Origin of the sequence: Micromonospora humida, assembly GCF_016901255.1 — a bacterium.
Taxonomy (GTDB): Bacteria; Actinomycetota; Actinomycetes; order Mycobacteriales; family Micromonosporaceae; genus Micromonospora; species Micromonospora wenchangensis.
The window spans coordinates 227,156-340,007 of sequence record NZ_JAFEUC010000007.1; the positions used below are offsets into that span (position 1 = coordinate 227,156).

At 73.1% G+C, this 112,852-nt stretch carries 108 protein-coding genes, 1 pseudogene and 1 riboswitch (2 of these 110 cut by a window edge); of the genes and pseudogenes, 63 read left to right on the forward strand and 46 right to left on the reverse strand.

Translation table 11 applies throughout. The annotated features are described in order from the left end of the window. Together JQX11_RS16435 and JQX11_RS16440 are read left to right on the forward strand one after the other, a co-directional pair. Positions 1–19: the final stretch of a hypothetical protein gene (locus tag JQX11_RS16435; RefSeq protein WP_204925820.1), read on the forward strand. It extends 134 nt beyond the left edge of the window; 19 of the gene's 153 nt are visible here — the last part of the coding sequence; the start codon falls outside the window, past its left edge; its stop codon occupies positions 17–19. Between the two features lie 72 nt (positions 20–91). Next, the gene (locus JQX11_RS16440) at positions 92–679 is read left to right on the forward strand and encodes an HAD family hydrolase (protein ID WP_307826212.1); all 588 of its coding nucleotides are present in this window, start codon (positions 92–94) and stop codon (positions 677–679) included. Between the two features lie 22 nt (positions 680–701). Here JQX11_RS16440 and JQX11_RS16445 read toward each other — a convergent pair whose 3' ends face one another. Continuing rightward, entirely contained in the window at positions 702–1,322 is a 621-nt protein-coding gene (locus tag JQX11_RS16445) for a pyridoxamine 5'-phosphate oxidase family protein (RefSeq protein WP_204925821.1), read from the reverse strand. 148 nt (positions 1,323–1,470) lie between these two features. Between JQX11_RS16445 and JQX11_RS16450 the strand changes: the two genes are divergently transcribed. Genes JQX11_RS16450 through JQX11_RS16460 form a run of 3 tightly spaced genes read left to right on the forward strand, consistent with a single transcriptional unit; the run spans position 1,471 to position 3,648 of the window. Beyond that, on the forward strand, positions 1,471–1,977 hold the full coding sequence (locus JQX11_RS16450; RefSeq protein ID WP_204925822.1) for a DUF2231 domain-containing protein: 507 nt from the start codon (positions 1,471–1,473) through the stop codon (positions 1,975–1,977). Positions 1,978–2,027: 50 nt separating this feature from the next. Beyond that, a complete protein-coding gene (locus tag JQX11_RS16455) occupies positions 2,028–2,513 on the forward strand; it encodes an Hsp20/alpha crystallin family protein (protein WP_204925981.1) in 486 nt (161 codons plus the stop codon). Positions 2,514–2,520: 7 nt separating this feature from the next. Next, positions 2,521–3,648 (forward strand): glycosyltransferase family 9 protein, encoded by a 1,128-nt coding sequence (locus JQX11_RS16460; protein WP_204925823.1) that lies wholly within the window; start codon positions 2,521–2,523, stop codon positions 3,646–3,648. Between the two features lie 77 nt (positions 3,649–3,725). Here JQX11_RS16460 and JQX11_RS16465 read toward each other — a convergent pair whose 3' ends face one another. Both JQX11_RS16465 and rfaE2 read right to left on the reverse strand, forming a co-directional pair. Then, positions 3,726–4,598, reverse strand: coding sequence for a glycosyltransferase family 2 protein (locus JQX11_RS16465; RefSeq protein ID WP_204925824.1), 873 nt, complete (start codon positions 4,596–4,598; stop codon positions 3,726–3,728). After that, a complete protein-coding gene (gene rfaE2, locus JQX11_RS16470; protein ID WP_204925825.1) occupies positions 4,595–6,484 on the reverse strand; it encodes a D-glycero-beta-D-manno-heptose 1-phosphate adenylyltransferase in 1,890 nt (629 codons plus the stop codon). Before rfaE2 ends, JQX11_RS16465 begins: the two co-directional genes overlap by 4 nt. A 122-nt stretch (positions 6,485–6,606) precedes the next feature. On the opposite strand from rfaE2, the gene JQX11_RS16475 reads away from it, so the two are divergent. Together JQX11_RS16475 and JQX11_RS16480 are read left to right on the forward strand one after the other, a co-directional pair. After that, the gene (locus tag JQX11_RS16475) at positions 6,607–7,149 is read left to right on the forward strand and encodes a type 1 glutamine amidotransferase domain-containing protein (protein WP_204925826.1); all 543 of its coding nucleotides are present in this window, start codon (positions 6,607–6,609) and stop codon (positions 7,147–7,149) included. 113 nt (positions 7,150–7,262) lie between these two features. Continuing rightward, the gene (locus tag JQX11_RS16480; protein WP_204925827.1) at positions 7,263–8,936 is read left to right on the forward strand and encodes an MDR family MFS transporter; all 1,674 of its coding nucleotides are present in this window, start codon (positions 7,263–7,265) and stop codon (positions 8,934–8,936) included. 186 nt (positions 8,937–9,122) lie between these two features. On the opposite strand, the gene JQX11_RS16485 is transcribed toward JQX11_RS16480, so the two are convergent. Further along, positions 9,123–9,614, reverse strand: coding sequence for an NUDIX domain-containing protein (locus tag JQX11_RS16485; protein WP_204925828.1), 492 nt, complete (start codon positions 9,612–9,614; stop codon positions 9,123–9,125). Positions 9,615–9,698: 84 nt separating this feature from the next. Between JQX11_RS16485 and JQX11_RS16490 the strand changes: the two genes are divergently transcribed. Further along, positions 9,699–11,348 (forward strand): fatty acid--CoA ligase, encoded by a 1,650-nt coding sequence (locus JQX11_RS16490; protein WP_232377967.1) that lies wholly within the window; start codon positions 9,699–9,701, stop codon positions 11,346–11,348. Positions 11,349–11,527: 179 nt separating this feature from the next. Here JQX11_RS16490 and JQX11_RS16495 read toward each other — a convergent pair whose 3' ends face one another. The 4 genes from JQX11_RS16495 to JQX11_RS16510 are packed head-to-tail and all read right to left on the reverse strand — an operon-like array spanning position 11,528 to position 14,629. Beyond that, positions 11,528–12,541 (reverse strand): NADPH:quinone reductase, encoded by a 1,014-nt coding sequence (locus tag JQX11_RS16495; protein WP_204925829.1) that lies wholly within the window; start codon positions 12,539–12,541, stop codon positions 11,528–11,530. Positions 12,542–12,550: 9 nt separating this feature from the next. Further along, positions 12,551–13,687: a glutathione-independent formaldehyde dehydrogenase gene (locus JQX11_RS16500; RefSeq protein WP_204925830.1), complete on the reverse strand. Its 1,137-nt coding sequence runs from the start codon at positions 13,685–13,687 to the stop codon at positions 12,551–12,553. 41 nt (positions 13,688–13,728) lie between these two features. Continuing rightward, positions 13,729–14,385: an HAD family hydrolase gene (locus JQX11_RS16505; protein WP_307826213.1), complete on the reverse strand. Its 657-nt coding sequence runs from the start codon at positions 14,383–14,385 to the stop codon at positions 13,729–13,731. Positions 14,386–14,437: 52 nt separating this feature from the next. Continuing rightward, the gene (locus JQX11_RS16510; protein WP_204925832.1) at positions 14,438–14,629 is read right to left on the reverse strand and encodes a hypothetical protein; all 192 of its coding nucleotides are present in this window, start codon (positions 14,627–14,629) and stop codon (positions 14,438–14,440) included. 423 nt (positions 14,630–15,052) lie between these two features. Between JQX11_RS16510 and JQX11_RS16515 the strand changes: the two genes are divergently transcribed. Next, complete coding sequence (locus tag JQX11_RS16515) at positions 15,053–15,337, forward strand: hypothetical protein (protein ID WP_204925833.1); 285 nt, start codon at positions 15,053–15,055, stop codon at positions 15,335–15,337. Here JQX11_RS16515 and JQX11_RS16520 read toward each other — a convergent pair. The 7 genes from JQX11_RS16520 to JQX11_RS16550 all read right to left on the reverse strand — a co-directional run bounded on the left by JQX11_RS16520 (position 15,328) and on the right by JQX11_RS16550 (position 27,214). Further along, positions 15,328–17,115 carry an ABC transporter ATP-binding protein gene (locus tag JQX11_RS16520; RefSeq protein WP_204925834.1) on the reverse strand — a complete coding sequence of 596 codons (1,788 nt, stop codon included), beginning with the start codon at positions 17,113–17,115 and terminating at the stop codon, positions 15,328–15,330. The two genes, JQX11_RS16515 and JQX11_RS16520, sit on opposite strands and share 10 nt — an antisense overlap. A 4-nt stretch (positions 17,116–17,119) precedes the next feature. After that, positions 17,120–19,045 carry an ABC transporter ATP-binding protein gene (locus tag JQX11_RS16525; protein ID WP_204925835.1) on the reverse strand — a complete coding sequence of 642 codons (1,926 nt, stop codon included), beginning with the start codon at positions 19,043–19,045 and terminating at the stop codon, positions 17,120–17,122. Between the two features lie 5 nt (positions 19,046–19,050). Beyond that, a complete protein-coding gene (locus JQX11_RS16530; RefSeq protein ID WP_204925836.1) occupies positions 19,051–20,025 on the reverse strand; it encodes a hypothetical protein in 975 nt (324 codons plus the stop codon). After that, positions 20,022–23,504 (reverse strand): AMP-binding protein, encoded by a 3,483-nt coding sequence (locus tag JQX11_RS16535; protein WP_204925837.1) that lies wholly within the window; start codon positions 23,502–23,504, stop codon positions 20,022–20,024. Before JQX11_RS16535 ends, JQX11_RS16530 begins: the two co-directional genes overlap by 4 nt. After that, entirely contained in the window at positions 23,501–25,288 is a 1,788-nt protein-coding gene (locus JQX11_RS16540) for a hypothetical protein (protein WP_204925838.1), read from the reverse strand. Before JQX11_RS16540 ends, JQX11_RS16535 begins: the two co-directional genes overlap by 4 nt. A gap of 313 nt (positions 25,289–25,601) precedes the next feature. Then, complete coding sequence (locus tag JQX11_RS16545) at positions 25,602–26,426, reverse strand: SCO6745 family protein (protein WP_204925983.1); 825 nt, start codon at positions 26,424–26,426, stop codon at positions 25,602–25,604. A 140-nt stretch (positions 26,427–26,566) separates the two neighbouring features. Continuing rightward, positions 26,567–27,214, reverse strand: coding sequence for an FKBP-type peptidyl-prolyl cis-trans isomerase (locus tag JQX11_RS16550; protein ID WP_204925839.1), 648 nt, complete (start codon positions 27,212–27,214; stop codon positions 26,567–26,569). A 188-nt stretch (positions 27,215–27,402) separates the two neighbouring features. On the opposite strand from JQX11_RS16550, the gene JQX11_RS16555 reads away from it, so the two are divergent. Further along, positions 27,403–27,795 carry a PPOX class F420-dependent oxidoreductase gene (locus JQX11_RS16555; RefSeq protein ID WP_204925840.1) on the forward strand — a complete coding sequence of 131 codons (393 nt, stop codon included), beginning with the start codon at positions 27,403–27,405 and terminating at the stop codon, positions 27,793–27,795. Between the two features lie 66 nt (positions 27,796–27,861). On the opposite strand, the gene ku is transcribed toward JQX11_RS16555, so the two are convergent. Continuing rightward, entirely contained in the window at positions 27,862–28,902 is a 1,041-nt protein-coding gene (ku, locus tag JQX11_RS16560; RefSeq protein WP_204925841.1) for a non-homologous end joining protein Ku, read from the reverse strand. 85 nt (positions 28,903–28,987) lie between these two features. Here ku and ligD (JQX11_RS16565) point away from each other — a divergent pair, with 85 nt between their 5' ends. Then, positions 28,988–29,926 (forward strand): non-homologous end-joining DNA ligase, encoded by a 939-nt coding sequence (gene ligD, locus JQX11_RS16565; protein WP_204925842.1) that lies wholly within the window; start codon positions 28,988–28,990, stop codon positions 29,924–29,926. Beyond that, on the forward strand, positions 29,919–30,830 hold the full coding sequence (gene ligD, locus JQX11_RS16570) for a non-homologous end-joining DNA ligase (RefSeq protein ID WP_204925843.1): 912 nt from the start codon (positions 29,919–29,921) through the stop codon (positions 30,828–30,830). The genes ligD (JQX11_RS16565) and ligD (JQX11_RS16570) overlap by 8 nt, the downstream gene beginning before the upstream one ends. 103 nt (positions 30,831–30,933) lie before the next feature. On the opposite strand, the gene JQX11_RS16575 is transcribed toward ligD (JQX11_RS16570), so the two are convergent. Then, on the reverse strand, positions 30,934–31,665 hold the full coding sequence (locus JQX11_RS16575) for a hypothetical protein (protein ID WP_204925844.1): 732 nt from the start codon (positions 31,663–31,665) through the stop codon (positions 30,934–30,936). Positions 31,666–32,038: 373 nt separating this feature from the next. Between JQX11_RS16575 and JQX11_RS16580 the strand changes: the two genes are divergently transcribed. Genes JQX11_RS16580 through JQX11_RS16590 form a run of 3 tightly spaced genes read left to right on the forward strand, consistent with a single transcriptional unit; the run spans position 32,039 to position 36,862 of the window. Continuing rightward, positions 32,039–34,411, forward strand: coding sequence for a TIR domain-containing protein (locus tag JQX11_RS16580; protein ID WP_204925845.1), 2,373 nt, complete (start codon positions 32,039–32,041; stop codon positions 34,409–34,411). Then, positions 34,408–34,905, forward strand: coding sequence for a hypothetical protein (locus tag JQX11_RS16585; RefSeq protein ID WP_204925846.1), 498 nt, complete (start codon positions 34,408–34,410; stop codon positions 34,903–34,905). The genes JQX11_RS16580 and JQX11_RS16585 overlap by 4 nt, the downstream gene beginning before the upstream one ends. A gap of 13 nt (positions 34,906–34,918) precedes the next feature. After that, the gene (locus tag JQX11_RS16590; RefSeq protein ID WP_204925847.1) at positions 34,919–36,862 is read left to right on the forward strand and encodes a phenylacetate--CoA ligase family protein; all 1,944 of its coding nucleotides are present in this window, start codon (positions 34,919–34,921) and stop codon (positions 36,860–36,862) included. 264 nt (positions 36,863–37,126) lie between these two features. On the opposite strand, the gene JQX11_RS16595 is transcribed toward JQX11_RS16590, so the two are convergent. Both JQX11_RS16595 and JQX11_RS16600 read right to left on the reverse strand, forming a co-directional pair. Continuing rightward, on the reverse strand, positions 37,127–39,472 hold the full coding sequence (locus JQX11_RS16595; RefSeq protein ID WP_307826214.1) for an esterase-like activity of phytase family protein: 2,346 nt from the start codon (positions 39,470–39,472) through the stop codon (positions 37,127–37,129). 193 nt (positions 39,473–39,665) lie between these two features. Beyond that, a complete protein-coding gene (locus tag JQX11_RS16600) occupies positions 39,666–39,947 on the reverse strand; it encodes an SCO0607 family lipoprotein (RefSeq protein WP_204925848.1) in 282 nt (93 codons plus the stop codon). Between the two features lie 100 nt (positions 39,948–40,047). Between JQX11_RS16600 and JQX11_RS16605 the strand changes: the two genes are divergently transcribed. Beyond that, the gene (locus tag JQX11_RS16605; RefSeq protein WP_204925849.1) at positions 40,048–40,803 is read left to right on the forward strand and encodes a TIGR03089 family protein; all 756 of its coding nucleotides are present in this window, start codon (positions 40,048–40,050) and stop codon (positions 40,801–40,803) included. A 241-nt stretch (positions 40,804–41,044) separates the two neighbouring features. Here the strand turns inward: JQX11_RS16605 and JQX11_RS16610 are convergent, their stop codons facing one another. Beyond that, entirely contained in the window at positions 41,045–41,341 is a 297-nt protein-coding gene (locus JQX11_RS16610; RefSeq protein WP_204925850.1) for a hypothetical protein, read from the reverse strand. Positions 41,342–41,471: 130 nt separating this feature from the next. Then, the gene (locus tag JQX11_RS16615) at positions 41,472–43,151 is read right to left on the reverse strand and encodes a DNA repair helicase XPB (protein WP_204925851.1); all 1,680 of its coding nucleotides are present in this window, start codon (positions 43,149–43,151) and stop codon (positions 41,472–41,474) included. Positions 43,152–43,323: 172 nt separating this feature from the next. Between JQX11_RS16615 and JQX11_RS16620 the strand changes: the two genes are divergently transcribed. Both JQX11_RS16620 and JQX11_RS16625 read left to right on the forward strand, forming a co-directional pair. Continuing rightward, positions 43,324–44,211, forward strand: coding sequence for a L,D-transpeptidase family protein (locus JQX11_RS16620; RefSeq protein ID WP_204925852.1), 888 nt, complete (start codon positions 43,324–43,326; stop codon positions 44,209–44,211). Between the two features lie 161 nt (positions 44,212–44,372). Next, positions 44,373–44,606 (forward strand): hypothetical protein, encoded by a 234-nt coding sequence (locus JQX11_RS16625; protein WP_372444601.1) that lies wholly within the window; start codon positions 44,373–44,375, stop codon positions 44,604–44,606. A 30-nt stretch (positions 44,607–44,636) separates the two neighbouring features. Here the strand turns inward: JQX11_RS16625 and JQX11_RS16630 are convergent, their stop codons facing one another. Continuing rightward, on the reverse strand, positions 44,637–47,099 hold the full coding sequence (locus JQX11_RS16630) for a helicase-associated domain-containing protein (protein ID WP_204925854.1): 2,463 nt from the start codon (positions 47,097–47,099) through the stop codon (positions 44,637–44,639). Between the two features lie 83 nt (positions 47,100–47,182). Here JQX11_RS16630 and JQX11_RS16635 point away from each other — a divergent pair, with 83 nt between their 5' ends. Together JQX11_RS16635 and JQX11_RS16640 are read left to right on the forward strand one after the other, a co-directional pair. Beyond that, complete coding sequence (locus JQX11_RS16635; protein ID WP_204925855.1) at positions 47,183–47,806, forward strand: HAD family hydrolase; 624 nt, start codon at positions 47,183–47,185, stop codon at positions 47,804–47,806. A 29-nt stretch (positions 47,807–47,835) separates the two neighbouring features. Further along, complete coding sequence (locus JQX11_RS16640; protein WP_204925856.1) at positions 47,836–48,222, forward strand: cold-shock protein; 387 nt, start codon at positions 47,836–47,838, stop codon at positions 48,220–48,222. On the opposite strand, the gene JQX11_RS16645 is transcribed toward JQX11_RS16640, so the two are convergent. Next, positions 48,183–49,019: a 1,4-dihydroxy-6-naphtoate synthase gene (locus JQX11_RS16645; protein WP_204925857.1), complete on the reverse strand. Its 837-nt coding sequence runs from the start codon at positions 49,017–49,019 to the stop codon at positions 48,183–48,185. The genes JQX11_RS16640 and JQX11_RS16645 overlap by 40 nt on opposite strands. Positions 49,020–49,513: 494 nt before the next feature. On the opposite strand from JQX11_RS16645, the gene JQX11_RS16650 reads away from it, so the two are divergent. Next, a complete protein-coding gene (locus JQX11_RS16650; RefSeq protein WP_204925858.1) occupies positions 49,514–50,152 on the forward strand; it encodes a GNAT family N-acetyltransferase in 639 nt (212 codons plus the stop codon). 74 nt (positions 50,153–50,226) lie between these two features. Here JQX11_RS16650 and JQX11_RS16655 read toward each other — a convergent pair whose 3' ends face one another. Both JQX11_RS16655 and JQX11_RS16660 read right to left on the reverse strand, forming a co-directional pair. Beyond that, positions 50,227–50,877 carry a futalosine hydrolase gene (locus tag JQX11_RS16655; RefSeq protein ID WP_204925859.1) on the reverse strand — a complete coding sequence of 217 codons (651 nt, stop codon included), beginning with the start codon at positions 50,875–50,877 and terminating at the stop codon, positions 50,227–50,229. Beyond that, positions 50,874–52,637, reverse strand: a complete 1,764-nt coding sequence (locus JQX11_RS16660; RefSeq protein ID WP_232377968.1) for an MFS transporter — start codon at positions 52,635–52,637, stop codon at positions 50,874–50,876. The genes JQX11_RS16655 and JQX11_RS16660 overlap by 4 nt, the downstream gene beginning before the upstream one ends. Before the next feature lie 86 nt (positions 52,638–52,723). On the opposite strand from JQX11_RS16660, the gene JQX11_RS16665 reads away from it, so the two are divergent. After that, positions 52,724–53,560, forward strand: a complete 837-nt coding sequence (locus JQX11_RS16665) for a DUF3027 domain-containing protein (RefSeq protein ID WP_204925861.1) — start codon at positions 52,724–52,726, stop codon at positions 53,558–53,560. A gap of 11 nt (positions 53,561–53,571) precedes the next feature. On the opposite strand, the gene JQX11_RS16670 is transcribed toward JQX11_RS16665, so the two are convergent. Next, on the reverse strand, positions 53,572–53,829 hold the full coding sequence (locus JQX11_RS16670) for a DUF2530 domain-containing protein (protein ID WP_204925862.1): 258 nt from the start codon (positions 53,827–53,829) through the stop codon (positions 53,572–53,574). An 89-nt stretch (positions 53,830–53,918) separates the two neighbouring features. On the opposite strand from JQX11_RS16670, the gene JQX11_RS16675 reads away from it, so the two are divergent. From JQX11_RS16675 to thpR, 5 genes and pseudogenes are all read left to right on the forward strand, one after another. After that, on the forward strand, positions 53,919–55,397 hold the full coding sequence (locus tag JQX11_RS16675; RefSeq protein ID WP_204925863.1) for an NCS2 family permease: 1,479 nt from the start codon (positions 53,919–53,921) through the stop codon (positions 55,395–55,397). Between the two features lie 126 nt (positions 55,398–55,523). Beyond that, on the forward strand, positions 55,524–55,973 hold the full coding sequence (locus tag JQX11_RS16680; RefSeq protein WP_204925864.1) for a MarR family winged helix-turn-helix transcriptional regulator: 450 nt from the start codon (positions 55,524–55,526) through the stop codon (positions 55,971–55,973). 66 nt (positions 55,974–56,039) lie between these two features. Then, on the forward strand, positions 56,040–57,344 hold the full coding sequence (locus JQX11_RS16685) for an MFS transporter (RefSeq protein WP_204925865.1): 1,305 nt from the start codon (positions 56,040–56,042) through the stop codon (positions 57,342–57,344). Positions 57,345–57,435: 91 nt separating this feature from the next. Further along, positions 57,436–57,951 carry a hypothetical protein gene (locus JQX11_RS16690; protein ID WP_204925866.1) on the forward strand — a complete coding sequence of 172 codons (516 nt, stop codon included), beginning with the start codon at positions 57,436–57,438 and terminating at the stop codon, positions 57,949–57,951. Next, a pseudogene (gene thpR, locus JQX11_RS16695) lies at positions 57,948–58,517 on the forward strand (RNA 2',3'-cyclic phosphodiesterase); the annotation flags it as partial. The gene JQX11_RS16690 and the pseudogene thpR, both read left to right, overlap by 4 nt. A gap of 140 nt (positions 58,518–58,657) precedes the next feature. On the opposite strand, the gene JQX11_RS16700 reads toward thpR, so the two are convergent. The 4 genes from JQX11_RS16700 to JQX11_RS16715 all read right to left on the reverse strand — a co-directional run bounded on the left by JQX11_RS16700 (position 58,658) and on the right by JQX11_RS16715 (position 63,469). Beyond that, positions 58,658–59,644, reverse strand: a complete 987-nt coding sequence (locus tag JQX11_RS16700; RefSeq protein ID WP_204925868.1) for an aldo/keto reductase — start codon at positions 59,642–59,644, stop codon at positions 58,658–58,660. A 60-nt stretch (positions 59,645–59,704) separates the two neighbouring features. After that, positions 59,705–60,784 carry a septation protein SepH gene (gene sepH / locus JQX11_RS16705; protein ID WP_204925869.1) on the reverse strand — a complete coding sequence of 360 codons (1,080 nt, stop codon included), beginning with the start codon at positions 60,782–60,784 and terminating at the stop codon, positions 59,705–59,707. A 188-nt stretch (positions 60,785–60,972) separates the two neighbouring features. Next, entirely contained in the window at positions 60,973–62,100 is a 1,128-nt protein-coding gene (serC, locus tag JQX11_RS16710; protein ID WP_204925870.1) for a phosphoserine transaminase, read from the reverse strand. 262 nt (positions 62,101–62,362) lie between these two features. Then, positions 62,363–63,469, reverse strand: a complete 1,107-nt coding sequence (locus JQX11_RS16715) for a citrate synthase 2 (RefSeq protein WP_145917623.1) — start codon at positions 63,467–63,469, stop codon at positions 62,363–62,365. 270 nt (positions 63,470–63,739) lie between these two features. Between JQX11_RS16715 and pdxH the strand changes: the two genes are divergently transcribed. The 7 genes from pdxH to JQX11_RS16750 all read left to right on the forward strand — a co-directional run bounded on the left by pdxH (position 63,740) and on the right by JQX11_RS16750 (position 69,801). Further along, positions 63,740–64,369 (forward strand): pyridoxamine 5'-phosphate oxidase, encoded by a 630-nt coding sequence (pdxH, locus tag JQX11_RS16720; protein WP_204925985.1) that lies wholly within the window; start codon positions 63,740–63,742, stop codon positions 64,367–64,369. Next, complete coding sequence (locus JQX11_RS16725) at positions 64,366–65,658, forward strand: MFS transporter (RefSeq protein ID WP_204925871.1); 1,293 nt, start codon at positions 64,366–64,368, stop codon at positions 65,656–65,658. Before pdxH ends, JQX11_RS16725 begins: the two co-directional genes overlap by 4 nt. Before the next feature lie 58 nt (positions 65,659–65,716). Continuing rightward, positions 65,717–66,646 (forward strand): aldose 1-epimerase family protein, encoded by a 930-nt coding sequence (locus JQX11_RS16730; RefSeq protein WP_204925872.1) that lies wholly within the window; start codon positions 65,717–65,719, stop codon positions 66,644–66,646. A 2-nt stretch (positions 66,647–66,648) separates the two neighbouring features. Beyond that, positions 66,649–67,251 carry a nitroreductase family protein gene (locus tag JQX11_RS16735; RefSeq protein ID WP_204925873.1) on the forward strand — a complete coding sequence of 201 codons (603 nt, stop codon included), beginning with the start codon at positions 66,649–66,651 and terminating at the stop codon, positions 67,249–67,251. Positions 67,252–67,430: 179 nt separating this feature from the next. Beyond that, positions 67,431–67,736 (forward strand): type II toxin-antitoxin system VapB family antitoxin, encoded by a 306-nt coding sequence (locus JQX11_RS16740; protein WP_088643534.1) that lies wholly within the window; start codon positions 67,431–67,433, stop codon positions 67,734–67,736. Positions 67,737–67,768: 32 nt separating this feature from the next. Then, positions 67,769–68,932, forward strand: coding sequence for an acyl-CoA dehydrogenase family protein (locus tag JQX11_RS16745; RefSeq protein ID WP_204925874.1), 1,164 nt, complete (start codon positions 67,769–67,771; stop codon positions 68,930–68,932). Positions 68,933–69,033: 101 nt separating this feature from the next. Continuing rightward, positions 69,034–69,801: a DUF4230 domain-containing protein gene (locus JQX11_RS16750; RefSeq protein ID WP_204925875.1), complete on the forward strand. Its 768-nt coding sequence runs from the start codon at positions 69,034–69,036 to the stop codon at positions 69,799–69,801. A 170-nt stretch (positions 69,802–69,971) separates the two neighbouring features. On the opposite strand, the gene JQX11_RS16755 is transcribed toward JQX11_RS16750, so the two are convergent. Then, on the reverse strand, positions 69,972–70,178 hold the full coding sequence (locus tag JQX11_RS16755) for a PspC domain-containing protein (RefSeq protein WP_204925876.1): 207 nt from the start codon (positions 70,176–70,178) through the stop codon (positions 69,972–69,974). Between the two features lie 297 nt (positions 70,179–70,475). On the opposite strand from JQX11_RS16755, the gene JQX11_RS16760 reads away from it, so the two are divergent. The 9 genes from JQX11_RS16760 (at position 70,476) to JQX11_RS16800 (ending at position 82,842) form a co-directional block, all read left to right on the forward strand. Further along, positions 70,476–71,846 (forward strand): L-serine ammonia-lyase, encoded by a 1,371-nt coding sequence (locus JQX11_RS16760; protein ID WP_204925877.1) that lies wholly within the window; start codon positions 70,476–70,478, stop codon positions 71,844–71,846. Between the two features lie 59 nt (positions 71,847–71,905). After that, entirely contained in the window at positions 71,906–72,733 is an 828-nt protein-coding gene (locus tag JQX11_RS16765; RefSeq protein WP_204925878.1) for an ABC transporter permease, read from the forward strand. After that, positions 72,734–73,474 (forward strand): ABC transporter ATP-binding protein, encoded by a 741-nt coding sequence (locus JQX11_RS16770; protein WP_204925879.1) that lies wholly within the window; start codon positions 72,734–72,736, stop codon positions 73,472–73,474. Continuing rightward, positions 73,471–75,435: a DUF5941 domain-containing protein gene (locus JQX11_RS16775; protein WP_204925880.1), complete on the forward strand. Its 1,965-nt coding sequence runs from the start codon at positions 73,471–73,473 to the stop codon at positions 75,433–75,435. The genes JQX11_RS16770 and JQX11_RS16775 overlap by 4 nt, the downstream gene beginning before the upstream one ends. Before the next feature lie 17 nt (positions 75,436–75,452). Continuing rightward, the gene (locus JQX11_RS16780) at positions 75,453–77,627 is read left to right on the forward strand and encodes a bifunctional glycosyltransferase/CDP-glycerol:glycerophosphate glycerophosphotransferase (protein WP_204925881.1); all 2,175 of its coding nucleotides are present in this window, start codon (positions 75,453–75,455) and stop codon (positions 77,625–77,627) included. A 135-nt stretch (positions 77,628–77,762) separates the two neighbouring features. Further along, positions 77,763–79,067 (forward strand): ABC transporter ATP-binding protein, encoded by a 1,305-nt coding sequence (locus JQX11_RS16785; RefSeq protein ID WP_204925882.1) that lies wholly within the window; start codon positions 77,763–77,765, stop codon positions 79,065–79,067. Between the two features lie 139 nt (positions 79,068–79,206). After that, positions 79,207–79,674: a DUF4442 domain-containing protein gene (locus tag JQX11_RS16790; protein WP_204925883.1), complete on the forward strand. Its 468-nt coding sequence runs from the start codon at positions 79,207–79,209 to the stop codon at positions 79,672–79,674. Positions 79,675–79,723: 49 nt separating this feature from the next. Beyond that, entirely contained in the window at positions 79,724–80,473 is a 750-nt protein-coding gene (locus JQX11_RS16795) for a beta-phosphoglucomutase family hydrolase (protein WP_204925884.1), read from the forward strand. Continuing rightward, complete coding sequence (locus JQX11_RS16800; protein ID WP_204925885.1) at positions 80,470–82,842, forward strand: glycoside hydrolase family 65 protein; 2,373 nt, start codon at positions 80,470–80,472, stop codon at positions 82,840–82,842. Before JQX11_RS16795 ends, JQX11_RS16800 begins: the two co-directional genes overlap by 4 nt. Before the next feature lie 63 nt (positions 82,843–82,905). On the opposite strand, the gene JQX11_RS16805 is transcribed toward JQX11_RS16800, so the two are convergent. The 3 genes from JQX11_RS16805 to JQX11_RS16815 form a co-directional block, all read right to left on the reverse strand. After that, positions 82,906–83,085, reverse strand: coding sequence for a hypothetical protein (locus JQX11_RS16805; protein WP_145917639.1), 180 nt, complete (start codon positions 83,083–83,085; stop codon positions 82,906–82,908). Between the two features lie 96 nt (positions 83,086–83,181). Next, positions 83,182–83,529, reverse strand: coding sequence for a thioredoxin family protein (locus tag JQX11_RS16810; protein ID WP_269756885.1), 348 nt, complete (start codon positions 83,527–83,529; stop codon positions 83,182–83,184). After that, positions 83,499–83,891 carry a MerR family transcriptional regulator gene (locus JQX11_RS16815; protein WP_204925987.1) on the reverse strand — a complete coding sequence of 131 codons (393 nt, stop codon included), beginning with the start codon at positions 83,889–83,891 and terminating at the stop codon, positions 83,499–83,501. The genes JQX11_RS16810 and JQX11_RS16815 overlap by 31 nt, the downstream gene beginning before the upstream one ends. A 126-nt stretch (positions 83,892–84,017) precedes the next feature. On the opposite strand from JQX11_RS16815, the gene JQX11_RS16820 reads away from it, so the two are divergent. Continuing rightward, positions 84,018–84,674, forward strand: coding sequence for a dienelactone hydrolase family protein (locus JQX11_RS16820; RefSeq protein ID WP_204925886.1), 657 nt, complete (start codon positions 84,018–84,020; stop codon positions 84,672–84,674). A 124-nt stretch (positions 84,675–84,798) separates the two neighbouring features. Here JQX11_RS16820 and JQX11_RS16825 read toward each other — a convergent pair whose 3' ends face one another. Next, on the reverse strand, positions 84,799–85,965 hold the full coding sequence (locus tag JQX11_RS16825) for an AI-2E family transporter (protein ID WP_307826215.1): 1,167 nt from the start codon (positions 85,963–85,965) through the stop codon (positions 84,799–84,801). A 224-nt stretch (positions 85,966–86,189) separates the two neighbouring features. Here JQX11_RS16825 and JQX11_RS16830 point away from each other — a divergent pair, with 224 nt between their 5' ends. The 3 genes from JQX11_RS16830 (at position 86,190) to JQX11_RS16840 (ending at position 88,022) form a co-directional block, all read left to right on the forward strand. After that, positions 86,190–86,372 carry an antitoxin gene (locus tag JQX11_RS16830; protein ID WP_204925887.1) on the forward strand — a complete coding sequence of 61 codons (183 nt, stop codon included), beginning with the start codon at positions 86,190–86,192 and terminating at the stop codon, positions 86,370–86,372. Between the two features lie 187 nt (positions 86,373–86,559). Continuing rightward, positions 86,560–87,768, forward strand: a complete 1,209-nt coding sequence (locus JQX11_RS33445) for a cytochrome P450 (protein WP_307826216.1) — start codon at positions 86,560–86,562, stop codon at positions 87,766–87,768. A 20-nt stretch (positions 87,769–87,788) separates the two neighbouring features. Continuing rightward, a complete protein-coding gene (locus JQX11_RS16840) occupies positions 87,789–88,022 on the forward strand; it encodes a ferredoxin (protein ID WP_204925989.1) in 234 nt (77 codons plus the stop codon). 54 nt (positions 88,023–88,076) lie between these two features. Here the strand turns inward: JQX11_RS16840 and JQX11_RS16845 are convergent, their stop codons facing one another. The 5 genes from JQX11_RS16845 to JQX11_RS16865 all read right to left on the reverse strand — a co-directional run bounded on the left by JQX11_RS16845 (position 88,077) and on the right by JQX11_RS16865 (position 91,183). Then, positions 88,077–88,679 (reverse strand): hemerythrin domain-containing protein, encoded by a 603-nt coding sequence (locus tag JQX11_RS16845; RefSeq protein WP_204925889.1) that lies wholly within the window; start codon positions 88,677–88,679, stop codon positions 88,077–88,079. A gap of 174 nt (positions 88,680–88,853) precedes the next feature. After that, positions 88,854–89,279 (reverse strand): TIGR03618 family F420-dependent PPOX class oxidoreductase, encoded by a 426-nt coding sequence (locus JQX11_RS16850; RefSeq protein ID WP_204925890.1) that lies wholly within the window; start codon positions 89,277–89,279, stop codon positions 88,854–88,856. Positions 89,280–89,325: 46 nt separating this feature from the next. Beyond that, positions 89,326–89,676 carry a DUF1232 domain-containing protein gene (locus JQX11_RS16855; RefSeq protein ID WP_204925891.1) on the reverse strand — a complete coding sequence of 117 codons (351 nt, stop codon included), beginning with the start codon at positions 89,674–89,676 and terminating at the stop codon, positions 89,326–89,328. A gap of 132 nt (positions 89,677–89,808) precedes the next feature. Further along, complete coding sequence (locus JQX11_RS16860; RefSeq protein ID WP_204925892.1) at positions 89,809–90,606, reverse strand: hypothetical protein; 798 nt, start codon at positions 90,604–90,606, stop codon at positions 89,809–89,811. 205 nt (positions 90,607–90,811) lie between these two features. Continuing rightward, positions 90,812–91,183, reverse strand: coding sequence for a hypothetical protein (locus JQX11_RS16865; RefSeq protein WP_204925893.1), 372 nt, complete (start codon positions 91,181–91,183; stop codon positions 90,812–90,814). A 239-nt stretch (positions 91,184–91,422) separates the two neighbouring features. Here JQX11_RS16865 and JQX11_RS16870 point away from each other — a divergent pair, with 239 nt between their 5' ends. Then, positions 91,423–92,025: a lipocalin family protein gene (locus JQX11_RS16870; protein WP_204925894.1), complete on the forward strand. Its 603-nt coding sequence runs from the start codon at positions 91,423–91,425 to the stop codon at positions 92,023–92,025. Positions 92,026–92,088: 63 nt separating this feature from the next. On the opposite strand, the gene JQX11_RS16875 is transcribed toward JQX11_RS16870, so the two are convergent. Beyond that, entirely contained in the window at positions 92,089–92,415 is a 327-nt protein-coding gene (locus JQX11_RS16875) for a helix-turn-helix transcriptional regulator (protein ID WP_372444599.1), read from the reverse strand. A 237-nt stretch (positions 92,416–92,652) separates the two neighbouring features. On the opposite strand from JQX11_RS16875, the gene JQX11_RS16880 reads away from it, so the two are divergent. Continuing rightward, positions 92,653–93,393, forward strand: a complete 741-nt coding sequence (locus tag JQX11_RS16880) for a carbonic anhydrase (protein ID WP_204925896.1) — start codon at positions 92,653–92,655, stop codon at positions 93,391–93,393. 142 nt (positions 93,394–93,535) lie between these two features. Here the strand turns inward: JQX11_RS16880 and JQX11_RS16885 are convergent, their stop codons facing one another. Together JQX11_RS16885 and JQX11_RS16890 are read right to left on the reverse strand one after the other, a co-directional pair. Next, entirely contained in the window at positions 93,536–94,561 is a 1,026-nt protein-coding gene (locus tag JQX11_RS16885) for a coiled-coil domain-containing protein (RefSeq protein WP_204925897.1), read from the reverse strand. Positions 94,562–94,564: 3 nt separating this feature from the next. Further along, positions 94,565–94,696, reverse strand: a riboswitch (cyclic di-AMP (ydaO/yuaA leader). A gap of 166 nt (positions 94,697–94,862) precedes the next feature. Further along, positions 94,863–96,206, reverse strand: coding sequence for a YibE/F family protein (locus JQX11_RS16890; protein WP_204925898.1), 1,344 nt, complete (start codon positions 96,204–96,206; stop codon positions 94,863–94,865). A gap of 264 nt (positions 96,207–96,470) precedes the next feature. Here JQX11_RS16890 and JQX11_RS16895 point away from each other — a divergent pair, with 264 nt between their 5' ends. Both JQX11_RS16895 and JQX11_RS16900 read left to right on the forward strand, forming a co-directional pair. Continuing rightward, complete coding sequence (locus tag JQX11_RS16895) at positions 96,471–97,001, forward strand: hypothetical protein (RefSeq protein ID WP_204925899.1); 531 nt, start codon at positions 96,471–96,473, stop codon at positions 96,999–97,001. Between the two features lie 62 nt (positions 97,002–97,063). Next, positions 97,064–97,690, forward strand: coding sequence for a DUF305 domain-containing protein (locus JQX11_RS16900; protein ID WP_204925900.1), 627 nt, complete (start codon positions 97,064–97,066; stop codon positions 97,688–97,690). Between the two features lie 125 nt (positions 97,691–97,815). Here the strand turns inward: JQX11_RS16900 and JQX11_RS16905 are convergent, their stop codons facing one another. Next, the gene (locus JQX11_RS16905; RefSeq protein ID WP_091244878.1) at positions 97,816–98,115 is read right to left on the reverse strand and encodes a metal-sensitive transcriptional regulator; all 300 of its coding nucleotides are present in this window, start codon (positions 98,113–98,115) and stop codon (positions 97,816–97,818) included. A 94-nt stretch (positions 98,116–98,209) separates the two neighbouring features. Here JQX11_RS16905 and JQX11_RS16910 point away from each other — a divergent pair, with 94 nt between their 5' ends. From JQX11_RS16910 to JQX11_RS16930, 5 genes are all read left to right on the forward strand, one after another. After that, complete coding sequence (locus tag JQX11_RS16910; RefSeq protein ID WP_204925901.1) at positions 98,210–98,416, forward strand: heavy-metal-associated domain-containing protein; 207 nt, start codon at positions 98,210–98,212, stop codon at positions 98,414–98,416. A 16-nt stretch (positions 98,417–98,432) separates the two neighbouring features. Further along, a complete protein-coding gene (locus JQX11_RS16915) occupies positions 98,433–98,666 on the forward strand; it encodes a hypothetical protein (RefSeq protein WP_204925998.1) in 234 nt (77 codons plus the stop codon). A 13-nt stretch (positions 98,667–98,679) separates the two neighbouring features. Beyond that, positions 98,680–100,956 carry a heavy metal translocating P-type ATPase gene (locus JQX11_RS16920; RefSeq protein ID WP_204925902.1) on the forward strand — a complete coding sequence of 759 codons (2,277 nt, stop codon included), beginning with the start codon at positions 98,680–98,682 and terminating at the stop codon, positions 100,954–100,956. Between the two features lie 146 nt (positions 100,957–101,102). Beyond that, positions 101,103–101,276, forward strand: a complete 174-nt coding sequence (locus JQX11_RS16925) for a CsbD family protein (RefSeq protein WP_088643694.1) — start codon at positions 101,103–101,105, stop codon at positions 101,274–101,276. A gap of 143 nt (positions 101,277–101,419) precedes the next feature. Further along, complete coding sequence (locus JQX11_RS16930) at positions 101,420–101,929, forward strand: hypothetical protein (RefSeq protein ID WP_204925903.1); 510 nt, start codon at positions 101,420–101,422, stop codon at positions 101,927–101,929. Between the two features lie 73 nt (positions 101,930–102,002). On the opposite strand, the gene JQX11_RS16935 is transcribed toward JQX11_RS16930, so the two are convergent. Next, positions 102,003–103,262 carry a DUF2786 domain-containing protein gene (locus JQX11_RS16935; RefSeq protein ID WP_204925904.1) on the reverse strand — a complete coding sequence of 420 codons (1,260 nt, stop codon included), beginning with the start codon at positions 103,260–103,262 and terminating at the stop codon, positions 102,003–102,005. 168 nt (positions 103,263–103,430) lie between these two features. On the opposite strand from JQX11_RS16935, the gene JQX11_RS16940 reads away from it, so the two are divergent. Further along, a complete protein-coding gene (locus JQX11_RS16940) occupies positions 103,431–104,321 on the forward strand; it encodes a DUF3152 domain-containing protein (protein ID WP_307826217.1) in 891 nt (296 codons plus the stop codon). Positions 104,322–104,447: 126 nt separating this feature from the next. Here the strand turns inward: JQX11_RS16940 and JQX11_RS16945 are convergent, their stop codons facing one another. Beyond that, positions 104,448–104,876, reverse strand: a complete 429-nt coding sequence (locus JQX11_RS16945) for an ATP-binding protein (protein ID WP_204925905.1) — start codon at positions 104,874–104,876, stop codon at positions 104,448–104,450. A gap of 337 nt (positions 104,877–105,213) precedes the next feature. Between JQX11_RS16945 and JQX11_RS16950 the strand changes: the two genes are divergently transcribed. The 6 genes from JQX11_RS16950 to JQX11_RS16975 all read left to right on the forward strand — a co-directional run. Then, entirely contained in the window at positions 105,214–106,749 is a 1,536-nt protein-coding gene (locus tag JQX11_RS16950) for a glycosyltransferase family A protein (protein ID WP_204925906.1), read from the forward strand. A gap of 288 nt (positions 106,750–107,037) precedes the next feature. Further along, positions 107,038–107,127: a K(+)-transporting ATPase subunit F gene (gene kdpF, locus JQX11_RS16955; RefSeq protein ID WP_067312053.1), complete on the forward strand. Its 90-nt coding sequence runs from the start codon at positions 107,038–107,040 to the stop codon at positions 107,125–107,127. Beyond that, the gene (gene kdpA / locus JQX11_RS16960; protein WP_204925907.1) at positions 107,127–108,782 is read left to right on the forward strand and encodes a potassium-transporting ATPase subunit KdpA; all 1,656 of its coding nucleotides are present in this window, start codon (positions 107,127–107,129) and stop codon (positions 108,780–108,782) included. The genes kdpF and kdpA overlap by 1 nt, the downstream gene beginning before the upstream one ends. 20 nt (positions 108,783–108,802) lie before the next feature. Further along, positions 108,803–110,992 (forward strand): potassium-transporting ATPase subunit KdpB, encoded by a 2,190-nt coding sequence (gene kdpB / locus JQX11_RS16965; protein WP_204925908.1) that lies wholly within the window; start codon positions 108,803–108,805, stop codon positions 110,990–110,992. Continuing rightward, on the forward strand, positions 110,992–111,873 hold the full coding sequence (locus tag JQX11_RS16970; protein ID WP_204925909.1) for a potassium-transporting ATPase subunit C: 882 nt from the start codon (positions 110,992–110,994) through the stop codon (positions 111,871–111,873). The genes kdpB and JQX11_RS16970 overlap by 1 nt, the downstream gene beginning before the upstream one ends. Before the next feature lie 83 nt (positions 111,874–111,956). Next, positions 111,957–112,852: the start of a DUF4118 domain-containing protein gene (locus JQX11_RS16975; RefSeq protein ID WP_204925910.1), read on the forward strand. Its footprint extends 1,645 nt past the window's final position; the window shows 896 of its 2,541 coding nt (coding positions 1–896); the start codon lies at positions 111,957–111,959; the stop codon falls past the right edge of the window.

Genomic DNA, 112,852 nt, shown 5'->3' on the forward strand with positions numbered 1-112,852 from the left:
CACCGACCCGGACCGCTGACCGGCCACCACGCCGCCCGACGGGAGCCGGCGCGGGCGAAGGGGCAGGTCCCGCCGTGGCTATCCTGGGCCCGTGCTGCCCCTGCCGCCCGGCGACTTCCGGGCCTACCTGTTCGACTGCGACGGCACCATCGTCGACTCCATGCCGGTGCACCACCTGGCCTGGCGGGCGGCGCTCGACGAGTGGGGCTGCGACCTGCCGGAGGACCTGTTCTACGCCTGGGGCGGCCGGCCGGTGGCCGACATCGTCGTCGACCTCAACGCGCGGCACGGGCTGGCGATGCCTGTCGACGTGGTGGCCCGTCGCCGGGAGGACGCCTACCAGAGCTTCCTGCCGCAGCTCACCGCCGTGCCGGGCGTGCTGGCGCACATCGAACGGGCACACCGGCAGGTGCCGTTCGCGGTGGTGTCCGGCAGCACCCGGGAGTCGGTGACCGCCTCGCTGACCGCGCTCGGCCTGCTCGACCGGTTCGACGTGCTGGTCTGCGCGGAGGACTACGCGCGGGCCAAGCCGGACCCGGAGTGCTACCTGATGGCGGCGCGGCTGCTCGACGTACCGCCGGAGCAGTGCCTGGTGTTCGAGGACACCGACCTGGGGGTCGCGGCGGCGACGGCGGCGGGCATGGCCTCGGTCCGGGTCCCGCCGCCCTGGCAACGCTGAATCCCCACCGGGCCGGCGGCCGTCACCCCCGGTAGAGCTTCTCCGCGTACGTCGGGCCGTAGTAGTGCTCCAGGTCGGCCAGGCTCTCGGTCAGCGTCTCCACCTCCTTGGCCAGCCGGGCCCGCGACGGCAGCGCATCCGGCTGCCAGGTTTCCGGCTGCCACAGCGCGGAGCGCATGAACGCCTTCCCGCAGTGGTAGAAGATCTGCTCGACGGCCACCTCGACGGCGAGCACCGGCCGGTGCCCCTTGACCAGCATGTCGTCGAAGTAGGGCGCGTCGCGCACCAGCTTCGCCCGGCCGTTGATCCGCAGGGTGTCCGTCCGACCGGGGATCAGGAAGATCAGCCCGACGTGCGGGTTGTCGAGGATGTTGCGGTAGCCGTCGGCCCGCCGGTTGCCCGGCCGCTCCGGAACGGCGATCGTCCGGTCGTCGAGCACCAGCGCGAAGCCGGCCGGGTCGCCCTTCGGGGAGACGTCGCAGCTGCCGTCCGCGCCGGCGGTGGCGACCAGGCAGAACGGCGAGGCGGCCAGCCACTGCCGGTCCCGTTCGTGCAGCACGGTGCGTTCCTTGGCCGCCGCGCGGGGCATCGGTGCCCCCAGCAGCGCGCGTAACTCCTCGTGCGAGGTGATCTCTGCCGTCACGTCCGCCTCCCCCGTCCGTTGGTCCCGGTGGCGGGCGGTGGCACACCGGCCGCCGTACGTCAGCCTAGGCGGGCGTGGCGAGCGGGGCCGCCCCGGACGGGCGGGTACCGGCTCCGCCCACCCGCGACGACGCAGTGGAAGGGCCGCCATGGAGAGCCGACTGAAGGTGCTCGGGCACCCGGTGCACCCGATGCTGGTGATGTTCCCGGTGGCGCTGCTGGTCACCGGCACCCTCTTCGACATCGTGGACACGGTCGGCGGGCCCGACTTCCTCGCCGAGGTGGCGTACTGGAACATCACCGTCGGCCTGGTCGGTGGCCTGCTGGCCGCGGCGGCCGGAACGTTCGACCTGCTGGCCATCCCGGCCGGCACCCGGGCCAAGCGGGTGGCGCTCACCCACGCGGCGGCGAACGTCGCGGTGATCCTGCTCTTCGCCGCCGTCTGGGCGGTCCGGTTGAACGCCGAATCCCGGGCGGCCGGCGGCGCGCTGATCGCCATCGAGGTGGTCGGCCTGGCCATCCTCGGCGTCAGCGCCTGGCTCGGCGGGGAACTGGTCGACCGGTTGGGGGTGGGTGTCGACTCCGACGCCGGCCTGGACGCTCCCAGCTCGCTGCGGCCCGCCGCGACCGGCCGACCGGTGGGGGAGGTGCGGTGAGCGAGCAGCCGGGCCGGGGCTGGCGTGGCCGCCAGCAGGGCTGGGACCCGATGGGCGAGCTCCAGGCGTTGCGCGCCGAGCTGAGCCGGCTGGTCGGCGGCCGGGGTGCATCGCCCGACGTCGAGCTGACCGAGGTCGCCGACGGCTGGCAGGTGGTCGTCCGGCTGCCCGGGGTGGCGCCGGAGGAGGTCGCCGTCGAACTCGACGACCGGGAACTCTGCGTCCGGGCCCGGTCCGAGGCCGAGGTCAACGCCGACCAGGGCATCCCCGGCGGGTTCGAGACCCGGGGCTTCGAATACCGGGTGGACCTGCCGTCCCGGGTCGACCCCGACGCCATCGACGCGGTGATGGACCACGGCCTGCTCCGGGTCCACCTGCCCCGGGCGGCCCGGCCCGCGCCGCGCACCATCACCGTCGGCCGTGCCGGCTACCCGCCCGGTCCCACCCGCAGCGGTACGCCCACCGGCGTGGACCCGGCGGCGGACCGGGAACTGCACCACCCGGACACCGCCGTCGACCCCCTCGACCGGCCGTAGGCCCCCGGTGGCCAGCCCCGCCCTGGGTGGCCCGCTGGGGGAGCGGGTGCCCGACGTGACCCGGATCGCCGTGCTGCGGGCCAACGCGCTCGGCGACCTCATCTTCCTGCTGCCCGCCCTGGACTCGCTGCGGGCCGCGTACCCGGCGGCGGAGATCGTGCTGTTCGGCGCGCCGTGGCACGCGGCGTTCTGGCGGGACCGGCCCGGCCCGGTCGACCGGGTGCTGGTCGTCCCGCCGGCCCCCGGCATCCGCGAGCCCGGCCCCGACGAACCGCCCGGATCGCTCGACGACTTCCTGGCCGACGCCGCCCGGGAGGGCTACGACCTGGCGTTGCAGGTGCACGGCGGCGGGGCCAACTCCAACCCGATCATGAGCCGGTTGGGGGCCCGGGTCACCGCCGGGTTGCGCGCCGAGGACGCCCCACCGCTGGACCGCTGGCTGCGCTACGTCTACTACCAGCCCGAGGTGACCCGCTACCTGGAGGTGGTGGGCCTGGTCGGGGCGGACGCGGTCACCGTCGTACCGACGCTCACGGTGACCGACGCGGACCGGGCGCAGGCGCTGGCGGTGCTGGGCGAGCCGGACCGGCCCCGGGTGGCGCTGCACCCGGGGGCGAGCGACACCCGGCGGCGCTGGCCGGCACGGCGGTTCGCCGAGGTGGCCCGGGTGCTGCACGACGACGGGTACGAGGTGCTGGTCACCGGCACCCCCACCGAGCGGGCGGTGGTCGACGAGGTGGTCGCGGCGGCCGGGGTGCCGGTCCGTCCCCAGGTCGGCACGCTCAGCCTCGGCGGGTTGGCCGCCGCGTACGCCGAATGCGGGCTGGTGGTCTCCAACGACACCGGCCCGCTGCACCTGGCCGGCGCGGTGGGGGCCCCGACGGTGGGCGTCTACTGGGTCGGCAACATGATCAACGGGGCGACGCCGCTGCGCGCCCGGCACCGCCCGATCGCCGCCTGGACGACGCGCTGCCCGGTCTGCGGGGTCGACTGCACGCCGGGGATCTATCCGCACCGGCCCGGCGACGGCAACTGCCCGCACCGGGACTCGTTCGTCGCCGACGTGCCGGTGGCCGAGGTGCTGGAAGCCGCCGCCGACCTGCTCCGCCCCGAACCGGGCAGCGCCGCCGGCTGACAGTCCCGGGTCGTCCGCACCGCCGGCCGACGGGCCCCGGGCCGGGACGACCCCGGCGGATCGGCGGCCGGCCGGGCTCAGGCCGGCTGCGGGGTCTCGGCGGCGACGACCTCCCACGCCTCGACGTCACGGTCGGTCACGGTGGTCGGTGACTCCAGGTGGTACGCGCCGCTGGGCAGCACGCCCGCGCCGCCGTACCGGGCCAGCACCGCGAGCTGGGCGGCGACGTCCTCGCCCTGGTGGTTCTCCGGCACCCGCCGCCAGAACTCGAAGCCGCCCGCGTCGACCAGCGCCGCCCGGTCGTAGAGCACGCAACCGCCGATCCAGGAGACCTTGTACGCCCGCCACGCCCCCGCCGGCAGCCCCAGCTTCTGCTGGACGTGCAGCAGGTTCGCGGCCGGGTGGATGGCGGCCCGCTGCCACTGCGGGGTGTCGGGGCGGACCCGTTCCGGCACCACGGGGCCGTCCCACTCCTCGTAGTGCCGGTGCGTCTCGGGGCGGACGTCGTCGGCGTACGACAGGCCGTGCACCGCGTTGCCGACGAACCCGCAGCCCAGTTCCCCGATCGCGGTGACCAGCCGGTCCAGGGTGCCCGGTTCGAGCCAGACGTCGTCGTCGAGGCAGAGCACGTAGCTGGCCACCGACCGGTCCAGCAGGTACGCCCGGTGTTCGGCCAGCCCGCGCCGGGGCAGCCGGCGGGTGAGCAGCACCGGGTGCCCCCGGTGGCGCAACGCCCGGACCATGGTGGCCGCCGCCGGGTGCGCGTACGCCGGGTCGTCGTCGGACTGGTCGCTGACCACCACCCCGAAGTCGGGGACCTCGACCTGGGCGGCCAGCCCGGCCAGGGTGACCGCCAGTTCGGCCGGCCGGTTGCGGGTGGGGATCAGCACGTCGAGCCGACGGGGTCGGCGGAACTCCCCGGCCGAGCCGAGGTCGAGCGGTCGGTTCACGTGATCCTGCCCAGGTGTTCGGCGGTCGGGGTCGGGGTGGCCGGGGTCGGCTCCGGGCCGGGTGCCGCGGGCATTCCGGCGGCGGGTCGCAGCCGGTCGTCCGGCGGGTCGCCGGTGGTGGCCAGGCCGGTGGCGGCCTGGGCGCGGATCCGGTCGATGATCGCCGAGGTGGACCGGTCCGGCACGTAGCCGAGGGTGCGCACCTGACCGCCGAGCCGGCGCACCAGGGGCGCTTCCGGCACCATCTCCGGCGGGTAGTCGCCGCCCTTGACGTACACGTCGGGGCGCACCGCCTCGATCAGGTCGGCCGGCGAATCCTCCTCGAAGACCACCACGTGGTCCACGCAGGACAGCGCGGCGAGCAGGGCGATCCGGTCCTCCACCGGGTTGACCGGCCGGTCGGCCCCCTTGAGCCGGCGGACGCTGGAGTCGGAGTTGACCGCCACCACCAGCAGGTCGCCGAGCGCGCGGGCCTGTTCCAGGTAGCGCACGTGCCCCGGGTGCAGCACGTCGAAGCAGCCGTTGGTGAACACCACGGACCGGCCGGTTCGCCGGTGGTCGGCGACGATCGCGTCCAGCTCCCCGGTGCCGACGAGCGTCGGATGGGTGCCGCCGCCGGCGGCGCCGCCGAGCGCGTCGAGCAGGTCCTCCCGGCGGCACACGCAGGTGCCGGTGTCGGAGACGGTGATGGTGGCGGCGAGCTGGGCCAGTTGGGCGGCGGTCGGCAGCGGTGCCCCGGTGGCCAGGGCGAGGGTCATCGCCGCCAGGTACGCGTCCCCCGCGCCGACGGCGTGACTGGCCGGGACGGGGGTGCTGTGGCTGCGCCGGGGTGCACCGTCCGGGCCGCCGACGATGGCACCCTCGGTGTCCAGGGTCACCGCGACCACGTCCGCGCCGGTGTGCGCCCGCAGCTCGGCCAGCCGCGCCCGGGCCAGCCCGGCCCGGTCGACCCCCTCGCCGACGGTCGCGTTGACGGTTACCCCGGCCCCGGTCACGCTCAGCCCGTCCCCGGTCATCGCGACCCGCCCCTCGCCCGGGGTCGGCTCCCCGGTCGGGCCGGTCGGTGCCCGGCCGACGCCGCCCGGGGCGGTGCCCACGACCAGCTCCGACGGCCCGTCCGCCGGATCGTTGGGCGGGTGGTCCAGGTGCAGGCCGGTGCCGCCGGTACGGGCCGGGGCGGGCGGCGCGCCGAAGCCGGCGGCGGCGCGGGCCAGCAGCCGGGTCGCCTCGGCGAAACTGGGGGTGACCACCGTCGGGTTCAGCCCCCGCCAGTCGGCGAGGTCGTGGGCGTCCAGGGCGACGGTGGCGTACCGGTGCCGGTGGGCGACCAGCCAGGCGCGTACCGGGGCGGGCAGCGCGCCGAGGCCGTAGTCGCAGACCACCAGGGTGGGTGCGATCCCACCGGCCACCGCCCGCAGCTCCTCGGTGGCGCAGCTCAGGGCGGTGAGCAGCCGACCGACCCCGTCGTCGTCGAGCGGGTCGTCCGGGTCGCCGGAGTCCTCGCGGAGCAGGATCTGGTTGCCGGCGAGCATCCGGCGTTTCACCGGCGTCGGCCGGTGCGGTTCACTGACCGTACGGTCCCAGACGCCGGCCCGGTCCAGGCAGTCGTGCAGTTCGTCGCCGGCCACGTCCGCGCCGACCGGGGCGACGAGCAGGGCCCGCCCGCCGAGGGTGGCGATGTTGACCGCGGTGTTCGCGGCCCCACCGGCGGCGGTGATCCGTCGGCGCAGGGTGAGGATCGGCGCGGGGGCCTCCCGGCACAGCCGCTCCGACTCGGCGAAGCGCCACTCGTCGAGCATGGCGTCGCCGACGACGAGGACGGCGCGTTCCCGCCAGCTCTCCACGACGGTGGCGAGCCGGCGCTGTTCCGCTGCTGCTCCTGCCATGCCCACCGGGGTCCCCCGCCCCGACCAGGCCAAACCCTCCGCCGCGACCGGCGACCAGGGTCACGTTTCGGGCCCTACGCCCCGGGAACCGACCAGAGGTATCCGGAGAGGGGAAAACCGACATGGCAGCCACGACATTGCAGGGCAAGCGGATCGCGTTCCTCGCCACCGACGGCGTGGAGGAGGTCGAGTACGTGCAGCCGCGGGAGGCGGTCGAGAAGGCGGGCGCGACCGCCGAGCTGGTGTCGCTCAAGCCCGGCACCATCCAGGCCTTCAACCACCTGGACCAGGGCAAGACGTACGACGTGGCGGTGACGGCGGCCGACGCGGACGCCGACGGCTACGACGCGTTGGTGCTGCCCGGTGGGGTGGCCAACCCGGACTTCCTGCGGACCGACCCGGACGCGGTCCGGTTCGTGCAGGCGTTCTTCACCGCCGGGAAGCCGGTCGGGGTGATCTGTCACGGCCCGTGGACCCTGGTCGAGGCGGGTGTGGTGGCGGGCCGCCGGATCACCAGCTGGCCGAGCCTGCGTACCGACCTGACCAACGCCGGCGCGACGTGGGTCGACGAGCAGGTGGTGACCGACGGCAACCTGGTCAGCAGCCGCAACCCCGACGACCTGCCGGCGTTCTGCGCCGCGATCGTCGACCGGTTCGCCGGCTGAGGCGTACCCCCGACGGGCATGCGGGTCCCTGGTGGCCCGCGTGCCCGTCGGGTGCCGCGCAGGTTTCCTCCGGTGCTTAGGCATGTTCGCGGGGGAGCGGGAAAGAAGGCGGGATGACCGCCCAGACCCACGGCCAGCCGGTGCTCCAGGCCCGCCAGCTCCGTCTGTTGATGTTCGGCCTGATGACCGGCATGCTGCTGGCCGCGCTGGACCAGACCATCGTCGGTACGGCGTTGCCCACCATCGTCGGCGAGCTGGGCGGGATCGACCACTACTCGTGGGTGGTGACCGCCTACCTGCTCGCCTCGACCGCCTCCACCCCGCTCTACGGCAAGATGGCCGATCTGTACGGCCGCCGCCCGGTCTTCCTCTTCTCGATCGGCACGTTCCTGCTCGGCTCGCTGCTGGCCGGCCTGTCGCAGGACATGACCCAGCTGATCGTCACCCGGGGCGTGCAGGGCATCGGCGCGGGTGGCCTGATGACGTTGGCGTTCACCATCATCTCGGACGTGGTGTCGCCCCGGGAGCGTGGTCGCTACCAGGGGCTGTTCGGGGCGGTCTTCGGCGTCTCCTCGGTGGCCGGGCCGCTGGTCGGCGGCTACTTCGCCGAGACGAGCTGGCGGTGGATCTTCTATCTGAACGTGCCGCTGGCGCTGCTGGCGATCGTGGTCTGCTACCACGTGCTGCGGTTGATCCCGTTCGAGCGGCGGGAGCACACCGTGGACTGGCTGGGCGCGGCGCTGCTGGTCGCCGGGGTGAGCGCGCTGCTGCTGGCGCTGAGCTGGGGCGGCAACTCGTACGCCTGGGGTTCGGCGACGATCATCGGGCTGTTCGTGGCGGGCGCGGTGCTCGGGGTGGCGTTCGTGCTCCAGGAGGCCCGGGTCGGCGAGCCGATCCTGCCGCTCGGGCTGTTCCGCTCGGCGACGTTCGCGCTGGCCAACTCGGCCGGCTTTGTGCTCGGTCTGGTGATGTTCGGGTCGATCATCTTCATCCCGCTCTACCTGCAGATCGTCAAGGGCGCCTCGCCCACCCGCAGCGGCCTGCTGATGCTGCCGATGATGGCCGGCATCATCGTCACCTCGATCGTGACCGGCCGGGCGATGAGCCGGATCGGCAGGTACAAGTGGTTCCCGGTGGCCGGTTCGGTGGTGCTGGTCGCCGGCATGCTGCTGTTCACCCGGCTCCAGGTGGACAGCTCGCTCTGGGCGGCGTTCGGCTACATGGTGGTCATCGGCGTCGGGCTGGGCCTGTGCATGCAGTCGCTCATCCTCGGCGTGCAGAACGCGGTGGACGTACGGAACCTGGGCGCGGCGACCTCCTCGGCGACGTTCTTCCGGTCGCTGGGCGGCTCGTTCGGGGTGGCCATCCTGGGCGCGGTGCTCTCCTCCCGGCTCGCCGGTGGCCTGGCCGACCGGCTGCCCGGCGCGATCGCCCAGCTCCCGCCCGAGCAGCGGGCGGCGGTGGCGGGCAGCGGCACGAACATCTCGATCAACGATCCGGCGACGATCCTGGCCCTGCCCGGTCCGGTCCGGGCGGCCATCCAGGCGTCCTTCGTCGACGCGCTGCACCTGGTGTTCCTGACCACCGGCCTGATCGCGCTGCTCGCCGTGCTGGTCACCCTGGCCCTGCCGAACGACCAGCTCCGGGGTGCCGGCCCGCAGGGCGCGACCGGCGGCGCCGACCCCCTCGGCGGAACGGCCCCCGCCCCCGGCGGCAAGCCCCTGACCCGGGAGTCCAAGGAGGAAGCCGCCGCCGACCTCAACGCCAAATCCCAAACCATGCTCTGACCCTGCCCCACCCAGCCCCGCCCCGGTCTGCCCGGCCCCGCCCCGGCCCCGCTCCCGCCCCGCTTCGGTGATCAAGAGGTTTGCGTCAGGAATCGGCGCGGAGGTTGACGCAAACCTCTTGATCACCGGGGCAAGCGGGGGAAGCGGGGCAAGCGGGGGAACCGGTACGGGGCGGCGGGGCGGGTGCTACTTCAGGATGAGGCGGTTGGTCTGTTCGAAGACTTCCAGGTCGGCGAGGGTTTCCGGGACAGACAGGGAGAGCGGGGCGGGGAACTCGTGCGGGTGCAGGAAGGCGGCGTCGGTCGTCTCGTCGGTGACCCGGGCCAGTTCGCCGTCCCACTCGTCGACCCGGAACGCGGCGGTGAAGATCTGGTAGGTGTGGCCGTACATGTTGGTGTGGGTGCGGTCCGGGCCGGTGTAGAGCGCGAAGGCGCTGACCCGCAGGGCGCGCAGGCCGGTCTCCTCGCGTACCTCCCGCACCGCGCAGTCGGCGATCGACTCGCCGAGTTCCATCGCGCCCGCCGGCAGCGCCCACTGGCCGTTGTCCGAGCGGCGGATCAGCAGCACCCGCCCGGCGTCGTCGCGCACCACGGCCCGGGCGCCGACGAACATCAGCGTCCGGTCACCGGCCAGGGCGCGTAGCTGTCCCACGTACGAGTCGGCCCAGGAGATACTCACCCGGACAATCTACGCAGCATCCCGGGGACGGTCCGACGTTCCGGGGGTTCCCAACGTGTGACCGGCGACACTAGCTTGTCACCCATGCGTAGCACGATGATGGACGCCCCGCTGCAGGTCGCCCGGATCCTCGAACACGGTGTCACCGTGCACGGCACGGCCGAGGTGGTCACCTGGACGGGGGCCGAGCCGCGCCGGATGTCGTACGCCGAGGTGGGGCGGACGGCGGCCCGGCTGGCCCACGCGCTGCGCGACGAGTGCGGGGTGACCGGCGACGAGCGGGTCGCCACCTTCATGTGGAACAACACCGAGCACCTGGTGGCGTACTTCGCCGTGCCGAGCATGGGCGCGGTGCTGCACACCCTGAACATCCGGCTCTTCCCCGACCAGGTCGCCTACATCGCCAACCACGCGCAGGACCGGGTGGTGCTCGTCGACTCGACGTTGATCCCGCTGCTGGCCCGGGTGCTCGGCGAGTTGACCACGGTGCGGCACGTGGTGGTGGTCGGCGGGGGCGACCCCGGGCCGCTGCGGGCCGTCGCCGGTGACCGGGTCACCTTCCACCACTGGGACGAGCTGCTGGCCGGCCGGCCCGAGCACTACGACTGGCCCGAGGTCGACGAGCGGGACGCCGCCGCGCTCTGCTACACCTCCGGCACCACCGGCCACCCCAAGGGCGTCGCCTACTCGCACCGGTCGATCTATCTGCACTCGTTGCAGGTGTGCCTGCCGGAGGGGTTCGGGCTCGGTCCGGGTGACCGGGAGTTGGCCATCGTGCCGATGTTCCACGCGATGTCCTGGGGGCTGCCGTACGCGGCGTTCCTCTCCGGCGCGTCACTGATCATGCCGGACCGGTTCCTCCAGGCCGCGCCGATCGCCGAGATGATCGCCGCCGAGCGGCCCACCCTGGCCGGTGCGGTGCCGACCATCTGGAACGACCTGCTGGCCCACCTGGACGCCAACGACGTGGACACCTCGTCGCTCAAGGAGGTGATCGTCGGCGGCTCGGCGTGCCCGCCCGCGCTGATGCACGCGTTCGCCGAACGGCACAGCATCGAGGTGATCCACGCCTGGGGGATGACCGAGATGTCCCCGCTGGGGTCGGTGTCCCGGGCGCCGGCCGGGGTGACCGGCGACGACGCCTGGCGGTACCGCTACACGCAGGGGCGGGTGCCGGCGGGGGTGGCGGCCCGGATCGTCGGCCCGCTGGGCGAGCCGCTGCCCGCCGACGGGACGTCCGTGGGGGAGCTGGAGGTGCGCGGGCCGTGGGTGACCGCCAGGTACGTCGGCGACGACGCCCCCGATCCCGAGAAGTTCCGCGACGGCTGGCTGCGTACGGGTGACGTCGGCACGCTCTCGCCGGACGGGTTCATCACCCTCACCGACCGGGCCAAGGACGTGATCAAATCCGGTGGGGAGTGGATCTCCTCGGTGGAGCTGGAGAACGCGTTGATGGCCCACCCGGACGTGCAGGAGGCCTGCGTGGTGGGGGTGCCCGACCAGCGGTGGGGTGAGCGTCCACTGGCCACCGTCGTGGTCCGGGAGGGCGCGTCGACCAGTGTGGAGCAGCTCCGTGCGTTCCTCGCCGGTTCGGTGGCACACTGGCAGCTGCCGGAACGCTGGGCGGTCATCGACGCGGTGCCGAAGACCAGCGTGGGCAAGTTCGACAAGAAGGTGGTGCGTTCGCGGTACGCCGCCGGCGACCTGGAGGTACGGGAGCTGGCGGGGCCGTAACACTTTTCGGCGACTCGTCGCCGATGGGGTAGGGACGTCACTCCTGAAACATCCCTCCCCAGGGGCGGCCCCGGCGTTCGCACCGCGCCGGGGCCGCCCTTCCTTGCGGGGTGACCCGCCATGTCATTGTTGCGAGAATTACTCGCGTCTGTCCGGGTGATTGCGAAATGTCCTCGGAACTACCGCCCGGCGGTGTCGATCAGCACCTTTCCCACCACCGCGTCCTCCACCGCCCGGTGCGCGTCGGCGGCCTGCGCCAACGGAAAGCGGTGCAGCGGCAGGCCGGCCTCCACGCCCACCCGTACCGCCCGCTGGGCGACCGCCGCCGCCACGTCGGTCACCGCCTGCGCCTTGGCCGCCTTCGGTGCGGTGTAGACCAGCACGAACTGCCAGCGGGCGTTCGGGGCCATCAACGGGCGGATCGGCAGGGTCACCTCGCCGCCACCGTCGTCGGCGTAGACGCAGACCGCCCCGCCGGGCCGCAGCACCTGCACGTCGGTGGCGGCGTTGCGGGCGGCGGAGACCTCGACGACGGTGTGCACCCCGTCGGGGGCGATCTTGCGGACCTCGTCGACCACGTCCTGTTCCCGGTAGTCGATGACGAAGGACGCCCCGGCCGCCGCCGCCAACTGCGCCTTCTCCGGACTGCTGACCGTCGCGATGACGCAGGCGTCGGCCCAGCGGGCCAACTGGATCGCCGCGTTGCCCACCGCGCCCGCCCCACCCTGCACCAGCACCACGTGGTCGCTGAGCGCCCCGGCGTGCAGGGTGCCCGGCATGTACTCCCCGACGGTCAGGCAGCGGTGCGCGGTGAGGAACGGAATGCCCAGGCACGCCCCCAGGTCGAAGGAGGCGTCCCCGAGCGGCACCACCTGCCGGACCGGCACCACCGTGTACTCGGCGGCCGTACCCCAGGGGCGCTGCCAGGCGGCCTCCCAGACCCACACCCGTTCCCCGGTCAGACCCTGGTCGACCCCCGCGCCGACCGACTCCACCACGCCCGCCCCGTCCTGCCCCGGGGTCTGCCAGCCGACCGGTAGCGGTTGCTGCCGGCGGCTCTTCCAGTCGGTCGGGTTCACCCCGGCCACCGCCAGGCGGACCAGCACCTCCCCCGGGCCCGGCTCGGGCACCGGCCGGTCGACCAGCCGGAGCACCGACGGGTCACCGGTGCGTTCGTACACGATCGTCTGCATGCCGTCTCCTCAGGCCGCCGGTTTGAGCACCACCTTCGAGTAGCCCGCCTCGCGGCGGTCGAAACGCTGGTACGCGTCCGGCGCCGCGTCCAACGGCAACTCCTTGCTCACCACGAAACTCGGCGTGGCCCGCCCCGCCATGATCAGATTTCGCAGGTACTCGTTGTAGGTCTTCACGTTGGCCTGCCCGGTGCCCATCCGCAGGCCCTTCTCGAAGAGCTTGCCCACCTTGAACAGCAGCTCACCCTTGCCGGAGTGCTCGTCCGGGGCACCCGGGTCGTTGGCCAGGTAGAGGCCGACCACACCGATCGCGCCGGTCGCCCGGACCACCTCGACCAGGCTGTTCAGCACCGACGCCGGCTGCTCCGCGCCGCCCGCCCCGGTGGCCTGGTAGCCGACCGCGTCCACCCCGTGGTCGGTGCCCACCCCGTCGGTCCGGTCGAGGATCTGCGCCACCGGGTCCCCGGCCGAGAGGTCGATCGGGGTCGCGCCGATCGACTCGGCCAACCGCAGCCGGTCCGGCACCCGGTCCACCAGGAACACCTCGGCGGCGCCCATCAGGACCGCCGAGTACGCGGCCATCAGCCCGACCGGCCCGCCCCCCATCACGGTGATCCGCTCACCGGGCCGCAACCCGGTCATCGCCACCCCGTGGTAGCCGGTGGGGAAGATGTCGGCGAGCATCGCGTAGTCGTTCTCGTGCTCGGTGCCGGGCGGCAGCTTCAGGCAGTTGAAGTCGGCGAACGGCACCCGCAGGTACTCGGCCTGCCCACCCCGGTACGGCCCCATCGCCACATAGCCGTACGCGCCACCGGCGAAGCCGGGGTTGACGGTGAGACAGAAGCCGGTCTTCTGCTCCCGGCAGTTGCGGCAGAACCCGCACGCCACGTTGAACGGCATCGACACCCGGTCGCCGACCCTGATCCCGCGTACCCCGGTGCCGGCCTCGACCACCGTGCCCATGTTCTCGTGGCCGAAGACGATGCCCGGCTCGGCGAGCGTGCGCCCCTCGTACATGTGCAGGTCCGAGCCGCAGATCGCGGTCGTGGTGATCTGCACGACGACGTCGTCGGGGTGCTCGATGCGCGGGTCCTCGACCTGTTCGACCGTCACCTCGTGCGGCCCCTGGTAAACCACAGCTCTCATGGGTCCGACGCTAGGCGGCCCGGCCGGGTCGCGGAGGCGGTTCAGCCGAGCCGGTCGACCACCTCGGGGGTCAGGTCGTGCACCGAGGAGAGCACCGTCGCGGCCAGCTCCGCCGCGTCCGGGTCCAGCGGGTACGACCCGTGCGGCACCGCGATGACCCGCATCCCGGCGGCGGCGGCCGAGCGGACCCCGTTGGAGGAGTCCTCCACGGCGGCACACCGGGCCGGGTCGACCCCGAGGCGTTCGGCGACGGCCAGGTACACGTCGGGTGCGGGCTTGCCCCGGGCGGTCCGCTCGGTCGACAGGGTCACCCGGAACTCGGCGGTGAGGTCCGCGGCGGTCAGCGCCGCGTCGATCAGCCGGGTCGGCGAGGAACTGGCCAGCCCCAGCGGCCAGCGCGCGGCCAACCGGCGCACCACCAGGTCGGCGTCGTCGATCAGCGGTACGCGCACCGCGTACCGCCGGGCCATCTCCTCGACCACGTCCACGGCGACCTGCTCGGCGCTGCGGTCGACGCCCAGCTCACCACTGAGGTACTCGGCCCACTCGCCGGTGCTCATCCCCATCAGCCGCCGCTGGGTGTCGGGCTGCCAGGTGCCGCCCCGCGCCGCCACGTACGCCCGGCGCACCTCCTCCCAGACCGGCTCCGAGTCCACGATCACGCCGTCCAGGTCGAACACCACCGCATCCACCGTCACCGCCCCATCCTCCCCGACCCCGGCCGACGGTCGTGTGGTGGCCCCGGCGGGGTCAGTCCTCGTCGGCGGGACTGGGGCGGTTCGTGGCGATCCAGGCCCGGACGGCCTTGCCATCCCAGACGCGACCCATCTTCAGGGTGACCAGGGGATCGGGGAAGCCCTTGCGGCCCACGATGATCGTGGCGCGCTGCTTGCTGATCCCGCCAAGCAGGTCGCGGATCTCATCCAGCCCGAGCAACTCCACGACTTGACGCTATGGTCTGGCGGACTTGCATTAGGGGGTAGCGGGCAAGGCAATCCCCTAAGGGGTTGCCTGTGTACAACTCTGTGTGATGTGGTGGACCGATGACGAGCCACGGACCTGTTCTGCCTGTCTGGACGTGTGCGGGGTGTGAGTCGCCCTGGCCGTGTCCCACCCGCCGCCGGGAACTGCTCGCGGAGTACGACCGCGCTCCTGCGTCCCTCGACCTCTACATGGGCGCGCATCTGGTGTCCGCCACACACGACATGGGCTGGGCTCCGGCCGGCGCTCTCCACCGCAGATTCCTCGGTTGGCTACCCAAGACCAACCAGTCGAACCGCCGATTGGTGATCAACCGAAGGCGATGGCCGGGTGGTGGGTCGTGACCAGACCCGAGGTGCTGAGGCGGCGGGTGAGGGACCTGCAATGACCACACTCCGCGCGGGTGACCTGATCCAGGTGGGCCGGGCCGCCAGCGTGCAGTTCGTCAAGCCCATCCGGTGCCGGGTGATCCGGGTGCTGGACTGGATCACCTACGACGGCTGGTGCTGGCTCGACGTCTACCAACTGGACGACAAGGGCGACGCGGTGGCCCGACGGTCGATCTTCGTGCAGCCGGCGGGTCTGGTCGTCCACCGCCGGACCGTCCCCGTTCCGGTCGGGCAGCAGCGGCGGTCCGGCTCGATCGTGCGGCCCCGAACTCAGCGGTAGGCGGCGGCCTGGGTGCCGTAGAGGGTGGCGTAGACGCCGCCGAGGCGGATCAGCTCGTCGTGGGTGCCCACTTCGCGTACCCCGCCGTCGCCGATCACGATGATCAGATCGGCGGTGCGGACCGTCGAGAAGCGGTGCGACACGAACACCGTCACTCCGCCGCTGTCGGCGGCGACCCGGGCCGCCCCGTCGGCGTACCTGGCGAACAACCGGTGCTCGGCCTCGGCGTCCAGCGCCGACGCCGGCTCGTCCAGCACCATCAGCAGCGGGGCGTCGCGCATCATCGCCCGGCCGAGCGCCAACTGCTGCCACTGCCCGCCGGAGGCGTCCACCCCGCCGTCGGCGTGACTGCGCCCCAGCCGGGTGTCCAGCCCGTACGGCAGCTTGTCGGCGACCTCGCTGTGCGCGCGGGCCAGGCCGGTGCGGACCGCCTCGTCGTCGGTGGCCCGGGGCAGGTCCCCGATGCCGACCGCCAGCCGGGCGGTCAGCTCCGGCCGCGCGTAGTCCTGGAACGCGGCGGTGGTCCGCGCCCGCCAGGCGGCCAGGTCGAGATGCCGCAGGTCGACCCCGTCGACCAGGATCGCGCCCCGGTCGGGTTCGTAGAACCGGTTGAGCAGCTTGACCAGCGTGGTCTTGCCCGCGCCGTTCTCGCCCACGACCGCCACGGTGCTGCCGGCGGGCAGCAGCAGGTCGACGTCGCGCAGCACCGGTTCCGCCGCGCCCGGGTAGGTGAAGGTGACCTGCCGCAGCCGGATGCCCTCCAGCAGGCGCGCGGGCGGGAGCAGCGGCGTGGCGGGCGCGTCGGGCGCGACGACCGGCGTCGGCACCAGCTCGCGCACCTCGTCCAGGCGTTGCAGGGACCGGCCGCTGCGCGCCAGCTGCTGCGTGATCGTCACGGCGGCGGCGACCTGGTGGTTGAGCTGCGAGGCGAGCATGATCGCCAACACCACGTCGCCGACGTCCGCCCGGCCGCGTACGGCGTCGCGGACCACCAGGACCAGGGCGGCGACGTAGCCGAGGGCGAACACGGCCTGCCCGGCCGCGCGCCACAGGCCGGCGGCCAGCTCACCGCGCCACAGGCGGGCGGTGGCGCGCTGCCAGTGCGTGGCGTAGCGCTGCTGGAGATGCCCCTCCAGGCCCAACAGGCGCAGCTCCTTGGCCGAGGACGCGGCGGTGGTCAGCTCGAACAGGTGCCGGGCCTGCCGGGTGTCGACGACGCTGTCCGCACGGGCCCGGTCGGCGGCGGCCTCGGCCCGGCGACCGGCCAGCACCGGCAGCGCGGCCAGCAGCGGCAGCAGCACCAGCGCCGGATGGGTCAGGGTGAGCAGCACGGTGGTCAGCAGCAGGCCGACCGCCAGCGAGCCGCCGGTCAGCAGCGCCTGGAGGCCCTCGCCGATGCGTTGCAGCTCGTCCTGGGCCAACGCCATCCGGTCGGCGTGCTCGGGCCGCTCGTGGTGGTCGAGGTACGGGGTGCCGTTGCTGATCTCGATGAGCTGCTCGTCGGTGCTGAGCACGTTCAGCTCGGACACCTCGAAGTACCCGATGTGCGCGAAGTGCGCGCAGGTCAGCGCCGCGATCGCGGCCACCGCGACGGCCAGCCCCGCCCAGGCCGCCGCCCCGGCCCGGCCGGCCGCCGCCGCGTTCGTGAGGTGTTTGAGCGCCACCGCGCTCGCCGGCACCGCCACCGCGTTGCCCAGCATCAACGCCAGCGCCACGGCCATCTTGCGCCGGTCCTGCCGCCACGACAGCCGCAGCAGCCCGCTGATCGCCCGCATCATCGCCTCAGCCCACCCGCTGCGCCAGCGGACCGGCGCCCTCGTCGGTGTCCCGGTCGGCCCCGCCGGTGTCCCGGTCGGCCCCGTCGTCGGCGAACCGCTCCGCCTGGAGGGTGAACATCGCCGCGTACCGGCCGCCGGCCGCCATCAGCTCGTCGTGGCTGCCCTGCTCGACGACCCGCCCCCCGTCGAGCAGGACGATCCGGTCGGCCAACCGGACGCTGGACAACCGGTGCGAGATGAGCACCGTCGTGCGGCCCCGGGTCAGCTCGGCGAACCGGGCGAAGAACTCGGCCTCGGCCCGCACGTCCAGCGCCGCCGTGGGCTCGTCCAACACCAGCACCGTGCTCCCGTGGTAGAGCGCGAACAGGGCACGGGCGATGGCGATGCGCTGCCACTGCCCACCCGACAGGTCGACCCCGCCGTCGTACGCCCGCGACAGCAGCGTGTCCAGGCCGTCCGGCAGTGCGTCGAGGGTGTCGAGCAGCCCGGCCGCCTCCGCCGCGCGGCGGATCCCGGCCCGGTCGTCGAGATGCTCCACCGCGCCGAACCCGATGTTGGCCGCCACCGACAGTTCGTAGCGGACGAAGTCCTGGAACACCACGGCGATCCGCCGCTGCCAGTCCCGGGCCGGCAGGTCGGCGAGGTCGACGCCGTCGGCGCGTACCGCACCGGCATCCGGCGAGTAGAGCCGGGCCAGCAGTTTCACCAGGGTCGTCTTGCCCGCGCCGTTCACCCCGACCAGGGCGGTGCAGCGTCCGGCGGGGATGTGCAGATCCAGACCGTCGACCACCGGCGTGGCTCCACCCGGATAGCCGAAGCGCACCCCGGTGAAGTCGATGGCCGGGGCGGCGGAGGCGGGCGGCCCGGCGCGGCCCCGGTCGGCGGGTTCCGGATAGCGGGCCATGGCCTGCTCGAACGCGGTGATGGCGGTCTCGGCGTTCATGCCGTACTGGGTCTGGGTGTCGGAGTCCGGGTAGAACTCGCCCAGCCGGATCAGGGCCAGCACCGCCTGCAACACCAGCGCCAGCGCGGCCAGGTCGTACGCCCCGTCGGCGGCGCGGACCCCGGCCAACGCCAGCACGGCCGCGACGCCGACCAGCCCCACCGCCGTGTACACCAGGTAGGGCCGCAGGTAGATCCGGCGGCGCTCGGCCCACACCGGGGCCAGGGCCCGGCGGTAGACCTGCCGGTAGCGTTCGGTCAGCCAGCCGGTGAGCCCGAAGACCCGCAGCTCCTTGGCGGCGGCCGGGCCCATCGCCAGCCCCCGCAGGTAGCGGCTCTCCCGGCGCAGGGCCGCCACGTCCCGGATGACCCGGGCGTAGCGGCGCAACCCGCCGCGCTGGCCGTGCCGGAACAGCAGCACCACCGCCAGCATGACCAGCGCCGCCCACGGCCCCAGCACCACCGCCACCACCACGGTGAACCCGGCGACCTGGGTGTACGGCCCGACGAGCGCGATCAACCCGGCGTAGGCCGCGCCCGGGGTGCGGAACGCGAACCGCAGCTCGTGCCCGGCCTCCCCCAGCTCGTCCAGGACCGCCGGGTCCTCCAGCGGGGTGATCTCCCGGGTCGACAGCGACGCCTGGATGAGCCGCCGGTACATGTGCCCGTCGACGCGGCGGCTGAGCTGCTCGGCGACGGCCTTCTGCGCCGCCTCCGCGAGTTGCGCCGCGATCAGCGCCGCCCCGGCGACGGCCAGCGGCCACCACACCCCGGCCGGTCGGGCGGTGCCGTGCAGCACCGGGCCGATCCGGCCGACGGTGGTGCTGACGGCGATCGCGAAGACCACCGGCAGCACCCCCCGGGACACGCTGAGCGCCAGCGCGACGGCACTCCAACCGGCTCCGGCGGCGGGCCACTGCCGGGCGATGCGCAGCCGGGCGGCGGCGGCCTCACGCCACTGCCCGACGCCGGAGGGGGAGGCGGTCATCGCGGTCAGCCGAAGATCTCGTCCCGCAGGGGCGCGGGCAGGTCCAGCTCCTGCGCGCAGGACCGCACCGAGACCTGGTAGGACTCCACCACCTCGGGGCTGTCGGCCACGGCCAGCTCCGCGTCGGTCAGCACCGCGACCGACCGGGGCCGGAAGCGGTACTCGTCGGCGTTGCCGTGCAGACCGGGTACGACGTAGGGCTCCGGCTCCACCGGGTTGTGGATCTTCGACTGGTCGGAGTTGAGGTCGCCGGCCGCACCCCAACCGGTGAGCATCTCCGGCTGGTACAGGTGGCCGATGCCGAGGCGGTCGAACAACCGGGACACGGTCTCCTGCGGGGCGCGGCTGCACTCGTACGGGAAGTGCGTCACCGCCAGCCCCTCGGCCCCGGCCCAGGCGCGCATCCGCGCGTAGTTGAGCGTGCTGAGCACGAAGTTCTCCACCACCCGCTCGCGCCCGATCTTGCCCTCCCACTTGGCCATCCACGAGTCGAGCGAGGCACGCGGCTGCCGGTCCAGCACCAGCAGGCGCAGCCGGTCGACCGGCCAGCCGGCCTCGACGAGGCAGCGGGCCGGGTTGAACAGCGCCTCGAACGGCACGTACGGCCCGGCCATCTCCTTGGCGAACAACACCGGCTCGCCGTCGGGCAGCTTCCACGGCGAACCCTCGCCACCGGTCAGCGCGAACCGGCCGATGGTCTTGACCGGCTGGTAGTAGGCCGCCGCCCGCGCCATGCCGAACAGGTTGGTCACGGCGGTCGAGCCGACCCGGCAGCGTCCCCAGCCGAGCACCAGCAGCGGGTAGTCGTCCGGGCCCCGGCCGGCGAAGCCGTCGCGCAGGGTATCCACGATCTGGGCGGTGACCTCGTCGACGGTGGTGGTGACGACCTGGTAGCGGCCGTCGGGCGGCAGCGCGACGGTGGTGAGGGCGTCGTCGCCGGCGGCGGCCAGCCGGTGCAGCAGCGGATAGGGGTCGGTCATCGGGACTCCCGGTGGTCGGAGGGGCGGGTGCGGCCGAGGTCGAGCAGCGCGGTGACGTCCCGCAGGGCCACCGGGCGCAGCGCGGCCTCGCACAGCAGCGTCTCGACGCCCCGCAGCACCCGCTCGCCGACGGCGCCGGGCACCCGCCGGGTGTCGGCCAGCAACTGCAGCGCGCAGCCACCGGCCAGGTAGGGCATGGCCAGGAAGAAGGTCATGTCGTGCCGGGCCACAGCGGTGACCTGCCGCACGGTGGTCTGCGCCGCCAGGGCGGTCAGCGCGGCCCGGTCGGGCGGTTCCGCCGGCACGTCGAAGTCGCGACCCAACCGGGCGTCGTTGAAGTACACCGACAGGTCGGCCTGCGCGCCCTCGGCCGCGATCAGCTCGTCCAGGACGTCCGGCGGATAGGTGGCGTGGAAGTAGGACTCCGTCGAGTCGCGGTAGCAGCGCCGCACGGCATCGTCGACGTCACCGTCGCCGATCTCGAAGACCAGCAGCGCGTTCTGGGCGATACCCGTGGCCAGTTGCCGCTGACGGGGGGTGTTCCGGTTGCCCGCGATCAGCTTCACCACGGCCCGGTCCCGGCCGGTCAACGCCGCCTGGACCAGCAGCGCGGCGGTCAGCACCACGGTGGACGACGACGCCCCCGTCCGCTCGGCCAGCGCGCCGGCCGCCGCCGCCACGGCGGCGGACTCCATCCGCCAGGTGACGACCGGCAGCGGACCCGCGTCCTGCTCCGGCCCGTCGAAGATCCGCTGCGGCACCAGGGGCAGCCGCTCCCGCCAGTACGCCAGGGACCGGTCGGCCCGGCGCTGCCCGGCCGGCGACGCCTCGTAGCCGGCCTGGTCCAACGGCTGCCAACCCGGCGCGGGCAGGGTCCGCTCGCCCTCGATCAGGGTGCGCAGCTCCGCCAGCAGCAGCTCCAGCGACCAGCCGTCCAGCGACACGTGCGAGGCGGCCACGGCCACGGCCTCGACCTGGCCGTCGACGCGCAGCAGCGCCCACCGGACCGGCCAGTCCCGGTCCAGCCGGAACGCGGTGCCGGCCAGTTCGGCGGCGGCGGCGTCCGCCGCCGCCGGCAGTTCGGCGGCGGTGGTGTCCCGCACCAGTGGCGCGTACGACCCGTCGGCGAGCAGGTGCTGGCGGGGTCCGTCGACGTCCTCGGTCATCAGGGTGCGCAGCACCTGGTGCCGCAGCACCAGCTCCGACCAGGCCGTGGTGACCCGCTGCGTGGTGACCGGGGCGGCCAGCCGCAGCACCCGCCGGATGTTGAAGTCCCGGCTGGCCTCGCCGAACCACTGCATCGGCCGGTACATGGCCAGCTGCCCCCAGGTCAGCGGCGCGGAACCGGCGGACGCCCCGGAGAACCGCGCCTGCACCGCCGCGTCCCCGACCGCCGGCTGGCCGGCGTCCGCCCGCAGCGACCGGTCCGGCTGCTCACCGGTGGGCGTCGCCGCGACCACGGGGGCGGGCGGCCGGTGGTCGGGCATCCCGGCGGCCAGGGCACGCACCGTACGCCTGTCGAACAGGTCGGCGATGCCCACCGGCAGGCCCAGTTCCTCGTCCAACCGGGTGACGACCTCGACCACCTGCATGGAGTCGCCGCCGAGTTCGAAGAAGTCGTCGTCGACACCGAGGCGGTCCACCCGCAGCACCGCGCCGACCACCCCGGCCACCGCCGTCTCCAGGTCACCCGAGGGCGCGACGTACGCGGTGCTCAGCGCGGGCCTCACCACCGGCGTGGTGGGCAGCCGGCGGGTGTCGACCTTGCCGTTCGGGGTGAGCGGGTACTGCGCCACGTACAGGAACCGGCTCGGGACGGACGCCTCCGGCAGCAGACCGGCGGCGTGGGCGCGCAACTGCGCCTCGGTCGGCCGGGGCTCGTCCTCGGACCTCAGGTAGGCGACCAGGTGCAGGTCGTGGCCGTCGGGTTCGGCGATCACCACCGCCTCGGCGACGCCGGGGCAGCGGCGCAGCGCGTCCTCGACGGCGGGCGGCTCGACACGCTGGCCCCGGATCTTCACCTGCCGGTCGGCGCGGCCGAGCACGTCCAGCACCCCGTCCGGGCCCAGCCGGCCCAGGTCCCCGGTGCGCAGCAGCCGCCTCCCGTCGCCACCGGGGTGCGGGATCCACCGCTGGGCGGTCAGCACCGGCTGGCCGTGGTAACCCCGGCCGATCACCGCCCCGCCCAGGCAGATCTCGCCGGTCTGCCCCGGCGGCGCGGGCCGGCCCTGCTCGTCGAGGATGTGCACCTCGGCGTTGGGGATGGGGGCACCGACCGGCAGCCGTCGCCCGACCGTCCGGTCCGCGCCGATCCAGTACCAGGTCGCGCCGACGGTCTCGCTCATGCCGTAGTGGTTGCCGAAGCCCGACTTGGGGCTGCCGCTGATCCACGCGTCGAACTCGGGGGTCAGGTACAGCGGCTCGCTGCCGATCATGACCTGACGGGCGACGTCGTCGACGCCACCGAGGGCGGTCATCGCCCGCACGTGCGACGGGGTGAGCTTCAGGAACCCGCACGGGGCGGCGGCGGTCAACGCGATCAGGTCGTCGAACGCGACCGGCTCGGGCGCGACCTCCAGCTCCCAGTCCGCGACCAGCGCCGTGAACAGCGTCATCACCGACCCGACGAAGTACAGCGGGGCGTGCAGCACCGCCCGCTCCCCGGGCTGGAACGCGAACTCCTCGGCGCACCAGTGCACGTAGTTGACGAGCTGGCGGTGGGTGCCGAGCACCCCCTTGGGAGCGCCGCTGGTGCCGGAGGTGTACATGATGAACGCCAGGTTCTCGACCCGGCAGCCGCCGTCACCGTCGTCGCCGACCGGCTCCGGCAGGTCGGTCACGTCGAGCACGGTCGACGGGTAGCCGGCGTCCACGAGGCCCCGGTGCTCCGGGCCGGTCAGCAGCACCGGATCGCCCGCGTCGGCCAGGATCCGGGCCCGCCGGTCCGCCGGGTCGTGCACCGACAGCGGCAGGTACGCCGACCCGGCCGCCAGCACCGCGAGGATCGCCACCACCGCGTCCACCGAGCGGGGGAGCAGCACCGCGACCGGGGTCTCCGGCCCGGCGCCGTGGCCCCGCAGCACGCGGGCGGCGTGCCGGACCCGGTCCCGCAGCTCCCCGGCGGTGACCGCGACCCCGGCGCAGCGCACCGCGACGCGCCCCGGGTCGGCCGCCAGCGCCCGGTCGACGAGGACGTGCAGCGGGGTGTCCCCGAACGGGCGGCGGGGGCCGGTGGCGACCGACGACGTGGCGTCCACCGTGGCCGGTTCCAGCCGGGTGGCGGGGCCGGTACCGGCACCCCCGGCGGTACGCAGCGAGGCCGGCCGCAGGTCGGTCCAGTGTGCCGCGACGTGCTCCAGGCACGCCTCGACGGGCCCGGTGAACACCGTCGTCCAGCCGCCCGGCAGCGGCCGGTCCGCCGGCCACAGGGAGTACTGGTCCTCGCCGTTGACGACGACCTGCTGCGGGTCGACGCTCACGCGAGCCCTCCGACCGCCTGCTGTGCCGCGTCGAGCCGCTCGACGGCGTCCCGCCACGACTCCTTGGTGTACCAGTCGCCGCTGAACGCGGTGATCGCCGGGGCCCAGCCGTCGTGCGCGTCGGCGTAGCCGGCGATCTCGCGCCAGAACACGTCCACCAGCGCCGAGTACCGGCAGGCGGTCCGCAGGTCGGTCAGGGTGAACGGTGGCCCGTCCATGCGGACCAGCCGGATGTCGAACGCGCCCCGGTACTGCCGGCCACCGACCGTGAACGGCTGCTTCCACATCGCCGCCCCGGGGGCCCGCAGGGTGTAGCGGACGCGGGAGGTGCTGTGCCCACCGTGGCGCAGGTCGCCCCACTCGGCGATGTCGGGCACCAGCGGCGGGAAGAAGTAGTGCCGCTGGCGGGGCACCTCGACCCGGTCGAAGTTACCGGGCACGAAGTGCCAGCGGTTGTACATCATCCGCTGCGCCACCTGCCACAGGATGTCGGTGACGGCGGGGGCGGGCAGGTCGGCGGCCATCTGAGGGCTGGGCAGCACGCAGCAGAAGAAGTCGGGTTTCTTCAGCCCCGCCACCTCCTCGTCGTACCGCCCGGCGGGACCGTCGAGGCGGGACAGGTCGCGGATGCCGCTGGACATGCCGTAGTCGGCGTGACTGTCGACGACCGCGCCCAGCACGATGCCCTCCAGGATGCCGGTCAGCTCGCGCTCGTCGCCACCCGCGTGCACGTTGCGCAGGGCGGCGGTGGTGGCGTGACGCACCCAGGAGGCGGCGTCCTCGCCGTCGACCGGCTCGGGCCGGACGCCGGCCGACGTCCGCAGGGTCGGCGGCAGCTCGACCTGACTGCGCTGCTCACCCTCCCACGGCAGCAGGTACTCGTCCTTGGCGTAGGTCAGCCCGTTGATCCGCCGGTAGCGGATGTGACCGCTGCCGTCGACGAGTTCGACCAGCTCACCGGCGAGGGTGGCCAACTCGGCCAGGGTCGCGGTGCTCAGCTCCCGGGTGGCCTGCCCGTCGAGCGCGCGCAGGTACGTCGCGCAGCGGGTGGTCAGCACCTTGCGGAGGCTGACCGCGTTGAGTTGGCGGCCGTTGAACTCCTCGAACCGGACCGCCCGGCCGGTGCGGAACAGCAACTGGATGGACGCGACGAAGAGCCGCTCCTCCGGGCTCCAGTCGGCCGGTGGACGGCCCCGCAACGCGGGCAGCACGCCGTCGCGGATGAGCGTGCTGGAGCCGGAGTCGGAGCGGGAGAACACCCGGCGCTCGACGAAGATCAGGACGGTCTCGACCCGTTCGACCCAGTCGATGACCTCCTCCAGCCGTTCCGGCAGGCTGCCGTCGGCGTGCCAGGTGTGCAGCATCTGGTCGAGTTCGCGGCGCTGGTGCTCCTCCTCGACCTGGGCCGGCAGCCACTCCTCGTCGATCATCTCGACCATCCACCCGGGCAGGGCGAGTTCGGCCACCACCTCTTCGGCCGGCAGGTCGCCGCGCGCCGGTTCGTGGATGGTCAGCTTGCCCAGCGCCGAGTGGGCCAGCACGAACTGGGCGGCGGTGGCGTCGGTGCCCGGTGCGGTGAGCCGGAGGTGCTGCCGGCCGAGCAGGTGCCGGACGATCGCCTGCTCACGCAGGGTCAGTCCGTCGAAGGCGGACCGGAAGGGCACCTTGCCCGCCATGGTGAGCAGTCGCAGGACGGCCGTCTGGGCGCTGCTGTCGAACAGTTCGACAGGGTCGCGCACGTCGCGCAGTTCCTGGCTCCACTGGTCGAATTTCGTACGTCGCACGGTCCCGCCTTTCTCGACCAGGGCAGGCTGCGGCGTTCGCACGATGAGGCTCGTACGACGACGGCCACCGCCGTGCGGTGACGACAGGGCATGCGGCGGCCGGCAGCCGACCTGGAGGGTGGAAGGCTCCCGTGGCAGTGCCACGGCGAGAAGGAGACGACACTCCACCCCGGTGTGGGAGCGCTCCCGATCACGAAGTCTCGCCGACGATGAAACATGTGTCAACAACGTGTATCGGCCACCGACGACCTGCTACGACACGACTACCCGGTACGGCACCGATGGTCCGATCCGGGCGACGGGCCGGGGGCGGTCAGGAGGAGAGCGCGGGGAGCCCGATCGGGCTGTCCGCAGGGATGACCGTGTGGCAGGCGCGGGCGACCGGCACCAGCAGCTCGCGGAGCCGTCGCGTGCCGTCCGGGCCGAGGGCCAGCCAGGGACGGGCGGCCGCCCGGTCGGTCGCGTCCTCCACGGCCCGCAGCCCGGCGTGCCCCACCTCGGTGGGGGTGCCCTCGCCGGTCAGCCAACCCCGGTCGACCAGTCGGGCCCGCGCCTGCGCCCACTCGTCCCCGGTCCAGCCCCGGCCGAGCAGGTGCTCCTCCGGCCGGTTCTGGGCGACCCGGAACGCCAACGTCTCGACCGGGTCGAGGCCGGCGGCGACCAGGGCCGCCACGTGCCCGTCACCGCGGTGCTCGCGCAGCGTGGTGGCCGCCTGCCAGAGCCGGGCCAGCGGGTAGTCGCCGCGTGGCAGGGCGGCGTTGGCCGCACCGAGCACCCGGCCGGCGGTGTCCGCCCCGACCGCCGCGACCTCCAGCAGCTCGGCCGCCTCGGCCAGGTGCGCCTCGGGGAGTTCGTAGGTGAGTTCGGCGAGCGCCTGCACGGCCCCGGTGAGCCGGGCGCGCAACGCCTCCTCGGGGGCGGCGAGCTGCCACACCGCCGGCAGCGCCCGGCCCACCATCGGCGGGGCGAAGGTGAAGAAGACGGCGGTCACCGGGGCGGCGTCGACCGCCCCCAGCGGGGCGGCCCGACCCGCGAAGTAACCCCGCCAGTAGCCGCGCAGCCCGATCGCCTCGGTGGCGGCGCGGGCCCGGGGATGGAAGTAGGTGATCGCGTGCAGGGGTTCGATGTGCGTCCACATCAACCGGGCGGTGCGCCCGGGATCGTCCAGCGGCGGCACGCGCACCTCCGGGTCGGTGGGGGTCACCGTGGCGCGGACCGGCCGCCCACGGTGACCCCGAACCTACTGCCGGTAGGTGCCGGCCGGAAGACCCGTGTGGTCTACTGCACCGCCAGCACGTCGACGATGAACCGCAGCGGGCCGGCGGGCGCGCCGGGACGCTGCGGCTTGTCGCCGTACGCCAGGTCGGCGGGGATGTCGAGCTGGACCCGGCTGCCCACGGTCTGACCCTGCATGCCCTGGTCCCAGCCGGGGATGACGTTGCCCTGGCCGAGGCCGAAGGTGAACGGCTCGGACCGCTTCCAGGAGGCGTCGAACTCCTCACCGGTCCTGTACGACACACCCACGTAGTTCACGGTGATCTGCTGGCCGGCCTGGGCGGCCGGGCCGGTGCCCCGGATCAGCGGGGTGGCCTTGAGCCCGGTCAGCTCGCCCTCGCCCTTGGTGGCCTGCGGCTTGGTGCACAGCGCCTGGTCGGCACCCTCGGGCAGCTTGGGGAATTCACCCGCGCAGCCGGCCGGTGCCGCAGCCGGCTTCGGGTCGTCCTTCTCGCCGTTGCGGACCACCACGAACACCCCGACGATCACCGCGATGACGGCCACGCCGGCGACGGCGCCCAGCCACGCCTGCCGGCGCTTGCGCTTCTCGGCGGCCTTCTGGGCCGCCAACTGGGCGGCCAGTCGCCGCTGTGCCTTCGTCTCCGGGGCCTGACCCTGGCCCGCCGAACGGTTCTCCGTACGCTCGCTCACGTCCTCGACTCCCTGCTGATGTGGGTGGCCGGCCCGGCGACCGGTTCCGTGGCCAGCGCACACGGTACCCGGATCGATGCCGAGGGTGGGCCGTCGCCCGCCAGTCGTGTCCGGTCATCGTGCCTGGCCTCCCGGTTCGTGCCCGTCTTCCCGGGTGGCGGGGGCCGTCCGGCGGTAGGTTCTCGACCATGGCGATCCTCACCGACGAAGACAAGGCCCTGCTCGCCGAGCCGCAGCTCGCCCACGTGGCGACCATCGAGGCGGACGGCACCCCGCACGTCACCCCGGTCTGGGTGGACGTCGACGGCGAGCACATCCTGTTCAACACCGCCAGGGGGCGGCAGAAGTACCACAACATCGCCCGCAACCCGGTGGTCGCGGTCTCCGTGGTCGACCGGGCCGACGACTTCCGCACCCTGTGGGTGAAGGGCACCGCCGAGTTCGTCACCGAGGGCGCCGACGCGCACATCGACCGGCTGGCGAAGAAGTACCTCGGGCAGGACACCTACCCGTTCCGGCGGCCCGACGAGGAGCGGGTGATCGTCCGGATCACCCCCACCGAGAAGCTCGGCCGGGGCTGACCGACGCGCGACCCCGGCGGGACGGCCCTCCGTCGCGCCGGGGGACGGGGTGCGCGGGTCCGTCGCTCAGGCGCTGCGGCGCGGGGCGGCCTTCTTCTCGGCGGTCTTCTTCGCCGGGGCCTTGGTGGCCTTCTTCTCCGTGGTCTTCTTCGCGGCGGTCTTCTTCGTCGGCTCCGCCTTCGTCGCCGTGGTCCTCTTCGCGGTGGTCTTGCCGGCGGTGGTCTTCCTCGCCGGTCCGGCCTTCGCCCCCGGTGCCTTCGCCGCCTGCTTGGCCGACCGGGCCGACGAGATCGGCGTGGGCTCGCCGGCCCCGCCGGACGGCGTCTCGCCCCGGGCGACCCGGGCCCGCTCGACGGACGCCTTCAGCGCCGCCATCAGGTCCACCGCGGCGGCCGGCGCGGCCTCCTCCTCCGCGGGCTGGACCACCTCCCGGCCCTCCACCTTGGCGTCGATGACCTCCTGCAAGGCCGCCCGGTAGTCGTCGGTGAAGGCGTCCGGCTGGAACTCGCCGGCCATCGAGTCGATCAGGGAGGCGGCCATCGCCAGCTCCGGCGGGCGGACCTTCAGGTCCTCGTCGAGGAAACCGAAGTCGGGGGTACGCACCTCGTCGGGCCAGAGCATCGTGTTGAGCAGCAGCACCCCGTCGCGGACCCGCAGGGTGGCCAACTGTTCCCGCTGGCGCAGCGCCACCTTGACGATCGCCACCCGCTCCGAGTCGGCCAGCGCGTCGCGCAGCAGCACGTACGGCTTGGTGGCGGTCCCCTCCGGCTCCAGGAAGTACGCCTTGTTGTAGAGGATCGGGTCGACCTGCTCGGCGGGGACGAACTCCAGCACGTCGATCGCCCGGGAACTGGTCAGCGGCAGGTCGGCGAAGTCGGCGTCGGTGAGGATCACCATCTCGCCGCCGCCCAGGTCGTAGCCCTTGGCGATGTCGTCGTAGCTGACCTCCTCGCCGCAGACCGAGCAGGTGCGCTTGTAGCGGATCCGGCCGCCGTCGTCGCGGTGCACCTGGTGGAACCGGATGTCCTTCTCCTCGGTCGCCGAGTAGAGCTTCACCCCGATCGAGACCAGCCCGAACGACACGGCTCCCTTCCAGATCGCCCGCATCCCGATGCTCCTCTCCCGCCCTGACCAGGATCGCAAACGATCGAAGCCCCCGCACGTGCTTCGGTGCGCAACTACAGTCGGACAGGTGCCCGGCGCGCCGTTGAAGCCGATGCTCGCGACGACCGGGCCGCTCCCGGTGGGTGCCGGCTGGGCGTACGAGTTCAAGTGGGACGGGGTCCGCGCGCTGGCCGACCTGACCGGTGGTCACCCGCACCTGTTCGCCCGCTCCGGCGTGGAGATCACCGCCGCGTACCCGGAGCTGGTCACCCTGGCGGAGCAGGTCGACGACGCGCTGCTCGACGGTGAGGTGGTCCTCTTCGACCCGGCCGGACAGCCCTCGTTCACCGCCCTCGCCGAGCGGATGCACGTCCGGGACGGGGCGAAGGCGGCCCGGCTGGCGGCGACCCTCCCGGTCACGTACATGATCTTCGACCTGTTGCGGTGGCGCGGCGAGGACCTCACCGGGTGGCCGTACCACGAACGGCGGGCGGCGCTCGACGGCCTGGGGCTCGGCGCGGCCCGGTGGACGGTGCCCCCCTGCTTCACCGACGGCGCCGCCACCTACCAGGCGGCCGGGGAACACGGCCTGGAAGGGGTGCTGGCCAAGCGGGCCGACTCGGTGTACCGGCCCGGGGTGCGCTCACCCGACTGGGTGAAGGTCAAACTGGAGGTGACCGGGGACTTCGTCATCGGCGGCTGGCGGCCCGGCGCGCGGAAGATCGGCGGGCTGCTGGTCGGGGTGCCCGGCCCGGACGGGCGGCTCACCTACCGGGGGCGGGTCGGCGGTGGGATCGGCGCGGCCCTGGAACGGGAGCTGCTGCGCGAACTCGAACCGCTGCGCGCCGACGGGTCGCCGTTCGCCGGTGACGTGCCGCGCGAGGACGCCCGGGGCGCGATCTGGGTGACCCCCCGGATCGTGGTGGAGGTCAGGTACGGCCAGCGCACCCCGGACGGGCGGCTGCGCTTCCCCCGGGTGCTGCGGCTGCGCCCCGACAAGCCACCCGGGGAGGTGGAGGATGCCTGAGCGGGTGAAGGTCGAGGTCGACGGCCGGACGGTGGAGCTGTCCAACCTGGACAAGGTGCTCTATCCGGAGGCCGGCTTCACCAAGGGCGAGGTGATCGACTACTACACCCGGATCGCCCCGGTGCTGCTGCCGCACCTGGCCGGCCGGGCGCTGACCCGGATCAGGTTCCCCAACGGCGTCACCGGCGGCTCGTTCTTCGAGAAGAACGCCCCGGCCGCCACCCCCGCCTGGGTGCGCACCGAGACGCTGCCGGTACCCGGGTCGAGCAGGGGTCGGGAGACCATCGACTACGTGGTCGCCGACGACCTGCCCACCCTGGTCTGGCTGGCCAACCTCGCCGCCCTCGAACTGCACACCCCGCAGTGGCGGATCGGCACCCACCCGGACCTGATGGTGGTCGACCTCGACCCGGGGCCGCCAGCCAGCCTGCGGCAGTGCTGCCGGGTGGCGGTCCTGCTGCGCGACCGGCTCGCCCGCGACGGGGTGACGGCGTACCCGAAGACCTCCGGCAAGAAGGGCATGCAGCTCTGCTGCCCGATCAGCGCCACCCAGGACGCCGAGGTCGTCTCCGACTACGCGAAGCGGATCGCCCAGGAGTTGGAACGGGAACACCCGGAACTGGTCGTGTCGCGAATGGCGAAGAACCTGCGGCCGGGGAAGGTCTTCATCGACTGGAGTCAGAACAACGCGGCCAAGACGACTGTCGCGCCGTACTCGTTGCGGGCGCAGGCGGTGCCGGCGGTGTCGACGCCGCTGACCTGGGACGAGGTCGAGGCGGGGGCGGCCGGGAAACGGCCTGCGGCGAAGCCGTACACCGCCGGGGAGGTGCTGCGGCGGGTCGAGAAGTCGGGGGACCTGCTCGCCCCGCTGCTCGACGGCGGCCCGGCACTGCCCGCAAAATAAGTCGGGCCAGGCACCGATATATATGGACATTTACGCCCAGGCCGCAGTGTATGTCCGTCAGCCTGCACCGGTGACGGGCTGGAGATGGCGGGCAGCCGGGCGGTCACACGGTATTGCGCCGACGCGGTGAAGAGATCGGACCCTTCGTTCCCGCGTTCTCAAGGTCGAGCTGCCCATTCAGCAGGGCCTTGGTGGTCTCGTCGCGCATGCCGGCAAGCTTTCCGAAGCCCAGCACGTAAGGCCTGAGCCTCGACTGCATAGCTGCGAGATCAGCCCGGCATTCTGCGTTTCCCGGCCACTCCTGTTCGGGTCGGTCGTCCGAGCCTTGTTCCCAGGCGTGTAGCTCGGGGTGCCAGCGCGAGAGGAATGGCCCCAGCTCGTTGTTCACCATCGCGAGCGCGAGGTGTTCTACCGACGGTGCCGCACCGACGAGCCGGCTCGGCTGCACCTCGTCGAGGATCTGTCGCGTGAGTAGCACCAACGCGTGCAGCGAAGAGAGTGCCTCACGAAGCCGCCCGGTTTCCGCGGCCAAGGGTCGGATGGCCACCCGGCTGGAAATTTCCTTGAACAGCCGCCAGGCGACCTGCTGCGTGTCGCGGGTGAGCACGAAGTTCAGCTCACTGAGCTGAGGTACGGTCACCTTCACGTCGGTCAAGCGGATGCCGCCGACGCTGTAGGCGTGCACAATCATCGCTGCCACGGCACCTGCTGTGGCTCCGGCGAGGATGAACAGGTTGGGTCCCTTAAGGAGGCTCGCGTAGTAGACGGCTACACCAACAGCCGCACCGAGTGCCAGGCCCGCCAAGACCCTGAGCGGCCAGCTTCGGCGCAACATGCTGTCACTCCATCCCGCTTGACACGGATGTGTCTGCTGTTGTTCTCCAGCGACCCAGCAAGCTATTCCCCAGTGGACACCACATTAGATCATGACGGAGCAAGGTGTTTATCGGTAGCCGGTATACCCTCTCGTCTACGTCGAAGCCCAGCACCGCGACCTCGTGAGGTCGAACAGGTCTACGCTCTCCTGATCGCGGAGTTCGGGCACACGTGCCATCGGGTCGGTTTGGCACCCGCGATGCCTGGCTGCCCTGCATTGCGCTCGTCCCGCTTGTCCGAGACCCCCGATCAGGTCGCGTAGCATGGTCACCACAGTCTGTCTGTCAAGCCCAGTGCCATTGCCACGACTCCGCTCCGGGACCGGAGGTTGCATGCCCTCCACCAGCGCCGCGTCGTACGAGGTGTTCATCAGCTACAACAGCGGTGACGCTGTTGAGGTGGAACAGATCGCCCACACGCTGGTAGATCGGGGCCTCCGGGTGTTCCTGGACCGCTGGTCTCTTGTCCCGGGCGAGCCATGGCAGGAGGAGTTGGAACGCGCGCTTGACGCCAGCGCGGCGTGCGCCGTAATGATCGGATCGGCGGGTCCCGGCGTGTGGCAGAGAGAGGAACTGCGTGCCGCGATCGAAGATCGAGTGCGGCACCCCGAGTACCGAGTTATCCCGGTGTTCCTACCTGGCGTCGCGCCGGTACCCGACAGTCTTCCCCGGTTCTTGCGCCGGTCCCTCGCCTGTACCTTTACCAAGATCGACGACACGGTGGCGTTGTCCCGGTTGATCGCCGGGATACGGGGTGAGCAGCCGGGGCCGACGCCGTCTGGTCGGAGGGCCGATTACGCCATCCCCGGCCGGGGTGAGTCGATGCCACTGCGAACCGCGCTTGGCGTCGAGCGTCTGACCTGGAGCCGCACGGGCGTGCTGCACGAGGCGCGCGAGGCGTACCGGAGGGCTGCGCTCCCGATCTTGCTGCACGGACTTTCAGGCATGGGCAAGACGGTGCTTGCGTGCCACCTCGTCGAGGAACTGTTCGCCGGGGACGGACGGGACCTGCTCGTCGTTCCGGCGGCGCAGTCGTCGGCGGCAGGACTCCAGCAGGCGATTACCCACATCGATGCGTTCCTCGCCGGGCGCGGCGGCCCCGATCGACGTGCTGCCGGGTACCGCGGCCCGCTCAGAGAGTTGCTCCGAGCGCTGCTCGACGAACTGGTGGAGCGGAACGTCGTAGTGGTCTTGGACTCTGTGACACTCGTCGAGCACGGTTGGGAACTTGAGCTCGTGGACCGGCTTGCCGGTGCACCGGGTGTCGTCCTCGTTGTCACCTCGACCCGCCGGCCCGCACCTGGACATCAGCTCCATGCCATTGCCGTCCCGCCGCTCTCAAGGGCCGAGAGCATCGCGTTCATCGGGCACTACGTCACCCTGCACCGAATCGCCCTAGAGCCCGAGTGGATAGTCGGGCGGCTGAACGCCGCACTGCTGTCCAGCCCTATCGCGCTGCGTGCCCTGCTCAGCCGGGCGCAATCCACGTTGACGAGCCTCCTCGTGGTCGAAGCGCCGGTGCTGGCGTGCACCCCGCAGCGGCTGGTTGCCGACCTCATTGCCGACCTGGATCCCGTCGATCGGGAAGCACTCGCGTTTGCCGATGTCGTCACCGGGACGCCGGTAGAACACCTGACCCGGACGGCGGTGAGGATGCCGCATGGCTTCGGGGATTCCGTGCGCCGCCTTGTGGAATGCTGCCTGCTTCATGTAGTGGGCGATGCGCTTGACGTCCCGGATCTCGTTGCAGACGCTCTCGCCCGTACTGACCCGGACCGGCGTGGCGCAGTCGCCACCGTCGTGGTGGCGCAGATCGTCGAGTCGGGCCAAGATCCACGGTGTCCGATGGATGTCGTTGCCTCAGTCTGCGCAACGGTGGCCTCCCGCGCGGCAGCCAATGGCGATTGGCGGTTGGTCGACGCACTTTGTCAGGATGCCCTGCTCGAACGGATCAATGTGCACGGATGCTGGAAGGAGTACCTGCTCCTCCTGAGACTGCTAGTTGAGGCGGCGGATCGAGTTGACTCCCGTCCGGGCCGCATCGACCTGCGGTTTCAACTGCTGCGTAAGCTGGCCCAGACCCATGACCGATCCGGGGCGTGGGACGTACTGCGCGAGGTTGAGATGCTCATCGCCGATTCGGTTTCCGAGCGGCGGGCCGAATTCCTCAGCCATCGCGGGTTCCTGAACCACCTTGAACGCGACGAGGACGCAGCCCTCAGCGACCTGATGGCGAGTCTCAAGTTGCATACCGAGAAGCGGAATCGCAGTGGTCTGTTGATGGTCAACAAACTGCTCGGCAACCATTACCTCGGCCTGCATCGTCACGTGGAGGCGGTTCCGTACTACGAGATCGCGTTGAACCTGGCAGCGGAGCCCGATGACGTCAAACAACGGCTGGAAATCGAAGCGAGCATGGCGATGTGCGAGATGCGCATCGGGGGTCCAGAGAAAGCGGAACGACGGCTGCGCCGGGTGATCGACGAACTGCGCGACCGCGGCTTCGTGTCCGAACTCGGCCGCGCCCTGCTCAACCTGACCGTGGTACTGGAGGCGCAGGGCCGTTGGGCTGAGGCGCGCGCGACAGCCCTGTATGGTGCGCGGGTCGCCGTTCCCAACACGGCGGTCGCGGCTGTTGTGCAGGCTGTGGCGGATCGGCTGGGCAGGCGGGCGCGGGCCGGTGGAACCAACCTGGAGCAGGCATGACCCCGAAAAGGAAGCCCGATCGCTGGCTGAGTGACGACATGCGCCGAAAGGCTCGCGAGGCACTGAAGAAGACACTCTCCCAGCACCTGATTGAGACCGTCTTGGAGACGTTGCCGGATGGGCTCACCCCGGAGACGCTCGACCTGCTCGTCCGATGCGTGACGATCTGGCAGCAGCAGTCGACCACCGAGGTGCGAACTTCCACCCCGCCCGTCCTCGCGCAGGTGGGCACGTCGGAGCCGGAGACGCGGCTGTACGCCGGTTGGGCGCGCGACAGCGGTGACCCAGCGGACCTTGATCGGCTGAGGGCCATGGTCAAGTATCGCGAGGTCTGGCAGCGGTCCGTTGGCATTTACACGCGCGGAACGACAGCGGTGCGGCAGGCGACAGCGCAGATCGATGCCTTCTGGATCACGACCGGTCACGACGTGATCGAGTTGGAGCAATTCATGGCCAGCGTGGATGCTGAATTCCCAGACGTCCTTCCCGGCTAACGGAGTCAGGAGCATGACCGACGACAGCGGCCTAGCAGAACTCCTGCGTTTCGCCCAGCGGACCGTTCCGTACTATCAGAACCGGATCCATGCCGAGCTGCTTGATGAGGCCACCGCAGCGCAGGCTCTGGCTGAACTGCCGGTCCTGACCCGCTCGGAGGTTCGTGCCCAGCGAGGGCGGCTCTGGTCGACCGAGGGCGACACCAGGACCTGGAAGCGGATTCGTACCACTGGAACGACAGGCGAGCCCCTCGAGGTGGTCCTCGACCAGCAGGCGCAGCGACAGGAATTGGCCGTCCTGGCGGCGCATGCAGACGGCCTGCTCGGCTCCACGGCCTGGCGGAGCCGCGATTTGCTGCACCTCGCTATGCACGGTTCGGCGTACTCCCGAAGAGTGCCATCGCCGCTACATCCGCAGTCCCAAGTGGGGAAGTGGAACCTCAGCCGAGTCTGGCGGTTGCCCGAGCGCGAGTTTTATGCTGCGCTCGCCTATCTGGACGGCCAGATTGTCACCGCTACTCCTTCGGTCATGGCGCTGCTCGTCGACCGGATCGGCCGCCTCACGCCACCGGCTCGGGTATCGCCGCTGCTGGTAGTGCTCTCTGGGGAGATCGTCACCACCGATCTGCGCGACGCGGTAGCGGCCCGGCTCAACACCCGGGTGACGTCGATGTACACGCTCGCCGAGGCCGGCGTCGTCGGCATCGGCTGTCCCACTGGCGTCGGGTATCACCTAACCAGCTCGGTCGTGGTGGAGATCGTCGCTGGTGACGGATCGCCGGTCACGTCGGGCACTGTCGGTCGAGTTTTGGTGACACCCCTGGCCAACCGGGCCATGCCGCTCATCCGGTACAACACCGGTGACGAGGGTGTATGGGCGGCTGAGGACTGCGGGTGTGATGGGGCGGGCCGCCTGTTGCGGCTCACGTCCGCCCGCCCGGGCAATATGGTGATCGAGGCTGGCGGGAGCCGGGTGAATACTGTCGACCTGGCCAAGGTATCGGCGCAACTTGAGGTCGACACCGTGCGGATCAGGTCCGACGGTGACGGCCTCGTCGTCGAGTACGTGGCGACGACGCCTATGACGGACACCGCTTGTGCTGTCCTTACCTCCGCAGTCCGCCTCGCGGTCGGGCGGCACATTTCCGTCGACGTCCGCCGGATTCCTCCCTGGTCGCCAGGGGCGGTCGGCTCGTTGGGCGGGCGTGACGGCCAGATCATGCCGTTCACCGTGCCGTCAGTCCTGGCACCGGACCCAGTCGTGCGTTGGCTGCGCGACGAACTCGCCGACACGCAGGACCTGTTGGCCGCCTGCCTCACCGGGTCTGCCCTCGATCCCGCGGCGACAAGCCGGTTCAGCGATCTTGACCTGACCCTAGTGGTTGGATCAGATCCTGTGGCCACCCGATGGAGAGCCCTCGCCACGGGTCTGCATGAGCGGCTGCCGACCCTACGCGTCAACGTCAGTACCCCGGCAGATCTCGCCGACTCCGCCCTCGTTACCGCTCGTCTGCTAGCCGAGAACCGACCTGTCATCGGAGACCTTGCCAGGTGTGGGATCCACTTTCCCACGGTCGGTGCAGCTTCCGCCGAGGCGCGTCTCTGGGCGCAGACCGCCCGCGCGGTGCTGTGGACCCGGGCGACGGACCCCGCCCCACCGGGCTCGGATGTTCTTCGGGAGGCCTGGCTCGCCACCAAGTACACCCTGGATGCGTTGCGTTACTTTGCCCTGGCCGCTGGACAACGCACGACCGGGGCGCTGACGGTTCTCGCCGCAGCGCGAACATGGCATGTGCCCGACTACCCGACCCTCGTGGAGGCAGCCGAGGTGGCGCGTGAACATCGACCACCCCCAGCCGACAGCGCAGTCTGCGGCCGCCGTTACCTCGAGGCGGCACTCGCTGTGGTCGAGTGGCTGGTCTGCTCGTTGCGCCATCCCCCCAGCGAACTATCTTAGTGCTCCGGTGGGCGGGTCGCTGGAGGTTGACGCCGAACGGTGTGCGTACTTTGTACTTTGTACGTTCGAATGTGAAGAGCCATTCCTGGCGTACCCCAGTGTGAACCGGCTCTTCGGCCGTGGTTCACCTGAGCCGGCGATGCCCAGCCCGGCTGGCTGAGCTGCTTGGACTGGACAGCTCGTCACATGGGGGCGCCACCGTTGTCGGAATCGGCCCGGCCGTACCACAGTGAACTGGCGAGACGGCCGGGCCGATCGGTCGACTCAGCGCTGTCCGAAGACCTTCCGGTACGTGCCGAGGCGCAGCAGCACGGTCTCCCCGGTGGCGTCGAGCACGCCGTCGTTGTCGGTGATCGCGTAGACCTGGCCGTCACCGCCGACGGTCAGCCCCTCCAACTTCTCCTGGGTCCAGCCGTTGGTGGCCTGCAGCGCCGGCAGCACGTCGACGGCGAGGGTCTTGGGCAGCACCGTCAGCGGGCCGGCGGCGGTCGGGCCGGTCGGCAGCGGCACCGTGTAGATCCGCTTGACGGCGGCGGCCGGGCCGTTGAGCTTGTCCCGTTCGATGACGGCGAGCCGGTCACCGACCACGGTGATCTCGGAGAGCCCGATCCAGTCACCGGGGACGGTGGTGCCCTCCAGCCGATAGCCGAACCAGCTCCAACTGTCGGCCGTCACGTCGTACCGGCCGATCCGGACGATGCCGGCCGGGTCGGTGGCGACCTCCCGCTGGAGCACCGCCCAGACGATCTCCCGGCCGTCGCGGCCGGTGCTCGCGGTGACCCCTTCGAAGCCCTGCTTGCCCAGCCCGGCGGCGACCTGGGCCGGCAGCGGCACGGTCTGCTCGGTACGCCCGTTGCCGTTCAGCCGGATCAGCCTGTTCTCACTGCCCTGCGCGCCCTCGACGGCCAGCCAGAAGCCGCCCTGCGGCCGGGCGAAGATCCCCTCCGCGTCGTACCCGACGGGGGTGCCGGCGGCGTCGGTCACGGTGGTCGCGTCGGCGACCACGGCCGGCGAGTGTCGGGTGTCGACGGTCAGGATCCGGGTCGGCGTGTACGCGGCGTCGGTGACGCTGTAGAGCTGCTGCGGCTGGCCCGGTACGGCGGACAGCGCGCCCAGCGCCCCCCAGCCGATCGGCGCGCCCGAGGCGTCGTCGGCCGAGACGATGCTCGGGAAGCCCGTCCTGTCCGCACCCAGCCGGTAGAGCGACACCGAGGCGCGGACACCCACCGAGGCGTCGTCGGTCTCGCTGGACACCGCGAGCAGGTCACGGGAGGGGATGGGGAGCAGCCCCTCCGGGCCGTTGGTGGTGGGCAGCACCTGGCGCAGCACCGGGGCGGTGGGCCGGGTGAGGTCGTAGACCGCGACGAAGTTGCTCCGTTCCGACCCGACGAATGCGTACCGCACGCCGTGGTACTCGGCGACGGCCACGCCCTCCGGCTCGGTGCCCTTCTTCGCGGCCCGGTCGTTGTTGTGCAGGCCGTAGCGGACCGCGAGGCGCTCGAAGGTGTTGCCGGCGTCCCAGGCCACCTGGCCGGTCCGGCTGTCGAAGACCGACCAGCCCCGGGTGCCGCCCCGCCAGTCACCCTCGTTGGCCGTGGCCAGGTAGCGGTCGTTGATCCAGGCCACCGCGTCGGGTTCCCGGGGAACGTCGGTGATCGAGCCGGTCAGCTCGATCCGGCCGTCCTTGCCCGTGTCGATGCCGCTGACCGAGGCGGTGCCGGCGCTGAACGCCCGGGTGATCCGGCCGGTGGGCACGTCCACCAGCACGACGCCGTTGTTCTCCTGGAGGGTGACCGCGAGCTGGTTCCGCCCGTTGATCGAGACGTACTCGGGTTCCGGATCGGTGGGCTCGGTGATCCCGGCGGCGGCCAGCATCGGCAACGCCCGGCCGTCGGGCGCGGTCAGTGCGACGGTACGCAGCTTCCACCGCTGCGGCGTCGTCTTCCCGTCGAGGTCGATGAGCTGGACGAAACCGGCGGGCGCCTGCGGCAGGTCACCCTTCCTGCCGCCGGGCGGGGTGGCGTCCTCGTCCCGCTCGTTCTCGATGGCGATCGCCGCGTACCGCTCGTCGTGGCTGATCGCGATGGAATCGGGCTGCCCGCCGAGGTCGATGCTGCGCACCCGCTGCCGGGTGGCCAGTTCGATCACGTCGAGGCGGCCGGAGGGGGCGGTGTAGCTGGCGCTGGTGTTCACCACGACCAGCACGTACCGGCCGACGACCGCCACCGAGGTCGGCTCGTCCTCGGCGTCGCCGAGCTGCGCCAGGGAGAGGGTGCCGAGACCGCGCGGCTGGTCCGGCCGGCCGATGTCGAGGAAGCCGATCCGCCGGGCCGCCGCGTCGGTGTAGACCAGGGTACGGCCGTTCGGGCTGACCGCAGAGATCTCGGCCACCGTCGCGGTGGCCGGGTCCTCGCCGGCCGGCCGGTTCTGGAACACCGGGTAGGTGGCGGTGCGGTCGAAGGTGAGCTTCCGGTCCGGGTAACCCTGGCTGGCCGCCGTACTGCCCGGGGCGGTGTGGTCCGGCGCGGCGACCGCACTGCCCGGGGCGGTCAGGGTGGCTAGTGCCAGGCCGGCCACCACTGTCGAGGCGAACACTCTTGTCGCTGTCACTGCTCCTCCGAACGTTTCGATTCGGACGGAGGCTGGCAGGCGTGACCGAGCGCAGGTCGACCAGCGGGTTAACGGCCGGCGACGGGCCGGCGGTGAGCTGGCTCGCCGGCCTCGTCGTTTCGGTCCCTCTTGCCTGGTCGAAGGGGTGGCCGGGTGGCCCGACCCGGTCATCGCACGACGACGGCCGACCCGGTCAGCGCTCGATGACGACGCCGTTCGCGTCGATGCCGTGGTCCCGCCAGTAGACGTCCCACTCGTCGTCGACGTGCTGCGGGACCTTGCCCTGCGGGTACCGGACGTACGGCGCGGTCGGCTCCTGGCCGTCGGGGAAGCAGGCGCTGCCGCCCTGTCCACCCACCGCGATCGCCGGGTACTCGCCATCGCTGCAGATGCTCTCCCGGTAGCCGCAGCCGCTGGTCAACAGCAGGCCGCCCAGGCCCACCCCGGCAAGAACGATCATGATCCGCGTACGCATGGGTCGAGTCTCGTGGCGACGGGCGGCGCTGTCATGCGCACGCGTACTCAACTCTTCCCGGCTCGGTAGGGTGGGACGTTCCGTCCGGACAGGAGGACCGATGGTTGCCCACCTCGCCGTCACCACGTCGACCGACCTGCCTGAGCAGGCAGAACAGCCACTGCTGACCTACTGCGACGACGCAACCGGGGAGCGGACGGAGCTGACCGCGAAGCAGCTCGGTGACTGGGCGGCGCGCACCGCCGGCCTGCTGCGTGACGGGTGCGGGCTCGGGCCGGGCAGCCGGGTCGCGGTGCTGCTGCCGCCACACTGGCGTACCGCTGCGGTGTTGCTCGGGGCCTGGTCGGTGGGGATGGCGGTGTCGTTCCGGACGCGCGCCACCGCCGGGTTGCCGGTCCTCGAACCGGGCGGCGAGCGGCCGTACGACGCGGTCTTCGTCACCCCGGAACGCCTCGACGACTGGCTGGAGGACGTGCCCGACGGGGTGCACCGTTACCTCGTCGGCACCGCCCCCGGGCCGCTGACCGACGTGCCGGTGGGCTGGCTGGACTGGTCCGCCGAGGTGCTGCGGCACACCGACACCCCGCCCGACTACGCCGCCGTCCACCCGGCCGCCCCGGCCACCCCCGACGGCACGAGCTACGCCGTTTGGGGGCGCCTGGCGAAGGAGGTCGCCGCCCAACTCGACCTGCGCCCCGGCGACCGGCTGCTGGTCGACGCCGCCGAACACGAACAACCGGTGAAGTGGCTGCTGGCCCCGCTGGCGGCCGGCGCCTCCGTGGTCGTCTGCGCCAACCTCGACCCCGCCACCCGCCCCACCCGCCTCACCACCGAACACGCCACCCACACCCTCTGACCCACCCCGCCTCACCCTGCTGGGCGTGCGCGTGGTGATCAAGAGGTTCGCGTCAGTCTTGATCTTCAAGTTGACGCAAACCTCTTGATCACCGGGCCGGGTTGGGGCCGGGTGGGGGTGGCTGGGTGGCTGGGTGGGTTGTGATCAACTCAAGGGGGCTGGTGTAGCGGTATCGGGTTGAGTTCGATGGCGCTGCATCGGCTCCCCTGAGTGGATCATGATGGCGTGCCGGGCGGTGGGGTCAGCAGGTGGTGTTGCCGGCGGGGACCCAGCCGTCCAGGGACGGGTCCTCCGCACCGTGGCCGTAGATCCAGGTGTCGTTGTCCTCGGACCAGCCCTGCCCGTGCCAGCGGAACCCACGACCGGCGGTCAGGGTGCGCAGCACCTGGCCGTGCGGTGCCGTGCGCAGCCAGGTGTTCTGGGTGAGGTTGCAGAGGAAGCCGGGCGCATCGCTGGCCGAGGCCGGTGCGGCGGCCACGGCGGTGCCCGGGACGGCGACGACCGCGATCGTCAGGACGTGCAGAATTCGGCGCTTCACTCTGGTTCCCTTCGACGTGCCGGCATCGACGGTCGACCGTCGACTGTGGACAGATTAGCCGTCGCGGGGGAGCTGCGCCGGTCGGGCGGCAACGAGAGCAGCCCGGCCGACGGGAATACGGCGGTGCCGGTCAGTCGACCGTGGGCAGCTTCGGGCCGAGGACGTCGTCGGCGTCGACGATCGTGTACGCGTACCCCTGCTCGGCGAGGAAGCGCTGCCGGTGGGCCGCGTACTCGGTGTCGATGGTGTCCCGGGAGACCACCGTGTAGAAGTGCGCCTGCCGGCCGTCGGCCTTCGGCCGGAGCACCCGGCCCAACCGCTGCGCCTCCTCCTGCCGGGAGCCGAACGTGCCGGACACCTGGATCGCCACCGCCGCCTCGGGCAGGTCGATGGAGAAGTTGCCCACCTTGGAGATGACCAGCGTGCGCAGCTCACCCGAGCGGAACGCGTCGAACAGCCGCTCGCGCTCCTTGTTGGTGGTGGAACCCTGGATGATCGGCGCGTCCAGGTACTCCCCGAGCTGGTGCAACTGGTCGATGTACGCCCCGATCACGAGCACCTGGTCGTCGGGGTGCCGCTGCACGAGGGCGCGGACCACCGGCAGCTTGGTGCGGGCGGTCGCCGCCATCCGGTAACGCTCCTCGGCCTCCGCCGTCGCGTACGACATCCGCTCCGCGTCGGTCAGGGTGACCCGGACCTCGGTGCACTCGGCCGGGGCGATCCAGCCCTGCGACTCGATGTCCTTCCACGGCGCGTCGTACCGCTTGGGGCCGATCAGGCTGAACACGTCACCCTCCCGGCCGTCCTCGCGGACCAGGGTCGCGGTCAGGCCCAGCCGGCGGCGGGCCTGCAGGTCGGCGGTGAACCGGAAGATCGGCGCGGGCAGCAGGTGCACCTCGTCGTAGACGACCAGACCCCAGTCGCGGGCGCCGAACAGGTCCAGGTGGGTGAACGCGCCGCCGCGCCGCGAGGTGAGCACCTGGTACGTGGCGATGGTGACCGGACGGATCTCCTTGCGCTCGCCCGAGTATTCCCCGATCTCCTCCTCGGTGAGCGAGGTGCGGGCGATCAGCTCCCGCTTCCACTGCCGGCCGGCGACCGTGTTGGTGACCAGGATCAGCGTGGTCGCCTTCGCCTCGGCCATCGCCGCCGCGCCGACCATGGTCTTGCCCGCCCCGCAGGGCAGCACCACCACCCCGGACCCGCCGGCCCAGAACGCCTCCACCGCCTCCCGCTGGTACGACCGCAGCGTCCACGGCTTGCCGCCGTCCTTGCCGGCCTCGGTCAGCTCGATCGGGTGCGCCTCCCCGTCGACGTACCCGGCCAGGTCCTCCGCCGGCCAGCCCAGCTTGAGCAGCGCCTGCTTCAGTCGACCCCGCTCGGACGGGTGCACCCGGATCGTGTCGTCGTCGATCTTGTCACCGAGCATCCCGGCGAGCTTCTTGCTCTTGGCGACCTCGATCAGCACCATCCGGTCCAGCCCGCGCAGCACCAGCCCGTACGCCGGGTCGTTGGCGAGCTGGAGCCGGCCATACCGGTCCATCGTGTCGGCCACGTCCACCAGCAGGGCGTGCGGCACCGGGTAGCGGGAGAACTTCAGCAGCGCGTCGACCACGGCCTCGGCGTCGTGCCCGGCGGCGCGGGCGTTCCACAGCCCCAGCGGGGTGAGCCGGTAGGTGTGCACGTGCTCCGGGGAACGCTCCAGCTCGGCGAAGGGCGCGATCGCCATCCGGCAGGACTGCGCGTCCGGGTGGTCGATCTCCAGCAGCAGCGTCTTGTCGGACTGCACGATCAGTGGTCCACCGCTCACGCCAGGTCCCCCTCCTCGGCCGGATTCCCCGACCGGCGGCGAATCCCGCCGCAGGCCGACCATCCAGTGTTGCACGGGGGTGGGAGACTGCCAGAAAATCTTCGCAATGGGTGCAACGTTTCCCGGGGGACACACGTCTACCAGTGGGACGACCGATCCGGGGAGGCACACTATGCAGGTCCGCCACAGAGCCCGGGTCGTCGCCCTGGCCATGGTCATGCTGGTCGGCGCCGGTGGGTGTGCGTCCGTGCCGCAGGCCGATCCGGGTGGCACTGGAGGAGGGCTCGCCCCGGTCGGCAGTGCGGAACAGGTAACGGGGGCGGGTGCCTCCTCCCTGCCCGACCAGCTGACCGGGTCCGACACGAAGCCCCGGCACCGGGAGAAGCCGCAGCCGAAGGTCCGCGCCAGCAAGACCCCGAAGGCGTCGACCGGGCGTCGCCCGCGCGTCCCGCAGAAGTCCAACCAGACCCGCTGCCAGGTGGGCGAGCACCAGCGTGAGGTGGAGACGTACCTGGCCCGGCTGGGCGGGTTCGGCACGGTCACCGTGGACGGCCGGCAGACCGACGCCGACTGCGCCGCGATCAAGAAGTTCCAGCAGCGGTACGACATCCGCCCCGCCGAGGGGCGCGCCGGCCCGTTGACGCTCGACGTGGCGAAGCGACTGGCCACCACCGACGTCAAGCGCTGCTCCGCCGGCTCCGGCACCACCTTCTGCGTCGACCTGACCCGGCAGACCACCTGGGTGATGCGCGACGGCAAGGTGGTCGCCAAGCCCACCGTCACCCGGACCGGGATGGCCGGTTACGCCACCCCCGCCGGCACGTACAAGGTGAACCTGCGCAACCTGAAGGAGTGGTCCAACCCGTACGAGGTGTGGCTGCCCTACTGGCAGCGCTTCAACGGCGGGATCGGCTTCCACGAGACCACCACCTACCTGCACAACGCGGGCATCGGCTCGCACGGCTGCGTCAACCTGCTGCATGCCGACGCGGTGCGCTGGTGGGAGCTGGGCAAGGTCGGCTCCCGGGTGGTCCTGGTCGGTCGTCGCCCTGGCACCTGAGCCTTCCGTTTACCCGGCCCGTCTCGTCTCCGGCCCCTCGGTAGTTGTCCGTAGGGGCCGGATCGGGGGTATTTCCCCCTGTCCGTCCTGGCGACCGGGTGCCACCCTGGAAGCCGGGGGCCGGACGGGGTGGGAGGGCTGGGATGAGCGTCGACCACGAGATGATCGCCGAGGACGCGGCGAACGGCGAGCAGGTGACACCGACCGACGAGGTGTCCACGGCCACCATGGTCGGGTACGCCGTCGCCGGGATCGCCGTCGTCGGCTGGTTCCTCTTCGGATGGCTGGTGCAGCGGCAGGGCTTCATCGACTCGGTCGGTGAGGCCGCCGGCACCGGCTTCGCCCTGCTGCTCATCGTCTCCGTCGTCGGCACCGTCCGCCGCAGCCGCCGCTGAGCGACAGCGGAGGACGTCGCCGCCGGGCGGTCAGTTCTCCCGGACGGCCGCGGTGATCCGGTGCAGGGCGAAGGTGTGCAGCATCTCGGTCCGCTCGTCCTCGGCACGCAGGTAACCCGCGCCGATCGACACCGGCCGCAGCAGCCGGGACAGCGTCGCCCCGTGGGCGTCGACGTAGCCGACCCAGACCAGCGCCTTGTCCCGGACCGCCTGCTGGAGCACCGCCAGGGCCTCGGCGTGACCGTGCGCGGGCATCGGGCCGGCCGCCGCGCGGGCCGCACCGCCGCGTACCACCGCCGGGGCCCGCCGCGCCGCCCGCGCCGCCGCCTCGCCCCGCCGGATCTGCTCCACCACACCCAACAGCCGGGGCAGCGCCAACCGGGGCGTGGCCAGCGGGTCCACCGCCCGACCGGTCAGCACCCGGGCCGGGGCCCGTCGCACCCGGGGCCGGGCCAGCACCGTCGTGCCGGTGGCGTCCTCCGGCACCGGGGCGTAGCCGGCGTCACGCAGCGCGGTCAGCATCCGCCCCACCTGGTACGGGGTGCACAGCACCGTCGGGGCCAGCCGGCGGAACGTCAACGCCGTCAGCCGCCGGTCGGCCAGCACCTCCGCGAGCAGCGCCTCGTCATCGCTGCGCACGTACCCGCCGGCGGAGCCGACCCGCAGCCCACCGTGCTGCCGGGCCACGTCGTCCACCAGATAGGTCAACCCCTGCGGGATCGGGGTGCGCGACCGCCGCCGGAACAGATCGTGCAGGTCGTCGGCCGTATAGCCGGAATCCAGGGCCCGTCGGACGCTGGCCGTGGTGACCCGGTGCACGCTGGCCCCACCCGCCGACTCCGGCTCGGTCACCGTCTCCAGTTCGGCGGCGAGCATCGGGTCGGGGGGGCCGGGCACCACCACGCTCAGGTCGGCCTGCACCAGGAAGTGGTCGACCGGTGCGGGAAGCAGGGCGTCCAGCGCCCGGACGGTGCCCGACGGGTCACCGCTGTCGACGTCGGAGCGCAACCCCAGCGGGTCGTCCCCGCCCCGCTCGTCGGTGTCCGTCACGTCGGCGAGCAGCAGCCGCCCGTACGAGGTGAGCGCGCCGAGGCCGGTCACCCCCAGCCGGGCCGCCTCGGTCAGCACCTCCCGGTGCGCGGCCTCCCGCCCCCGACTGCGCCGGGGGGCCCGCCAGTCGAGCAGCGCCAGCACCTCCTCGGCGGTGGGGGCGGTGGCCGGTTCCAGCTCGGCCAGCACCCCGAGCACCGCCCGACGGGCGGCCGGCGCACCGGCCCGCTCCGCCTCGGCGGAGAGCACAGTGACCGGTCGGTCCCGGTCGTCGCGCTGCCCCACCAGACCGGCCTGCCGGCTCATCGTCAACCACGCGCGGGCCAGCTGCTCCCAGCGGTGGGCCAGCGACACCGCCCGCCACACCTCGTACGCCCCGGTGGGCAGCACCTGCTGTTCGCCGCCGTACCGGCTCGCGGCGGCGGGGAGGTCCAGCTCGCCGAGGAGACCTGCCGCGTACGCCACCTCGACCAGCAGCGCGGTCGTCGACTCGTCCAGGGCCACCGTGCGGGCAAGCCGGCGCAGGTCGCGTACCCCGATCCCGCCGGAACGCAGCACCGGCGCCGGCTCGGCGGTCAGCGCCTCCAGCAGCGCCTCGGTGTGCCGTACCACCTCCATGGTCTGTCCGACCCCGGCGGAGTCGACGGCCTTGGCTTCCCGCGGCGGCGCCGCGACCGGCGGCGGGTCGATCCGCAGCGGTCCGAGCGGGCCGGTGTCCCGGCGCAGCAGCAGCCCCACCTCGCGGGGCAGCTCGACCGTCCCGGCGGAGACCGCCACCAGCAGCCGGGCCTCGACCAGCCAGCGCACCGGCGACCCGGTCGGGGCGCCACCGTTGGTCGGGTCGGGCGGCACGTCGTCCTCCGCGCCGAGCGCCGGCGCCTGCAGCGATCCGGGCGGCACGCTGCCGACCGGTGGACCGGCGGCGAGCCGGTCCAGGATCGCCCGCGCCGACGGGGGCGCGGCGAGCAGCGTCCGGCGCAGTTTCGCGGCGTCCGCGCAGAGCGCCGCCGCCCGCAGGTCCAGCTCCTCCGCCGGCCGACCCAGCCCCGCCGGGTACGGGGCCAGCTCGTCCACGCTGCCGGTGACCCGCAGCGCCTGCTCCGGGCCGTACAGCAGGAACCGGGCGCGGAGCCGGTCGACCGCGCCACGGACCGTGGCCGGGGCGGGCGGGTGCGGCCCGGCGGCGGCCAGGGCGAGGACCGCCTCGGTGGAGGTGGTGCCCTCCGACTGGTCCCGGGTGAGCCGGGCAGCGTCGAGGATCTGGAGGGTGAACTGGTCCAGCCCGTCGAGCGCGCGGGCGACCGACACCCGCGACTCGGCCCGCAGGGCGAGCGCGGAGACGTCGGCCGGCACCGGCACGACGAGGTCGGGCCGCAGTTGGAGCAGCGCGGCGAGAGCCTCGTCGGGCAGCGCGCGCAGCTGGTCGGCGAGTGAGGTGGTCATCGTCGTTCCACGCTAGCCCGAGGGCGCCCGATCGCGCCGCCCGGACGTCCGGCTCGGGCGACCTGTCCGGGTACCTTCGCAGAATGTCCGCGCTGATGGTCGGGTTCGACCTCGACATGACCCTGATCGACTCCCGCCCCGGCATCGCCGCCGCCTACCGGGCGCTCACCGCCCGTACGGGTGTGCCGGTCGACGCCGAGCTGGCCGTCTCCCGGCTCGGCCCGCCGCTGCGCACCGAACTCGCCCACTGGTTCCCGGCGGAGCAGGTCGAGGAGGCGGTGACGCTCTACCGGGAGCTGTACCCGACGTACGCGATCACCCCGTCGGTGCCGATGCCCGGCGCGCGGGAGGCGGTCGACGCGGTGCACGCCCAGGGCGGCCGGGTGATGGTCGTCACCTCGAAGATCGGCCGGTTGGCCCGGCTGCACCTGGACCACCTCGGGCTGGCGGTCGACGAGTTGGCAGGCGACCTCTTCGCCGAGCAGAAGGCGACCTCGTTGCGGGAGCACGGTGCCGCGCTCTACGTCGGTGACCACGTGGCGGACATGGTGGCGGCCGGGGCAGCCGGCATCCCGGGCGTCGGCGTGGCCACCGGCCCCTGCCCGGCGGACGACCTGCGCGCGGCCGGGGCGCAGGTGGTGCTCGACGACCTCACCGGATTCCCGGCGGCGCTCGACCGGATCATCGGGCTAGCCTTGGAGCAGTAGTCGTATCGAGTGAAGCAGGGGTCTCCAAGGTGCCGACGGGTCGAGTGAAGTGGTATGACGCGGCCAAGGGATACGGGTTCGTCACCAGTGACGAGGGTGGCGACGTGTTCCTGCCGAAGGGCGCGCTGCCGGCGGGTGTCACCGACCTCAAGGGTGGGCAACGGGTCGACTTCAGCGTGGTGGACAGCCGGCGCGGTGCCCAGGCGATGGGGGTCAAGCTGCTGGACGCCCCGCCGTCCATGGCAGAGCTGCGCCGCCGGCCGGCCGAGGAACTGCACGGCCTGGTCGAGGACATGATCAAGGTGCTGGAGGCGAAGGTGCAGCCGGACCTGCGCCGGGGCCGCTTCCCCGACCGCAAGACCGCGCAGAAGATCGCTCAGCTGGTCCACGCGGTGGCCAGCGAGTTGGAGGTCTGAGGCACCAGCCCGGCGTCGGCGGCCCGGCCCAGCAGCGCCTCCACGGCGGCGAACCCCGCGTCCCCCAGGTCGGCGGTGAACTCGTTGACGTAGAGGCCGATGTGCCGGTCCACCACGTCGGGCTCCATCTCCTGCGCGTGCGCGAGCACGTACTCCCGGCTGGCCGAGGGGTCGGCCCACGCCTGGCGTACCGACTCGCGGACCCAGCCGGCGGCGGCCACCGGGTCCACCACACCCTTGCGGGCCAGGATCGCCCCGAGCGGGATGGGTAGGCCGGTGTCGGCCTCCCACCACTCGCCCAGGTCCACCAGCGCGGTCAGCCCGTGCCGGTGGTAGGTGAAGCGGGCCTCGTGGATCACCAGCCCGGCGTCGTACCGGCCGGCCGCGACGCCGGGCATGATCTCGTGGAACGGCACGATCTCGATCCGGGCCGGCGGCCGTCCGGCCGACCAGAGCCGGAACAGCAGGTACGCCGTGGTCCGGTCACCGGGCACCGCCACCGTGGCGCCGCCCAGGTCGACCCGGTCGGTCTCCCCACGGGTGAGCACGAGGGGGCCACAGCCACGGCCGAGCGCACCGCCGCAGGGCAGCAGGTGGTAGTCGTCGAGCAGCCAGGGGAGCGCGGCGTAGCTGACCTTCACCAGATCGAAGGCGCCCCGTTCGGCGGCCGTGTTGGTGACGTCGACGTCGGCGAAGGTGACTTCGACCGGCGGCGCGCCCGGCACCCGGCCGTGCACCAGCGCGTCGAAGACAAAGGTGTCGTTGGGGCAGGGCGAGATCGCCAGGGAGAGCGCCACGTCCCCACGGTAACGCCGCTCCCGACCGTCCTCCCGCCGAGCCCGCCCCGATGTGACCCCGCCCCCTGCCGACGACATCCGTCCCTTCGGCGGCCCGCCGTGGTCGGGGGGCCGCTGCGACCCTGCCCCTGCCCCGGCCTTTGCCCCGGTAACGGTCCGGCGTGGGCGGGGCGGCTCGCCGCATGCTCCGATCCCTCCGCAGGGCCGGTCGGGGGCGGGTTCCGGGCAGAGCCGGGCGGGGTGGGAAGAACTCCTACGCGTCCTTTCGATCTGACGGCGTCAGCGATTCAGGAACCGGCTCCCGCGTCTGGGCAGCTGCCCCGCCGGGTGCTTGACTGGCCCTGGCCCTGGCCCTGGCCCTGTGGCCCCGGTGATTCGGTGAGGTGATCAGCTCGAAAGGACGCGACCTCGGTACCTTGTCCCCAGCTCCAGCGGGTTTCCACAGAGTTATCCACAGGTCGGGCAGGGCTGTTGAAACAGCGTCGGCTGCCGAGGTGACCTGTGCGCTGCCGCCGGTGCCGCACGACGACCTGCGGGACACCGCCGGACGGCGCTATCCGGCCCACCTCGACGTCTGGCCGGTGCGGGAGCCGAAGGACTGGCCGGGTGCCTGGTGGGCGGACTGGTACAACTTGCCGCCTCCGCTGTGGCCGCTGCGGTTGCCGCCGGCGGCGTACGAACGGGATCGGGGACACCGGGACCGGCGGCGGGCGGCGGAGCGGGTCCGTCGGGACGTCAGGGTCCGGTGGGTGGACGGTGCCGGGCGACCGTCGACCACCTGGCGGTTCGTGGCCGAGCTGCCCGACGGCACCCTCCTGGGGGAGCTGCGCGCCCACGAGCGCGACCTGCACCTGGTCCGTGGGGACGACGGGGACCGGCCGCGCGAACTCGTACTCGACGGGGTGCTGGTCGCGGCCGGGAACCGCCGGATCGGCATCGGTGACCGGTTGGTGGCGGCCATGACACAGCGGATGGACGAGACGGGCGTCGGCCTGGTCCGCACGGTGGTCGAGGAGCACATCGCCATCCGTTTCCGGTCGGCCTGCGGATTCCGGGTCGCGTCGGCTCGTCCCCTCGCCATGGCCCTGAGACGCCCGGCCGGTCCCGCGCCCCGGCCACCCCGACCGCCGTGAACGCCCCGACCGCCGTAGCCGCCCGGCCGGCCGGATTGCCGCAACCGCCCGGCCCCCGGGCTGGCGGGTGCGTCTCAGGACAGCGCGCGGGCCGCCTCGGTCAGGGCGGTGAACGCCTCCCGCATCCGCCAGCCGTCGCGGTCCCGGGGGCCGACCGGGTTCGAGACGGTACGCAGCTCGGCGAAGGGGAGGCCGGCCTGGGTGGCGGCGACCGCCACCGCGTACCCCTCCATGGCCTCGGCCACCGCGTCGGGGTGCCGGTCGGCCAGGGCGGTGGTGCTCGCGGCCGTGCCGGTGACCGTGCTGACCGTCAGCACCGCCCCGACGACCGCCTGGGGGAGGGCGGCGCGTAGCGCGCCCAGCAGCGCCCGGTCGACGTCGATGGTGGGGCCGCCACCGAGCAACTCCGGTGGCATGCCCAACTCGTCGACGGGGATGAAGCCCGTCGGGGACTCGGCCCCGAGGTCCGCGGCGACGCTGCGGGAGGCGAGCACCGTGGCGCCGACCGGGGCGCGGCCGGCGAAACCGCCGGCGATCCCGGCGCTGACCACCGCGCGGTAGGGATGGCCGGCGGCCTCCGCGAGGGCCAGCATCCGGGCCGTGGTGGCACCGGCCACGGCCGGACCCACGCCGATCGCCCGGACGGTCACCGTCGGATCGGTCAGCCCGGCCCGGACGGCCTCCGCCTCGGCCGGTACGGCGGTGAGTACCAGCAGGCCCGTCACGACACCGACCCCGGCGACTGTCGTCGCTGGTCGTCATCGACACCGCTGCCGCTGCCGCTGCCCGGGACGGCCGAGGACGGCCGGTAGATGTGGTAACCCGGCGGGGCCAACCCGTCGGCGGAACGCCTGGAGTCGCTCGCCCCGCTCGGTGCCGGTGAGGTGGGTGCGGCGTGGGCCGCCGCCTCGGCCGCCGCGTCGTCGGCGCTGTCGGCCAGCTGATCGGTGGTCAGGTCGGCGCGGTCGCCGTCCGGCCGGTCGGCGGCGTCCCCACCGGTACGGGCCGCCGCGCCGTCGGTGGCGCCACGGGCGCGGCGGGCGCGGCGGGCCTCGTCGGCGGCAACGTCGGCCTGGTCCTGGGCGGCCAGTTCCTCGTCGGTGAGCGGCCGGCCGAGCAGCCGCTGGGCGCGGAGCCGACCGGCCACGACGACCCCCCGTACGGCGGCGAGGACACCCACCCCGGCGGCGACCGCGATGCCGATCCGACCCTCGAACGGGACGAGGCCGAGCCCACCCCCGGCGACGAAGGCGAGCATCAGGACGGTCTCCGAGTGGGCGAAGGAACTGGCCCGCAGCCGTTCGGGGATCCGTTCCTGGATCGAGGCGTCCACGGCGAGCTTGGCGATCCCGCTGGACAGGGCGGCGACCAGGCAGAACAGTGCCACCATCGGCAGCGAGAACTTCAACACGGTCAGGATGCCCACCCCGGCCACGATGATCATCGTGTTGGACTGGATCGCCGCCGGCCGGTGGATGCGCAGCCGGGTGCCGACCGCGGTGGCCAGGAAACCGCCCACCGCCAGCGCCCCGCCGATCAGGCCCAGCGCCGCCTGGTCGTTGAGTTCCCGGCCGAACAGGTCGTTGGTCAGGTCCCCCTTCTTCAGCGCGAACGCCAGGAAGAGCAGGAGGAAGCCGTAGAGCGCGCGGAGCCCCGCCGCCCCGATCAGGGTGGCGATCACCAGCCGGCCCGCCGGTCGTCCCCTACCCAGCGGACGGTCGCCCTTGCGGCGCAGCGCCCGCAGCGGTCGGGGCACCCGCTCGGGCGGCTCGGAGTCCGCCCGGGGCGGCAGCCGCAGCGCGATAACCATGCCGACCAGGAAGATGACCGAGGCGACCCGCAGCGGCCACTGCGGCCCGAACCAGAACGCCGCCAGTCCCAGCGGGGCCACCAGGGCCCCGGCCACCGTGCCGTAGACGCTGGCCCGCGCCCCCACCTGGGACAATCCGAGACCCTCCGGCAGCAATCGGGGTACGGCGGCGGACCGGGCCACCCCGTACGCCCGGGAGAGCGCCAGCACGCCGAACGCGGCCGGATAGAGCCCGAGGCTGCCGAGGTAGTCGGAGATCAGCCAGGCGAGGAAGGCCCGGCCGAGCATGGTGGTGGCCAGCGCGTACCGGCGGCCGTGCCGGAAGTGGTCGAGCAGCGGACCGACCACGGGGGCCAGCATCGCGAACGGCACCATCGTGACCAGCAGGTAGAGCGCGACCTTGCTGCGGGCCTCGCCGAGCGGGACGTCGAAGAAGATGGTCCCGGCCAGTCCGATGGCGATCAACGTGTCCCCGGCGCAGGAGACGGCGTGCAGGTCGAACAGGCGGACCATGCCGGTCTCGCCGCCGGCCCCCCGTGCGCGGGCCGAGCCGGCGCGGCGGGTCACCCAGCGTCCGCCGTTGACCGAGCCACGCAGCAGCAGGCGGGTGGCGCGGATGCCGGTGCCGACGGTCCGTCCCAGGACGGACGACCCGGAGCGGGAGAACAGCGGCATGTGCACCATCCTTGCCCATCTGCTCCAGGTACGCCGCACCACGGGGGAAGACTCACTCGGGGAGTGCCTGTCGGCGCGCGGCGCGCATGGGGAACAATGGTCGGGTGACCAGGCCCGCTCCCGCCCGTGCCGCCCGCCTCGACCAGGTCTGCGCCGCCGCCGTCGAGGTGGCCCGCGACGCGATCACCGAGGTGGAGCCCTCCGACATCGGCGACCACCTGCGGGCCGTCGCCGAGGGCGACCGGGTCGTCACCCACTATTTCGAGTGTCTGCTCGGTGGCTACCGGGGCTGGCGCTGGGCGGTGACGGTCACCCGGGTGCCGCGCAGTCGGCAGGTCACCGTCTGTGAGACGGTGCTGCTGCCCGGCTCCGACGCGCTGCTCGCGCCGGGCTGGCTGCCCTGGCAGGAACGCCTCCAGCCGGGTGACCTCGGCCCCGGTGACCTGCTGCCCACCCCGTCGGACGACGACCGGCTCGCCCCCGGCTACCTGCTCTCCGACGACCCGGCGGTCGAGGAGACCTCCTGGGAGCTGGGCCTGGGTCGCCCCCGCGTGCTGTCCCGCGAGGGACGGGCCGAGACGGCCCAACGCTGGTACGACGGCGACCAGGGCCCGTCGGCGCCGATCTCCACCGCCGCCCCCGCGTCGGCCCGCTGCGGCACCTGCGGCTTCTACCTGCCGCTGGCCGGTGCGCTCCGGCAGGCGTTCGGGGCCTGCGGCAACTTCTACGCCCCCGACGACGGTCGGGTGGTCAGTGCCGACCACGGCTGTGGCGCGCACTCGGAGACCCTGGTGGAGACTCCCGAGCCGGTGGTCGACGAGCTTCCGACGGTGTACGACGACAGCGCGGTCGAGTCGATGACGGTGGACGTCGCGCCGACGGTCGCCGAGCCGGTGCCGGTGGAGTCGACCGACCCCGCCTGACCGCCGGACGGTCAGCCCCGGGGGGCGGATTCCCGACGGCGACGCCGGTGGGCGTCGTGCCGCATCATCGTGACCAGACCGGGAAAGCCCCACAGGAACCCGGCCAGACAGGTCCAGAGCCAGTCCTGGTGGCCGTGTTCGGTGAGCCAGTCACGGAAGAAGACCAGCAGGAGGAGTCCGGCCACCGCCCAGGCGATCAGCCCGGCGACGGCGAACGGGACCATCGGCGGGTCGAGTGGTTCGGGTCGGGGTGGTTGCTCCTGCGGCACGGGCAGAAGCGTACCGCGAAGTACTTTCCCGGCCCGCCGTTGATCTGGGACGATGCGCGCGACAACGGTAGATCATTTGCGAGGACCTGATGGCCATTGCGCCGCCGGACAACGGCATTCCCTCTGATCCCGCTCAACCCCGGAACGGTTTCGACCGGTTCTTCGAGATCTCCGCCCGTGGCTCGACGATGAGCCGCGAGGTGCGGGGTGGCCTGGCGACCTTCTTCACGATGGCGTACATCGTGGTGTTGAACCCGTTGATCCTGGGCGGAGCCGCCGACGGTGACGGCAAGAAGCTCTCGATCCCCGCGCTGGCCGCCGCGACCGCGCTGGTGGCGGGCCTGATGACGATCCTGATGGGGGTCGTCGGGCGGTTCCCGATGGCGCTGGCCGCCGGTCTGGGGGTGAACGCGCTCGTCGCGTTCGAGATCGCCCCGCAGATGACCTGGGCGGACGCGATGGGGCTGGTGGTGATCGAGGGTGTGCTCATCGCGATCCTCGTGCTCACCGGCCTGCGTACGGCGGTGTTCCGTTCGGTCCCGACGCAGCTCAAGACCGCGATCGGGGTCGGCATCGGGTTGTTCCTGACCATCATCGGGCTGGTCGACGCCGGCTTCGTCAGGCGGGTGCCGGACGCGGCGAACAGCACCGTGCCGGTGGGCCTCGGCATCAACGGCAAGATCGTCAGTTGGCCGATGCTGGTCTTCGTGGTGGGTCTGCTGGTGACGTTGGTGCTGGTGGTGCGCCGGGTACGCGGTGCGATCCTGATCGGCATCCTGGCCTCGACCGTGCTGGCGATCATCGTGGAGGCGGTCGCCAAGGTGGGCCCGTCCTTCGTCGACGGCAAGCCCAACCCCGAGGGCTGGTCGCTGAACGTGCCGAAGCTGCCCGAGCGGCTCGTCGACATCCCCGACCTGTCGCTGCTGGGCAACTTCAACGTGCTGGGCTCGTGGAGCCGGGCCGGTTGGCTGATCCCGCTGATGTTCGTCTTCACCCTGTTGATCACGGACTTCTTCGACACGATGGGCACGATGGTCGCGATCGGCCAGGAGGGGGACATGCTCGACGAGCAGGGCACCCCACCCCGGGCGAAGGAGATCCTGCTGGTCGACTCGATCGCCGCGGCGGCGGGTGGCGCGGCGAGCGTCTCCAGCAACACGTCGTACATCGAGAGCGCCTCGGGGGTCGCGGAGGGTGCCCGGACCGGGGTGGCCAACCTGGTCACCGGCGCCCTGTTCCTGCTGGCGATGTTCCTGGCGCCGCTGTCCACGGTGGTGCCGTTCGAGGCGGCCTCGACGGCGCTGGTGGTGGTCGGGTTCCTGATGATGACCGCGGTGCGGACGATCGACTGGACCGACTACGAGATCGCCATCCCGGCGTTCCTCACCATCACCCTGATGCCGTTCACCTACTCGATCTCCAACGGCATCGGCGCGGGCATCATCAGCTACGTGGTGCTGAAGCTGGCCAAGGGGAAGGCGCGGGAGATCCATCCGCTGCTCTACGCGGTGGCGGTGCTGTTCGTGCTCTACTTCCTGCGGGGGCCGATCGAGTCCGCGGTGATGTAGCCCCACCCGTCGGCCGCCGGGCCGGGCGACCCGTCGGGATGCCCGGCCCGGGGCGGCGGCATTCCCCCTCGTGAGCATGGTCATATGGCATGTCATTAGCCATGCTCATTAGTTAGGCTAACGACTGTGACGGAGCGGACGGTGACGGCGAACCGCGTGCCACCGGCGCAGCTGGCACCCCAGCTGCGTGATGCGATCACCCGACTCAACCGGCGGGTCCGGCAGGCGCGCCCGGTCGGCGACCTGACGGTCACCCAGCTCTCCGCGCTCACCAGCCTCCGGCTGGCGGGCGCGCTGACGCCCCGGGAACTGGCCGACGTCGAACGGGTCCAGCCACCGACGATGACCAAGATCGTCGCGAAGTTGGAGGAGCGCGGCCTGGTGCAGCGCACCCCCCACCCGACCGACGGCCGGCAGGTGATCCTGGCGGCCACCGAGGGAGGCCGGGCCGTGCTCGACCAGTTCGAGCGGGCCCGCAACGAGTGGCTGGCCAGCCGGCTGGCCGCGCTCACGGAGGACGAACGCGACACGCTACGGCGGGCCGCCGACATCCTCCAGCAGCTCGCCCGCGCCTGACGCCCCACCGGGTCCGCGCCGTCCGCCGTCGATGACGCGTACCCGGCCCGAGGAGGCGCACCAAGAGTGCAGGCGAAGCTGAGCACGATGTTCCAGTCCCTACGAGTCCGTAACTACCGACTCTTCGCCACCGGACAGCTGATCAAACTGATCGGCGTCTGGATGATGTTCATCGCCCAGGACTGGCTCGTCCTTGAGCTTTCGGACAATTCCGCCACCGCGCTCGGCGTGGTCACCGCCCTCCAGTTCACCCCGGTGCTGCTGCTCACCCTGCTCTCCGGCCGGCTCGCCGACCGGTACGACAAGCGGATGTTGCTGTTCGTCGCCAACGCCTTCTGGACGGTGCTGGCGCTGGGGATGAGCCTGCTGGTGCTCACCGGCCTGGTCGAGCTGTGGCACGTCTTCACGTTCGCCGCCCTGCTCGGCATCGCCAACGCGGTGGAGACCCCGGTCCGGCAGGCGTTCGTCAGCGAACTCGTCGGCACCACCCTGCTGCCCAACGCGCTCTCGCTCAACGCGGCGGTGTTCAACTCGGCCCGGATCATCGGTCCCGCCGTCGCCGGCCTGGCCATCGCCGCGTTCGACGTCGGCCCGGTCTTTCTGTTCACCGCCGTCAGCTCCGTCGCGCCGCTGGCCAACGTGGTCCGGATGCGACCGGCCGAGCTGTACCGCAAGGAACTCCCGCCGCTCGGCGAACGGGACTCGGCCAAGATCATCGACGGGCTGCGCTACGTCCGTAGCCGCCCCGACCTGCTGCTGCCGATGGTGGTCATGTCGGTGATCGGGATGTCGCTGTTCAACTTCCAGCTCACCCTCGCCGCGCTGGCCAAGACGGTCTTCCACACCGGGGCCGCCTCGTTCGGCCTGTTCAGCACCGCGCTGGCGGTCGGCGCGCTGGTCGGGGCGCTCGCCGGCACCGGCCGGCGCAGCCGCCCCTCGGTCTGGCTGGTGCTCGGCGCGGCCGTCGGCTGTGCGGTCTTCGGCACCCTGGTCGGCCTCGCCCCGGCGTACTGGCTGGTGGTGACCCTGCTCCTGCCGACCGGCTTCTTCATGGTCTTCTTCGCCCAGGCGGCCAACCAGCGGGTACAGCTCGGCACCGACGCCGCCTTCCGGGGCCGGGTGATGGCCCTGTGGGTGCTGGTGTTCCTGGGCACCAACCCGGTCGGCGCGCCGATCATCGGCTGGGTCGCCGAGACCTTCGGCGCCGGGGCGAGCATCTGGATGGGTGGGCTCATCTCCCTGGCCACCGCCCTGCTCGCGCTCGCCTGGCAGCTCCGCCGCTCCGGCGCCCGGCTGCGTTTCCGGGTGCTGCCCATGCCCCGCTTCTACGTGGTGTCCCGCACCGGGCTGCTCACCCCCAGCGGGCGGTGAGCGGCGCGGTCCGTCCCGGGGCGGACACGCACAGCGTTCAGATAGCAACAAAGCGGTGGCGCGCGGCCCCGGCGGGCCTTAGCGTCGAGGTGTGGCAGGCGAGAGCGCACTGACGCTGGTACTGGCTATCCTCGCCGTGGCCTGCCTGCCGGCGGCGTTCGCCCTGGTCTTCTGCTATGACGAAATTCTCGACCGGGTGGCCTGCGGCTGGGCCGAGTGGCGGGAACGCCGTCGGGAACGCCGCACCATCGCCCGGCTCGACCGGGCCCTCGCCACCGACCCGGTCACCGGCGACCTCGACCTGACCGAGCTGGACCGGGCCGACCGCCGCCCCCTCGAACTCCTCGCCGCCGACCTGCGCCGACTCGGCCGGCACCGGCTCGCTGCGGGCGGCCGCTCGGTGGTCTGGCACAGCTCGGTCATCGAGGCGTACGACGACCGGCTGCGCGCCGCCTGCCGGGCACTGGGGATCGCCGAGCACCTGGCCGAGCTGACCGGGGTCGACCGGGAGATCGAACGGGTCCGGGTCGAGGGGCTGCTCGCCGGGGCGGGGCTGGGGCTGCCGGCCACCCGCGCCGACCGTCGCCCCCGTGACCGGCGGGCGTGAGACTCTTCGTCGCGGTCTATCCACCGCCGTCCGCCGTCGCCGACCTCACCGCCCGGACGGCCCGGCTGCGGGTGGGCACGGCCACCGCCGCCGGCCTCGACGTACGCCTGACACAGCCAGCGCACCTGCACGTCACGCTGGCCTTCCTCGGCGAGGTGACACCCGGTCGACTACCCGAGGTCCAGGGTGCCCTCGCGGCGGCCGCCGGGACCGCCCGTGCCGGTTGGACGCACCCGCCCCGGCTGCGGCTCGGCGGCGGGGGCTGCTTCGGTCAGGGCCGCTCCACAGTGCTCTGGGTGGACGTGCTGGGGGAGGCTCCGGCGCTGCGTACCCTGGCCCGGCTGATCCGTGCCGAGCTGGACCGGGCCGGCCTGCCGTACGACGGGAAGCCGTTCCGCCCGCACCTGACGGTGGCCCGTCCCGGGGACCGGCTCACCCCGTCCGAGGTGGAGGCCGACCGGCTCGCCCTCGACGCCCACCTCGGCCCGTCGTGGCCGGCCACCGACCTGGTGCTGGTCCACAGCCGCCCCGGCCCGCACCACACCCCCCTGACCAGCTGGCCCCTGGCACCGCGCCCGCCTGCCCGCCCCGACGCGCTGCCCCGCCCCGCCGCGCTGCCCCGGCGCGACGGGGGCGACACAGCGGTGTCCGAGCGCTCGGACACCGCCACATCGCCCCCGTTGAGTTGATCACCCCGGCGGGTGGGTCACCAGGCCCAGGCCTCCGGGCCGGGGCCGCCGTTGCCGACCGGCGGGAACAGCTCGTCGAGCCGCTGCTCCGTCGCCTCGTCAATCTCCACCGAGAGCGCACCCAGGGTGTTGTCGAGCTGCGCCACCGTACGCGGACCGATGATCGGGGCGGTCACCCCGGGCCGGGAGAGCAGCCAGGCCAACGCCACGTCGGCCGGGTCCTGACCCCGCTCCGCGCAGAACTTCTCGTACGCCTCGATGGCCGGCCGGTGTGCGGCGAGCCCGTCGGCGGCGCGACCGGCGGTGCCCCGCGCGGCCCCACCCTCGGCCATCTTGCGCAGCACCCCGGAGAGCAGCCCGCCGTGCAGCGGCGACCACGGGATGACCCCGAGCCCGTAGTGCTGCGCGGCGGGGATCACCTCCAGCTCGACGTGCCGGGTGAGCAGGTTGTAGATGGACTGCTCGGCGACCAGACCGAGGAAGTTGCGCTTCCCGGCGGCGGCCTGCGCCTGGGCGATGTGCCAACCGGCGAAGTTGGACGACCCGACATAGATCACCTTGCCCTGTGCGACGAGGGTCTCCATCGCCTGCCAGATCTCCTCCCACGGGGTGCTCCGGGAGACGTGGTGCATCTGGTAGAGGTCGATCACGTCGGTCTGCAGCCGACGCAGCGAGTCCTCACAGGCCCGGACGATGTGTCGGGCGCTCAGGCCCTGGTCGTTGGGCCACTCGCTCATCTTGCCGTAGACCTTGGTGGCCAGGACGACCTTGTCCCGCCGGCTGCCGCCCTGGGCGAACCAGCGGCCGATGATCTGCTCGGTGATCCCCTCACCGGTCTGCCAGCCGTACACGTTGGCGGTGTCGAAGAAGTTGATGCCGTGTTCGAGCGCCCGGTCCATGATGGCGAAGCTGTCCGGCTCGGACGTCTGCGGCCCGAAGTTCATCGTGCCGAGGCAGAGCCGGCTCACCGACAGGCCGGTGCGTCCCAGATTCGTGTACTCCATGACCCCACCCTGACACGCGCGGCGGAACGCCGCCGGGCACTGCCAGGGTGGAGCCCCGGGTCAGGAGGACTCGCGGGCCGCCGGGCCACTGCCGAAGAGGACGTCGTCCCAGCTCGGGAGGCGCTTGCGCGGCTTGCCCGAGGCGTCCGTCGACTCGCCACCGGCAGCCGCCGCCGCGCCGGTGCGGCGCGGCCGGAGCACCGCCAGCGACGGCACGGCCGGGACCTCCTTCGGTGCGTCCGAGTCGTCGTCGAAGGCGGAACCCTGCCCGCCGCCGAGCAGTGCGGCGGCGCCACCGCCGACGGCCCGCTGACGGGGGGCGTCGGCACCGGCCAGCGCGGCCGGGGAGCGCGGGTCGAGACCCCGCCCCGAGGTGCCGCCGAGCGGACGGTCCAGTGAGGCGAGCAGCGCGTCCCGGCCGGCCCGGATCGGGTCCCGGCCCGGTCGGGCCTGCTCGCCCGCGGCCGGCAGGCCGTGCCCGCCCCGGCTCGGCTCACCGCGCGACGGACCGGGCAGCGCGTGACCGCCCCGCTCCGGTGCCGGCTCCTGGCCGAGGATCGGCGTGGGACGCTCGGCGCAGAGGTACTGCGCCATGTCGTCGTGCGGGGTGACGTTCTGCCGGAGCTTGTCGAGATCCCAGACGGCCTGCGCGGTGGCCTTGCCGGACGGCCAGGTCGCGATGATCCGCCAGGTGCCGTCGTCGCGCCGGAAGGCGTCCCAGGAGATCTTCTCGGTGTCGATGCCGTGCTGGGCCAGCCGGCCGTTGACAACCTCGGCCAGCGGGGTGGCCTTCTCGGCGCCCTTGAGCCGGGTGCGCCGGGCGTGCTGGGCGAGCATGGCCCGCTCCTGGAGCACCGGGCCGGCGTAGCGCAGCACCCGGTCGACGGGGACGCCGGCGATCCGGGCGACGTCCTCGGCGGACTCGCCGGAGCGGATGCGGGCCTGGATGTCCCGGGGGGACAGCGACGGGGTCGGATCGGCCCCGACCGGGACGACGGCGAGCGGCGGCGTGCCGGGCTCGGCGTGCAGCACGGTCGCGATGCGTTCGTCGATGGGGAGGGCGAGCAGGCGCCCGACCTCGTCGGCGAGCACCAGCGCCTGGCCGTCCTCGGAGAGGGCGACGAAGCGTACTGGGCGCATGGCGTAGCCTCCGTCCCGCTTCGCTGGCCGTCACGCCACGAGCCGGCCACCCGGGCGTCCTCGCACCACCGTACGCCCATCTGCCCACAGGTGGGGGAGGTGAATCCGCATGTCGCGACTGAGCTGCGGCAATGATCACAATGGGTGGCCGCAGCAGCCGCTGCGACCACCCACCGTGACGGATGTGATCAGAGCCGCTCGACCACGTAGTCGATGGCGGCGGTGAGCGCCTCCACGTCGGACGGTTCCACCGCCGGGAAGAGCGCGACCCGCAGCTGGTTGCGGCCGAGTTTGCGGTACGGCTCGGTGTCGACGATCCCGTTGGCCCGCAGCACCTTGGCGATCGCGGCGGCGTCGACCCCGTCGGCGAAGTCGACGGTGGCGACCACGTTGGAGCGCAGCGTCGGATCGGTGACGAACGGGGTGGCGAACGCGGACCGCTCGGCCCAGCCGTAGACGATCCCGGCGCTCTCGGCGGTGCGCTTGGCCGCCCAGCTCAGGCCGCCCTGCGAGTTCATCCAGTCGGTCTGCTCGGCGGCCAGGAAGATGGTCGCCAGCGCCGGGGTGTTGTACGTCTGCTCCAGCCGCGAGTTGTCGATTGCGGTGACCAGGTCGAGGAAGGCCGGGATGTAGCGGCCCGAGCCCTTGATCTCGGCGGCCCGCTCCAGGGCGGCCGGCGACATCAGGGCCAGCCAGAGCCCGCCGTCGGAGCCGAAGCACTTCTGCGGGGCGAAGTAGTAGACGTCGGTCTCGCCGACGTTGACGTCCAGACCGCCGGCCCCGGAGGTGGCGTCGACCAGCAGCAGCGAGCCCGGGTCGGCGTCGGCGACCCGGCCGATCGGCACCGCGACACCGGTGGAGGTCTCGTTGTGCGGGGTGGCGTAGACGTCCACCCCGGCCTCGGCGACCAGGCTCGGGGCGCTGCCCGGCTCGGACTTGCGGACGGTCGGCTCGCCCAGGAACGGCGCGTCGGAGACCGACTTGGCGAACTTCGCGCCGAACTCGCCGAAGCTGGCGAACTGGGCCCGGTCGCGGACCAGCCCGAAGGTGGCGACCTCCCAGAAGGCGGTGGTGCCGCCGTTGCCGAGGACCACCTCGTAGCCCTCGGGGAGGGAGAAGAACTCGGCCAGGCCCTGGCGGAGCCGGGCGACCTCGGCCCGGACGGTCTGCTGCCGGTGCGAGGTGCCCAGGAAGCTGGTCGCCACGTCGGCGAGCGCGGAGACCGCCGCCGGACGGACCTTGGACGGCCCGCAGCCGAACCGCCCGTCGGCGGGCTTGATGTCGTCGGGAATCCGGATGGTCGGTGCGTCAGCCACGGTTTTCTCGATCCTTCCGCATGGGCGAGGGCGGGCCCTTCAACGGGCGCGGTGCCGCGGCGGACGCGCGCTGGCGCACGTCGTGGCCGGGTCCGGGCCTGGTCCGGCGACACTGCCGGCCTTCATCCTCGCACCCGTGGCGGCCCGGATGCCGGCTGGTCCCAGGCCCGGGGCTGAGGCGTCGGACACACCGGGCGCGACCGGCCGGCCACGCGCAGGGGGCGTCGACCGGCCGGTCGACGCCCCCTGCGGGCAGGTGTGCTCAGACGCCGTGCGGGATGGCGTCCCAGCCCTCGACCTGCTGCGGCTTGCGGGTGCCGGGCCCGACGTAGCGGGCCGACGGCCGGACGAGCCGCTGGAGCTTCTTCTGCTCCAGGATGTGCGCCGACCAGCCGCCCATCCGGGCGCAGGTGAACATCGAGGTGAACATGTGCGCCGGCACCTCGGCGAAGTCGAGCACGACGGCCGACCAGAACTCGACGTTGGTGGCGAGGACCCGGTCCGGGCGGCGGGCCTGGAGCTCGGCCAGGGCGGCCTTCTCCAGCGCCTCGGCGACCTCGAAGCGCGGTGCGCCCAGCTCCCGGGCGGTGCGCCGGAGCACCCGGGCGCGCGGATCCTCGGCCCGGTAGACGCGGTGGCCGAAGCCCATCAGCCGCTCGCCCCGGTCGAGGACGCCCTTGACGTACCCCTCGGCGTCGCCGCTGCGCTCGACGGCCTCCAGCATGGTGAGCACCCGCGACGGCGCGCCGCCGTGCAGCGGGCCGGAGAGCGCGCCGATGCCCGACGAGATGCAGGCCGCCGCGTCGGCCCCGGTGGAGGCGACGATCCGGGCGGTGAAGGTGGAGGCGTTCAGGCCGTGCTCGGCGGCCGAGATGAAGTACGCGTCGACGGCCTTGACGTGCCGGGGGTCGGGCTCGCCGCGCCAGCGCTTCATGAACCGCTCGACGATGGTCTCCGCCTTGTCGATCTCCTTCTGCGGCACCGCCGGCAGACCCAGCCCGCGGGCGGACTGGGCGACGAAGGACAGCGCGGTGACCGAGACCCGGGCCAGGTCGGCGCGGGCCTGGGCGTCGGAGATGTCGAGCAGTTGACTGAGCCCCCAGTACGGGGCGAGCATCGCGACCGCGGACTGCACGTCGACGCGGATGTCACCGGAGTGCACCGGCACCGGGAACGGCTCGGCGGGCGGCAGGCCGGGGCCGAAACGCCCGTCGACCAGCAGGGCCCAGACGTTGCCGAAGGAGACCTGGCCGATCAGATCCTCGATGTCCACGCCCCGGTAGCGCAGCGCGCCGCCCTCGCGGTCCGGTTCGGCGATCTCTGTCTCGAAGGCCACGACGCCTTCGAGGCCCGGTTTGAAGTCGGCCATGTCGTCTCCTGGCTTCTGGCTCGGTGCGCCCGCCACGGGCTCGGTCCGGCCCGGTACCTAAGGCGACCCTCAGTGATGTGTTCTCGCCATCTTGCCTGGTGAGTAACCAAGCGCGCGACCCGCTGCGACTGTGCTGCACGCGACATCCCCGCCGCTGGACGCCGGGGTGCGCTCCGTGAGACTGATCGGTGGGCTGACCAGCGTCGTCGGGACGCGGACGGCCGGCGTGAGGAGGACGACGTGACGGGCGACACACCCGCCCTGGCGGCCATGCGGCACGAGTACGCCGCCGACCTGGGGCTTTCCGAGACGGACCTGGCCGCCGACTGGCCCACCCAGTTCGGCCGCTGGCTCGCCGACGCGGTCGCCGCCGGCCTGCCCGAGCCGAACGCGATGGTCCTCGGCACCGCCGACGCCGCCGGTCGGCCCAGCGGCCGGACCGTGCTGCTCAAGGAGTACGACCCGCAGGGGTTCGTCTTCTTCACCAACCACGGCTCGCGCAAGGGCACCGAACTGGCCGACAACCCGTGGGCCAGCCTGGTCTTCCCCTGGTTCCCGATGCAGCGGCAGGTGGTGGTGACCGGTCGGGTGGCGCACGTCGGGCGGGGTGAGACCGAGGCGTACTTCGCGTCCCGGCCGCGCGGCTCCCAGCTCGGGGCCTGGGCGAGCAGCCAGTCGGCGGTGGTGCCGGACCGGGCCGCGCTCCAGGAGGCGTACCGGGAGGTGGCGGAGCGGTTCCCGGCCGGCACGCCGGTCCCGGCGCCCCCGCACTGGGGCGGGTTCCGGGTCCATCCGGAGACGGTGGAGTTCTGGCAGGGCCGGGCCGGCCGGTTGCACGACCGGCTACGGTTCCGCCGGGTCGAGGGGGACGGCTGGGCCGTCGAGCGGCTGGCCCCGTGACCGCCGTCACACCGACCCGGCCGGGGCGGGCCCGTCGGCTGGCCATCGACCTGCGCCCGCTGCGGGTCCCCGCGTACCGCCGGATGTGGCTCGGCAACACGGTGGCGATGTTCGGGTTCCAGTTCACCGCGGTCGCCGTACCGGTGGAGATGTACGCGCTGACCCGGGACTCCTTCTGGGTCGGGCTGCTCGGGGTGGCCGGGTTCCTGCCGCTGCTGGTCTTCGGGCTGTGGGGCGGGGCGGTGGCCGACGCCCGGGACCGGCGGCGGGTGCTGCTGGCCGGCTCGGCGCTGCTCTGGCTGTCGATGCTCGGCCTGCTCGGGCACGCGCTGTCCGGGCTCGGCAGCCCGGTGCTGCTGCTGGCGCTGGTGACGGTGCACTCGATCGCGTTCGCGATCAGCTCACCGGCCCGGTCGGCGATCCTGCCCCGGCTGCTCCCGCCCGAGCTGGTCCCGGCGGGCAGCACCCTGAACTACACCACCTTCACCGCCGCGGCGGTGGCCGGCCCGCTCGCCGCCGGCCTGGTCTTCGCCGGGTTCGGCACCGACGCCGGGCTGCCGGTCGCCTACGCGGCCGACGCCCTGCTGTTCACCGGGCTGGTGGTGGCGACGGTACGACTGCCCGCGATGCCCCCGGCCCCACCGGCCGAGGGTGAGGCGCGTCGGGGTGGCCTGGCGGGCATCCTCGACGGGTTCCGCTACCTGGCCACCACGCCGGTGCTGCTCTCCTCGTTCGCCATCGACCTGATCGCGATGATCCTGGCCATGCCCCGGGCGCTCTTCCCCGAGGTGGCGCAGGAGCGGTTCGGCGGCGGGGCGGCGGTCGGGTGGCTCTACAGCGCCATCGCGATCGGCGCGATGCTGGGCGGGCTGACCTCCGGCTGGATCGGCCGGCTGCGGCGGCAGGGGCTCGCCCTGGTGGTGGCGGTGGTCGGCTGGGGGCTGGCCATCGCGGCGGCCGGGCTGGCCCGGCAGCTCTGGCTGGTGGTGCTGCTGCTCGCGGTGGCCGGGGCGGCTGACCTGGTCAGCGCGGTACTGCGGCAGTCGATGCTGCTGATCTACGCGCCGGACCGGATGCGCGGCCGGCTCCAGGGGGTGAACACGGTGGTGGTGGCCGGCGGGCCCCGGCTGGGCGACCTGCGGGCCGGGGCGATGGCCGCCGGGTTCGGTGGCTCGGTCGCCTGGGTGGCCGGCGGGTTGCTCTCGGCCGGGCTGGCGGTGCTGCTGGTGGTGGGTTTCCCGGCCCTGCTGCGCTACCGGGCGGGCACGGCGGCACAGGGCCGTGGCTGACGTGGGACGGGTGCGCCGGGTCCGGCGGGCCGGACAGGGCACGGACTAAGGTCACGGCATGGACAACGCTGCGCACCGCCCGCCCTCGGGGACACAGTGGACGATCGCCGCCGACGGCCACGAGGCCGTCATCGTCGAGGTCGGCGGTGGGGTTCGGACCTACCGGCGCAACGGGGTCGACTACCTCGACGGGTACGCCGAGGACGAGATCACCCCCGGTAGCGCCGGGCAGGTGCTCGCTCCCTGGCCGAACCGGATCAGGGACGGGCAGTACTCCTTCGGCGGCCGGTCGTTGCAGCTCGACCTGACCGAGCCGACCCGGGGGGTCGCCCTGCACGGCCTGGTCAACTGGGTGCGCTGGCAGCCGATCGAGGAGTCGGCCGACGCGGTGACCCTCGGCTACGACCTGCCGCCCACCCCCGGCTACCCGTGGTCGCTGCGGCTGCGGAGCCGGTGGAGCGTGGGCGCGGACGGGCTGCGTGGCGAGCACGAGGTGACCAACACCGGGGCCGAGGCCGCGCCGTTCGGCTTCTCCGTCCACCCGTACCTGCGGCTGGCCGGGGTGGCCGTGGACGACCTGACGATGCGGCTGCCGGCCCGCAGCCGGCTCCAGGTCGACGCCCGGTTGCTGCCGATCGGGGCGACCCCGGTGGCCGGCACCGAGTACGACTGGACCACCGCCCGGCCGATCGGCGCCGCGCAGCTCGACCTCTGCTTCGGGGACGTGATCCGGGGTGACGACGGTGGTTCGTCGGTGACCCTGACCGCCCCGGACGACGCGGACGGGGTGTGCCTGTGGGCCGACCACCAGTTCGGCTGGTGGCAGGTTTTCACCGGGGACGCGTTGACCGGCGAGCGGCACCGCCGGTCGGTGGCGGTGGAGCCGATGACCTGCCCACCGGACGCGTTCCGGTCCGGTCGGGACGTGATCGCGCTGGCCCCGGGGGAGACCTGGCGGGGCATCTGGGGCATCCGGCCCGGGGTCTGAGCGTGGAGTTCGGCGAGGTGGTCCGGCGTCGCCGGATGGTGCGCAACTACGACCCGGACCGTCCGGTCCCACCGGAGGTGGTGCAGCGGCTGCTGGACCACGCGGTCCGGGCGCCGTCGGCCGGCTTCGCCCAGGGCTGGGGTTTCCTGGTGCTGGAGGAGCCGGCGGACCGGGACCGGTTCTGGGCGGCGGCCACGCCCGGCGGTGGTGGGCGGGAGCGGTGGTTGGCCGGGATGCGTCGGGCCCCGCTGATCGTGGTGCCGCACGCCAACCGCTCGGCCTACCTGGAGCGGTACGCCGAACCGGACAAGGGCTGGGTGGACCGCTCGGAGGACCGCTGGCCGGTGCCCTACTGGTACATCGACACCGGCTTCGCCGCGCTGCTGATGCTGCTCACCGCCGTGGACGAGGGGCTGGGGGCGTGTTTCTTCGGCATCCCGCCGGACCGGCTGGCGGCGTACCGGGAGGCGTTCGGGGTGCCGGAGGAATACCACCCGATCGGCGCGGTCACGGTAGGTTACCGCTCGGTCGATCACCGGTCACCGTCGTTGCGGCGGGGACGTCGGCCGGTCGACGAGGTGGTCCGGCGCGGCCGGTGGAGTTGATGCCGGTTCGTACCCTGCGCGGTGGGTGTCGGGGCGAGGGAAACCGACAACAGGGAGCAGAACGTGGTGTGGCGGGGACGGATAGGCTGGCACCGTGATCGGTGCCGCACGGTGCGGCAGCTCGGCGTGACCCGGCACCACGCCGAGGGTCGGCCCGACCACGGGGAGGGGAGCGTGCCGTGATCTTCAAGGCGGTCCGGGACGGGCGTCCCTATCCGGAGCACAACCTGACGCTGAAGCAGTGGTCGGAGATCCCGCCCCGCCCGTTGCGGCTGGATCAGCTCATCACCACCAAGCGCGAGCTGGCGCTGGACAAGCTCCTCGCCGAGGACTCCACGTTCTACGGCGACCTGTTCCCGCACGTGGTGCAGTGGAACGGTGGCCTCTACCTGGAGGACGGCCTGCACCGGGCGTTGCGCGCGGCGTTGCAGCAGCGCAACCAGATCCACGCCCGGGTGCTGGTCTACAACGGCCAGCCCGAGTGACGCCCGCCTGAGCAGTCGTTAAGGTGGCGGCCATGGGCACCCCGCTTGACCTGTTGGACGTGGACGCCTCGCTGAGCGAGGAGGAGCGTCAGATCCGGGCCGTCGTCCGCCGGCTCGTCGACGACCGGGTCCGCCCGCACGTCGCCGGCTGGTACGAGGACGGCGACGTCCCGGCCCGGGAACTGGCCCGCGAGTTCGGCCGCCTCGGCCTGCTCGGCATGCACCTGACCGGGTACGGCTGCGCCGGCGCCTCCATGGTCGCGTACGGGCTGGCCTGCCTGGAGTTGGAGGCCGGCGACTCCGGCGTGCGCTCCCTGGTGTCGGTGCAGGGTTCGCTGGCCATGTACGCCGTCTGGCGCTTCGGCGGCGAGGAGCACAAGCAGCGCTGGCTGCCCGCGATGGCCGCCGGTGAGGCGATCGGCTGTTTCGGGCTGACCGAGCCCGACCACGGCTCCGACCCGGCCTCGATGACCACCCGGGCCCGCCGCGACGGCGACGACTGGGTCCTCGACGGCGCGAAGATGTGGATCACCAATGCGCCGATCGCCGACGTCGGGGTGATCTGGGCCCGCACCGACGAGGGGGTACGGGGTTTCCTCGTACCGATGGACACCCCCGGGGTGACGGCGCGCGAGATCCGCCGCAAGATGTCGCTGCGGGCCTCGGTGACAGGCGAGATCACCCTCGACGGGGTGCGACTGCCGGCGGACGCCCTGCTGCCCGGCGCGGTCGGGCTCAAGGCGCCGCTGAGCTGCCTGACCGAGGCCCGGCAGGGCATCGTCTGGGGCGCGCTCGGCGCGGCCCGGGACTGTCTGGAGACGGCGCTGTCCTACGCCGGCACCCGGACCCAGTTCGGCCGTCCGCTGGCCGGCTTCCAGCTCACCCAGGCCAAGCTCGCCGACATGGCGGTGGAGTGGAACAAGGGCCTGCTGCTCGCCCTGCACCTGGGCCGGCTGGCCGACGCGGGCACACTGCGACCGGACCAGGTCAGCGTGGGCAAGCTGAACAACGTGCGGGAGGCACTGGCGATCGCCCGGCAGTGCCGGACGATCCTCGGCGCGAACGGGGTCTCCGGCGAGTACCCGGTGATGCGGCACGCCAACAACCTGGAGAGTGTGCTCACCTACGAGGGCACCTCCGAGATCCACCAACTGGTCGTCGGGCAGCGGCTCACCGGGTTGTCCGCCTTCGGCTGACCACCGCCCGTCACCCGTTCGGGTCGCTCGCCGCGCGCTCGTCGTACGGTGGCCGTACCGTCATCGACAGAGGCACGTGTCTGACGAGGACGGTGAGGGCGATGGCCCGCGACGGTGAAACCCCCCAGAGTGAGTTCCCCGGCTACCCGACCGCCGACACACTGCGCACCCGGTCGGGCGACCCGGTCGACCCCGACACCCCACCGGCCGACCCGCCCCGCTCGGGCGGCGGCCCGGCCCGGGGGCTGCTCTGGGTGCTCGGCGCGGCGGCGTTGGTCGTGGTGGTGCTGCTCGGCACGCAGGTGACCGGGATCTTCCCGGAGTTCCGCAACCCGTTCGCCAAGGAACAGACCGACCGCAGCCAGCCGCCGCTGCTCAAGTCGATCCAGGATCTGAGCCGTTACGTGGCGGCCGAGGGCAACTTCCAGGTCGTGGTCGACCTGCAGAACGACCGCGACAACGTGCCGGAGTTCCTGCTCAACCAGCGGACGCTGTTCGTCGGGGCGGGCAGCGTCGAGGCGTACGTCGACTTCGGCAAGATCGGCGAGGGGGCGGTGGTGCCGTCCGCCGACGGCAAGTCCGTCGAGATCAAGCTGCCCGCGCCGCAGCTCGGCCAGACCAACCTCGACATGGACAAGAGCTACGTCTTCGCCGAGGAGCGCGGCCTGTTCAACCGGATCGGCGACCTGGTCAAGGGCGACCCCAACCGGCAGCAGCAGGTCTACCGGATGGCCGAGGAGCGGATCACCACGGCGGCCCGGGACAGCGGCCTGGCCCAGCGCGCCGAGGAGAACACCCGCAAGATGCTGGAGGGCCTGCTCCGCTCGCTCGGCTACGAGAAGATCACCATCACCTACACGGCCCCCTGACCCGAGGCGCCACCGTCACGCGGCCCCGGTGCCGCGTGGCGGTGGCGCTGTTAGGCGGTCTTGGTGATCAAGAGGTTGGCGTCAGTGTTGATCTCCAAGTTGACGCAAACCTCTTGATCACCGGGCGCAACCCCGCCGGGTGTGACCCCGCCGGGTGACGCCGGGGGCGGTCAGTGGCTGGTGGTGGCGTAGCGGTCCTCGTTGGGCATCAGGATCCACAGCACCAGGTAGACGATCACCTGGGTGCCGGGCAGCAGCAGCGACAGCAGGAACAGCAGCCGGACCAGGGTGGCCGAGGTGTTGAACCGGCGGGCCAGGCCGGCACAGACACCGGCGAGCATGCGCCCCTCGCGGGGTCGGACCAGTTTGCGACTCATCGTCGTACTCCCACTCTGCGGCGATCCGCCGCGCTGCATTCCACGGTAGGAAGGGGCGGCCACCGTGCCCTCCGTCCCGAGGGTGATCCGGTGACCCCGTACCCGTAGGTGGTTACCCGAGTCGACCCCGGCCGACGCCTACCCGCAGCGACGACGGGGTGCGGTGGGCCGGGCGGGTAGGCTCGCCGGTCGACACCGCCCCCATCCCGGGCGGGATCAGCAGGTCACCGGCGACCCCGGCGGCCACGGACCCGGCCGGACCCGGCACCACCCGGGCGACGGCGAGGAAGCGCAGCGATGATCAGTGTCTTCGACCTCTTCAGTGTCGGCATCGGCCCGTCCAGCTCCCACACGGTGGGCCCGATGCGGGCCGGGCGCACCTTCGTCACCGGGCTGAAGGCCGACGGGCTGCTGCACACCGTCACCCGGGTCCGGGCCGAGCTGTTCGGCTCGCTGGGCGCCACCGGCCACGGCCACGGCAGCGACCGGGCCGTGCTGCTCGGCCTGGCCGGCGAGAGCCCGGAGACGGTGGACACCGACAGCGTCGGCCCCCGGGTCGCCGAGATCCGCGCCCGGGGCCGGCTCGCCCTGCTCGGCACCCAGGAGATCGACTTCGAAGCGGACCGGGATCTGGTGCTGCACCGCCGCCGGTCGCTGCCGTACCACCCGAACGGGATGGTCTTCTCGGCCTGGGACGCGGCGGGGGCGCAGGTCCGCGAACGGACCTACTACTCGGTCGGTGGCGGGTTCGTGGTGGACGAGGCGGCGGCCGGGGCGGACCGGATCACGGTGGACACCACCGCCGTACCGCACCCCTTCTCGACCGGTGCCGAACTGCTCGACGTCACCGCCGGCACCGGCCTGTCGATCAGCGGGGTGATGCTCGCCAACGAGCTGTCCTGGCGCAGCGAGCCGGACGTGCGGGCCGGGCTGCTGGACATCTGGCGGGTGATGCGGGAGTGCGTGGCCCGGGGCGGCGCCCGCGACGGCGTACTGCCGGGTGGGCTGCGGGTCCGGCGGCGCGCCGCCGAGCTGCGCCGCAGCCTGGAGGCCGACGCCGGCTCGACCGACCCGCTGCGCGCGATGGACTGGGTGACCCTGTTCGCGCTCGCGGTCAACGAGGAGAACGCCGCCGGTGGCCGGGTGGTGACCGCCCCGACGAACGGCGCGGCCGGGATCATCCCTGCGGTGCTGCACTACTACACCCGGTTCGTGCCGGACGCCTCCGACGAGGGCGTGGTGCGGTTCCTGCTGGCCGCCGGGGCGATCGGGGTGCTGTTCAAGGAGAACGCCTCGATCTCCGGGGCCGAGGTGGGCTGCCAGGGCGAGGTCGGGTCGGCGTGCTCGATGGCCGCCGCCGGGCTGGCCGAGGCGCTCGGCGGCACCCCCGAGCAGGTGGAGAACGCCGCCGAGATCGGCATGGAGCACAACCTCGGGTTGACCTGCGACCCGGTCGGGGGGCTGGTGCAGATCCCCTGCATCGAGCGCAACGCGGTGGCTAGCATCAAGGCGATCACGGCGGCCCGGCTCGCGCTGCGCGGCGACGGGGTGCACCACGTCTCGCTCGACAAGGTCATCAAGACCATGCGCGAGACCGGGGCGGACATGAAGGTCAAGTACAAGGAGACGGCACGCGGCGGCCTGGCCGTCAACGTGATCGAGTGCTGAGGGGCGTTCGTTCACCGACTGCTAACCTGTCGTCCGTTGTTGTCAGGCGGGAGGCGACGGTGACCGCAGGCGTCACGGCGTTGTGGTCGCACCGCAACTCACTGCGCATCCTGGTCAGACGCGATCTCGCGGTGAAGTACCAGCAGTCCGTGCTCGGTTACCTCTGGTCGCTGATCGAGCCGCTGGGAATGGGCGCGATCTACTTCTTCGTCTTCGGGGTGCTCTACTCCGGGCCGACCAACAGGCACCTCGGCGAGGCCGCCGGGTCGTACCCGCTGTTCCTGATCACCGGCATCTTCGCCTGGATGTGGACGAGTTCGGCGCTGAGCGAGGCGACCAACGCGCTGACCGGGCAGTCCCGCCTGATCACCACCATGAACGTGCCCCGGCAGGTCTTCCCGATCGGCCGGGTCACCGGCCGGTTCGCCGAGTACGTCGCCGGCCTGCCGATCCTGCTGGCCGTCGCGGTCGCGTACGCCGTGCCGGGGCGGATCACGCTGGGCTGGTCGCTGCTGAGCCTGCCGCTGGCCGTCGCCGTGCAGGGCACCCTGCTGATCGGGCTGGCCCTGCTGCTGTCCGCGGTCAACGTGCTGATGCGCGACGTGGAGCGGTTCATGCGGCTGGTCATCCGGGTGCTGTTCTACGCCACCCCGATCATCTACCCGCTGAGCCTGGTCCGGGAGTCGGGCATGCCGGGCTGGATCAAGGTGGCGTACGAGCTGAACCCGCTGGTCGGCATCTTCCAGCTCCAGCACGCCATCTGGTACCCGGACGAGTTCCCCGACGCCCGGCTGCTGACCACCACGATCGCCGGGAGCCTGCTGGTGCTGGCGGCCGGCTGGTGGGCGTTCCGCCGGCTCGAACCGGCCGTGCTGAAGGAACTGTAGGTGCCGCCGATCATCGAGGCGCAGGGGCTCGGCATCCGGTTCGTCCGCAACCGGCGTCGGCAGCTCCGGCTGCGGGAACTGTTCATCCACCGGGGCGGGCGGGCCGCCACCGACCAGTTCTGGCCGCTGCGGGACGTCTCGTTCACCGTCGCGCCGGGCGACACGCTCGGCGTGATCGGGCGCAACGGCACCGGCAAGAGCACCCTGCTGCGGCTGATCGCCGGGGTGCTCATCCCCGACGAGGGGCGGATCACCGTCTCCGGTGACGTCGCGCCGCTGCTGGAACTCTCCGCCGGCTTCTCCAACGACCTGACCGGCCGGGAGAACCTCTACCTGGTCGGCGGGCTGCACGGGCTCTCCACGGGCTACCTGCGGCGACACTTCGACGACATCGTCGGGTTCGCCGGTGAGCAGGTGGAACGGGCCATCGACACCTCGGTGCGGCACTACTCGTCGGGGATGAAGGTGCGGCTCGGGTTCGCGATCATCTCGCACCTGCCGCACCCGATCCTGCTGATGGACGAGGTGACCGCGGTGGGCGACGCGGAGTTCCGCAAGAAGTGTTACTCGACGATCGACCGACTGCTCGCGGAGGGGCGCACCTTGGTGCTGGTGTCACACAACGAGAAGGACCTGACCCGGTTCTGCCGTCGGGGGCTCTACCTCGACGGCGGGCGGCTGACCGTGGACGGGACGGTCGCCGAGGCGCTCGACGCGTACCACGCCGCGGTGCCGCGATGACCGTGGCGATCGTGCTCGCCGCCGGTGCGCCGGCCGCGGGCCTGCCCACCGGCACGGGCGAACCGCTGGCCGACCGGCTCGCCGGGCAGTTGCACCGGGCCGGGGCGGACCGGGTGCACACCGTCACCGACCTGCAGGCGCTTGCCGCCCTGGTGGACACCCTCACCGGACCGGTCCTGGTCACCGGGGGCGACCTGGTCGCGCACACCGCCGTACTGCGGCACCTGGCGACCAGCCCGGTCGGCCCGACGGTGGCCCTGGTGCTCACCGACCCGCCGGCCGCCGGCCGGACGCAGGTGCGCGAGGAGCGCGGGCAGGTGGTCGACGCCGGTCCGGAGTTGCCCGACGCCACCGGCGTCTTCGGCGGCGCGGTGCGGGTCGGCGCGGACGACCTGCCGGCGCTGGCCGCCGCCGCCCGCTCGGCCGCCGTCGCCCCGGCGGCCGGTGCCGCCGTGGACCGGCTGTTCGCCGCGCTCACCGACCTCGGCACCCTGACCTTCGCCCACCGGGTACGCCTGCTCGTGGCGCACCGGGTCGCCGACCCGGCCGGGCTGGCCGTCGCCGAGACGGCCCTGGCCGGGGTGGACGAGGACCGGGCGCAGCTGCGGCTGTCGGTGAAGGAACGCGACGACTTCTTCACCACCTACTTCGTCAGCACCTGGTCGCCGTACGTGACGAAGGCGTGTGCCCGGCTGGGTCTGACGCCGACCGGGGTCACCATGATCTCGGTGCTGTTCGCGGTGGTCGCGGCGGTGCTCTTCGGCGCCGGCGGGCGGCCCGCCCTGGTGGCCGGTGCGGTCCTGCTCTACCTGGGGTTCGTGCTGGACTGCGTGGACGGGCAGTTGGCCCGGTACACCCGGCACTTCAGCGCCTGGGGCGGCTGGCTGGACACGATGGCCGACCGGGCCAAGGAGTACCTGGTCTACGCCGGGCTGGGCTACGGCGCGACGCACGCCGGGTTCCGGTACGGCTGGGCGCTGGCCATCGCCGCGATGACCTTGCAGACCGTCCGGCACATGACCGACGCCTGGTACGGGGTGCTGCACGACGAGGCGGCCCGGCGTCCGCGCCCGGCCGGCCCGGCCGCCGGGGGGATCGGCGGGAAGCTGAACGCCGCCTCGACCCGGGTGCAGGCGGACACCGGCTCGGTGTCGTACTGGCTGAAGCGCACGGTGGTCTTCCCGATCGGCGAGCGGTGGGCGTTGATCGCGGTCACCGCCGCGCTGTTCGGGCCGCTGGTCAGCCTGGTCTCGGTGCTGGTGTGGGGGGTGCTGGCGTTCGGCTACACGGGCGCGTTGCGGACCCTGCGGGCGCGCTGGATGTGGGTGCCGGTGCTGGACACCGTCGACGCGACGCTGCACCGCGACGATGGTCCGCTGGCGGCCCGGCTGCCGGTGGTCCGGCCGATGGGCCCGTTGACCCTGGCGGTGCTCGGGGCGCTCGGGCCGGCGGTGCTGCTGGTGGTGGGGTTGTTCCGGGCGGTCGGCGACGGTGACCCGGGTGGCCTGCGCTGGTGGCTGCCGGTGGCGCTGGTGGTCCTGCTGGTCGCCGGGCTGGGTGCGGGCGCGGCGCACAACGGGCCGCTGGACTGGCTGGTGCCGGCGGCGCTGCGGGCCGGCGAGTACCTGTTCGCCGCCGTGGTCGGGGTGGTCGGCGGGGTGCCGGCGTGGCTGGTCTTCGGGTACGTCTTCGTGCTGACCGTGCACCACTACGACCTGACCGCCCGGTTGGAGAAGCGGCAGGCGGCCCCGCCGTTGCACGCCTGGACGCTGGGCTGGGAGGGGCGTTCGGTGCTGCTGGCGGTGGCGGCGATCGCCGGATTTGCCACCCCTGCCATGGCTACAATCGGTACGTACCTTCTGGTGGTTTTCGTGGCGAGTGTCGTTCTGGCCTGGGTGGTCCTGCCGGCCCGCGCGGGCCGGGCGGCGGCCGTACCGGTGCGGGGTGCTTCGCCGGGCTGACGACGGGGGGCGGCCGGATGACGCTGATCAGCTTCGTCGTACCGGCCTTCCGGGTGCAGGGCTACCTGCGCGAGTGCCTGGACTCGCTGCTCGGCCAGCCGTACCGGGACATCGAGGTGATCGGAGTCGACGACGCCTCCCCGGACGCCTGCGGCGACATCCTCGACGAGTACGCCGCCCGCGACCCCCGGGTCCGGGCGGTACGTCTGCCGCACAACGTCGGGCTCGGTCCGGCCCGCAACATCGGGCTGGACCGGGCCACCGGCGAGTACGTATGGTTCCTCGACGGCGACGACCGGCTCGCCCCCGACTGTCTGCCCGAGGTCGCCGACCGCCTCACCGCCACCCGCCCCGACGTGCTGCTGGTCGACCACGTCCGGGTGCACTGGGACGAGCACGCCACCCGCAGCGCCCTGCCGGAGGTCTTCCCCGATCCGCCCGGCGCGGCGACGTTCCGGCTGGCGGAACGGCCCGAGACGCTGCGCCTGCTGCACACCGCCTGGAACCGGCTGGTCCGCCGGGAGTTCCTGACCGGCCTCGGGCTGCGCTTCGCCCCCGGCTGGTACGAGGACGTCGCGTTCAGCTACCCGGTGCTGCTGGCCGCCGGGCGGATCGGCGTGCTCGACCGGGTCTGCGTGCACTACCGGCAGCGCCGGGCGGGCGCGATCACCCGGACCCTCGACGACCGGCACTTCGAGGTCTTCGACCAGTGGCACCGGGTGTTCGCCTTCCTCGACGGGCGGCCCGACCTGGCCGGCCTGCGCCCGGTGGTCTTCGAGCGGATGATCTGGCACTACCTGACCGTGCTCGGCAACGGCGACCGGATCGCCCCGGCGCTGCGGCCGGCGTTCTTCCGGCGGATCACCGCCGACCACCGGCGCTTCCGCCCGCCCGGCGGCTACCCGGTGCCGGACGGCGGGGACGGGCTCAAGCACCGGCTGGTCGCCGCCGGCCGGTGGCACACCTTCAGCGCGTTGCGCGCCGTCAGCCAGGCCCGGGAGACCACGCGGCTGACCGGGCGGCGGGCCCGGCCGGTGGCCCGGCGGACCGCGCGGCTGGCCCGCGACGCGCTGCTGCACGAGTACTACCGGGCCGAGCTGCGCCGGCCGATCGACCCGACGCTCGCCGTCTACGCCGCCTACTGGTACCGGGGCTACGCCTGCAACCCGGCGGCGGTGCACGCCGCCGCCCGCCGGCTCGCCCCGCAGGTCCGGGGGGTGTGGATCGTCCGCCGGGACCGGGTCGACACCCTCCCGCCCGGCACCGAGTACGTCGTCGCCGGCACCCGCGACGCCCAGCGGGCGCTGGCGCGGGCCCGCTGGCTGGTCAACAACGTCAACTTCCCGGACTTCGTGCGCAAGCGTCCCGGCCAGGTGCACGTGCAGACCCACCACGGCACCCCGGTCAAGGTGATGGGCCTGGACCAGCAGCGGTATCCGCTCGGCGCGGTCGGGATGGACTTCGCGGGGCTGCTGCGCCGGGTGGACCGCTGGGACTACAGCATCACCTCCAACGCCTTCTCCACCCAGATGTGGGACCGCGCCTACCCGGCGGACTACGTCCGGCTGGAGGTGGGCTACCCGCGCAACGACCGGCTGGTCACCGCCACCGCCGAGGAGGTGCGCGCGGTCCGGGCCGGGCTCGGGATCGCCCCGGACGAGCGGGTGGTGCTGTACGCGCCGACCCACCGGGAGCACCTGCCCGGTTACCGGCCGCCGTTCGACCCGTACCGGCTGCTGGACGTGCTGGGGCCGGCCGGCCGGTTGCTGATGCGCAGCCACTACTTCCACGACCGGGAGGGCCGGGTCCGGCGGCGGGCCGAGGGGCGGGTGGTCGACGTCAGCGACGTCGGCACCGTCGAGGACCTCTACCTGGCCGCCGACGTGCTGGTCACCGACTACTCGTCGGCGATGTTCGACTACGCCGTGCTGGACCGGCCGATCGTGATCTACGCGCCGGACCACGACGCCTACCGGTTGGCCCGGGGGGTCTACTTCGACGTGACCGCCGAGCCGCCGGGCGCGGTCGCGCTGACCTTCGACGAACTCCGGGAGGTCTTCCGCTCCGACGCGGTGACCGGTGCGTCGGCCGAGCGGGCCCGACGGGCGTTCCGGGAGCGGTTCTGCGGCTGGGACGACGGGCACGCGGCGGAACGGGTGGTCCGGCGGGTGTTTCTCGGCGAATCAGGGTGAGGATCCGGGCGGATCGCCGTACTGGCCCGTAATAGGGCTGTCATCAGCCGAACATGGCACGTTTACCCGATGTGCTAACCCCATGATGCTCGCCACAGTCAACCCCGGGGTTCGGCCAAGCTGGGGGAGGAGACGGTGACCACCGTCGCGCTGAAGGACGTCACAAAAGTATTCCCGGACGGGACAATTGCCGTCGACAACGTCAGTCTCGACGTCGTCGACGGGGAGTTCATGGTGCTGCTGGGCCCGTCCGGTTGCGGGAAGTCGACCGTGTTGCGGATGATCGCGGGCCTGGCGGAGCCGACCACCGGTGCGGTGATGCTCGACGGTGAGGTCGCCAACGACCTGCCGCCGCGCGACCGGAAGATCGCCATGGTCTTCCAGGACTTCGCGCTCTACCCGCACATGTCCGTCGGTGACAACATCGGCTTCCCGCTCAAGCTGTCCGGGGTCGAGCCGGTGCCCCGGGGCGAGCGGGTGCAGGACGTGGCCAGCGCGCTCGGCATCGGCGACGTGCTCGGCCGCAAGCCGAGTCAGCTCTCCGGCGGCCAGCGGCAGCGGGTCGCGATGGGTCGGGCGATCGTCCGCCGGCCGGGGCTGTTCCTGATGGACGAGCCGCTGTCCAACCTGGACAGCGGGCTGCGGGCCGAGCTGCGCGCCGAGATCTCCGCGCTGACCCGCGAGCTGGGTGTCACCACCATCTACGTCACCCACGACCAGGCCGAGGCGCTGACCATGGCCGACCGGGTGGCCATCATGCGCAAGGGCGTGCTCCAGGACGTCGGCACTCCCACCCAGGTCTACGGCCGCCCGGCGACCCTCTACGTCGCGGCGTTCCTCGGCAGCCCCCGGATGAACCTGCTTGAGGCGTCGGTCTACGTCCACCTCGACCGGTACGTCACGCTGACTCTCGGCGACCAGGCGCTCTACCTGCCGTGGGACGACATCCGCAGCCGGGCGGTGGCGCACTACCACGGCGAGCGGATCGTGGTCGGGATGCGGGCCGAGGCGCTCACCCCGGTCGCCCCGGACACCCCCGGTGACGTGCTCCAGGGCCGGGTGCGTTACCTGGAGCACCACGGGCACGAGTCGCTTGCCTTCCTCGACATCGGCGCCACCGCCATCATGGTCGACGAGATGAGCGCCCCCGCCGAGGACGCGGTCCCCGGCCAGCGCGGGCTGCGCCGGTTCGGCCAGGTCATGTCCCGGCTCACCGGGCGGGCCACCGACCCGGAGGAGAACGACCGGGCATCCGACGGCAACCGCACCAGCGTGCTCAACGACCCCGGCCGGCACCACCGCCGCCCGGCCGAACTGGCGGTCCGGCTGGCCCCGTACCCGGCGATCTCGGCGGGGCACCCGATGGCGGTCGCGGTCCGGATGGACGCCCTGCACTTCTTCGACGAACGCGGCGACCGGATCGACGTCGGCTGGCGCTGACCCGTCGAGTCCCTGCCCGGTGCGGCGCAATGTCGTTGGAATTGCGGTATCCGCAGGTCCTGATGCTGCAATTCCAGTGACATTGCGAGAATTGTGCAGGGGCTTGGCGGGGTGTTTACCCGCGGGTAACGTCGGGGGTATGACCGTTGACTCCCGGGAGGTGGCGGCCGGGGTGCTGCGGGCCGTCCCGTTCGCCCGCACGCTCGGCTTCGAGATCGTCGAGGTCGCGCCGGAGGCCGAGGGCGGGGTCCGGGCCGTCGTCCGGCTGCCCGACTCGCCGGCCACCCACAACCACGTCGGCGGCCCGCACGCCGGTGCCATGTTCACCCTCGGCGAGACCGCCTCCGGCGCGGTGGTGATGGCCGCGTTCGGGCAGGTGCTCGACCGGGCCGTGCCGCTCGCCGTGCGGGCCGACATCGCGTACCGGCGGGTGGCGATGGGCGAGGTGCGGGCGACCGCACGGCTCGGCCGCCCCCCGGCCGAGGTGCTCGCTGAGCTGGACGCCGGCCAGCGCCCCGAGTTCCCGGTGGCGGTGGAGATCGGTACCCCCGACGGGACCGTCACCGCCACCATGACCGTCCTGTGGACGCTGCGCCCGAACCGCTGACCCGCGTGGCGGGGGTTTGCCCGGTGGGGGCGCTGGATAGATTCGTAGCGTGCTGGGCCTACCTGCTCATGTGACCGCCTGCCTCTTCGACCTCGACGGCGTGCTGACCCAGACCGCCAAGGTGCACAACGCCGCCTGGAAACAGACCTTCGACGACCTGCTGCGCCGGCACGCCGAGGCCGGCGGCGAACCGTTCCGGCCGTTCGACCCCGGCCCGGACTACCACCGCTACGTCGACGGGAAACCGCGCGCCGACGGGGTGCGTTCCTTCCTCGCCTCCCGGGGCATCACCCTGCCCGAGGGGAGCCCCGACGACCCGCCCGACGCGGAGACCGTCAACGGGGTCGGCAACCGCAAGAACGTCGTCCTGTTGGACCGGATCCACCACGACGGCGTGCAGGCGTACCCCGGGTCGGTGGCCTACCTGAAGGCGGCCGAGCAGGCCGGGCTGCGCCGCGCGGTCGTCTCGGCCAGCGCCAACTGCCGCGACGTGGTCGCCGCCGCCGGCCTGGAACCCCTGCTGGAGGTACGCGTCGACGGGCTGGTCGCCCGCGCCGAGGGGCTGCGCGGCAAACCGCATCCCGACACCTTCCTCGCCGCCGCCGAGCTGCTCGGGGTGGCCCCCGCCGACGCGGCCGTGTTCGAGGACGCGCTGGCCGGGGTGGCCGCCGGCCGGGCCGGCGGCTTCGGCCACGTGATCGGCGTGGACCGGGTCGGCCAGGCCGACGAGCTGCGCGCCCACGGTGCCGACGTGGTCGTCACCGACCTCGCCGAGCTGCTACGCGGGCCGGCCGCATGATCCGGGAACGCGCCTACCCGGTCGAGCCGTGGCACATCCGGGAGACCCGCCTCGACATGGACGTGCTGGCCCAGTCCGAGTCGGTCTTCGCGCTCTCCAACGGCCACATCGGGCTGCGCGGCAACCTCGACGAGGGCGAGCCGCACGGCCTGCCCGGCACCTACCTCAACTCGTTCTACGAGCTGCGTCCGCTGCCGTACGCGGAGGCCGGGTTCGGGTTCCCCGAGTCGGGGCAGACCATCGTCAACGTCACCAACGGCAAGCTGATCCGGCTGCTCGTCGACGACGAACCCCTCGACCTGCGCTACGGCGAGCTGCTGAGCCACGAACGGGTCCTCGACCTGAGGGCCGGCACCCTGCACCGGGAGATGCACTGGCGCTCGCCCGCCGGCCGGGAGGTGAAGGTCCGCAGCACCCGGCTGGTCTCCTTCACCCAACGGTCGGTCGCCGCGATCCACTACGAGGTGGAGGCGGTCAGCGGCCCGCTGCGGCTGATCCTCCAGTCCGAGCTGGTCGCCAACGAGAACCTGCCGGCGCAGAGCCGCGACCCCCGGGTCGCCGCCGTGCTGGAGTCGCCGTTACAGGCCGAGGAGGAGCTGACCACCGACGACGGCGGCCTGCTCATCCACCGCACCAAGGTCAGCGGGTTGCGGGTGGCCGCCGGCATGGGCCACGACGTGGACGCCCCGGGCCGGACCACCCTGGAGTCCGAGGGGTACGAGGACTGGGTCCGGACCACCATCGGCTGCGTGCTCCAGCCCGGCGAGACGGTGCGGGTGGTCAAGTACCTCGCGTACGGCTGGTCCAGCCGACGCTCGCTGCCCGCGCTGCGCGACCAGGTCGGCGCGGCGCTGGCCGCCGCCCGGCTGACCGGCTGGGACGGGCTGCACCGGGAGCAGCGCGAATACCTCGACGGATTCTGGGACGCCGCCGACGTCCGGGTCGAGGGGGACCCGGAGGTGCAGCAGGCCGTCCGGTTCGGACTGTTCCACGTGCTCCAGGCCGGGGCGCGGGCCGAACGCCGGCCGATCTCCGCCAAGGGGCTGACCGGTCCCGGCTACGACGGGCACGCGTTCTGGGACACCGAGATGTTCGTGCTGCCGGTGTTGACGTACACCCAGCCGGGCGCGGTCCGCGACGCCCTGTACTGGCGGCACGCCACCCTGGAGCAGGCCCGGGAGCGGGCCCGGACGTTGAACCTGGCCGGCGCGGCGTTCCCGTGGCGCACCATCGAGGGGCCGGAGTCCTCGGCGTACTGGCCGGCCGGCACCGCCGCCTTCCACATCGCCGCCGACATCGCCGACGCGCTGCGCCGCTACGTCCTGGTCACCGGCGACGAGCAGCTCGAACGGGACATCGGCCTGGAACTGCTGGTGGAAACGGCCCGGCTGTGGCGTTCCCTGGGCCACCACGACCGGTACGGCCGGTTCCACATCGACGGGGTGACCGGCCCCGACGAGTACACCGCCGTCAAGAACGACAACATCTACACCAACCTGATGGCGCAGCGGAACCTGCTCACCGCCGCCGACTGCGCGATGCGACTGCGCGACGAGGCCCTCGACCTCGGGGTGTCCGAGGAGGAGGCGGCCGAGTGGCGGGACGCCGCCACCGCCATGCACATCCCGTACGACGAGGACCTCGACGTGCACGAGCAGGTGGAGGGGTTCACCCGGCTCCAGGAGTGGGACTTCGCGCACACCCCGACCGAGAAGTACCCGCTGCTGCTGCACTACCCGTACTTCGACCTGTACCGCAAGCAGGTGGTCAAGCAGGCCGACCTGGTGCTGGCCATGCACTGGCGGGGGGACGCCTTCACCGATGCGCAGAAGCTGCGCAACTTCCTCTACTACGAGCGGCGTACCGTGCGGGACTCGTCCCTGTCGGCCTGCACCCAGGCGGTGCTCGCGGCCGAGGTGGGCCACGCCGAGCTGGCGCACAGCTACCTGCGGGAAGCCGCGCTGATGGATCTGCACGACCTCAACGAGAACACCCGCGACGGCGTGCACATGGCGTCGCTGGCGGGGGCCTGGATCGCGCTGGTGGCCGGGTTCGGCGGGCTGCGCGACCACGACGGCGAGCTGTCGTTCGCCCCCCGGCTGTCCAGCCGGTTGAGCCGGTTGGAGTTCTCGTTGCAGTGGCGGTCGATGCGGCTGCGGGTGGACGTCCGACCGCACCAGACGACGTACTCGCTGCGTAACGGCGGCCCGGACACGGTGGTGGAGCTGCGGCACCACGGCGAGACCGTGCGGGTCACCTCCGCCGCGCCGGTGACCGTGCCGGTGCCGCAGCGCCACGGGAGCGGCCCGGCACCGGAGCAGCCGCCCGGCCGGGCCCCGCTGCTGCGGCTGCCCGAGTCCCCCGGCTGACCCCGCCGACGGGTCGCCGCCGCGACCGCGACGGCGACCCGCCACCCGTAACTGATCGGCGGGTCAGAACTGGGGGCCGTTGGAGGGTCGGCCACCGGCGTCGCGCGGGGCGACCGCCCGAGGGTCCTCGGGGGTGCGCGCCTGCGCCGCCTCGTCCGCCCAGTCGGGCTCGTGCCCGGCGTCCGGTTCGGGGCGGTCCTGCTCGATGGTCCGGGTCTGCTGACGTGCCTTCCGCTTGGCCATGGCGAACCTCGTGATCCGTGCGCGGCGCGGCTGCGCCGGTGTCCCGCGCGTGTTCCCGCCGGCCACCCCCGCAAACCGCCGCCGGGCGCGGGTCGGTCAGGTGTCGAGGTGGCGGGCGAAGGCGAGGCGCAGGTGGTTCTTCGGGCGGGCGCCGACGATCGAGCCGGCGACCTGCCCGCCGACGAACACCAGCATGGTGGGCAGCGACATCACCCCGTACGCCCGGGTGGTGTCGGGGTTCGCGTCGGTGTCCAGGGCGACCACCCGCAGCCGGTCGCCGAACTCCTCGGCCAACTCGGCGAGGTGCCGGGAGGTGCCGACGCAGGGTGGGCACCAGTCGGCCCAGAAGTCGACCACCACCGGCCGGTCGGCGGCCAGCACCGTGTCGGCGAAGGTGGCGTCGGTGACGGCGGTCAACCGGTGCGCTGCCGTGTCCTGAGGCATGTTTCCTCCCGTTGTGCGATGGCGTGGGCGAGCTGGTCGTGCAGCCGGCGGCGGACCGCGCCGAGCCGGTCGAGGTAGACGTCCACCTCGGCCAGCTTGCGGCGCAGCACCGCCACCGAGTCGGGGCAGACGTCCCCGGAGGCGTGGCCGGCCCGCAGGCAGGCCACGAAGGGCCGGATGTCGTCGAGGCCGAAGCCGACCGCCAGCAGCGCCCGGATCTCGTGCACCACCCGCAGTTCGGCCTCGTCGTACACCCGGTAGCCGTTGGCCGAGCGACGGGGCCGGACCAACCCGTGCGTCTCGTAGTACCGCAGCGTGCGGGTGCTCGTCCCGGCCCGCTGCGCCAGTTCGCCGATCAGCATCCCGACCTCCCCGGCGGCGTCTCCCGGCGTCACGCTAGACCTTGTCGCCGGTGTCAAGGCAACGGGTGAGAGCGGCCCCCGGGCGGGTAACCGCCACCGGCCGGCGAGCGGGAAGGGGCAACCACCATGGGGGTACGCGCCGAGGCGACGGTGTCGCTGGGGGAGGTCAGGCTGCCGGCGGACGTCGACGGGCCGGACGACGCGACGGGGGTGGTGCTCTTCGCCCACGGCAGCGGCAGTTCCCGGCACAGCCCGCGCAACGTGGCGGTGGCCCGGGTGCTCCAGCGTCGCCGGCTGGTGACCGTGCTGGTGGACCTGCTCACCGCCGAGGAGGACGAGGTCGACGCCCGGACCGCGCAGTGGCGCTTCGACATCGACCTGCTGGCCGACCGGCTCACCGGCACCCTCGACTGGCTCGCCGCCGAACCCACGCTGGGCCGGCTGCCGGTCGGCCTGTTCGGGGCGAGCACCGGGGCCGCCGCCGCGCTGGTGGCCGCCGCCGCCCGCCCGCAGCGGGTCGCCGCCGTGGTGTCCCGGGGCGGCCGGCCGGATCTGGCCGGCCCTGCCCTGTCCGGGGTACGCGCGCCGACGCTGCTGCTGGTGGGTGGCCTCGACGACCAGGTGATCACGATGAACGAGCAGGCCGCCGAGCTGCTCGCCGCCCCGCACGAACTGCGCGTGGTGCCCGGCGCCGGGCACCTGTTCGAGGAGCCCGGCACGCTCGACCAGGTGGCCGACGCGGCCGCCGACTGGTTCACCCATCATCTCCCCGTCCCCGCCTGACGGGGCGGGCCGGCGGGCCGGCGGGCCGGCCTCAGGCCGGGGAGGCTAGGGGGGCGATGTTGCGGTGTCCGAGGGCTCGGATGCCACAACATCGCCCGCCTTGCGACGAAGAGCGCCGGGTGTCTCAGGCCGGGGCGGCGGGGGGCTCGTCGCGGCGGTGGTGGGGGCGGTCGGCCGGCGGGGTCGAGGCGACCTGCTCCCGGTGCCGCTGGACGGTGTCGACCACCCGGTAGGCGACCGCCGCGATCGGCACCGAGACGAAGGCCCCGGCGATGCCGGCGATCAGCGTGCCCGCCGTGACCACCACCAGGATCACCGCCGGATGCAACTGCACCTGCCGCTTCATGATCAACGGTTCCAGCAGGTTGCCCTCGACCTGCTGGACGGCGATCACCGCGGCCAGCACCAGCAGCGCCGTGGTCGGCCCGTTCGCGGCCAACGCCACCAGGACGGCCACCGCGCCGGCCACCGTCGCCCCGATGATCGGCACGAAACCGCCGAGGAAGGTGATCAGTGCCAGGGGTAGCGCCAACGGCACCCCCAGCAGCACCAGCGCCAGCCCGATCCCGATCGCGTCGATGGCCGCGATGACCATCGTGCCCCGGCTGTACGAGCCGAGGGTGCGCCAACCGACCCGGCCCGCCTCGGCGGCCACCGTACGGTTCGGCCCGGTCATCCGGCGCAGCACCCAGTGCCACATCGACCGGCCGTCCTTGAGCAGGAAGAACAGCAACACCAGGGCGAGCAGGGTGGAGCCGAGCGCCTCGGCCGCCGTACGGGCCCCGCCGACCGGGTCGGGGGCGCTGCCGCCCAGCCCGTCGCGGACCTGCCCGATCAGCTTGTCGAGTTGGGCGTCACTGACCGGCAGGGTCCCGGTGACGAAGTCGCGGGAGCGTTGCAGCCCCTCGTCGAGCTGCTGGCTCAGCTCACCGAACTGGGCGGCCGTTAGGTTCCACACCAGCACCCCCACCCCGACCAGCACCCCGAGCAGCAGCAGGACGCTCAGCAGCGCGGCGAGCGCGGCCGGAACCCGCAGCCGGCGTAGGGCCAGCAGCACCGGGTCGAGCAGCGCGGTGAGGAAGAGGGTGACCGCCACCGCGATCGCCAGCGGCGCGAGCAGCACCGCCACCCGGCCCAGCAGGTAGCAGCCGAACACCACGACCACCAGGCAGGCGCTCCACACCACCGCCGTGCGGACCAGCCAGGGCAGCGCCGCCCAGGCCTGCCGTGGGCTGGGGCGGGCGCCCGCAGCCGTCACCTCGGGCGTACGCCCGGCACCGTCCTCGACCACGTCGGTTCCTCCTCGGTCTCGGCGGGGTCGATACCCGACCGGGCCGACCGCGACACCCGGTGGCTCAACGCCGTGCCGGCGGGCAGGTTCCGTTCAGGACGGTCGTTTCCGGACGGTGCCGCCCGCGCGAGGACCGCCCGCTGCTGCCGCGCCGTGGTGCGCTCCCGGTGTTTGCGCCCGGGTGGTCGGGGAACGCAGCAGACAGCGAACGAGGAGGGGACATCATGAGTGACTTCCTGAACAAGGCCAAGGACTTCGCGGACAAGCACGACAAGCAGGTCGACCAGGGCCTGGACAAGGCCGGCGACTACGCCGACAAGCGGACCGGCGGCAGGTACGACGAGCAGATCGACAAGGGCGTCGACGCCGCCCAGGCGCACACCGGTGAGGGCGACCAGGGCCGCTGACCGGTTTCCCACTGCCGGGCCACCCCGTTCGGGGCGGCCCGGCAGCATCGTGTCAAGGGCTGATCACCTCTGGTAACCATCGAGGACTCTCGCTACTATCCGCACTCGGGGCATGACTCACCGTGGAGTCGTGTGGAGTGGGTCGGCGCGCGAGCCCGCGGGCCGTCAACGAGAGGGAGCATCCCCGGTGACCGAGACAACACACGCCACGCAGGCCCGGCCGTATCCGTTCAGCGATCCGCACCGGCTCGACGTCGACCCCCGCTACGCCGGGCTGCGCCGCGACGAACCGCTGGTCCGGGTGCAGCTCCCGTTCGGGGAGCCGGCCTGGCTGGCCACCCGGCACGCGGACGTGCGGACCGTACTGGGTGATCCGCGGTTCAGCCGGGCCGCCGCCGTCGGACGGGACGAGCCGCGCAGCGTCCCCTACCAGCGGGAGTCCGGCATCCTCGGGATGGACCCGCCCGAGCACAGCCGGCTGCGGCGGCTGGCGGCCAAGGCGTTCACCGCCCGGCGGGTCGAGGAACTGCGCCCACGCACCCGGGAACTGGCCGACGAACTCGTCGCCGGCATGATCTCCGCCGGGTCACCGGCCGACCTGGTCGCCCACCTCGCCACCCCGCTGCCCATCCGGGTGATCTGCGACCTGCTCGGAGTGCCGGTCGCCGACCAGGACCGGTTCCACACCTGGTCCGAGGCGATCGTGTCGACCACCTCGCTCCGGCCGGAGGTGGCCGAGAGCTACCTCGACCAACTGCTGTCGTACATGGCGGGGCTGATCGCGAAGCGGCGGGTGACCCCCACCGACGACCTGATCGGGGCGATGGTCCGGGCCCGCGACGAGAACGCCGACCGGCTCACCGAGGACGAGATGGTACGTCTGGCGGCGGGCCTGCTGGCCGCCGGCCACGAGACCACCGTGACCCAGATCCCCAACCTGGTCTACGTCCTGCTCACCGAGCCCGCCGTCTGGCAGCGGCTGCTCGACGAGCCGTCCCTGGTGCCGTCCGCCGTGGAGGAACTGCTGCGGTTCATCCCGCTCGGCGCGACCTCCGCGTTCGCCCGGTACGCCCTGACGGACGTCGAACTCGGCGGGGTGCTGGTCCGCGCCGGGGAACCGGTGCTGGTCTCCATCCCCTCGGCCAACCGGGACGAGACCGTCTTCCCCGACGCCGACCGGCTCGTCCTCGACCGGGAGACGAACCCGCACCTCGCCTTCGGTCACGGCCCGCACCACTGCATCGGGGCCCAACTGGCCCGGATGGAACTCCAGGTGGTCCTGGAGACGCTGCTGACCCGCACCCCGGGCCTGCGGCTGGCGGTGCCCCCGGCGGCACTGACCTGGAAGAGCGGCCTGCTCGTCCGGGGTCTGACGGCGTTGCCCGTGAACTGGTAGCGAAAGGAACGGTGGAGCAGATGGGGGACAGCGGCTGGCGGGTGCACGTGGACCCGACCCGGTGCATCGGGGCGGGGATCTGCGCGAGCTACGCCCCGGCCCACTTCGTCCTGGTGGACGGGGGGTTGTCCCGGCCGGTGGCCGAACGGATCGACCCGGCGGACGCGGTGCTGGACGCCGCCGAGTCCTGCCCGATGGAGGCGATCGTGGTGTCCGACGCGGCGGACGGCAGCCGGGTCGCCCCGGAACCGTGACCGGACCCGGTGGTCACCTCCGGCGGGGTACCCGGAGATGACCACCGGCGACGGTCAGCCCTGCCCGTCGTGCAGCTCGGCCCGGCTGGTCGGCCGCCCGCTCAGCGAGTCCCTGATCCGGTCGACCAGCCCGGCACCGGGGTTGATCAGCCGGTTCGCCGGTGGGTGGTCCGGTGCGCCGGGATGCGGGCGGGTCGGCAGGTGCCCCTTCGCCGCCGACACCCGGTCGGCCAGCTCCACCAGCTCCTCGTGGGCGACTGCCGCCCGTAGCCGGGGGAACAGCTCCGACTCCTCCTCCCGTACGTGGTGCCGGATGCTCTTCGCCAGGTGGCTGATCAGCGGCTCGAAACGGGCGTCGGACGGGTCCAGCGGCTCCAGTTCCTTCAGCGTCCGCTCGGCGGCGGCGTGTTCGGCGATCTCGTGTTCGGCGAGCTGGTCGCCGTCGGGCAGGGCCCGACGGGCGGTCGGGTAGACGTACATCTCCTCGGCGACCGCGTGCCGGACCAGTTCGGCGATCAGCACGTCGGCCAGCCGGCGGCGGTGCTCGGCGGTGCCCTGCGGGTTCTCCAGCTCCACGAAGATCGCCTCGATCTCGTGGTGGTCGGCGGTCAGCACGTCCACCACGTCCTGAGCCGTGGTGGCCTGTAGGTCGCTCATCTCGGTGCCCCTTACCGGTTGCGGACGGATCGGCTCCTGGCGGGCCTGTACCCACGGCCGGCCACCCGAACCCATCACCGTCGATGAGCCACCACCCGTCGACCCCGCCCGCTGGCGACGGTCAGCGCCCCGCCGGTCGCCAGCCAGCCGGCCCGTCCGTCGCGCCTGTCGGTCCTATTCGGACGTGAGCGGCGGGAGGGAGCCGAGCAGGCGGGTCACGCCGATCTCGATGACCACCCGCTCCGGGTTCGGGCGCGGCGGGCGGTAGCGCTCGGCGTACCGGCGCTCGGCCTCGGCCACCGCTGCGGCGTCGGTCCGCAGCACCGCCCGGCCCTCGACGGTCAGCCACCAGCGGCCGTCGAGGTGACACGCCGCCACGGGGATCCCCGCCGCACCGGCGGCGGCGACGTACCGGGCCTTGGCCGAACCGGCGGACGTGATCACCCGGGCCAGCCCGGCCGCCGGATCGTAGGTCAGCCCGACCGGTACGACGTGCGGCGTGCCGTCGGGCCGCAGGGTGGTCAGCGTGGCCAGGTGCCGCTCGCGGCAGAACGTGAGGACCCGCTCGTCGTCCGGGTCCAACCGGTGCCTGCCGGCCATGTCCGTCCCCCGTCCCAGGGCCGGCGTGACCCCGGCTCGGCCCCGATCATGACACGATCTGGCGGGACTGGCCCGGACCGGGCGGGACACCCGTGCGGCCGGGTTGACCGGGCAGGCTGCGACCGGCGGCCCGGCGGCGGTGGGCCAGCCGGGTCAGGTAGATCAACGCCCCGGCCAGCACGCCCATGTCGTCCAGGTAGATCGGGTCGGGCAGGAGGTCGACCGGGCAGATCGTGTAGATCAGCGCACCGTAGAACGCCACCTTGCCGCCCACACCGAGCGTGCCGAGCAGCCGTCGGGTGCGGACCACCCGTACCGCCAGCAGGACCGCGCCGACCAGTGTCGCCAGCGCAAGGACCGCGCCGACGACGACGAGCGCCCACATCTCCCGGGACATGCCCGCAACGCTAGTGCAGCGCCGCCCACCGTGCCGCTGTCCGCAGTGCGACGCGCCGCCGTCACCGGCGGGTGGCGCGGCCCGGCGTCGGCGGCGACGTCGTCGTGCGGTCGGTCAGGTCGTGGGGGTGGGTCAGTAGGCGGGGACGGCGGCCCGGCCGCGCGCCACGACCGGGTTCTCCCGGGTGGTGTCCGCCGCCGAGCGTGGGGCCTCCGGCATCGGCAGCACCGACTCGGCCCGCTCCGGGCGGCGCTCCCGCGCGGCGAACGCCTCGTCGCGCAGGCTGCGGGCCGCCGCGCCGGCCAGGTCGGCGGCCCGCCAGGCCGCCTGCTCCCGGGCGACCGCCGCCCGGTGCCGGGCCGCCAGGTGGTCCCGGGTCGCACGGCGCAGCACGAGTTCCTGCTCCACCGGGTGCCGGCGCGGGTCCCAGCCGGCCCGGTGGGCGAGGGCGTCGGCGAGCTGTTCGTCCGACAGCTCACCGCGCCGGTGCGCCTCCTCGGCGGCCCGGTGCAGCCAGCGTTCCCGGTCGGCGTACTCGGCGGGGGTCTGGCCGGTGTGCGGCAGGGGCATGACCGCGGCGGCGGCGAGCCGGCGCAGGTGCGCCTCGGCCGCCTCCAGGGCGGTCCAGGCCGACTCGACCTCGTCCTGGGTGGCGAGCCACTCGGCCCGCAGCCGGCTCGCCGTGGTGCCGGCCCGCTCGGCCGCCACGGCGACCTCCTCGGCGTACCGGGTGTGCTCCCGGTCCTGCTCGGCCCGTTCCGGGTCGTCGGGCAGGGCGGCGTCGCGGAACCGGCCGGCCGCCGCCAGCCGGAGCCGGCCGGGCCGGACCACCAGGGCCGCGACGGCGACGGCGGCGAGGGCGAGCAGGATCAGCCAGATCGCGGCAGCGGCGGGAACATCGGGCAGGACGGCGGAGAAGACGGTCTGCATCACCAACACCTCACGGTGGACAACGACGTGGACGGACGGGGGCCCGGCAGCGGGCGGAAGCTGGGCGGCGCGTCCTGCGACGGGTGGACCGGATCGGGTGGACCGGATCTGCCGGACCGGACCGCGGTCGGGCCGGCCGGGCACCCGGGGCCGTGGTCGGCAGGGCCCGGTCGTGGCCGGCCGGGCGGCGCAGGTGCCGCGCGGCTCAGCTCCGGGGCGGGCCGCGGCGGCCGGTGGCGTCCCGGACCGGGTCCGGCGTCGCCCCGGCGGCCGGCGCGACGGGCCGGGCGGCGTTCTCGACGGCGGGCGTCGGCGGCTGGGGTCGCAGCGACCCGTCGTCGGGCCGCCCGTCACCGGGTCGGGCGTCGGCCCGATCGCCGGTCGGCCGGGCGTCGGCGGGCAGTGTCGCCACCCGCGAGGTCACCACGGAGGGTCGGGCGGTGACGGCGACCGGGCCGCCGGTGACGGCGAGGAACCCGCCGAGGCCGGCGGCGAGCACCAGCGCGGTGACCGCCAGCCGGGTCAGGTCGCGCAGCCTCGACACCCAGACCGGCTGGGTGGGGGCTACGCGGATCACCCGTCCAACCTATCCCCGACCGGCCGTACGCGCAGCGGCGGTGACCCGACCGCAGGAGTGAGTCGGGCCACGGTGTGCCGTGTGGACGGACCGCTCCCACCAGGGATACGGCCATTGACCTGCGCCTGGATGCATCGACGAGAATGAGAATGCCGACAGTTTCCGGCCGGTGGGTCCGGGCAATTCCGCCGACGGCGTGACGCTGCGTCGCGCCGGACCGACAGACCGGAGGAGACACCATGGGAGTACGTCGTCAGGTCGTCGCGGCCGTCGCGGTCGCCGCGGCGGCGGTGCTGGCCACCGCCGCACCCGCGCAGGCCGCGCCGACCGCCGTCGACACCGGACCGCTCACCCCGGTGGCCGACGTCGACGTCGAGCGCTACGCGGGCGACTGGTACCAGGTCGCCGCCATCCCGGCCATCTTCGAGATCCAGTGCTACAAGAACGTGACGGCGCGGTACGACGTCCAGCCCGACGGCACCATCGGGGTCCGCAACACCTGCCGCACCATCGTGGGCACCACCAGCGCGGTCACCGGGCGGGCCCGCAGCGAGAACCCGCCGGCCGACTCGGCGTTGACCGTCTCCTTCCTCAAGCTCGGCGGTAGGTGGATCTACCTGGGTGGGCCGAACTACGTGGTGATCGGGCTCGATCCCGACTACCGGTGGGCGGTCGTCGGCGACCCGGACCGCAGCACCGGCTTCGTCCTCTCCCGGGAGCCGGCGCTGACCGGGGCGCAGACGGCGGCGGCGAAGGCGGTGCTCACCGCCAACGGCTACGACCTGTGCGACTTCCGCACCACCCGGCAGGACGGTGGCGGCGGAGCCGGCAGCTTCTGCTGACCCTCCATCCGCGACGGCCCGTCCCCGCCGGGGCGGGCCGTCGCCGTGTGCCGGTCCGGCGGCTCAGGACCCGGCGTCGGCCGGGTCGGGGCTGAAGAGGGCGAGCAGGGCGCCGACCTGGCGGTCGGCCTCGGCGGGGTGCCGGAAATGGCCGCTCGGGTTGAGCGTGTACTCGTTGCGCCGGCCGACCCGGGTACGCCGCAGGTAGCCGCCGGCCTCCAGGTCGGCGACGATCGCCTGGGCGGCCCGTTCGGTCACCCCGACCTCGTCGGCGACGTCGCGGAGGCGGGCGGTGGGGTTGCGGGCGATGGCGAGCAGCACATGGCCATGGTTGGTGAGGAACGTCCAGTTCCGGGTGCTCCCCGTGCCGCCTGTCGCCATGCCGGTCATGGTATGGCCCGTACCTGGGAGACCCGTCGTCGGCCGCCCCGACGGGTCGGGCCCGGGGTCGCCCGCCGATCCGGTGCGCGCCCCGGGTCCGACACGCCGTCGACACCGCGCCGACCGATGCCTGAAACGTGTATCACGAAATCTTGACGTACCTTTAGCTGCGTGTGACCGTGGGGACACGGCCGTCGTCGCCGCCGGCCGGCGTGACCAGGTGCGATTCCGGACCGAGGTGAGGCAATGGCCCCGATCACTCCGACCCAGGCGTTGGCCGAGTTGCAGGCCGGCAACCGGCGGTTCGTCGCCGGTGTGCCCCGTCATCCCAACCAGGACGCCGGGCACCGCACCGCCGTCGCCGACGGTCAGCATCCCTTCGCCGTCATCGTCGGCTGCTCCGACTCCCGGCTCGCCGCCGAGATCATCTTCGACCGGGGTCTCGGCGACCTGTTCGTGGTCCGGACCGCCGGCCACACCGCCGGGCCCGAGGTGCTCGGCAGCGTCGAGTACGCGGTCACGGTGCTCGGCACCCCGCTGGTGGTGGTCCTCGGGCACGACTCCTGCGGTGCGGTGCAGGCGGCCCGGGACACGGCCCGCACCGGCACCCAGCCCCCGGGGCACCTCTACTCGGTGGTCGCCGCCGTCGGGCCGAGCTTGCGCCGCGCGGCCCAGCAGGGGGTGCACGACATCGACGGGATCGTCGACATCCACATCGCGCAGACCGTCGAGGTGCTGCTCGGCAACTCGCCGGTGATCGCCGCCGAGGTGGCCGCCGGCCGGTGCGCGGTGGTCGGCATGTCCTACCGACTCGCCGCCGGCGAGGTCCACCAGGTCGCCCCCGCCCCCGAGCTGTCGGAGCCCACCGCCGCGGCGTCCGAGCCCGCAGCTGTGCCCCCCGGGCCCGCCCCGGCCCCCGAGCCCGCCGCCGCGGTGCCCGCACCGGCCGTGTCGGCCGGTGCCGCGCCGGCACCCGTCGCCTCCTGACCCGCACCCGGTCATGACGAAGGCCGCCCGGCTCAGCCGGGCGGCCTTCGTCATGCACCTCGATCAACCCTTCGGGGCCGATGGTGCGGTATCCGGGAGCCCGGACACCGCACCATCGCCGCCACGGTGTCGATCACGGTCGCTACAGCAGTGACACGTGGACGTGGTCGGTGTGGTTGGACGGCCCCGAGTACGAACTCCAGCCGTTGGCCGGGAACCAGATCTGCCGGTTCCAGATCACGTAGTAGATGCCCAGACGGTCCGAGTTGCGGATCAGGAACGCGGCGAGGTTGTTGCCGTACATCCGGGTGTCGTTGTTGTGCCACGGGCTGAACCCGCTGTTCTGCAACGACCAGTCGCACGCCCTGCCCTTGGGGTGCTCCCACGGCCCGCCGGGGCGGTAGCAGCCGACGAACCGGTTGAACCCGGCCCGCTTGACCTCCTTGTACATGTGCAGCGTGCGCGGGGTGATACAGCCGGACGTGGTCGGGTCGTTCTCGCTGCACGACTCCCCGCGCCAGTCGCCGTTGGCGGTCTGGCCGGGGGCGACGCGGGCCACCGGGGACGTCGCGTCGACCAGGCCGCCGGTGAAGCCCCGGCCGCCGACCAGGGCCAGTGCCTTGTCGGCCTCGGTCTTCTTCTTGGCCATCAGGTTGGCCTGCTTCTGCTGCTCCCGGACCTCGGCGTCGACGGCGAGCTTGGCCTGCTCGGCCCGGGTCTTGACCTTGTTGACCTCGGCCAGCTTGCCGGCGTTGACCATGTTCAGCTCGTCCAGGGCGGCGGCCCGGCGGACGAAGGCGTCCGGCGCGTCGCTCTCCAGCAGCGCGGCGACCGCGCCGACCCGACCCGTCCGGTACGACTGGGCGGCGATCTCGGTGACCTGCGGGGCCAGCGCCGCCAGCTCCTGCTCCGCCTTCTCCACCTCGATGGCGTATTCGAGCTGGCGCTTCTTGGACTTCTCCAGCCGGGTCTTCGCCGCCGAGTACTCCCGGTTGGTGGCCTCGATGACGTCGGTGAGCAGCTTCGGCTCGTCGTCCTCCTCGTGCCCCGAGGGGGTGGGCGCGTTGGGCGCGGCCGTCGCGGGGGCGGCGGCCGGTCCGGCGACGATCGCCAGGGCGGCGAGTACGGCCACTGCCGGCGTCAACCAGCGGCGTAGGGGTGCCGTCACAGTTTTCCCTTCCGTCGACCGCCGACCGGGTTAGCTGACGGGTTCGGGACGGAAGTGGCCCCTACCGCTGGCGCGGATTCACCCCAGGTGCTCGGTTCCCCGGCTCGCCGTACGGCGATTGGGCGGTGGCACCGCTGGCGCCGGTGGGCGCCTTCGGCGGTGACCGGCAGCGAGGTTACCCGAGAGTCGTACCGGGGATCTACGCCCGCAACCCGACCAAATGAGTATTTTCCCGATAGCGAGGGGTAATCAGTGACGCGACCGACAGGCGCGACCTCGCCTCCGGTCACGCAGCGCAGTGTCACCATGCGGTGTCCGTGCTCCCTTCCGGGTCTGGCCACCGTGCGGGGGCCGGGGTGGACGGTTCGCCGTGCCGGGGCGCGCTCAACGCCTCCAGCGCCTCGGCACGGTCGGGGGCGGGACGTGGGGTGGGCGGCGGCCCGGCCGTACCGGTGTCGGCCGGTCCCCGCCCGGCGGTCACGACCAGCGCGGCCAACCCGGTGGTCAGCGGCACCGCCGCCACCAGGCCGAGGGTCGCCACCGCGCTGCGGACGATCTCCTGGGCCAGGAACTCGCTGGTGAGGATCTGGCTCACCGGGCGGCTGTCGGCGGTGAGCAGGAGCAGCAACGGCAGTGACGCGCCCGCGTACGCCAGCACGATCGTGTTGACCGTGGACGCGATGTGCGCCCGGCCGACCCGGGTCGCCGCCCGGTAGAGCTGCAACCGGGACAGCCCCGGGTTGGCGTGCGCCAGCTCGGTGACGGTGGCCGCCTGGGTGACCGTGACGTCGTCGAGCACGCCGAGCGACCCGATGATGATCCCGGCCAGCAGCAGGCCGTGCAGGTCCACGTCACGCTGGTACATCGACAGCGTGGTGGCCTCCTCGCTGCCGTACCCGGTCAGGTGGGTGGCGGCGGTGGCCAGCGTGCCCAGCACGCCGGTCAGCACCAGGCTGCCCAACGTGCCCAGCACCGCCACCGAGGTCTGCGCGGTGATCCCGTGGGTCAGGTACAGCACCACGAACATGATCAACGCGGCGCCGGTGACCGCGATCGGCAGCGGCGCGCCCCCGGCGGAGATGCCCGGCACCACGAAGGTCAACAGGATGGCGAAGCTGGCCCCGAGGCCGGCCAGGGCGGCCAGTCCGCGCAGCCGGCCGAACGCCACGATCGCCGCCGCGAACAGGGCGACCAGCCAGAGCAGCGGCATGCCCCGCTGGTGCTCGGCGATGTGGTAGCTGCTCGCCGACGGATCGCTCGGGTCGGCCAACGCGACGAGCACCACCTCGTCGCCGACCGCCACCGTCGGCGCTCCCGGCCCGGACGGCACCGGCGTCTGCACCTCACGGCCCGCGTCCGGCCCCTGCTCGACGGCGACCGTCACCGTCCCGCACGGCCCGTCGGCCACCCCGGGGGGGCCGTCGGGGGTCTGCGGCGCGGGCGGGCACGGTTCGGTCACCACCCGGGTCACCGTGCCGTGGTGGCGGGGCACCTGCTCACCCTGGTCGATCTTCGGGGTCGCACCGGGCCAGAGCACCAGCGTGGCGATCACCGTGACCACGATGAGCGGCACCACCGTCATGACGAGGAGCCGTCGCACCCGCGGCGGGGTGGACGGAGCGGGACGGGTGTGGTCGGCGCCCATATGTGCGAGTTCTCCCAACGATCCGGGACGGGATACGTGTCAGCCGGCCAGCCGGTTCACCACGGACGGCGGGTCATCGTCGGACGATGGTAGCCACCACCCCGGCCCGCCCGGTTCGCCCTGCCCACGGTAGGTCGAGGCGGCGGGCCGGCACCGGCCGGTCCCGGCAGCCACCCCGTGCCGGGCCTCGACGGGCCGGGCCCCGACGCGCGCCGACCCACCCGTACCGGCCCGCCGGGCGGCCCGGACGGCTAGCGTGGAGCCGTGCGGCGGGCGGGTACGGCGACGACGACCGGGCGGTGGCTGCGGCTGCTCCTGCTCGTCGGCACGCTGCTGGGGCTCTCCGCGATGCACACCCTCGGCCACGACGCGCACCCGGGCGGCGGCCACCCCACCGGCCACGGCACGTCGACCGACGACCCGCACCGGCCCGCCGCCGACAGGTCGTCCGTCCCCGTGCCGGCGGCGGACCTGATGCACCTGACCCCTGAGGTGTGGGGTGTCCCGGTCGGTCCGGGGTGGGGCGTCGCGGTGGCGGACCCGGTCCTGCGGGGGTGCGGGGACGGGTGCGCGGTGGCGCTGCCCGCCGGCCCACCCGGCCCACCCGCGACGGTGTGGAGCGTCTGCCTGGCGGTGCTCGGGGCGCTCACCGTGACGGTGCTGGTGCTGCTCTTCGCGGTGCGGTCCAGGCCGGCCGGGGTGTCCCGTCCGCCGTCGCGGCCCCGGGAGCCGCGCGCCCCGCCACCCCGTCCGCTCGGGCTCCGCCTCGCCTCGGTGTCGGTACTGCGCAGATAGGACGCCCCGACGTGGCTCCGCCGCGTCCCGCGTCCGTCTCCGTCGTACCGAAAGGTCTGCCCGTGTCCCCTCGTCGTCGCGCGTGCCGTGCCATCCTGGCCGGCGTCGCGCTCAGCACCGTCGTCGCTCTGTCCGCCTGCGGCGGCGACCACTCCACTGGCGGCCACGGCCGCCCGGCCGTGGGTGCCGCCCCGGCCGCCTCCGCGTCCGCCGGGGTCGCCCCGGCTGACGTGATGTTCGCCCAGATGATGATCCCGCACCACCGGCAGGCGGTACGGATGTCGGAGCTGGCCGGGAGCCGGGCCGCCGATCCGGAGGTCACCCGGTTGGCCGAACGGATCCGCGCCGCCCAGGCCCCGGAGATCGCCACCCTGACCGGCTGGCTCACCGCCTGGGGCCGGCCCGTCCCGTCCGACAGTCCGGCCGGCGGTCACCTGCCGGGGATGGACCACGGCATGCCGGGGATGATGTCCGACGCCGACCTGGCCCGGTTGGAGGGGGCGACCGGTCGGGACTTCGACCGGCTCTTCCTCAGCCTGATGATCGCCCACCACGAGGGTGCGATCACCATGGCCCGGCAGGAGGTGGCCGACGGCCGGCACGCCGGGGCGCGGAACATGGCGCAGCAGATCGTCGCCACCCAGCAGGGCGAGATCGACACCATGCGGAAGATCCTCGCCCGGCTCTGACCGCCACCCGTGAGGCGTCGCGGGGCCGGACCCCACCAGCCCCGCGACGCCGGGCGGGCCGGGCTCCCGACCGGTCCGCCCGTCCGGTGCCCCGTTGACCGCAGGTCGCCGACGGGCGGGCCGGGTCAGCCGCGTTTCATCAGGCGGCCGACGGCGGCCATCATCTCGGCGGCCATCTCGTCGGCCCGGCCCTCGGCGGCCCCCTCGTGCATGCAGTGCCGGGCGTGGCCGTCGAGCAGCCCGAGGGCGACCTTGTCCAGGGCGGCCTGCACGGCGGAGATCTGGGTGAGCACGTCGATGCAGTACCGGTCGTCGTCGACCATCTTCTCGATGCCCCGGACCTGCCCCTCCACGCGGCGCAGCCGCGCGAGCAACTGGTCCTTGCTGGCGGTGTAGCCCCGGACCGGGGTGCTCGGTGTGGTCATGGCGACCAGGATAGCTTACCCCCGGGGGGTATGCTACGGTCGCAGGGCGGCGTACCCCTGGGGGGTATGTTGGACGAGTGGAGGGGAGAGTCGCATGATCACGAACTACCAGGTGACGGGCATGACCTGCGGGCACTGTGTCAGCGCGGTGAGTGCCGAGGTGGGTGCCCTCGACGGCGTCACCGACGTCCACGTCGACCTGGCCTCCGGCCGGGTCGCCGTCACCAGCGACCGCCCGCTGGACACCGCGTCCGTGCGGGCCGCCGTCGACGAGGCCGGCTACGACCTCGTCGAGGCGTGACGGTCCGGGGCGACCGATGAACACACCGACCAGGCTGGGCGGTTTCGCCCTCGCCCTCGCGGTGGTGTTCGGCGCGGCGTACGGGGTCGGCCAGCTGACCGGCCCCGTCACCCCGCCCGCCGGGACCCGCCACGACCCCGCGCACACCCCGCAACCCATCCCCAGCCCCGTTGGTCCCGAGCCCACCACCGACCCGACGCCGAGCGTGACCGTCACCGGCACCGGCGGGGCCGGTCACACCCACGGTTGACCGGAGTGCCGCGATGACCCCGACCACCCAGAACCTGCCCACCGCGCCCCACCAGATCGAGCTGGCCATCGGCGGGATGACCTGCGCCTCCTGCGCCGCCCGGATCGAGAAGAAGCTCAACCGGCTCGACGGCGTCGAGGCGAGCGTCAACTACGCCACCGAGAAGGCCACCGTCCGGTACGCCGACGGCGTCACCCCCGACGACCTGATCGCCACCGTCGAGAAGACCGGCTACACCGCCGTCGTCCCGCCGCCGCCCGCCCCCGCCGGCACGGAACCGGCCGGTGCGCCGGTCGACGAGTTGGCCGCCCTGCGGACCCGGCTGCGGGTGTCGGCCGTGCTCACCCTGCCGGTGATCGTGCTGGCGATGGTGCCGGCCTGGCAGTTCACCTACTGGCAGTGGCTGTCACTGACCCTGGCCGCCCCGGTGGTCGCGTACGGCGGGCTGCCGTTCCACCGGGCCGCCTGGACCAACCTGCGGCACGGCGCGGCGACCATGGACACCCTGGTGTCGCTCGGCACCCTGGCCGCGTTCGGCTGGTCGCTCTGGGCGCTCTTCCTCGGTGACGCCGGGATGCCCGGGATGACCCACCCGTTCCGGCTGGACATCGTCCGCACCGACGGTGCCGGCAACATCTACCTGGAGGCCGCCGCCGGGGTGACCGTGTTCCTGCTGGCCGGCCGCTACTTCGAGGCCCGCTCCAAGCGGACCGCCGGGGCGGCCCTGCGCGCCCTGCTCGAACTCGGCGCGCGGGACGTCGCCGTGCTGCGCGGCGGCACGGAGACCCGGGTTCCGGTCGACCAGCTCGTGGTGGGCGACCGGTTCGTGGTCCGGCCCGGCGAGAAGATCGCCACCGACGGGCGGGTCGACGAGGGCACCTCGGCGGTCGACGCCAGCATGCTCACCGGCGAGTCGGTGCCGGTCGAGGTGGGGCCCGGCGACACGGTGGCCGGTGCCACCGTCAACGCGGGCGGCCGGCTGGTCGTCACCGCCACCCGGGTCGGCGCGGACACCCAGCTCGCCCAGATGGCCCGGCTGGTGGAGGCGGCGCAGACCGGCAAGGCCGCCGTGCAGCGGCTCGCCGACCGGATCTCCGGGGTGTTCGTGCCGGTCGTCATCGTGCTGGCCGTCGGCACCCTGGGCTGGTGGCTGGGGTCCGGGGCCGGCCCCACCGCCGCCTTCACCGCCGCCGTGGCCGTGCTGATCATCGCCTGCCCGTGCGCGCTCGGCCTGGCCACCCCGACCGCGCTGCTGGTCGGCACCGGACGGGGCGCCCAGCTCGGCATCCTGATCAAGGGTCCGGAGGTGCTGGAGTCCACCCGGCAGGTCGACACGGTGGTGCTGGACAAGACCGGCACGGTCACCACCGGCCGGATGACCCTGGTCGACGTCCGCCCCGCCGAGGGGCAGGACCGGGCCGAACTGCTCCGGCTCGCCGGGGCGGTGGAGGCCGGCTCCGAGCACCCGATCGCCCGCGCCGTGGCCGCCGGTGCCGCCGAGGCCGGGGAACTGCCCCCGGTCACCGGGTTCGCCGCCACCGAGGGGCTCGGCGTCACCGGCACCGTCGACGGCCACGACCTCGTCGTCGGGCGACCGGGGCTGCTGCGCGAGCGGGGTCTGGACGTACCCGGGGAGGTGGTCCGGGCGATGGCCGAGGCGGAGGCCGCCGGGCGTACGGCGGTGGTGGCGGGCTGGTCCGGGCGGGCGCGGGGGGTCCTCGCGGTGGCCGACGTGGTCCGACCCACCAGCCGGGAGGCGGTCGCCGGGCTACGGGCCCTGGGCCTGACCCCGGTGCTGCTCACCGGGGACAACGCGACGGTCGCGCAGGCGGTGGCCGCCGAGGTCGGCATCGACCGGGTGACCGCCGGGGTGCTGCCGACCGACAAGGTCGACGTGGTACGCCGGCTCCAGGAGCAGGGCCACACGGTCGCGATGGTCGGTGACGGGATCAACGACGCCGCCGCCCTGACCCAGGCCGACCTGGGGTTGGCCATGGGCACCGGCACCGACGTGGCGATCGAGGCGTCCGACCTGACCCTGGTCCGGGGCGACCTGACCGCCGCGGTGGACGCGATCCGGCTCTCCCGGCGCACCCTCGCCGTGATCAAGGGGAACCTGTTCTGGGCGTTCGCCTACAACGTGGCCGCCCTCCCGCTGGCCGCCGCCGGCCTGCTCAACCCGATGATCGCGGGCGCGGCGATGGCCTTCTCGTCGGTCTTCGTGGTGGCCAACAGCCTCCGCCTGCGCCGCTTCTCCACCACCACCCTCCACCCCGCACAGCCGAGTTGATCAAGAGGTTCGCGTCACCGGCCGGCTCCCGGGTGACGCGAACCTCTTGGTCATCGGGCCGGGGCCGGTGGCGGGGGTGTTTTGGGGACGGGGGGCGGGGGTAGTTGAAGGTCGTTGGAACGACATGCTCACATCGGGAGGCTCTCATGGGGTTCGACGACAAGATCGGCAACACGACCGAGAACACCGCCGGCAAGATCAAGGAAGGCGTTGGCCGGGCGACCGACAACGAGCGCCTTGAGGCCGAGGGCCGCAACGACCAGGCCAAGTCCAGCCTCAAGCAGGCCGCCGAGAAGGTCAAGGACGCCTTCAAGAGCTGAACCGCACCACCGTCACGCCGGACCGACCCCGTCGGGCCGGCGTGACGCGTGTCCGGGCCCGCCGGTGCCCGCCGATTCGATTTCCCGCCCGCCCGTGCGGCATCGTGTCGCGGTACGGCCGTCACACCGAACGGGGAAAGTCGATGCATCGCCGCTCCGCCACCGCACTCACCCTCGCCGTCCTCGCCGTCCTCGCCACCGGCTGCTCGGACGAGGAGGCCGGCACCGACGCCGCACCCGGCCCGTCGGCCACCGCCACCACCGGGGAACCCACACCGGAGGCGTCGACCGCCACCGCCCCGGAGAGCACCGGACCGAGCGCCGGCACCGCCGCGAACACCGCGCAGGTCTGCCGCGCCGTCGATCAGTTGATCATCGATGGCAGCCGGCAGATCGCCGCCGACTCGGTCGACGCCACCCGCGAGGAACTCACCCCGGAACAGCTCAACGGCAAGCTCAAGGGGCGGCTGAGCCGGCTCGCCGACGACGTCCGCGCGCAGGCCCGCAAGGCGCAGGACGACCGGATCAAGAAGCTGGTCCAGGAGACCGCCACGAAGATCGACTCTGGGGCGGCGGCCAAGAGCCCGGCGAGCTGGATGGGCACCGACTTCGTCGACATCCCGCCCCGGCTCACCCGCGACTGCCACGTCTGAGCCGGCGTCACGGCCGTCGGGGCCCTACCGCGACGGCTCAGCGTCGACCGGGCAGCTCGGTCGACCGGGCAGCTCAGCGTCGACCGGGCAGCGGGCGCGACGGCGACGTGCCGCCGGCGAGCGAGGCCCGGTCGGCGGCCGAGGTGCCGGACTGCCAGCCCTCGGCGTCCCGCACGGTCAGCCGGGCCCGGGTGACACCGGGGAAGAGGGTGTCCATCCGTTCCCGTACCGCGCCGGAGCGGGCCGCGAGCACCGGCAGCAGGCGGTCCGCCCCGGTGTCCTGGGCCGCCTGCCGGTCCGCCGCGTCGGTCGCGGCCCGCAGCCGCTCACCGATGCGCCGGGCGAAGGCGTGCAGGAAAGCCTCGTCGTACGCCCTGGTCCGCCGGCCGCCGCCGCGCCGTTCCCGCCGGCCGCGCAGCATCGCGGCGGTGGCCTGCACCAGTAGCGAGGTGTGCAGCAGTTCGACCGCCTCCAGGTCGGCGGGGAAGCCGAGCACGGTGGCGAAGCCGAGATCGTCGGACCATACCGACTCGCACCGGTTCGCCGCCGCCACCTCCTGCACCAGCAGCGCCTTCGCGCCCGCGTACGGGGCGTCGGTGCTGATCCGGACCCCGCCGGGCTGGTCCGGGTGGGCGGCCGTCGACTCGACCAGCGCCCGTTCCAGGCTGTGCCGGGCGATCAACTCCTGCGCCTTCCCGGTGAACGCCTCCGCCTCGGCGGGGAAGGTGGTGGACTCCGCCTTGGCCAGCAGCGCGCGTACCCGGTCGAGGACGCGGGAGCCGGACGGCCCGGTCACGGCCGCGGCACCGACAACGCCGGGCGGTGGGCGCAGCACCGCGACCGGCGGCAGGCCGGCCAGTAGTGCCAGCACCTCGACCGCGTCACGCAGGGCGGCGATCCGGTCCGTGCCCTCGCGGGCCGCCCACCCGCCCAGCCAGCCGGCGTCGTCGTCCCAACGGACCCGGGCGTCCAGGTCGGTCAACTGGTCGTCCCACCACTGCGGCACCGGGCCGGGCCGGGCCGCCCGGTCGGCGGCGAGCGCGTCGACGACCAGCCGGCCGGGGCGTGCGCCGAGCCGGCGGGCCACGATCCGGGCCACGTCGACCGGCTGCCAGCCCCGGGGCCAGAGCCGGTGCACGGCGGCGACGAGCCGGCGCAGCAGCGCGGCGTCCACCGCCGCCGGCCCGGCGGGGACGTCCCGGCCGCCGTCGTCGCCGGCCCGCGCCGGGGCGCTGCCGACCACCAGCCGGTCCAGGTTCCGCTCCGCGTCGCGTACGTCGGTGCCGCGCACCGCCGCGACCGCGGCGGTGATGAGGGCGTCGGCGTCCGGCACCTGTGGTCCTTCCTGGGGGACGACGGCCGGGTGGTGTCCGGATCGTCGGGAGTGTCTGCCCGGCAACGGTACCCGGGCCCGGATTGCCCCTGCCCGCCACTCATCCGTTCGTCGCCCGCGCCCGTACTCCTGCCCGGAGTGGACCCGGGTGGACACAGGAGGCGAACGGTGAGCACCCTGACGGTGAGCGAGTCCGTCGACCGCGGCCGGCACCGGGGACGACGGCGGGGCGCGACCCCGGCCGGCGTCCTGACGGCGGTGCTGGTGGTGGCCGCGCTGGCCGCCGGTGGTGCGGTGGTGGCCCAGCGGCAGGGCGTCGACCTGGGCGCCCTCGTCGGCGACGTACGGCGGGAACCGCTCCGGCCGGCCAACGCGGCGGTGCCGCCGGTGCCGCCCGGGGAGCAGGCGCCCGCCCCGCTCTCCTCCGCCGTGCCCCCCGCCGCCAGGCCCGCCCCGGCGGCGCTGCGCTATCCGCAGCGGGGGACCGGCACCTGGCGGACGGCGACCGCGCAGGGTGCGGTGGCCGGGAGCGGGGGGCAGCTCCTGCGCTACCGGGTGGCGGTGGAGGGCGGCATCGACGACGTCGACCCGGAGCGGTTCGGGCGGGAGGTGGCGGTGGTGCTCGCCGACCGCCGGGGCTGGACCGCCGACGGCCGGTGGCGGCTGCAACGGGTCGGCGGCGACACCCCGGCCGACTTCACCGTGCTGCTGACCACCCCGGTCACCCGGGGCGAGTTGTGCGGGGACACCTCCGACCGGTACACCTCCTGCCGCAACGGCGACCGGGTGGTGGTCAACGTGGCGCGCTGGGCCCGGGGCGTTCCCGACTTCCGGGGTGACCTCGGCACCTACCGGGCGTACGTGCTCAACCACGAGGTGGGGCACCGGCTGGGCCGGGGGCACGAACGGTGTCCGGCGGCGGGCGGGCCGGCCCCGGTGATGCAGCAGCAGACCCTCGGCCTGCACGGCTGCCGGCCGAACGCCTGGCCGATGGTGGGCGGCACCCTGCTGACCGGCCCGGCCGGCGAGTACGACGACCCGATCCCCTCCGACGACTGACCCGGTCGCCGGGCGGGCGTTGACCGACCCCGGATGGGCCGATGATGCGCTGTCCCGGGCGGGCAAAGGCGCATCATCGGCCCCGTTGAGTCGATCAAGCGGGCGTCGCCCCGTCGCGCCGCCCGGTCACCGGCGGGGGAAGGACGCCCAGATGTTCTTGGTGCGGTCGGTGGCGTACCAGCCGACCTTGAGCGAGACGGCCATGGCGATCTGGAGCCCCCGGCCTCCGGCGCCCATCGGGCGGGTGTCGGCCAGTTCGGGGATGCTGCTGAGGTCGTGGTCGGCCACGTCGAGGATGAGCGAGTCGTCGACGGCCAACAACCGGACAATGGTCGGCGGAATGCCGTGTTTGAGGGCATTGGTGGCGAGTTCGGTAGCTACCAGGACGATCAACTCGGGGACCTCGTCCATCCGTTGACCGTCGAGGAGTCGCTCACCGGTGAGGGCCTCGTGCAGGGAGGCGCGCAGGGTACGCAGGTCGGCGGGGTCGGCCAGTTCCCACCGGCGCAACTCGGCGGCCTGCGGCGGGGGCGGCGAGGTGAGAAGCTGTGCCATGATCCCGGTTTACCCTGCGTAGCGGCCCGCTATGCCCGCTCCCGGTGTCGGGGATTCGTCGTCACGCCACGCCACGCCCCGCACACCACCAGCGGTGTGCCGGGTGTGCTTCGGGCCACTGTCGAGGGTGGTCTGCCAGGCAGAAGCGGGTGGGGTTCCGGCATCCCGTCGGGGATCGCAGAAATCATCCGATTCGGGGTCTGCATCCGCCCCTGCGGTCGCGTAAAGTCCGCAAACTGAACGGGCCATGTCGGCGACGGAACGCCCCGGAACGGGTGCCCGTCCGCACGGTTGGGCGCATCCCCGCGCCGGCTCACGGACCGCCTCAGGAAGAGCCATGACCGCCAGTACGAAGACCCCCAAGGTGACCGTCGTGGTCCCGGCGTACAACTCCGGGCCGCACATCGAGAAGCTCGTCACCTCGTTGCTGGGCCAGTCGTTGTCTGCCGACGAGTTCGAGGTCATGTTCGTCGACGACGGCTCGACCGACTCGACCGGCCCCCGCCTCGACGAGCTGGCCGCCGCCCACCCGCACTTCCGGGTGCTGCACATCGACAACTCCGGCTGGCCGTCGCGCCCCCGCAACCTCGGCGTCGAGCACGCCCGGGGCGAGTACGTCTTCTTCGCCGACGACGACGACTGGTTCGGCGAGGAGGCGCTGGAACGCCTCCACGCCTGCGCCACCGAGCACGACGCGGACCTGGTGGTCGGCAAGATGGCCGGGCACCGCCGTTCGGTGCCGCGTGAGCTGTTCCGGCGCAACCGGTTCGACGCCACGCTGGAGAACGCGCCCCTGATCGACAGCCTCACCGCGCACAAGCTGTTCCGACGCTCCTTCCTCGTCGAGCACGGCCTGCGGTTCCCCGAGGGCAAGCGTCGGCTGGAGGACCACGTCTTCGTCACCCGGGCGTACTTCCTGTCCCGGCGCACCTGCGTGCTGGCCGACTACGTCTGCTACCACCACCAGCGGCGGGTCGACGCCGGCAACGTCACGGCCACCGCGCTGGAGCCGGCCGGCTACTTCGTCAACCTGCGCGAGGCGCTCGACATCGTCGACGCGCACACCGAGCCCGGCCCGCTGCGCGACCGGCTGCACCGGCGCTGGCTGCGCAACGAGATGGTGTCCCGGGTACGCGGCCGGCGGCTGCTCGACGCCCCCGCCGACTGGGCGGACCAGCTGGTCGGCGAGGCGCAGCGGACGATCCGGGACCGGTTCGCCCCGGGCGTCGCGGCCGGCCTGCCGCCGCTGCAACGGATCATCACCCGGCTCATCGAGCAGGGACGCACCCTGGACCTGCGCCGGCTCGCCGAGTGGGAGGCGGCCGTCCGGGCGGTGCCCACCGTGCAGCGGATCGAGCGGGACGCCACCACCCTGACCGTCACCCTCACCGCCGAGCTGTCCTTCGGCGACCGGCCGCTCACCCTCACCGCCGAAGGCGAGCAGCGGCTGCTGGTGGTGCCGGTGGACGACGTCCCGGCCGACCTGCGGGACGCCACCGCCCGGATCAAGCAGTCCAAGCTCGACGTGATCGCCCGGCAGCGCGAAACCCGGGAGGAGTTCTTCGTGCCGGTCACCGGCACGGTCGAGCTGGTCCCGACGGCCGACGGCGAGCTGCGGCTGGTCCAGCGGGGCACCGCCCGCCTCGACGTCGGTGCCCTCAACGGCGGCCGGAGCAGGGGCACCTGGGACCTCAAGGCCCGGGTCACCTGCTGCGGCTGGACCGAGGACGCCGTACTCCCGGTGGCGTTCCGCTGCGCGACCGACGGGGCGCGGCCGGTCGCCGTGCCGCACCTGGGCAGCCTGCGCTTCCGGCTGCGGCGGGCGGTGGCCCGCCGGGTGCCCGAGTCGATCCGGCGGGCCATCCGCCGCTGACCCGGCCCGGCCCCGTGGCGGGGCGCGGACCGGCCCTACCGTGACCGCCGTCACCGCGACGGTGGCCGGCGTGAAGAACCCGTCAAGAAACCGTGGCCCCCCGTCACGGTCGCGTTATGGACCCTGCCCCCACGGGCGACGGCGCGTTGTGATTGCCCGGCGTGGCCGGGAAGCGGTCACGCGTACCCGTCCGGTTGGGGGAGTCCGCGTGTCTGACGTGGTGTTCGTGCTGGTGACGGTGGTGCTGTTCGCGGCGCTCACCCTCGTGGTGAGGGGCGTGGAGAAGCGGTGAACGCCGTCAACGCCGTCGGCCTGGTGCTGGCGATCGGTCTGGGTGTGTTCATGGTCGTCGCGCTGCTGTTCCCGGAGCGTTTCTGATGACCACGGGGACAGCCGGCGTCGTCTTCGTGTCGTCCCTGGTGGTGGCGCTCGTCGTCGCGTACCGCCCGGTCGGTGACCACCTGTACCGGTCGGTCACCGGCACCCGCCGGTCCCGGCTGGAGCGTGGGGTGTTCCGGCTGGTCGGGGTGAACCCGGCCGCCGAACAGTCGTGGGGCGTCTACGCCCGCAGCGTGCTCGCCTTCTCCGCCGTCTCGGTCCTGTTCCTCTACGCCCTCCAACGGTGGCAGAACCACCTGTGGTTGTCGCTGGGCTTCGACCCGGTGGTCCCGCACGGGGCCTGGAACACCGCGGTGTCCTTCGTGACCAACACGAACTGGCAGTGGTACGCGGGCGAGTCGACCATGGGGCACCTGGTGCAGATGGCCGGCCTGGCGGTGCAGAACTTCGTCTCCGCCGCGGTGGGCATCGCCGTGGCGGTGGCCCTGATCCGGGGCTTCGCCCGCAGCCGCACCGGCGAGGTGGGCAACTTCTGGGTCGACCTGGTGCGGATCGTGCTGCGGGTGCTGCTGCCGGTCGCGGTGCTCGGCGCGCTGGTGCTGATGCTCGGCGGCGTGGTGCAGAACCTCTCCGCCGGCACCGACGTGACCACCCTGACCGGCGGTGGCCAGAGCCTCCCCGGCGGCCCGGTGGCCGGCCAGGAGGTGATCAAGGAGTTGGGCACCAACGGCGGTGGCTTCTACAACGCCAACAGCGCCCACCCGTTCGAGAACCCTACCGCCTGGACGAACTGGGTCGAGCTGTTCCTGATCCTGCTGATCCCGTTCAGCCTGCCCCGGGTCCTCGGCCGGATGGTCGGCCAGCAGCGGCAGGGCTACGCCGTCGTCGCGGTGATGGCCGTCCTGGCGCTCGGCAGCGTCGCCCTCACCACCGGGTTCGAGCTGGCCGGGCACGGCACCGTGCCGCAGGCGGTCGGCGCGGCGCTGGAGGGTAAGGAGGTCCGCTTCGACGTGTCGGACTCGGCGACGTTCGGGGCGGTCACCACGCTGACCTCGACGGGTGCGGTGAACTCGTTCCACGATTCGTACACCGCGCTGGGCGGGATGATGACGCTGGGCAACATGATGCTCGGCGAGGTCGCCCCCGGCGGTGTCGGCGCCGGCCTCTACGGGCTGCTGGTGCTCGCGGTGATCACGGTGTTCGTCGCCGGGCTGATGGTCGGCCGGACCCCGGAGTACCTGGGCAAGAAGATCGGCACCCGGGAGATCACCTTCGCCTCGCTGTACTTCCTGGTCACCCCGGCCCTGGTGCTGATCGGCACCGCCACCGCCTTCGCCACCGGCAACGACGCGACCGCGCTGAACACCGGCCCGCACGGCCTGACCGAGGTGCTCTACGCGTTCACCTCGGCGAGCAACAACAACGGCTCGGCGTTCGCCGGGATCACCGTGAACACCGCGTGGTGGAACACCGCGCTGGGCCTGTGCATGCTGCTCGGCCGGTTCCTGCCGATCATCTTCGTGCTCGCCCTGGCCGGCTCGCTCGCCCGCCAGGCGCCCGTCCCCGCCTCCGAGGGCACCCTGCCGACGCACCGACCGCTCTTCGTCGGGATGGTCGTCGGCGTCACGGTGATCCTGGTGGCGCTCACCTACCTACCCGCGCTCGCGCTCGGCCCGCTGGCCGAAGGGTTGTGACCCGGATGAGGAACGAGGACATGTCCGTCGCGTCCGTGACCACCGACGACGACCGGCCGGCCGTCGACACCCCCGCCGTCGACACCCCCGCCCGCCGGGCCGGTGGCGGCCTGCTCGACCCCCGGCAACTGGCCGGGTCCCTGCCCGGGGCGCTGCGCAAACTCGACCCGCGCACCCTGTGGCGCAGCCCGGTGCTGCTGATCGTGGCGATCGGCGCGGCCTTCACCACCGTCCTGGCGGTCGCCGACCCGTCGGTGTTCGGCTGGGCGATCACCGGCTGGCTCTGGCTCACCGTGATCTTCGCCAACCTCGCCGAGGCGGTCGCCGAGGGCCGGGGCAAGGCGCAGGCCGCCTCGCTGCGGCAGGCCAAGCGGGACACCATCGCCACCCGCCTGGTCGGCTGGGCACCGGGTGCCCGCGCCGACACCTACACCGACGAGGCGGTGCCCGCACCGCAACTGCGGCAGGGGGACGTCGTCCTGGTGAGCGCCGGCGGGATCATCCCCGGCGACGGCGACGTCGTCGAGGGCATCGCCAGCGTCGACGAGTCCGCGATCACCGGCGAGTCCGCCCCGGTGATCCGCGAGTCCGGCGGCGACCGCAGCGCCGTCACCGGCGGCACCCGGGTGCTGTCGGACCGGATCGTCGTGCGGATCACCCAGCGGCCGGGGGAGAGCTTCATCGACCGGATGATCGCCCTGGTCGAGGGGGCCGACCGGCAGAAGACACCGAACGAGATCGCGCTGAACATCCTGCTCGCCGCACTCACCCTGATCTTCCTGCTGGCCGTGGTCACCCTCCAACCGTTGGCGATCTCCGCCAAGGGCTGGCAGGCCGCGGCCCCGGACACCGGGGCGGTCACCGGCACCGGGGTGACCGGGGTGGTGCTGGTGTCCCTGCTGGTCTGCCTGATCCCCACCACCATCGGGGCGCTGCTGTCGGCGATCGGCATCGCCGGGATGGACCGCCTCGTGCAGCGCAACGTGCTCGCGATGAGCGGCCGGGCGGTGGAGGCGGCGGGGGACGTCAGCACCCTGCTGCTCGACAAGACCGGCACGATCACCCTGGGTGACCGGCAGGCCACCGCGTTCCTGCCGGTCGACGGGATCACCGCCGGCGAGGTGGCCGCCGCCGCGCGGCTGTCCAGCCTCGCCGACGAGACGCCCGAGGGGCGGTCGGTGGTGTCGCTGGCCGCGCGGGAGTTCGACCCGGGTGCGTCGGCGCCGGACCCGCTGCCGTACGCCGACTTCGTGCCGTTCACCGCGCAGACCCGGATGAGCGGCGTCGACCTGACGCCACCTGACGCGCCGGCCCGCCAGGTCCGCAAGGGTGCGGCGACCGCGGTGCTGGCCTGGGTACGGGAGCACGGCGGCGCGCCGGACAGCGGGATCGACGGGATCGTCGACGGGATCGGCGGACACGGCGGCACCCCGCTGGTGGTGGCCGAACACGTGGCCGGGGAACCCGCCCGCGTGCTCGGCGTCATCCACCTCAAGGACGTGGTGAAGGCCGGGATGCGGGAGCGGTTCGCCGAGCTGCGCCGGATGGGCATCCGGACCGTGATGATCACCGGCGACAACCCGCGTACCGCGCAGGCGATCGCCGACGAGGCCGGGGTGGACGACTTCCTCGCCGAGGCCACCCCGGAGGACAAGCTCGCGTTGATCCGCCGGGAGCAGGAGGGCGGCCGGCTGGTCGCGATGACGGGGGACGGCACCAACGACGCCCCCGCCCTGGCCCAGGCCGATGTCGGCGTCGCGATGAACACCGGCACGTCGGCGGCGAAGGAGGCCGGCAACATGGTCGACCTGGACTCCGACCCGACGAAGCTGATCGAGATCGTCGAGATCGGCAAGCAGTTGCTGATCACCCGGGGCGCGTTGACCACGTTCAGCATCGCCAACGACGTGGCGAAGTACTTCGCGATCATCCCGGCCATGTTCGCCGGCCTCTACCCGGGCCTGGACCGGCTCAACGTGATGCGGCTGGGCAGCCCCGAGTCGGCGATCCTCGCCGCGGTGATCTTCAACGCCCTGGTCATCGTCGCGCTCATCCCGCTGGCGCTGCGCGGCGTGCGGTACCGGCCGGCCGCCGCGTCGGCACTGCTCGGCCGCAACCTGCTGGTCTACGGCGTCGGCGGCCTCGTCGCGCCGTTCGTCGGCATCAAACTCATCGACCTGCTCGTCCAGTACGTCCCGGGGATCTCGTGATGCGTCTACCCGCCTGGCTCGCCCGACACCTCGCCGCCCTGCGTGCCCTGCTCGTGTTCACCGTGCTGCTCGGCGTCGCCTACCCGCTCGCCCTGGTCGCCGCCGGCCGGCTCCCCGGTCTCGACGCGAAGGCCGACGGATCGCTGCTGACCGTGGACGGCCGGGCCGTCGGCAGCGCCCTGATCGGCCAGTCCTTCACCGACGCCGACGGCAATCCCGTCCCGCGCTACTTCCAGTCCCGCCCGTCGGCGGCCGGCGACGGCTACGACCCGACCGCCTCCGCCGCCTCGAACCTCGGCCCGGAGAGCGTGGTGGACACCCTCGCCGCCGACCCGCGACAGTCGACCCGGAGCCTGCTCAGCCAGGTCTGCGCGCGCAGCCGGGCGGTCGGCCTGCTCGACGGCGTCGACGGGCGGCGGCCGTACTGCACGCCCGACGGGGTGGGCGCGGTGCTGGCCGTGTTCCGCGCCGATGGGCTGACCGGCCGGATCATCCGGGTGGTCAGCGTCAACCAGACCGCCCCGGCCACCCCGTTCGTCGCCTCCTGGCAGGGGGTGCCGGTGGAGCTGGCGCAGCCCGGGGAGGACTACCGGGCCGCCGGCGGGCTGGTCACCCCGGTCCGGGGGGACGCGCCGGAGCACCCCGCCGTCCCCGCCGACGCGGTCACCGCCAGCGGCAGCGGCCTCGACCCGCACATCAGCCCCGCGTACGCCGGCATCCAGGTGGCCCGGGTGGCGCGGGAGCGGGGCGCGGACCCGGCGGTGGTGCGGCGGCTGGTCGCCGAACACACCACCGGACGGGCGCTCGGCTTCATGGGTGCCCCCGCGGTGAACGTGCTGGAACTCAACCTTGCCCTGGACCGGAACCTGCCCGCCCGTTGACCCCCGCCCGGCCGGCACCCCCGCCCGGGGTGCCGGCCGGCGGTCGCGCCCCGGGGCGGTACGCACAGCGGGAGGATGGACGCGTGCCACGAGGTGAACTGCGCATCTACCTGGGTGCCGCCCCCGGCGTCGGCAAGACGTACGCGATGCTGGAGGAGGCCCGGCGGCGGGCCGGGCGGGGCACCGACGTGGTGGTCGGCCTGGTGGAGACGCACGGCCGGCCGCAGACCGCCGCGATGATCGGCGACCTGGAGGTGCTGCCCCGCCGCCCGCTGCGCTACCGGGGAACCGACCTCACCGAGCTGGACCTCGACGCCGTGCTGGCCCGCCGCCCGGAGCTGGTCGTCGTCGACGAACTGGCCCACACCAACGTGCCCGGCTCCCGGCACCAGAAACGCTGGCAGGACGTCCAAGAACTGCTCGACGCGGGCATCTCGGTGCTGTCGACGGTCAACGTGCAGCACCTGGAGTCGCTCAACGACGTGGTCGCCCGGATCACCGGCACCACCCAGCGGGAGACCGTCCCGGACGCCGTGGTCCGCGCCGCCGGGCAGGTCGAACTGGTCGACATGACCCCGGAGGCGCTGCGCCGGCGGATGGCGCACGGCAACATCTACCGGCCCGACCGGATCGACGCCGCGCTGGGCAACTACTTCCGGGTCGGCAACCTCACCGCGCTGCGCGAGCTGGCCCTGCTCTGGCTGGCCGACAAGGTCGACGACCAGCTCGACCGGTACCGGGCCCAGCAGGGCATCTCCGCCACCTGGGAGGCCCGGGAACGGGTCGTCGTCGCCCTCACCGGCGGCCCGGAGGGGGAGACGCTGATCCGCCGGGCGGCCCGGATCGCCGCCCGGAGCAAGGGAGCCGACCTGCTCGCCGTGCATGTGGCCCGCAACGACGGGCTGGCCGGGGCGGACCCGGCCCAGCTCGCCCGGCAGCGGGTCCTGGTGGAGAGCCTCGGCGGCAGCTACCACCAGGT

Excerpts from the sequence above, each read along its gene's own strand:
- JQX11_RS16530 (WP_204925836.1), bottom strand. The coding sequence starts at position 20,025 with ATGACCGACCCCTATCCGCTGCTGCACCGGCTGGCCGCCGCCGGCGAC.
- JQX11_RS16755 (WP_204925876.1), bottom strand. The coding sequence starts at position 70,178 with ATGAGTCGCAAACTGGTCCGACCCCGCGAGGGGCGCATGCTCGCCGGT.
- JQX11_RS16840 (WP_204925989.1), top strand. The coding sequence starts at position 87,789 with ATGGGGGACAGCGGCTGGCGGGTGCACGTGGACCCGACCCGGTGCATC.
- JQX11_RS16815 (WP_204925987.1), bottom strand. The coding sequence starts at position 83,891 with ATGCTGATCGGCGAACTGGCGCAGCGGGCCGGGACGAGCACCCGCACG.
- JQX11_RS16555 (WP_204925840.1), top strand. The coding sequence starts at position 27,403 with ATGGCGATCCTCACCGACGAAGACAAGGCCCTGCTCGCCGAGCCGCAG.
- JQX11_RS16490 (WP_232377967.1), top strand. The coding sequence starts at position 9,699 with ATGCGTAGCACGATGATGGACGCCCCGCTGCAGGTCGCCCGGATCCTC.
- JQX11_RS16590 (WP_204925847.1), top strand. The coding sequence starts at position 34,919 with ATGACCGACGACAGCGGCCTAGCAGAACTCCTGCGTTTCGCCCAGCGG.
- JQX11_RS16805 (WP_145917639.1), bottom strand. The coding sequence starts at position 83,085 with ATGGCCAAGCGGAAGGCACGTCAGCAGACCCGGACCATCGAGCAGGAC.
- JQX11_RS16800 (WP_204925885.1), top strand. The coding sequence starts at position 80,470 with ATGATCCGGGAACGCGCCTACCCGGTCGAGCCGTGGCACATCCGGGAG.
- sepH (WP_204925869.1), bottom strand. The coding sequence starts at position 60,784 with ATGCGCCCAGTACGCTTCGTCGCCCTCTCCGAGGACGGCCAGGCGCTG.
- JQX11_RS16910 (WP_204925901.1), top strand. The coding sequence starts at position 98,210 with ATGATCACGAACTACCAGGTGACGGGCATGACCTGCGGGCACTGTGTC.
- JQX11_RS16830 (WP_204925887.1), top strand. The coding sequence starts at position 86,190 with ATGAGTGACTTCCTGAACAAGGCCAAGGACTTCGCGGACAAGCACGAC.
- JQX11_RS16495 (WP_204925829.1), bottom strand. The coding sequence starts at position 12,541 with ATGCAGACGATCGTGTACGAACGCACCGGTGACCCGTCGGTGCTCCGG.
- JQX11_RS16545 (WP_204925983.1), bottom strand. The coding sequence starts at position 26,426 with ATGTGGACGCACATCGAACCCCTGCACGCGATCACCTACTTCCATCCC.
- JQX11_RS16780 (WP_204925881.1), top strand. The coding sequence starts at position 75,453 with ATGACGCTGATCAGCTTCGTCGTACCGGCCTTCCGGGTGCAGGGCTAC.
- kdpA (WP_204925907.1), top strand. The coding sequence starts at position 107,127 with ATGACCACGGGGACAGCCGGCGTCGTCTTCGTGTCGTCCCTGGTGGTG.
- kdpB (WP_204925908.1), top strand. The coding sequence starts at position 108,803 with ATGTCCGTCGCGTCCGTGACCACCGACGACGACCGGCCGGCCGTCGAC.
- ligD (WP_204925843.1), top strand. The coding sequence starts at position 29,919 with ATGCCTGAGCGGGTGAAGGTCGAGGTCGACGGCCGGACGGTGGAGCTG.
- JQX11_RS16635 (WP_204925855.1), top strand. The coding sequence starts at position 47,183 with ATGTCCGCGCTGATGGTCGGGTTCGACCTCGACATGACCCTGATCGAC.
- JQX11_RS16580 (WP_204925845.1), top strand. The coding sequence starts at position 32,039 with ATGCCCTCCACCAGCGCCGCGTCGTACGAGGTGTTCATCAGCTACAAC.
- JQX11_RS16715 (WP_145917623.1), bottom strand. The coding sequence starts at position 63,469 with ATGGCCGACTTCAAACCGGGCCTCGAAGGCGTCGTGGCCTTCGAGACA.
- JQX11_RS16930 (WP_204925903.1), top strand. The coding sequence starts at position 101,420 with ATGCATCGCCGCTCCGCCACCGCACTCACCCTCGCCGTCCTCGCCGTC.
- pdxH (WP_204925985.1), top strand. The coding sequence starts at position 63,740 with ATGCGGCACGAGTACGCCGCCGACCTGGGGCTTTCCGAGACGGACCTG.
- JQX11_RS16525 (WP_204925835.1), bottom strand. The coding sequence starts at position 19,045 with ATGACCGCCTCCCCCTCCGGCGTCGGGCAGTGGCGTGAGGCCGCCGCC.
- JQX11_RS16820 (WP_204925886.1), top strand. The coding sequence starts at position 84,018 with ATGGGGGTACGCGCCGAGGCGACGGTGTCGCTGGGGGAGGTCAGGCTG.
- JQX11_RS16915 (WP_204925998.1), top strand. The coding sequence starts at position 98,433 with ATGAACACACCGACCAGGCTGGGCGGTTTCGCCCTCGCCCTCGCGGTG.
- JQX11_RS16480 (WP_204925827.1), top strand. The coding sequence starts at position 7,263 with ATGACCGCCCAGACCCACGGCCAGCCGGTGCTCCAGGCCCGCCAGCTC.
- JQX11_RS16745 (WP_204925874.1), top strand. The coding sequence starts at position 67,769 with ATGGGCACCCCGCTTGACCTGTTGGACGTGGACGCCTCGCTGAGCGAG.
- JQX11_RS16585 (WP_204925846.1), top strand. The coding sequence starts at position 34,408 with ATGACCCCGAAAAGGAAGCCCGATCGCTGGCTGAGTGACGACATGCGC.
- JQX11_RS16675 (WP_204925863.1), top strand. The coding sequence starts at position 53,919 with ATGGCCATTGCGCCGCCGGACAACGGCATTCCCTCTGATCCCGCTCAA.
- JQX11_RS16845 (WP_204925889.1), bottom strand. The coding sequence starts at position 88,679 with ATGAGCGACCTACAGGCCACCACGGCTCAGGACGTGGTGGACGTGCTG.
- JQX11_RS16855 (WP_204925891.1), bottom strand. The coding sequence starts at position 89,676 with ATGTCCCGGGAGATGTGGGCGCTCGTCGTCGTCGGCGCGGTCCTTGCG.
- JQX11_RS16890 (WP_204925898.1), bottom strand. The coding sequence starts at position 96,206 with ATGGGCGCCGACCACACCCGTCCCGCTCCGTCCACCCCGCCGCGGGTG.
- JQX11_RS16850 (WP_204925890.1), bottom strand. The coding sequence starts at position 89,279 with ATGGCCGGCAGGCACCGGTTGGACCCGGACGACGAGCGGGTCCTCACG.
- JQX11_RS16810 (WP_269756885.1), bottom strand. The coding sequence starts at position 83,529 with ATGCCTCAGGACACGGCAGCGCACCGGTTGACCGCCGTCACCGACGCC.
- JQX11_RS16730 (WP_204925872.1), top strand. The coding sequence starts at position 65,717 with ATGGACAACGCTGCGCACCGCCCGCCCTCGGGGACACAGTGGACGATC.
- JQX11_RS16630 (WP_204925854.1), bottom strand. The coding sequence starts at position 47,099 with ATGACCACCTCACTCGCCGACCAGCTGCGCGCGCTGCCCGACGAGGCT.
- JQX11_RS16620 (WP_204925852.1), top strand. The coding sequence starts at position 43,324 with ATGCAGGTCCGCCACAGAGCCCGGGTCGTCGCCCTGGCCATGGTCATG.
- JQX11_RS16500 (WP_204925830.1), bottom strand. The coding sequence starts at position 13,687 with ATGAGAGCTGTGGTTTACCAGGGGCCGCACGAGGTGACGGTCGAACAG.
- JQX11_RS16600 (WP_204925848.1), bottom strand. The coding sequence starts at position 39,947 with ATGCGTACGCGGATCATGATCGTTCTTGCCGGGGTGGGCCTGGGCGGC.
- JQX11_RS16875 (WP_372444599.1), bottom strand. The coding sequence starts at position 92,415 with ATGACCGGCATGGCGACAGGCGGCACGGGGAGCACCCGGAACTGGACG.
- JQX11_RS16880 (WP_204925896.1), top strand. The coding sequence starts at position 92,653 with ATGGCCCCGATCACTCCGACCCAGGCGTTGGCCGAGTTGCAGGCCGGC.
- rfaE2 (WP_204925825.1), bottom strand. The coding sequence starts at position 6,484 with ATGGCAGGAGCAGCAGCGGAACAGCGCCGGCTCGCCACCGTCGTGGAG.
- JQX11_RS16750 (WP_204925875.1), top strand. The coding sequence starts at position 69,034 with ATGGCCCGCGACGGTGAAACCCCCCAGAGTGAGTTCCCCGGCTACCCG.
- JQX11_RS16515 (WP_204925833.1), top strand. The coding sequence starts at position 15,053 with ATGACCACACTCCGCGCGGGTGACCTGATCCAGGTGGGCCGGGCCGCC.
- JQX11_RS16625 (WP_372444601.1), top strand. The coding sequence starts at position 44,373 with ATGATCGCCGAGGACGCGGCGAACGGCGAGCAGGTGACACCGACCGAC.
- JQX11_RS16970 (WP_204925909.1), top strand. The coding sequence starts at position 110,992 with ATGCGTCTACCCGCCTGGCTCGCCCGACACCTCGCCGCCCTGCGTGCC.
- JQX11_RS16760 (WP_204925877.1), top strand. The coding sequence starts at position 70,476 with ATGATCAGTGTCTTCGACCTCTTCAGTGTCGGCATCGGCCCGTCCAGC.
- JQX11_RS16575 (WP_204925844.1), bottom strand. The coding sequence starts at position 31,665 with ATGTTGCGCCGAAGCTGGCCGCTCAGGGTCTTGGCGGGCCTGGCACTC.
- JQX11_RS16665 (WP_204925861.1), top strand. The coding sequence starts at position 52,724 with ATGGGGAACAATGGTCGGGTGACCAGGCCCGCTCCCGCCCGTGCCGCC.
- JQX11_RS16775 (WP_204925880.1), top strand. The coding sequence starts at position 73,471 with ATGACCGTGGCGATCGTGCTCGCCGCCGGTGCGCCGGCCGCGGGCCTG.
- JQX11_RS16450 (WP_204925822.1), top strand. The coding sequence starts at position 1,471 with ATGGAGAGCCGACTGAAGGTGCTCGGGCACCCGGTGCACCCGATGCTG.
- ku (WP_204925841.1), bottom strand. The coding sequence starts at position 28,902 with ATGCGGGCGATCTGGAAGGGAGCCGTGTCGTTCGGGCTGGTCTCGATC.
- JQX11_RS16455 (WP_204925981.1), top strand. The coding sequence starts at position 2,028 with ATGGGCGAGCTCCAGGCGTTGCGCGCCGAGCTGAGCCGGCTGGTCGGC.
- JQX11_RS16945 (WP_204925905.1), bottom strand. The coding sequence starts at position 104,876 with ATGGCACAGCTTCTCACCTCGCCGCCCCCGCCGCAGGCCGCCGAGTTG.
- JQX11_RS16475 (WP_204925826.1), top strand. The coding sequence starts at position 6,607 with ATGGCAGCCACGACATTGCAGGGCAAGCGGATCGCGTTCCTCGCCACC.
- JQX11_RS16790 (WP_204925883.1), top strand. The coding sequence starts at position 79,207 with ATGACCGTTGACTCCCGGGAGGTGGCGGCCGGGGTGCTGCGGGCCGTC.
- JQX11_RS16920 (WP_204925902.1), top strand. The coding sequence starts at position 98,680 with ATGACCCCGACCACCCAGAACCTGCCCACCGCGCCCCACCAGATCGAG.
- JQX11_RS16605 (WP_204925849.1), top strand. The coding sequence starts at position 40,048 with ATGGTTGCCCACCTCGCCGTCACCACGTCGACCGACCTGCCTGAGCAG.
- JQX11_RS16905 (WP_091244878.1), bottom strand. The coding sequence starts at position 98,115 with ATGACCACACCGAGCACCCCGGTCCGGGGCTACACCGCCAGCAAGGAC.
- JQX11_RS16870 (WP_204925894.1), top strand. The coding sequence starts at position 91,423 with ATGGGAGTACGTCGTCAGGTCGTCGCGGCCGTCGCGGTCGCCGCGGCG.
- JQX11_RS16700 (WP_204925868.1), bottom strand. The coding sequence starts at position 59,644 with ATGGAGTACACGAATCTGGGACGCACCGGCCTGTCGGTGAGCCGGCTC.
- JQX11_RS16520 (WP_204925834.1), bottom strand. The coding sequence starts at position 17,115 with ATGATGCGGGCGATCAGCGGGCTGCTGCGGCTGTCGTGGCGGCAGGAC.
- JQX11_RS16925 (WP_088643694.1), top strand. The coding sequence starts at position 101,103 with ATGGGGTTCGACGACAAGATCGGCAACACGACCGAGAACACCGCCGGC.
- JQX11_RS16950 (WP_204925906.1), top strand. The coding sequence starts at position 105,214 with ATGACCGCCAGTACGAAGACCCCCAAGGTGACCGTCGTGGTCCCGGCG.
- JQX11_RS16660 (WP_232377968.1), bottom strand. The coding sequence starts at position 52,637 with ATGCCGCTGTTCTCCCGCTCCGGGTCGTCCGTCCTGGGACGGACCGTC.
- JQX11_RS16860 (WP_204925892.1), bottom strand. The coding sequence starts at position 90,606 with ATGCAGACCGTCTTCTCCGCCGTCCTGCCCGATGTTCCCGCCGCTGCC.